Source organism: Mesorhizobium sp. RIZ17, assembly GCF_051127865.1.
Classification (GTDB): domain Bacteria; phylum Pseudomonadota; class Alphaproteobacteria; order Rhizobiales; family Rhizobiaceae; genus Mesorhizobium; species Mesorhizobium humile.
Genome location: NZ_CP147861.1, coordinates 6,359,231 through 6,473,306 on the forward strand (window position 1 = coordinate 6,359,231; position 114,076 = coordinate 6,473,306).

Genomic DNA, 114,076 nt, shown 5'->3' on the forward strand with positions numbered 1-114,076 from the left:
ACCGAGCCGTCAGCCAGGATCATGCGGAACAGCATCAAAAGTTCCGCCGACAGCACCGGGTCGTCCGCCACCTTGCGCACACCCGGGTCACCGTCGAAGATCGAACGTATCTGGTCGAGCAGCGCCATCGCTATCAGCCTCCTCCGCGATTCCATCTGATTGTTAGAGCAATTCCAGGAAAAGTGTGAAGCGGTTTTCCGTCCGGAATTGCGCCAAAGCAAAGAACAGAGCGGTTCGACGTGGAACGGCGAACCGATCTGGCGTGGAATTGGTCTTGCGCAAACTGGTTGAGCGTGATGCAAGCTGCGGCTCTCCTCGCCGCGACTTGCCTGATGATCGACCTTACCCTGCAGACCATCCTCATTTTGATTGCTGCCGCCTTTGCCGCCGGCTTCGTCGACTCGATCGCCGGCGGTGGCGGGCTGATCACGATCCCGGCGCTGCTGCTCGCCGGCTTTTCGCCGGTCGCCGCGCTCGGCACCAACAAACTGCAGGGCATGTTTGGTTCCGGCTCGGCCACCATCCACTATGCCGCCAACGGCCAGGTCGACCTGCGCCGTCAGCTGCCGTCGGCGCTGCTGGCGCTTGTCGGCGGCGCGATCGGTGCATTGCTTGCGACCGTCGTTCCCGGCGATTTCCTGCGCGCCCTGCTGCCGCTGCTTCTGATCGCCATCGCGCTCTATTTCGCGCTGAAGCCGAACATGGACGACGTCGACCGCGCCGAGCGGCTGTCGCCTTTCCTGTTCGGGCTGATCATCCCGCCGCTGGTCGGCTTCTATGACGGCGTCTTCGGCCCCGGCGCCGGCTCCTTCTACATGCTCGCCTTCGTCACCCTTGCCGGCTATGGCGTGCTCAAGGCGACGGCGCATACCAAGCTGCTCAATTTCGCTTCCAACATCGGCGGCTTCATCGTCTTTGCCGCCGTCGGCGTCATCGATTGGAAGATCGGCCTGATGATGGGCGTGGCGCAATTCCTTGGCGCCCGCGTCGGCGCCAGCCTTGCCATCCGGATCGGCGCAAAGCTGATCAAGCCGCTGCTGGTGGTCGTCTGCCTGGCGCTCGCCGCGAAGTTGCTGGCCGACCCGGCCAATCCCCTGCGCCAGCTCATTGGTGTCTGAGGCTCCTGCTGATACTATCGGGGTGTGCGAATCATGTTGGAGGGACGGACATGAATCTCAGTGCACCTACCCAGATCGTGTTCATTATTTCATTGGTCATCGCCATCATCGGCCTTCTCGCCGCTCTTGGCGTTCTTGCATTCATTCCGCTTGCGTCTGTTTGGATCATGCTCATCGCCTATATCGTGCTCGCCGCCGGCTGCCTGATGCGCGGCGCCTAAAGCAATTCCAGGAAAAGTGTGTGCGTTTAGGCTCGGCGACCTCGCCGTAGCCTTCCGTCCGGAAGTGCGTTAACCGCTAACAGCAATCTCTGGCAACTCGGAGCGCCCGGCCCTGCCGGGCGCTTTTGATTTGAGGACGCGGTCTGCTAGGCTTGCGCCAATGTCCGACGAGCCAGCGCGCCATCGACAGGATAATCGCTCTCCCGCCCTCCATTTCGAGATGGTCCGGCGCAAGCCCGCCGCGTCGCTTGCAGGCATCGTCACGGACATCTGCGGCTATCGGGAGACTTGCTCTGGCCATTTCCGCATCGTCGAATACGCCTCGCTGACCGTGCCGCTGGTGATCAGCTTTGCCGAAGCCTTCGCCATCGGACTCGGCCACACACCGGGCGACAACGATCGTTACGCCAGCTTCGCCGCCGGCCTCTATGCCGGTCCAGTCATGATCGAATCCTTCGGCGGCGCCTGCTGCGTCCAGGTCAATTTCACGCCGCTTGGCGCCAGGCAATTCTTCGGCCTGCCGATGAGCGAGTTGCGGGACCGCATGATCGGGTTGGACGACGCGCTGGGTTTTGACGGCGTCGCTCTGCGCGAACAACTCGGCGAGGCGTCGGGTTGGGACGCGCGCTTCGACATTGCCGAGGATTTCATCGCTGGGCGTCTTGCCGAAGCGAATGGGCTTTCGCCCGAAATCGCCTGGGCCTACAGGACGGTCATAGAGTCGGGCGGCCGCACCCGAATTTCGACGCTAGCCGGCGAGGTCGGCTGGAGCCGCAAGCATCTGGCGGCCAAATTCACCGACGCGATCGGCATCGGCCCGAAGACCTTGTCACGCATCGTGCGCTTCAATCGCGCGCTTTCGCTGTCGAAGCAGCAGGACGATGACTGGGCCGGCATCGCCGCCGACTGCGGCTACGCCGATCAGGCGCATCTGGTGCGCGAATTTCGCCAGCTTGCCGGCGAAACGCCGACGGCGCTCGCAGCGTCGATGTAGGCGCCGGCGCGGTAACATTTCTTCAAGACGGGGAAACTGCCTTCGCACAGACTGGCATTTATCAACCGGCACAGGGAGATTGTCATGCCGACAGCAAACGAAGCACCCCGTCTCTATCCGGCCCTGCGTTACAGGAACGCCGCCAAGATGATCGACTGGCTAAGCGAGGCCTTCGGCTTCGAACTGCGCGCCCGCTACGGCGAAGGCGACACAATCCACCACGCCGAGCTGACCTTCGGTTCCTCGATGATCATGTTGGGCAGCGCGCGCGACGACGATTACGGCAAGATGGTCGGTGATCCAGGCGGGGGCGGCGGCAAGTCGATCTACATCGCCGTCGATGACGCCGATGCCGCCTACGCCAAGGCGAAGACGGCCGGTGCCAGGATCATCCAGGAACTGGTCGACCGCGACTATGGCAGCCGCGAGTTCATCTGCCTCGACCCGGAAGGCAATGTCTGGTCCTTCGGCACCTATTGGCCGAAGGCGGGAGAGAAGGCGTAGGACGTCTCGCCGACGTTGGGGATTGGCGACAGCGTCTCAACTTCGTCATCCACGGGCGAAGCAAGGAGCGAAGCGACGCGCGCAGACCCGAGGATCCATGCCGTTACTTTCGCCGAGGGACGCAGCGGAGCAAAATTCTGCACCGTTGCTGCGCCTTAAAGCATGTCTCCCGAAAGTGGGAACCGGTTTCGGGATAAAGACATGCGTAAAATCAAAAACCTAAAGCGCATGGAGCGAATCTGAAAGATCGCGACGCGCTTTAACGTCACGGAATGATTCTATGGTCTGCGCGCGTCGCTTCGCTCCTTGCTTCGCCATAGAATGACGATCCGATGAGCGTTTTCGCCAATCTCAGACGTTGGTGAGAGGCCTATCGCGCCAATCCGAAAATCGCATCGCAGTCGAGATGCTTCTCCAGCTCGGCCGCGACCTCGTCCAGCGCCTTCTCGACGTCCGCACGATAATCGATGCCGCCTCCCCTGACGCCAAGGCTCTCAAGGTAGGCGGCGCGAAAAGCGTCGGCGGCAAACAGCCCGTGCAGATAGGTGCCGATCACCTTGCCGTCGGCGGAAACGGCGCCGTCCTCGACGCCGTTGAGGATCGCCGACGGCCGCGCCGTGTCCGGGCCGGTGGTGCGGCCGAGATGTATCTCGTAGCCCTCGAGCGGCAGGCCGAATTGCAGCGAATGCGCGCTTGAATTGCGCACGGTCTTTTCCGGCTCCATCACCGTTTCGATGTCGAGCAGGCCGAGACCCTCGGCCTCGGTGACGCTGCCTTCGATGCCATCGGGATCGCGCACGATGCGGCCAAGCATCTGGTAGCCGCCGCAGATGCCGACGACATGCCCGCCGCGCTTGCGGTGCGCAAGAAGGTCGCGATCCCAACCGTTCTCGCGGAATTTGATGAGATCGCCGATGGTCGATTTCGAACCGGGGATGACCACCAGCCCGGCATCTTCCGGCAGCTTCTTGCCGGGCGGCACGAACACAACCTCGACCTGCGGCTCTGCCTTGAGCGGATCGAGATCGTCGAAATTGGCAATGCGCGCCAGCATCGGCACCGCCACCTTCAGCGCCCGTTTCCCGCCGGATGCGAGGCGCTCTAGCACGACGGAATCCTCCGAAGGCAGCCGGCCGGCCGCCTTCAGCCACGGCACGACGCCGAAGCAGCGCCAGCCGGTGAATTTTTCGATCGCGCCTATCCCGTCGTCGAACAAGGAGACGTCGCCGCGGAACTTGTTGATGAGATAGCCGGCGATCATGCGCCGGTCTTCCTCCGGCAGGATGAGATGCGTGCCGGCCACGGAAGCGATGACGCCGCCGCGATCGATGTCGCCGACCAGGATCACCGGCACATTGGCGCGCGTCGCAAAACCCATATTGGCGATGTCGCGGCTCCTGAGATTGATCTCGGCCGGCGAGCCGGCGCCCTCGACGATGACGAGGTCGGCGCCCTCGCCGACCTTGTCCCAGGAATCGAGCACCGCGTCCATCAGTCCGGCCTTCATCGCCTGGTAGTCGCGCGCCCGCGCCTCGCCATAGACCTTGCCCTGCACCACCACTTGCGAGCCGATATCGCTCTGCGGCTTGAGCAGCACCGGGTTCATATGGACGGTCGGCCGCACGCCGCAGGCCAGCGCCTGCAGCCATTGCCCGCGGCCGATCTCACCCTCGCCGGCCCTGTTGTCGTCGGGGATGTCGGCGACGGCCGCGTTGTTCGACATGTTCTGCGGCTTGAACGGCCTGACCTTCAGCCCACGATTTCTCGCGGCGCGGCAAAGCCCCGCGACCAGCACCGTCTTGCCGACATCGGAGCCGGTGCCCTGCAGCATGATCGCCTTGGCCATCAGCCCCTGCCCCTCAAGTCGTTCAACGAGCCGATCGTCGATTTCTGCGCCAGTGGCCCGCCGCGCCAGAGATAGAGCGCCATCAGCGGCTCCTTGCCGGTGCGCATGGCGTGGCTGACATTGGAGGCGTGGTGAATGACCTCGCCGGCCTCGCGGACATGGAAATCGCCCTCGCCCATGCGCCATTCCGTGCCGCCGGTCAGTGGGATGTAGATTTCCTCGGCGATGTGGTGATGGTCGGGATAGACGATGTCCGGCCCGAGGACCAGCAATCCGGCGGCGACCGCGTCATTGACGAAATGCCCGCGCGTGCCGAACACTTCCAGCCAACCGTAATTGTCGATGAAGGTTTGCCCGAAATCGGCCGCTGTATAGGTCTGTCCCCAGCGCAACGCGCCCCGATGGTCGGCAACGAAATGCGCCAGCGGCTTGGCGTCGGCCGGTGCAAGCTCGGCGATGCGATCGAGATGGCCAAGGCAGCCAAGCGCGCGCGGTTCGAGCGCACGGACCGGCATGTCCCAGCCGATGCGCGCGATCTCGTCCGCGACCCGGTTGCTGTCGACGCCGGCGAGATAGCCGCGGAATCGATCCAGCAACTCTTCGAAAATTGTCGGCACGCAAGAGCTCCGTTAGTCATTCCGTGCACAGCCGGTTCTCAACGGCCCGGGTTGCGCGGCGGCATCATTGGTCTAGATTGAACGGCGCGCAAAGCCAAAAACGACAGGCCAGAAGGCCTGAAACGACAGGGAGCACGCCATGGACGCGGCAGTCGATGCGGGCACTGGCCAATTCGAACTCAACGAGGAACAGCGCGCCATCCAGGAGATGGCCCAGGCCTTCGCGGCGGACCGCGTCGCGCCCAATGCGCTCGACTGGGACAAGGCAAAGCACTTCCCCGCCGACGTGATCCGCGAGACCGGGCCGCTTGGCCTTGGCGGCATCTATGTGCGCGACGACGTCGGCGGCTCGGCGCTTGGACGGCTCGATGCGGTGCTGATTTTCGAGGCGCTCGCCCACGCCGACCCGGCCTTCTCCTCCTTCATTTCCATCCACAACATGGCGGCCTCGATGATCGACCGCTTCGGCAGCGAAGAGCAGCGCCAGCGCTTCCTGCCGAAACTGACCTCGATGGAATGGCTGGCGAGCTATTGCCTGACCGAGCCTGGCTCGGGCTCGGATGCGGCTGCGCTGAAGACGCGCGCGGTGAAGAGCGGCGGCGACTACGTGCTCAACGGCGCCAAGCAGTTCATCTCCGGAGCCGGCGACAGCGACCTCTATGTCGTGATGGCGCGCACCGGCGGCGACGGCCCGAAAGGCATTTCGACCTTCGTCGTGCCCAAGGATGCACCCGGTCTCTCCTTCGGCGCCAACGAGCACAAGATGGGCTGGCACATGCAGTCGACCCGCCAGGTCATCTTCGAGGATTGCAAGGTGCCGGCCGAGAACCTGCTCGCCACCGAAGGCGCCGGCTTCGGCATCGCCATGGCCGGGCTCGACGGCGGCCGGCTCAACATCGCCGCCTGTTCGCTGGGCGGGGCGCAGTCGGCGCTCGACAAGGCGCTTGCCTATACGGGTGAGCGCAAGGCCTTCGGCTCCAAGATCAACCAGTTCCAGGCGCTGCAGTTCAGGCTGGCCGACATGGAGACGGAACTGCAGGCGGCCCGCATCTTCCTCTACGCAGCCGCTTCCAAGCTCGACCGCAAGGCGCCGGATGCCGGCAAATGGTCTGCGATGGCCAAGCGCTTCGTCACCGATATCGGCTTCGACATCGCCAACCAGGCGCTGCAGCTGCATGGCGGCTACGGCTATCTGCACGATTACGGCATCGAGAAGCTGGTGCGGGATCTCCGCGTCCATCAGATCCTCGAAGGCACCAACGAGATCATGCGCGTCATCATTGCGCGGGCGATGATTGGTAGGCAGTAGGCAGTAGGCAGTAGGCAGTAGGCAGTAGGCAGTAGGGAAAGATGTCCGGCAAGATCAACTCGTACAAGGATTTGATCGTCTGGCAGCAAGCCATGGATTTGGCTGTCGCTACCTACTCATTGACCAAGGCATGGCCAAAAGAAGAATTGTATGGGTTGACCAGCCAAATTCGCCGCTCGGCCACATCTATCCCCGCAAACATTGCGGAGGGTTACGGCCGAGACAACACCGGCTCTTATCAGCAGTTTCTCAGAATAGCACAGGGCTCTCTGAAGGAGGTCGAGACGCACCTCCAGATCGCAGAACGCATCGGCCTGGCCACTCGTGATGAGGTTCATCACATGCTGTCAGCCACAGAAGCCATCGGAAAAATGCTTCGCCAGCTTATTATCAAGCTCGCACCTGAATAAACCCCCTACTGCCTACTGCCTACTGCCTACTGCCTACTGCCTACTGCCTACTGCCTACTGCCTACTGAAATTACGGAGCATCACTATGACAACCATCGCCTTCATCGGCCTCGGCAACATGGGCAATCCAATGGCCGCCAATTTGGTGAAGGCAGGCCATGCTGTGCTGGGCTTCGATCTCGTTCCGGAGAACCTCGCGACCGCCAAGGAGCATGGCATTACCGTCATGGCGAACGCTGTCGCCGCCGTTAAAGACGCCGATGTCGTCATCACCATGCTGCCAGCCGGCAAGCATGTGCTGTCGGTTTACGAGGACATCGCGCCCAAGGCAAAGAAAGGCGCGCTGTTCATTGATTCCTCGACCATCGATGTCGAATCGGCGCGCAAGGCGCATGCGATTGCCGCGAAGCATGGCCTGCCCTCCATCGACGCCCCGGTCTCCGGCGGCACCGGCGGCGCCACGGCCGGCACCCTCACTTTCATGGCCGGCGGCTCCGATGAGGCCTTCGCCGCCGCCGAACCGATCCTGAAGCCGATGGCCGGGCGCGTCGTTCATTGCGGCGGCGACGGTGCGGGCCAGGCAGCCAAGATCTGCAACAACATGATTCTCGGCATCTCGATGATCGGCGTCGCCGAAGCCTTTGTGCTCGCCGAAAAGCTCGGCCTGTCGCATCAGGCGCTGTTCGACGTCGCCTCCACCTCGTCGGGCCAATGCTGGTCGCTGACCACCTATTGCCCGGTGCCCGGCCCGGTGCCGGCCTCGCCGGCCAACCGCGACTACAAGCCGGGCTTTGCCGCCGCGCTGATGCTGAAAGACCTGAAATTGTCGCAGGAAGCAGCACAAAGCGCGGGCGCCGTGACCCCGCTCGGCGCCGAAGCCGCGCAGCTCTATGCCCTGTTCAACGCGCAAGGCCATGCCGGCGCCGATTTTTCCGGCATTATTAATTTCCTGCGTGGAAATTCAGCATAAGCTATTGCTTTTAAATCGTTATTTTCGATATTTTCTGGTCAGAAGCCGGCAAATTTAGATTTGCTTAAGGTCTCGCTAACTCACCGGTAACGATGTGCCTTTAAAACGGATTGCGAGGCGGACATCGCGTCTGCCCGGCGCTCCGGATCAGGTCTCGCGTACCGGAGCCCGTAAGTTTCGCAAGTATTGTCGTCGCGAAACGCCATGCGTATCTGGCAGAGCCGCGTTCCCGTCGGGACGCGGTTTTTGCGTTTTGAGGGCGTCACTAATTTCGTCATTCCAGGGTCTTCGCGACGGAGCTTCGCTCCTGCTGCGCCCTGGAATGACGACCGGTTGCGTTTCGCCTTGTCAGCGCTTCCGCAAATCGGCATCCGCGAGATCGAGCGCCTTGGCGATGCGCTCGCAGGCCATGTCGATCGTGTCGCGCGTCCAGATCAGCGGCGGCGACAGGATCATCGTGTCGCCGGTGGCCCGCAGCATCATGCCGTTCGCGATCGCATGGTCGCGCACCACGACCGCGGCACTTCCCGACGGCAAATAGCGTTCCTTGGTCGCCTTGTCCTTGACGATCTCGATCGCGCCCATCAGGCCGATCGAACGCACTTCGCCGACCAGCCTGTGCCCGGCGATGCGTTCCTGCAGCGCCTGCGCGAAATAGGGGCCGGTGTCGTTCTTGACCCGCTCGACCAGCCCTTCCTTCTCGATGATCTCGAGGTTCTTGAGCGCGACCGCGCAGGCCACAGGATGACCGGAATAGGTATAGCCGTGGTAGAACTCGCCGCCCTTCTCGACCAGCGTGCTCGCGACGCGGTCGCCGACCAGCAGCGCCGACAGCGGCTGGTAGCCCGAGGTCAGGGCTTTGGCGGTGGTGATCGTGTCGGGCTCGATCCCAAAAGTCTGCGCCGCGAACCACTCGCCGGTGCGGCCATAGCCGGTGATGACCTCGTCCAGCATCAACAGCACATCGTATTTGCGGCAGATGCGCTCGACTTCCGGCCAGTAGCTCATCGGGGGGATCTTCACCCCGCCGGCGCCCATCACCGGCTCGCCGATGAAGGCGGCGACCTTGTCGGCGCCGGCTTCGAGGATCGCGTCCTCGACCGCCTTCGCCGCGCGGATGCCGAAATCATGGTCGCTTTCGCCAGGCAGCGCCAGCTCATAGGCGTAGGGCATCATCACATGGACGATGTTGGGCACCGCGCCGCCCAGCTGCTTGTGCATCGGCTCCATGCCGCCGAGCGACGTGCCGGCGATGGTCGAGCCGTGATAGGCCGACTTGCGCGAGATGATGCGGTTCTTCTCGGGCTTGCCTTCGAGCGCCCAATAGTGACGGACAAGCCGCAGTGCCGTGTCGTTGGCTTCCGAGCCTGACGAGCCGTAGAAGACCTGGCTGACATGCTTGGGCGCCAACTCCGCAAGCTTCTTCGACAACAGCACCGGCGTCGGCGTCGAGCATTTGAAGAAGGAGTTATAGTAAGGCAGCTCCTTCATCTGTGTGTAGGCGGCCTCCGCCAGCTCGTCGCGGCCATAGCCGACATTGACGCACCAGAGGCCCGCCATGCCGTCGAGGATTTCGGTGCCATCGGCCTCGTAGATGAACGGCCCTTTGGCGCTTGTGATGATACGGGAACCCGTTTCTCGCAGTTCCTTGTGGTCGGTGAAGGGATGAAGGTGATGCGCAGCGTCGATCTGCTGAAGCTGCTTCAGCGAATAATTCTGATAGGTCATGGATTTGATCTTTCCTCTTGAATCAATCCGGCGGGAGCCGGGGGCGGATTCGTCAGAGGAAACGGGGCGGCGAATAGCCGATGCGGGCGCACAGCCGCAACAGCTCGGCGCGCAGCGTCCGCGGTGACGGCGTCACCGCGACCCCGAAGGCGCCTGATGTGCTGAAGCGTATCATGGCAACAGCTTATGCCGCCTGGGGCCTGGAATTCAAGCCGTTCCGGTTAGCGCCCGCTTGAGGAACATATAGCGCATCGCCGTCTGCGCCGCTTGCGGCCGGCGATCGCCGCGCCCGCCATGGCCGCCTTCGGTCTCCTCGAAGAACAGCGTCCGGCCGTGACCTGCCTCCTGCAGCCGCGCCGCCATCTTGCGGGCATGCCCGGGATGGACGCGGTCGTCGGCGGTCGAGGTCATCAGCAGCACCGGCGGATAGGCGACATCGGCCGCCACATGCTGATAGGGCGAATAGGCACCGAGCCAGGCCGCCTCTTCCGGCTTCGACGGGTCGCCATATTCGGCGATCCACGAGGCGCCGGGCGGCAGTTCGGTGTAGCGCAGCATGTCGAGCAGCGGCACGTCGATGATGACGGCGCCGAACAGTTCCGGCCGCTGCGTCAGCGAGGTGCCGGTGAGCAGGCCGCCATTCGAGCCACCCTGGATGCCGAGCTGCGCCGCCGTGGTGATGCCGCGCCTGACCACATCCTCGGCCACCGCCGCGAAATCGTCGAAGGCGTTCTGGCGCTTGCCCTTGAGCGCCGCCTGGTGCCAGGCCGGACCGAATTCGCCGCCGCCGCGGATATTGGCCTGGACATAGGCGTTGCCCTTGTCCAGCCAGAGCTTGCCGCGAATGCCGGCATAACCGGGCAAGAGCGGCACTTCGAAGCCGCCATAGCCATAGAGCAGCGCCGGCACCGGCCCTTTCTGGTCGCGGCGCCGCACTACGAAATACGGGATCATCGTGCCGTCCTTCGAGCGGGCTTCGAACTGCTCCGAAACATAGGGCGAGGCATCGAAGCGGGCCGGCTGCGACTTCACGGTTTGAAGCGTCTCGCCATCGTCGTCCGACCAGATGATCGAGCTCGGCGTCAGGAAATCGGTGAAAGAGAAGGAGACGCTGGAGCCGAAATGCTCGACATGGCTGATGCCGACATTGCCGTTGTCGGGCAGCGCGACCGGTTTGAGCGACCAGCCATTTGCGGTGCGGTCGCAGGCGATGACCTTGCCGCGCACATTGTCCATCAGATTGATGAACAGCCGATCCTGCGTCCTGGCGAGGCCAGCGATCGAGACACGGTGCGCCGGCTCGAGCACGGTTTCGAACGGCCCGAACGCGCCGCTCTCGATCCAGCGGTCGAAATCGACCGAATAGAGCCCGTCCGGCAAGCAGCGCGTGCCGTCGGGCGCCGTCCACGGGCTGCGCACGCCGAAAATGAGCTGGTCCTTGAAGATCGCCGTGTCGGTAGCATCGTCGGGCAGCGGAATGCGCCGGTTCTCGCCCGAGGCCAGGCGCAGGAAACTGTGCGAGGTGAAGAAATCAAGTGTCTTGCCGAGCAGCACATGCTGCTTGTCGTCGTCATACTCCACGCCGCCGCCGACCGCGAGATGCTGCTTCTCGCCTTCGAAGATCGGCGTGGCGTCCTCGAGCTTCGTGCCGCGCCGCCAGAGTTTTATGACGCGCGGATAGCCGGATTGCGTCTTGTCGCTCTCCTCGAAAGCGGCGGAGACGATGACGGTATCCTTGTCCAGCCAGGAAAAGCCCGACTTGGAGGCGCGCGCGGAAAAACCGCCGTCGACAAAGGATTTCGTCGCGATGTCGAATTCACGCATCTCGTTGGCGTCGCCGCCATCGGGCGACATGTAGAGCAGGCAACGGTCGAAATCGGGATAGAGCCGGCTGGCGCCACCGAACACCCATTTGATGCCTTCCTTCGCCGAAAGCTGATCGAAATCGATGATCGTTTCCCATTCCGGCTTCTCGGTCTTGTAGGAAGCGACGGGCGTGCGCCGCCACAGGCCCAGCGCATTGGTCTTGTCCTGCCAGAAATTATAGACGTAACCGGCAAGTGCGGCCCCGACCGGGATATTGTCCTCGGCCGTCATCAGGTCGAGCGCGGTTTCGAAGGTGGCCTGATAGGAAGGATCGCCCTGCAGTTCGGCGACCGTCAGCGCATTCTGGCGATGAACCCAGTCCAGCGATCGTTCGCCGTCACGGTCTTCCAGCCAAATGAAGGGATCCTCGTCCGCCAATTCGGGCTGGGTTTTGGTCATTGCGCTGGTCATGCGGGTCTCCGGGTGTCATCTCGCGGCCCGCCCTACATCGCCTTCGCCGCACGAACATTCAAGAGCGGCATCGCGCGATGCCGGTTGGCGGATAGGGCCAGTCCGCTCCCGCTCCGTCATGTCGCTTCCCTCGCCCTAGTGGTCGCCGCCTCCTTACCGGCGGCATTGCGGCCAGTTCATTATGCCGCCAATTTCGCATCCTCACGAGGCTTCTCATGACTGCCGCCCTTCATCCCGCCGAGCCGGCACTGGCAACCGATCGCGCCCGCCGTGGCGGCCGCGCGGGAAAACGCGCCGGCGGCTCGGCCGCTTTCGAGCAGCCCGCCTTCCGGCAGTTGAAGAACCCGCTGACGCCAACAAAGCTCGTTTCCGACGACGAGCTGGAATCGATCCACCTGGCCTCGCTGCGCGTGTTGAAGGAGATCGGCGTCGACGTTCTGCATGAGGAAGCCCGCCGCATCATGAAGGCGCATGGCGCGGACGTGCGCGAAGGCTCGGAGCGCGTGCGCTTCGACAGCGACATGATCCTCGAGCTTGTCTCGCACTGCCCGTCGGAATTCACGCTGCACGCCCGCAACCCCGCGCACAATCTGCGTTTCGGCGGCAACAACGTCATCCTGTCGATGATGGCCTCGGCGCCCAACTGCTCCGACCTCGATCGCGGCCGCAGGCCAGGCAACCAGGCGGACTACCGCAATTTCCTGCGCCTGGCGCAGATGCACAACATCCTGCATTGCACCGGCGGTTACCCGGTCGAGCCGATCGACATCCATCCCTCCGTTCGGCATCTCGAGTGCATCCGCGATCTCGCCATGCTGACCGACAAGGTCTTCCACATCTATTCGCTCGGTAAGGAGCGCAACGTCGACGGCATCGAGATCACCCGCATCGCGCGCGGCATCAGCCGCGAGCAGCTGATGCAGGAGCCGTCGGTCTTCACCATCATCAACACCAATTCGCCGCTCAAGCTCGACGTGCCGATGATGGAAGGCATCATCCAGATGGCGAGCATGGGCCAGGTCGTGATCGTCACGCCGTTCACGCTCTCCGGCGCCATGGCGCCCGTCACCGTCGCCGGCGCGCTGGTGCAGCAGAACGCCGAGGCGCTCTCGGGCATCGCCTTCGCGCAGATGGTGAAGAAGGGCGCGCCGGTCGGCTATGGCGGCTTCACCTCCAATGTCGACATGAAATCTGGCGCGCCGGCCTTCGGCACGCCCGAATACATGAAGGCGCAGCTCGTCGGCGGCCAACTTGCCCGCCGCTACAACATCCCCTACCGCACCTCCAACACCTGCGCCGCCAACACGGTCGACGCGCAGGCCGCCTATGAAAGCGTGTTCTCGCTGTGGGGTGCGATCCAGGGCGGCGGCAACCTGATGATGCATGGCGCCGGCTGGCTGGAAGGCGGCCTGCGCTGCTCCTACGAAAAGACCATCCTCGACATCGATCTTTTGCAGATGGTGGCCGAGTTCCTCACCCCGCTCGACCTCTCCGAGAACGCGCTCGGCTTCGACGCTATCCAGTCGGTCGGCCCGGGCGGCCATTTCTTCGGCACCCAGCACACGCAGGAGCGTTACAAGACCGCCTTCTATTCGCCGATCGTGTCCGACTGGCGCAACTTCGAGACCTGGGCCGAGGCTGGCTCGCCAACGGCGCTCGAGCGCACCAACAAGGTGTGGAAAGAGCGCCTTGCCTCCTACGAGGAGCCGTATATGGATCCGGCTATCCGCGAGGAACTCAACGATTTCGTCGAGAAGCGCCGCGCCGAAGGCGGCGCGCCGACGGATTTCTGATCCGCGTTCGGCTGGGCAACTGCCCACCGCTCGTCTTCATTTCTGATTCCACATTGCACAAGACGGACCTATCTGTATGAAATCTCATGTAAAAGCGGTTGTCATCGGCGGCGGCGTCGTCGGCTGTTCGGTGCTCTATCACCTCGCCAAGGCCGGCTGGACCGACATCATGCTGATCGAGCGCTCGGAGCTCACCTCCGGCTCCTCCTGGCATGCGGCGGGCGGCTTCCACACGCTGAACGGCGACCCGAACGTCGCCAAGCTGCAGGCCTATACGGTCCAGCTCTACAAGGAGATCGAGGAGATTTCCGGCCAGTCCTGCTCGCTGCATCTGACCGGCGGCGTCATGATGGCCGACACGCCGGAGCGCATGGACTTCCTGCGGCTGGCGCATGCCAAGGGCCGTTATCTCGGCATGGACACCGAGCTGATCACGCCCTCGGAAGCCAAGGCCATGTTCCCGCTGATGGATGAGAAGAACTTCGTCGGCGCCATGTGGGATCCGGTCGAGGGCCATCTCGATCCGTCCGGCACCACCATCGCCTATTCCAAGGCGGCGAAGAAACTCGGCGCCGAGATCGTGCTGCGCAACCGCGTCGTCGACCTGACCCAGCAGCCGGACGGCACCTGGAACGTCGTCACTGAGCAAGGCACGGTCCATGCCGAGCATGTCGTCAATTGCGGCGGCCTGTGGGCGCGCGAGATCGGCCGCATGGTCGGCGTCGAACTGCCGGTGCTGGCCATGGAGCATATGTACCTGCTCACCGAGCCGATGCCTGAGGTCGAGGAATTCAACAAGTCGACCGGCCGCGAGATGATCGGCGTGCTCGATTTCAAGGGCGAGATCTACACCCGCCAGGAGCGCAACGGCATCCTGCTCGGCACCTATGAGAAGGCCTGCAAGCCGTGGTCGCCGGTCAACACGCCGTGGGATTTCGGCCATGAGCTCTTGCCACCCGACATCGACCGCATCGCGCCGTCGCTGGAAATCGGCTTCAAGCATTTCCCCGGCATCGAGAAGGCCGGCATCAAGCAGATCATCAACGGCCCCTTCACCTTCGCGCTCGACGGCAATCCGCTGGTCGGCCCGGTGCAGGGCCTGACCAATTTCTGGTGCGCCTGCGCCGTCATGGCCGGCTTCAGCCAGGGCGGCGGCGTCGGCCTCGCGCTCTCCAACTGGATGGTGCACGGCGATCCGGGCTTCGACGTCTGGGGCATGGACGTCGCCCGCTTCGGCGAATGGGCGAGCCTTCGCTACACCAACGCCAAGGTGCGCGAGAACTATTCGCGCCGCTTCTCGATCCGCTTCCCGAACGAAGAGCTTCCGGCCGCCCGTCCGGCGCAGACGACACCGCTCTACGACACCATGCTCGCCAACAATGCCGTCATGGGCGATTCATGGGGCCTCGAGACCCCGCTCTGGTTCGCGCCGAAGGGCACGGAGCCCACGGACATCGTCTCCTTCCACCGCTCCAACGACTTCGGCCCGATCGGCGAGGAAGTGCGCGCCACGCGCGACAAGGTCGGCGTCACCGAGATCGCCAACTTCGCCAAATACGAGGTCTCGGGCCCGGGCGCGGAGGATTTCCTCAACCGGCTGATGACCAACCGCATGCCGAAGGTTGGCCGCATCGTGCTGACCCCGATGGTCAACGAGTTCGGCAAGCTGATCGGCGACTTCACCATCGCCAAGGCCGGCCCAAGGAATGGAGAAGACCGCTTCATGATCTGGGGCTCGTCGGCCGCGCAGAAATACCATATGCGCTGGTTCGAGAAGCACCTGCCGAAGGACGGTTCGGTGCGCATCCACCGCTTCGACCAGACGCTGGTCGGTCTTTCCATTGCAGGACCGAAATCGCGCGATCTGTTGCAGAAACTGGTCGATGTCGGCGTCTCGACCAAGGCCTTCCGCTTCATGGATTTCCGCGAGATGGCGGTCGGTGGCGCGCCCTGCATGGTCAACCGTATCACCTATACCGGCGACCTCGGTTACGAGATCTGGATGGCGCCGGCCTATCAGCGCCTGGTCTACAAGGCGATCAAGGATGCCGGGGCGGAATTCGGCCTGGTCGACTTCGGCATGCGCGCGCTGCTGTCGATGCGTCTGGAAAAGAACTTCCCCACCTGGTTCCGCGAACTGCGTCCGATCTACGGACCGTTCGAAGGCTCGATGGACCGCTTCATCAAGCTCGAGAAGAACGACTTCATCGGCCGCGAGGCCTCGGCCAAGGAGCATGCCGAGGGTCCGAAGCTGCGCCGCGTCTCCTTCATTGTCGACGCCATCGATGCCGACGTGATGGGCGACGAGCCGATCTGGGCCAAGGTCGGCAAGGATTACGGCACGGTGGAAAAGCCGCATGGCTACGGCGCGCCGCGCTTCGATGAGACGGGCAAGGAAGTCCGCGGGTCGAAGGCCGCCGAAGGCGCTTCCGCCGTGCGCGGCATCGTCGATGGCGAATGGCGCGTCGTCGGTTGGGTCACGTCGGGCGGCTACGCGCATTATGTCCAGAAGTCGATGGCCCAGGGCTATGTCCCCGCGGCCCTTGCCGAGGACGAAAGCGCCGGCCTGTTCGAGATAGAGATCCTTGGCCATCGCCGCCCGGCCCGCATCAATGTCGAGCCGCCTTTCGACCCGAGCGGCGAGAAAATGCGGACCTGAGGTTTGGCTATGGACAGCGCGGCGGCAAAGGGAGGCTTCGGTCGCCACCGCAAGATCATGCCCTTCGAACCCGGCTCGGTCGAAGCGCTGCGCGAGGCCTCACGCGAGAAGGCGGCCTCGCTCAACCAGCATGTGCTGGGCTATGGCGCGGTGGCCGAGGCCGAATGGGCGGCGGCGGGTATCGCCGCGCCCGACCTGCCCGCCATGCGCAGATACCGGCTGGAGCGCATCCGCGCCGAGCTGAAGCGCCGCGATTATGCCGGCGCCCTGCTCTACGACCCGGTCAACATCCGTTACGCGACCGACTCGACCAACATGCAGCTCTGGGTCGCGCACAACCCCACACGCCATTGTTTCGTCGCTACCGAAGGACCGGTGGTGCTGTTCGACTATTTCTCCTGCGAGCACCTGTCCGACCATTCGGGCGTCGTCGACGAGGTGCGCCCAGCCGTATCGTGGATGTATCTCTACAGCGGAGAACTCACCGAGCAGAAGGTCCGGCGCTGGGGTGCCGGCATCGCCGAACTCGTTGCCGAGCATGGCGGCGGCAACCGCCGCATCGCCGTCGACCACATCAATCCCGAAGGCGTGGAGGAACTCGCCCGCCGCGGCATCGCGATAGGCAACGGCGAGGCGGTGATGGAGAATGCGCGCCTCATCAAATCGCCGGACGAGATCCTCGCCATGCGCCGCGCCATCGTCGCCTGCGAGGCGGCGATGGGCGAGATGGAAGCGGCGCTGAAGCCCGGCATCTCGGAGAACGAATTGTGGGCGGAGCTGCATCGCGGCAACATCGCGCGCGGCGGCGAGTGGATCGAGACGCGCCTTTTGTCCTCCGGACCACGCACCAATCCCTGGTTCCAGGAATGCTCTGCGCGCATCGTCGAGAATGGCGACCTTGTCGCCTTCGACACCGACCTCATCGGTCCTTATGGCTTCTGCGCCGACCTTTCGCGCACATGGCTCTGCGGCGACAGGCAACCGTCGAACGAGCAGCGCGACCTGTTCCGCATCGCCGCCGGCCAGATCGCCCAGAACACGGACCTGATGCGGCCGGGCATTTCCTTTCGCGATCTCATCGAACGTTCGGCGGTGCCGCCGGACGACTGCTATCCGACACGCTACGGCGTGCTTTATCACGGGGTCGGCCTCGCGGACGAATATCCGACGCTGCCGCATGCCGGCGACTGGACCGTCGACACGCCTGACGGCGTGCTCGAACCCGGCATGGTGCTTTGCGTCGAAAGCTATATCGGCAGGCTTGGCGGACGCGAAGGCGTCAAGATCGAGGAGCAGATCCTGATCACCGAGAGCGGCAACGAGAAGCTTTCAGCCTACAAGCTGGACGAGCGGCTGCTCTGATCCGCTTTCGATAGAAGCGACGGCATCGCGCATCGCGGTAATGATCTTTTCCGGCGTCGCTCTGGCGGTGATGTAGGGCAGGCCCTTGCGCCGTGCCGTCCAGCCGACCACCTTCACGCCTTTCGCCGCCGGCTCGAAACGCTGCGCCAGCGCCCAGCTTTCGCAATCGATGGCGGCGATATCGGCCCTGCCTTCCGCGACCGCCACGATCGATGACCGGTGGCCGCCGCTTTCGCTGCGCGAGGCGAAGATGTCCAGGCTCTCGCCCATGGCCTCCAGGTCGCGCGTCAGCCCGATCAGCCCGGACATCGAGTCCGGATTGTTGAAGGTGAAGCGCTTGCCGCGAATGAGATCGAGCGGGATGACAGCCTTGCCATCCCCCGGCGCGACGACTGACGGTCCGCCGTCCGCAGCCATCACCAAGGCGCTGGAATAAAGCTCCCCCTGCCCGCCTTCATAAGCGTCGTAACTTGGCTGAGCGATCACCTGCACATGCTGAGCCAGGCCAAATTCCATCGGCCCCCAGCAGGTTTGTCCGAAGAGCAGCGCCGGGCTCAGCCAGAGTTGGTGAAAATCGAGCTCGTCCGGGGGCAGCGTCGCGGGGTCGGGCGCGATCGGCTTGCCGTCGTCGTCGAGGATCCCGCCTGGCACCGCCGGCAGTTCGCGATTGCTGCGCACAACCGCATCCGGCGCATCGATGCCCCTTTGCCGGAAGGCGTCGCGGAGCCGCGCCCATTGTAAGTCGACTTCGCCACGCATCTCGGGCCAGTCATACATCGGCAGGGCCGCAACAAACTTGCTCATGTCGAATGGCTTTCAAAGACAGGCGATCTTCGGCGCCTGCGTTCCGCCGCGGAAAAAGCGTCGCGGAAAGTCGAGATTACTCTTTCGGCGGCTCCGCCGGAACTGGCGCGGTGCCCAGTCCATTGACGTTGCGTGCCCTGACTCGCGGCTTGAAGGCGCGTCCGGGTTCCGGCGTGCGCCGCAGAACCGGGTGGACGATCGGCTCCTTGGCCTTGAAGGCGTGGGCTTTCATCATCGCGAAATAGTTCGGATAGGCGTAACCGTTGTTCATCCGCAGCCACTCTTCGCGGCGCTCGCGAAACAGCTTCGGCAACCTATACCAGGCAATGGTCGGGCTCTTGTGATGAACGAAATGCAGATTGTTGTTCAGGAACAGGAAGGAAAGCGGCGAACGCTCGACGATCACCGTGCGCCCTTCCGGATGCTCCGACCACTGGTGCTCGGCATAGGTGCGGATCGAGATCAGCGACTGGCCGAGCCACACCGGCACCAGGATGTAGAGCCACAGCGGGATGCCGAAACCAAACGTGACGATCGGCACCACAATGGCGAGACCGATGGCATGCAACAGCCAGGCCTTGCGGATCGCCTTTTCGCCGGCAAGGATCTGCTTGGCATCGTCGATGAAGAAACCGACCGAGGACAACCATGGACCGAGGATGAAGCGGCCGACCATGGTGTTGTTGATCTTGAGCAGAAACTTCATGGTCCGCGGCAGGTCTTCATGCATCCAGAGCGCCTGGTAATAGCTCTCCGGATCGTCGAGCGGATCGGTCAGGCGCTCGTCGGCATGATGGCGAAGGTGGATCGTCTTGAAGCGGCGGAACGGCCAGACCATGCCTATGGGCAGGAAGACGAAGGCTTCATTGAACCTGGCGTTGCGGGTCGGATGACCGTGCAGCACCTCGTGCATGATCGAGGATTGCAGAGCCAGGATAAAGGGCAGGACGGCAAGCGCCAAAAGCGGATGGGATGGCCAGAGCAGGAAGCCGGTCGCGAGCCACGCGCCGTAGCAGAAGAGTGTGAGGATGGCTGTCGGCCATTCGACCGCCGGATTATCGCTTCGTCTCGTGCTGCTACGTCTCTTATTCATGCTCGCCATGCTATCGACCACTGCCCTCCAGTCGCCGGAACCAACTCGATTCCTGACAACATTGTGTCAGGAGCCTGCCGTTACATCAACGCGACAATGCGCACAAACTGTTGCGAATGCGCATTTCTGGCCGCATATGTTATACATTGTAAACAAATGTGGGGATTCATTTCCACCTGAGCCACGTTCAGAACGGCTCTGGCGCAAATTTTTCCTCTCCGAAGCAGGAGCAGCGTGGTGGACAAGCGTGATCTGTCGACGACCTTTCGGGAGCGCCTGAAATTGCTCTTGACACGATCCGACTTGAACCAGTCGGCCTTCGCGACGGCGGTCGGCATCGATCGTTCGGCGCTGTCGCAACTGCTCTCCGGCGCCTCTACCCGCCTGCCCCGCGCCGAGACGCTTCTCAACATCGCCGCCGAGTTCAAGGTGTCGCTCGACTGGCTGCTGGGCCTCTCGCAGGACGAAGGCGTCACCGGCGAAATAAGAGAAAGCCTCGAGATCGAGGAGGCGCCCGATGGTTTCGACCGCACGCTTTTGGCCAAATGGCATGCAGAGGCCGCAGGCACGAAGATCCGCTATGTGCCCGCCGGCATTCCTGACCTTCTGCGCACCGAGGCACTGGTGGAATACGAGGCAGGTATCACCAACAAGAGCCGCGAGGCGCAAGCCGGCGAGACGCAATACCGCATCGACTACACAAGGCGGCCGGAGACCGACATGGAGGTCTGCATGCCGCGCCACACGCTGGAGATCTTCGCGCGTGGCCTCGGCGTCTGGGATCGCTTTCCGGAAGCGGAGCGCCGCAAGCAGTTGCTGCACATGGCGGCGCTGCTCGACGACCTTTACCCGACTTTCCGGCTGTTCCTCTATGACGGCCGCATGCGCTATTCGATCCCCTATACGATCTTCGGCCCCTATCGCGCCGCGATCTATGTCGGCGACATGTACCTGGTGTTGAACGCCACCCAACCGGTCCGCACGCTCACCAGCCATTTCGACAATCTGATCCGCGCCGCCGACATCAACGCGCACGAGGCCGCGAGTTTTGCGCAAAGGCTGGCCGCAATGTCGTTCCCATCAGGCTCTGTCTGATCGCTGGCTTCGATATCATCTTGATGGTCGGCCAACGTCCTGGCCGCCGATCGTCGTTTCAGGGAAACCCATGCAAGAACCGCGTCACCTCGTCGTTCCTCCTCAGTCGGGCCGGTCCGTGCGCGTCAGGCGCGGCGATCTGATCCGCATCGTCGATCCCAAGGGCCAGCAGGTCTCGGACCTCTGGGCCTTCTCGACCGAGGGACGGCTCGACTGGTTGAGCACGTCGCAGACCCGCGACATCACCGAGCGGCTGTTCCCGAAACCCGGCGACCATTTCTACAGCGCCGCCGGCAAGATCATGCTGACGCTGATCGAGGACGCCTCGCCCGGCCCGCACGATATGCTCTACCCGGCCTGCGACAGCGCGCTTTACGAACGCGCCGGCCTGCCCAACCATCCGAACTGCCGCGACAATCTGATGAAGGCGCTCGGCGCGGAAGGCATCGAACTCCCCTTCGCGCCCGACCCGGTCGATCTCTTCCAGAACTCCATGCCGCAGCCCGACGGGACTTTGGTGGTCGAGGCCTCGATCAATCCGCCCGGCGGCTACGTCACGCTGCGCGCCGAACAGGACCTCCTGCTTGTCGTCACCGCCTGCTCGGTCGATCACCACCCGACCAACGGCGATGCCTGCACCGAGATCGAGGTCGAGATCACACCGGCCGCGTAAGGCTTCCTGGCCGCAAACTCGTTGACTGGACATAAAGACTTCTTTATATCGTTATTTGAATTCGAGATACGAAAGCCAAAGTCATGACCGCGACCAACCCGATTGACGCACTGCTTGCTGAAAAGGGCGTGCTCCTGGCCGACGGCGCCACCGGCACCAATCTGTTCGCGATGGGTCTCGAGGCCGGCGAGGCGCCCGAGCTGCTTAATGAGATTTCGCCCGAGACGATCGCCAACCTGCATCAGAACTTCGTCGATGCCGGCGCCGATATCATCCTGACCAATTCTTTCGGCGGCACCCGCCACCGGCTCAAGCTGCATCATGCGCAGGATCGCGTGCACGAGCTGAACAAACGCGCCGCCGAGATTGCCCGCTCCGTTGCCGACAAGGCCAGCCGCAAGGTCGTCGTCGCCGGCTCCGTCGGCCCGACCGGCGAGCTGCTGGTGCCGCTCGGCGCCCTGACTTACGACGATGCCGTAAATGCTTTTGTCGAGCAGATCGAGGGTCTCAAGGCCGGCGGCGCCGAAGTCGCCTGGATCGAGACGATGTCGGCGCCCGACGAGATCCGCGCCGCGGCTGAAGCCGCCATCCGCGTCGGCCTGCCCTATACCTATACCGGTTCCTTCGACACGGCCGGCCGCACCATGATGGGCCTGCTGCCGAAGGATATCCACGCCGTCGCCGACGGCCTCTCGCAGGCCCCGCTCGGTGTCGGCGCCAATTGCGGCGTCGGCGCTTCCGATATCCTCGCTTCGCTGCTCGACATGACCGAGGCGAAGCCGGAGGCGACCGTGATCGTCAAGGGCAATTGCGGCATTCCGGAATTCCGCGGCGCGGAGATCCACTATTCCGGCACGCCGGAGCTGATGTCCGATTATGTGCGGCTGGCGGTCGATGCCGGCGCAAAAATTGTCGGCGGCTGCTGCGGCACCTCGTTCGCCCACCTCGCCGCCATGCGCAAGGCGCTCGACGCGCACACCAAGTCGACGCGCCCGACCGTCGAGACGATCGTCGAGCGCATCGGCCCGATGCGCAACAAGACGGCAAGTGCCGGTGACGCAGGCGAAGGCCGCCGCGAACGCCGGCGCAGCCGCGCCTGACGGGCCCGATTATTTGCTGTTTTCGTCGTAGCGCGACAACGCCGTATTGAAATCGACGACGTTCTCGGCGCCCATCGTCATCAGGACGCCCGATGCACCGGGGTCTGTGATCTGTTCTAGCATCACGCGAAAACGGTCGTTGTTCAGCGCCGAAAGCGCCGTATCGCGGGCCGCATCGACATCGCTCCTGATGCGCGCGGATTCCGCTGAAGGCGCGGATGGTCCCCGCAGCGGCGCATTGGCCGCCGTCGCGTTCGCGTTGCCGATTGTCGTGATATGCACTGCTGATCCCTCAAACCTTATCAGCACGGACTAACAGAAGCCCGTTGCGACGAGGTTCCGGAAAAGCCGCGCAATTTAACGATCGCAAAAAAGGCCGGCGGAGTTTTGTCGCACCGGCCTTCATCATTCGGTCTCTGCCTTTCGGCTCTCTACTTGTTGCCGTCCAACGACGAGGCCAGTCGCACCAGCGACAGGAATTCGGCTCGATAGCCGAACGGATCGGCGCCGCGCGCGGCGTTGGCGATCTCCGCGATCCGGTCATAGCCGAAATTGGCGGTCTGATCCTCGTCGCGCAGCTTCTGCCCGAAGGCGGCGACCGCAACCGAGAAGCGCTGGTCGACGCCGGCCTCGTCGAAGGACTTGACCTCGTTGGCCGCCGTCACCGGCGTGGTGATGAGCTTCGAGACATCCTCGTTCGGCAGCTTGTAGCGGATCTTGACGAAGGCATATTCGTCCGCATTGGCGACGCCACCATTGTCGACCTTGGCCTGGCCGTAGCGCAGCGGATCGACCTGCTCGCCGCCGCTGCCTTTCGGCGTGATCTCATAGACCGCCGTCACCGAATGTCCCGAACCGATATCGCCGGCATCGATGCGGTCATTGTTGAAATCCTCGCGCTTCAAGGCGCGGGTCTCATAGCCGACAAGACGGTATTCCGAGACCTTGGCCGGGTTGAATTCGACCTGGATCTTGACGTCCTTGGCAATGGTGAACAGCGTCGAGGACGCATCGTCGACCAGCACCTTTTGGGCCTCGGCAAGTGTGTCGATGTAAGCCGCCGTGCCGTTGCCATTCTGCGCGATGGTCTGCATCATCTGGTCGTTCAGATTGTCGTGGCCGAAGCCGAACACCGACAGAAAGACGCCGGTCTTGCGCTCCTGCTCGATCAGCCGCTTGAGATCCTCGTCATCGATCTGGCCGACATTGAAGTCGCCGTCGGTGGCCAGCATCACGCGGTTGACGCCGTCCTTGACGAAGGATTGCTGTGCAAGCTTGTAGGCTTCGCGGATGCCTTCCTCGCCGGCCGTCGAGCCGCCGGGTTCCAGATTGTCGATGGCTGCAAGGATCTTCTGCTTTTCCGCCGCCTTCGTCGGCATCAGTACCGTGCCGGCATTGCCCGCATAGGTGACGATCGAGACAGTGTCGTCGGGCTTCAGCTTGCTCACCAGCAAGCGGAAGGCGGATTTGAGCAGGGGCAGCTTGTCCGGCTCGTCCATCGAGCCCGAGACGTCGATCAGGAAGACCAGATTGGCCTTGGGCTGCTCGGCCGGCTTCACGTCGAAACCCTTGATCGCCACATGCATCAGCTTGGTGCGATCGTTCCACGGCGTCGGCATGACGGTGACGGTCGAGTTGAACGGCGTTGAAGCCGATTCCGGACCCTTCCAGTCATAGGGGAAGTAGTTGATCATCTCCTCGACACGGACCGTGCCGGGATCGGGCAGAGTGCCTTCCTTCAGCGAGCGCCGCACGAAGGAATAGGAGGCGGTGTCGACGTCGATCGAAAAGGTCGAGACCGGATCCTGTGCGGTTTCATGCACAGGATTGGTCTTGAAGGTCTCGATGCGGTCGCGATTTTCCTCCTGCGGCTGCATCTGGTCGGCCGGCATGGGCGCGGGCTGCACCATCAGCTTGGAATCGGCGACGGCACCAGCAGGGATCTCGGCAGACTGCATGGCTGTTGCCGGCGCCTGGGCATTCGCGCGCCCGCCTGCGGCCAGTTGATCAACCTCCGCAGGTGCAGGCGGCGGCGCAGGCAATGCCTCGGGAGCCTGCTTGGCATAGTCCTTCAGCGTCCCGTATTGCTGCCTCGTCTGGTCGTCGGATCGACTCAATTCAGTTTTCGGCGGCGACGCCGGCGCGACCTGCGCTTCATCCTCGACGCGCCTTTCATTGTCGGCGTCGGTTTTCTTCTCCTTGGCGGGCGCAGCCGCGAGCGGCTCGTTGATGGCCGGCTGGTTTGGCGCGGACTTCTGCGCCACCGGCTTGTCGGCCAGCGTCTCGGTGATCTTGCCGTTGCCGGTAATGACAGGCGGCTGTTCCTTCAGCATCTCGAAAGCGGCATAGCCGGCGATAGGCAGCGCGACCAGCGCGGTGATGGCCGGCGTGGCAATGAGTTTCCGTTGCATGATGTCTCTCCAGAGCTTTCTTGCTCGCTCCGTGAGACGAAGGCCTGCGGGCATTCCTTGGGGGACCGGCGAAATTTTTTCGTCCATGTCGAAGGCCTGCATCGCGGCGGCCAGCGCGCGCGCCTTCGCCTCGCCGTCAGGCGCCGGTATAGCGATGTCGCGCAGCCTTACGAGTTCGTTGTCGTCGACCATGGTCACACTTCCCCGGCTGAGCGCATCAGCACTTTCAGCCGTTTCTTCGCTTCATGGATGTGCCAGGAAACCGTCGTCTCCGAGATCGCCATCACCTCCGCCGCCGCGGCGTGGTTGAGGCCTTCGCCATAGACAAGCAGCACCGCGTCGCGTTGCTTGTCGGGCAGCATCCGCACCGCCGTCCACAGCGCCTCGGCCGGATCGTCGGCCTGCGCCTGCGCTTCGCCGCCAATCGACGCATAGGCGCCGAAGGCATCGGTCTTGGCAGTGTCGCGGGCACGCTTGCGCATCATGTCGCGCGCCGCGTTCAGCGTCATGGCATAGAGCCATGTCGTGAAGGCGCCGCTGCCCTGATAGTCGCGGATCGCGCGGCCGAGCCGCACGCAGACGTCCTGGGCGATGTCCTCGGCATCGGCTTTCCTGCCGCACCAGCGATAGGCGGCGCGATAGACGAAGCCATAGTGCCTTTCGAGCAGTTTGCCGAAAGCCCCCCTGTCTCCGCCCCTCGCCCGCGCGATCAATTCGGCATCGGAGGCTTCGCTGTCGTCCAGCATCATCGCCATCATTTGTCTGTTGGACGAAGGCTAATGGCCAATCCTTGGGGCGATGAAAAGATTTTTCTGCGGCAGCGCCTTTTCCTTCTCCCCGCTCGCGGGGAGTGAGGAGTGGTCCGCGTAGCGGACGAAAAGCCAATTGCTTGGCTTTTCGAACGACGAACGCCCGAAGGGCGGATGAGGGGCAGCGCGAACGTTCGAAGGCTCGCGCCACACGGTGCTCTCTCCATGATCGGCGGGGAGACGGCTAACCCAATGTTTCTTTGAAGAACGTGGTCAGCCGCTTCCAATGCCGCTCGGCGCCCGTCTCGTCATAAACGCTGTGGTCCTTGACGCACCAGCCATGGCCGACGCCGACATAATTCTCGATGACGTGGTCGACCTCGGCCACCCGCAAGGCCTCCGCCAGCCGCGCCGACTGTTCCGGCGGGAAGCTGCGGTCGACGCCGGCGACCCCGACATAGACGCGCGCCTTGATCGAAGCCGCCTTGCGGTGCGGGCTGTCGGCCGCATCGCTTGCCAGATTGCCGCCGTGGAAGCTCGCCGCGGCGACGATGCGGTCGGGATTGGTCGCCGCCGCGTTCAGCGCCCGCGCTCCGCCCATGCAATAGCCGACGACACCGACCGGTCCCTCAATGCCTTCGGCCGCGAGCGCATCGAGGAAGCCGGCATTGTCGCGGATGGTCATCTCCTGCGTCGTTCCGGTCACCAGCGCCATCAACTTGGTCTTGGTTTCCTCCACCGTGAAGGCGGTCTTGGCGTCGAACGGACCGTAGGGCGCGTTGCGATAGAAGAGGTCGGGCACCAGCACCGCATACCCGTCGCCGGCAAGCCGTTCAGCCATCTCGTCGAGCGCCGGACGCGGCCCGAAGGCGTCCATATAGAGGATGACGCCCGCCCTGGCCTTGCCGGACGATCGAAAAAGTCCCGCCTTTGCCTTGCCGTCCCTGGTCTCGAACTCGATCTGCTTTCCGGTCATGATGCTCTCCGTTGCCTGTCGCGCGTTAGATATCGGCGAGCACCGTCCCGGCAAGCCATTCCCAGACCAGGCTGTTCAAGATTTCGTGCGGCCGCCCGGCCCCTTAGAGCCGCGCGAAAGCCGCCATGTGAAAAGCCTGCACCTCCGGCGGATAGCGATAGTCTGTACCAAAAGGGCAGGCGTTGCGGTCGAGGCAGCCACCGCTTCGGCACGGCTCGCCACGGGGGCCTCGAACATGGCCGAGACAGGCTTCATGGGCAAAGCCCTGCCCGGAATAGGCGTCGACCGGACAGGATTTCAGGCAGGGTTTTTCGACACATATGTCGCAAAGATGAATGGCCACGTGAGCATCGGGTAGCGGAATCTCATCCTCGAACAGCAAGGCGCCGCGATAGGCATGCCAGAGCCCGTATGTGGGATGCATGAGGATGCCGAGCGGTGACGGCTTCAGCCCTTCCGCCCTCATCGCCCATTGCTGGAACGGCAGATAAGGCCGGTCGGAAGGCGATACCGCGCGAGCGCCACGGCCTTGCGCGACCGCGCCGATCACCTCGCGCGACCAGGTGTCGAGCGGATTGGCGATGTCCCTCGCCTGCTGTCCCAGCCAACGCTGAAAATGCGGCCAAGGCGCCGCGCCCGCCTGCCCGACCAGCAGCACCGATTTGGCCGGGGCGCCGGAGGGTCCGGCCGGTGCAACCTGATCGTCGCCAAAGCTGAAACCGCCGCGAAGGATCAGACCGCTGGCCGCGAGCGCGGCCGCAATCTCCTCGACCGCGCCGCGGGAAAAGGTCATCCCTTCCGGTCCGGGTCGGAGAACGCGCTCCGCCAGACTTCCTTGTGAATGATGTTGGCGACTTTAGCCCGGCCTGACTCGGGCTCCTTTCACGTGAAGGCGTCGGCCATCGAGCCCTTCTTCTTGGCGATGAAGTCCTTCAGCGCCTCGTCGATGGCCGGATCGAGATGCGGCGCCTCGTAGCTTTCCAGCCAGCGGCGAGCGAGCTCGTTGGCGCGCTGCGGCGCGGTCTTCTCGCCTTCGGCCAGCCACTGCTCGTAGGAATTGTTGTCGGCGATGTTGGAGCGGTAGAAGGCCGTCTGGAAATTCGCCTGCGTGTGATCGCAGCCGAGATAGTGGCTGCCCGGACCGACCTGGCGGATCGCGTCCATCGCCTGGCCGTTTTCCGACAGGTCGACGCCCTCGGCAAACTTCTGCTGCATGCCGAGCTGGTCGATATCCATCATGAATTTCTCGTAGCAGGAGGCGAGACCGCCCTCGAGCCAGCCGGCCGAATGCAGCACGAAATTGGTGCCGGCAAGGATCGTCGAGTTGAGCGTGTTGGCGCTCTCGTAAGCCGCCTGCGCGTCCGGAACCTTCGAGGCGCAGAGCGAGCCGCCGGTGCGGAACGGCAGGCCGAGCCGGCGCGCGAGCTGCGCGGCGCCGTAGGAGACCAGCGACGGCTCCGGCGTGCCGAAGGTCGGCGCGCCGGACTGCATCGAGATCGACGAGGCGAAGGTGCCGAACAGCACCGGCGCGCCGGGCCTGATCAGCTGCGTGAACGAGGCGCCGGCGAGCACCTCGGCCAGCACCTGCGTCAGCGTGCCGGCGACCGTCACCGGGCTCATCGCGCCGGCCAGGATGAAGGGCGTGACGATGCAGGCCTGGTTGTGGCGCGAATAGACCTTCAGCGCGCCGAGCATGGTCTCGTCGAACACCATCGGCGAGTTGGCGTTGATCAGGCTGGTCAGCACCGTATTGTTCTCGACGAAGTCGTCGCCGAACACGAGCTTGGCCATCGCCACCGTGTCCTCGGCCCGCTCCGGCGCGGTCACCGAGCCCATGAACGGTTTGTCGGAATAACGGATGTGGCTGTAGATCATGTCGAGGTGGCGCTTGTTGACCGGCACGTCGACCGGCTCGCACACCGTGCCGCCCGAATGGTGGATCGACGGCGCCATATAGGCGAGCTTCACGAAATTCTGGAAATCCTCGATCGTCGCGTAGCGGCGGTTGCCGTCGAGGTCACGCACGAAGGGCGGGCCGTAGACCGGTGCGAATACGGTCGCGTTGCCGCCGATCTGAACCGAGCGCTCCGGGTTGCGCGCATGCTGGGTGTAGATCGAGGGCGCGGTCTTCAAGAGCGAGCGGCAGAGGCCCTTGGGGAAGTGCACGCGCTCGCCTTTGACGTCGGCGCCTGCTTCCTTCCACAGCGCCAGCGCCTCGGCGTCGTCGCGGAAGATGATGCCGATTTCTTCAAGCACCGTGTCGGTGTTCTTCTCGATCAGCGCCAGGCCTTCCTCGTTGAGGACCTCATAGACGTTGATCTTGCGCTTGATGTAGGTGAGCTGCGTGCCCGGACCGCCGCCCGAACGGGCCGCCCGGCGCGCCGCAGCGCCGCCGCTGGCGCCGCGTCCGCGCCGTCCGCCCGACGCTTCCTGCTCGACTGCCGCGTTATCGCTCATGATCGTTCTTCCTATAACTGGCCTGAATTGGCTGGAGCGGCCCATCGTCGCCGCTTCTTGCCGGATCGTAGCCATGCACCCTATTGGAAACGGCCAGCCAGCGCCAACGCCTGTCGCAAAATCGACAAGAAAAGCGCCAATTTTTCAGTCGCTTTCCTTTTGCGGGAAGTCGCAAATCAGCTATGGCTAGCTTGCCCTCGCGGGTTAGGTATTGGCGCATCGATTTTTAGGCTGCCGCAGTCATTCCGAGCAGCAAGGAGCCCGAGAAAAATGTCCGACGACGAGATCATCCTTTCCGAGCTTTCCGACGAGGAACTCGTGCAGCAGATGCATGACGACCTCTATGATGGTCTGAAGGAAGAGATCGAGGAAGGTACACGAATCCTGCTCGAGCGCGGCTGGGCGCCTTACAAGGTGCTGACCGAGGCGCTGGTCGAAGGCATGCGCATCGTCGGTGAGGATTTCCGCGACGGCATCCTGTTCGTTCCCGAAGTGCTATTGTCCGCCAACGCGATGAAGGCCGGCATGTTCATACTGCGCCCGCTGCTCGCCGCCACCGGCGCGCCGAAGCAGGGCAAGATGGTGATCGGCACCGTCAAGGGCGACATCCACGACATCGGCAAGAACCTTGTCGGCATGATGATGGAAGGCGCCGGCTTCGACGTCATCGACCTCGGCATCAACAATGCGGTCGAGAAATATCTCGACGCGATCGAGCAGCACCAGCCCGACATCATCGGCATGTCGGCGCTGCTCACCACCACCATGCCTTACATGAAGGTGGTCATCGATACGATGAAGGAAAAGGGCATCCGCGACGATTATGTCGTCCTGGTCGGCGGCGCGCCGCTCAACGAGGAATTCGGCAAGGCCGTCGGCGCCGATGCCTATTGCCGCGACGCGGCGGTGGCCGTCGAGACCGCCAAGGACTACATGAAGCGCAAACACAACGTTCGCGCTTCCGCCTGACCCAAGGCATTAGGATGGATCGACAAGAAAAGCCGCGCCTTGCAGCGCGGCTTTTTTGTTCCCAGATGATGGATGAGGCTGCTGATCAGTTGACCGTGTCTTTGACCGCCCTAGCCGTCGATTTGACGTCCTTGCCGACGCCCCGGATGGTGTTGGCGCAGGCGGTGAGTGCAAGCGCGCAGGCCAGGATGGCGATCGGCGCGATGCGTAGCAGTTTCATGGACGGTGTCTCCCTCGACAGATATTAAGCCCCGCAGCGAAAGCCGGCCCGACTTGGTCAAGACGCAAAAAACGGAACCGAATCAAACAGACAGGCTGCTCGTCATCGCCTGCGGGATGATTGCGCGCGAAGTTTTGGCCGTCAAGCAACAGCTAAAGCTCGACCATCTCGAGCTGACCTGCCTGCCGGCCGAGTTCCACTTCTATCCGGACCGCATCGCGCCGGCGATGGACAAGGCGATCGAAAAGGCCAAGACCGAAGGCTACCGGCACATCTTCGTCGGCTATGCCGATTGCGGCACGGGCGGCCTGCTCGACCGCGTCATCGAGAAGCACGGCGTCGAGCGCATGGCCGGGCCGCATTGCTTTGCCTTCTACCAGGGCATGGACGCCTACGCGAACGTCGCCGACGGCGACATGATGTCGTTCTACATGACCGACTTCCTCTGCCGCCAGTTCGAGGCCTTCTTCATCAAGCCGCTCGGCCTCGACAGGCATCCCGAGCTGATCAAGGACTATTTCGGCAACTACGAGAAGCTGATCTACCTCGCCCAGACCGACGATCCGGAGCTCGACAAGGTCGCCGAGAAGGCAGCGGCCATGCTCGGCCTCGCCTATGAGCGCCGCTCGACCGGCTATGGCGACCTGACCGTGGAACTGGCGCGGGCGGCACAGGGCGCTGCCTGAGAAGATCGGTTTTCACGCCTCGTCCAGCGCGGCAAGCACATCGGCAAAACTCGTCCTGAAAACGAAGCCCAGCTTCTCCCTCGCCCGCGTCGGATCGTAGACGCGGTCGATCGAGGAGAACATCGTCCAGCCCTTCCTCGCATAGAGCCGGGGATAATCCGGGAAATAGCGCGCGACGATCGCCGGCGCGTCGGTGATCAGCTCGGCGCAATCCTCCGGTTTGAACGGCGTCGGCGCCGAGACGATGAAGACGTCGAAACCCAGGCTCGGAGCCTTCTCCAACGCCGCCACATGGGCTTCCGCCGCGTCCTCCACCGTCAGCCGCCGGAACAGCAATTCGTTGGCCTTGGTGTTGGCGTCCGATTGCTCGATCGCGTGCGCCATGTCGTCCGCCTCGGGAAAGAAGCGTGCCGTGCGCAGCACCACCACCGGCAGTCCGTGCTCGATATGGTAGAGGCGGCAGAGATGCTCGGCTGAAAGCTTGGTTACGCCATAGATGTTGCGCGGCTCCGGCGACATCTCCTCCGTCAGCCAGGCCGCCTTGCGCGCACCACCCTGAAAACCGGCGCGGATCGCCTGCGAGATCATGAGCGACGTCGTCGAGGTGAAGACGAAGCGCTGGACGCCATATTCGATGGCCGCATCGAGCAGATTGAGCGTGCCTTGCACCTTCGTCGCCACGAAGGCTGTATTCTCATGATGCTCGATATTCGGCTTATGCAGCGCGCCGCTGTGAATGATGGCCTCGATGCTGTGCTCGCGGACAGTCTTCAGGACAAGATCGCGATCCGCGATCGAGCCGACGACCTGCGTGCGCGCCGAGGCAACCGGATCAAGGCCGATGATTTCATGGCCGAGCGCTTCGAGCCTTGGCCCGAGCGCGTTTCCCAACCAGCCGGACGATCCCGTGAGCAAGATCCGCATCGATCGAACCACCATTTTTCCAAGCTGCTGTTGTTAAGCATGGATGACAGACGATCGCGAACCGGTAAGTTGTGCGCCAGTGATAGAAAGAAGTTTGTTCCCGCCATTGATTGAGGAAACAAGATTTCATGACCTCTCGCCTGCTTCTTGCCGCCCTCGGCCTCATCGCCCTCACCTTGCCCGCCCATGCCGACGGCGAAGTGCAGAAGCTGATCACCGCTGCCGACAAGGCGCGGCTGGATAAGTATGGCGAAACGCGCAAGGCGGCCCTCGATGAGGCAAAGGCCGGCAATCCGTCGGAGGTCAAGCAACTGGATGAACTGCTCGCCAAACCGCTCGTCGCCTTCTCCGACAAGGACCTCACCGGCAGCTGGAAGTGCCGCACCATCAAGGCGGGCGGCATCAGCCCGCTCGTCATCTATGGCTGGTTCAAATGCAAGGTGACCGACGACGGCTCCGGCTGGCGGCTTGCCAAGATCAGCGGCTCGCAACGCACCGCCGGCCGCTTCTTCGACGACGGCGACAAGCGCGCCATCTATCTCGGCTCGTTCTCGGTCAATGACGACAAGGCCAAGTCCTATGGCAGCGGCCCCGAAAGCGACCAGGTCGGCTACGCCTTCCGCAACAGCGCCACCGAATGGCGCATCGAATTCCCCGCGCCCTATTACGAATCGAAGCTCGACATCATGGAATTCAAGCGCTGAACCGGACCTTCGACGCCGGCTGAAACGCCTTCGGCACACCAAGGATTAACCCGCCCCGCATAGCATGCGCCCGTTTTGGAGCGGGTGCTGGCCATGGCGGCGTCGGAATCGAATACGCGACCGGTCGTGGTCGTCACCGAAGGTGGCCCGCATATCTGGGCCATCGTCAACGCGCTTGCCGATCGCGTCGGCCCTGTCAGCGTCATTCTGGAATCCCCTGAATCCAAAAAACGTTTGCTGCGCGGCCGCGCGCGGCGCCAGGGCTGGGTCTCGGCGATCGGCCAGCTCGGCACCATGGTGCTGACGAGGCTCGGTAAGCGCTTCCTGGCCGGCCATGCCGAGCGACTGATCGCCGAGGAGAAGCTCGATACCGAGCCGCGGCAAGGCCAGACGATCATCCATGTGCCTTCAGCCAACGGGCCGCAATGTCTCGACGCGGTCGCCAGGATCAACCCTGGCGTGGTGCTGCTTGCCGGCTGCAGGCTGCTGTCGAAGGATACGCTGGCAAGAATGCCTTGCCCGGTCCTCAACTACCATGCCGGCATCGCGCCGAAATATCGCGGCATGAATGGCGGCTACTGGGCGCTGGCCTCCGGCGATCAGGGGAATTTCGGCACCACCGTGCATCTCGTCGATGCCGGCGTCGACACCGGCGGCGTGCTCAAGCAGGCGCGCGGCAAGCCCAAGACGGGCGACACCATCGCCAGCTACGCGCTGCGGCAGGCCGCGTTTTCGCGCGATATCTGCGTCGAGGCGGTCGGCAATGCACTGGCCGGCAGGCTGGAAACAATCGATCCCGGCCTGCCGTCGAAGCAGTGGTATCACCCGACGATCTGGTTCTATCTCTGGACGGGCCTGACCAAGCGCGTCTGGTAGTCAGCCGGCCACAGATTTCAGCATTCGCTTTGCGTCATCGGCAGCGTCGCTTTTGAAGGCGCGCGCGTCGTCCCATAACAAGCGGCCTCATGGCGCTTGCGGCAATGCTCGCATCATCAAGGAGCAAGAGTTTCATGGCCGATCTGATCGTCGTCTATTGGCGCGACATCCCCGCCCAGGTCATCGTCAAGAAAGGCCGGCAGAACGCCAAGCGCGAGCTGCCGCTGCGCTTCACCGAGGCGATCGACATGTGCGCCATGCGCACCGGCGCCGGCGGCACCGACGACTATCTGGCCGAATGGCGCAAGGCCGAGCCGGTCCCGGTCGGCGACGACATCGAGGCCGAGGTCGAAAAGGCTTTCCAGGAACTCGACGCGAAATATGACCGCGAGCGGCTGGTCGCTCTGGTCAAGGCTGGCGGGAAAGAAAATGTCTGAGAAGCAGCCGACGGTCACTCAGGCCACTCTGGTCAAGAAGGCGGCGCCGAAATCCGACTACAAGCCTGCCGACGTGTCTCCGCAGCGGCGCGTCCAGCGCACGTTTGCCGTAAGACTGTGGTCCATCCGCCATTCGCGACTGCTGGAATGGTTCTACAGCAGGTTCGCCGACGTCTTCCTGCTTCTGCATCCGCTGTGGAAAGGCATCGGCTACGGCCGCGTCGAAGCCCCGGTGAAGTTTGTCGAGAAGCGCGTCAAGGGCTTCATGTTCGACTGCCGCATGTGCGGCCAGTGCGTGCTTTCCTCCACCGGCATGTCATGCCCGATGAACTGCCCCAAGCAGTTGCGCAACGGCCCGTGCGGCGGCGTGCGCGCCAACGGCAATTGCGAGGTCGAGCCGGACATGCCTTGCGTCTGGGTCAAGGCCTGGGAAGGTTCGCGCAACATGGTGCATGGCGACAAGATCCTGACCGTGCAGAAGCCGGTCGACCAGTCGCTGCGCGAAACCTCGGCGTGGCTGCGGGTGACCGCGCAGTCCGCCGCCGCGCGTGAAACGGCCCAGAACCCCGGAGCTTCGGCATGAACGCCCGCCAGCTCGACGAGAATCCGGCCGGCATCCATTTGCCGCTCGATCCCCTCCCCGGCCACACGTCGCGTGGCCGGCTGGAGCGCGTGCTGCGCCGCGGCGAATTCGCGGTGACGACCGAGCTCAACCCGCCCGACAGCGCCGATCCCGAAGACGTCTACAACCGGGCCAAGATCTTCGACGGCTGGGTCGACGCCATCAACGCGGTCGACGCCTCGGGCGCCAACTGCCACATGTCCTCGGTCGGCATCTGCGCGCTGCTCACCCGCATGGGCTACGCGCCGATCATGCAGATCGCCTGCCGCGACAAGAACCGCATCGCCATCCAGGGCGACGTGCTGGGCGGCGCCGCGATGGGCGTCGCCAACATGCTGTGCCTCACCGGCGACGGCGTCCAGGCCGGCGACCAGCCGGGTGCCAAGCCAGTCTTCGACCTCGATTCCATGTCGCTGCTCGAAACCATCCGCATCATGCGCGACAACGGCAAGTTCCTGTCCGGCCGCAAGCTGACGACGCCGCCTCAGGTCTTCCTCGGCTGCGCGGTCAATCCTTTCGCGCCGCCTTACGACTTCCGCCCGATCCATCTCGGCAAAAAGATCGCTGCCGGCGCCCAGTTCGCGCAGACGCAGTACTGTTTCGATGTGCCGATGTTCAAAACCTTCATGCAGAAGGCCCGCGACCTCGGCCATACCGAAAAGCTCTTCCTGCTCTGCGGTGTCGGTCCGCTCGCCTCCGCCAAGACGGCGAAATGGATCCGCTCCAACGTGCCCGGCATCCACATCCCCGATGCGGTGATCAAGCGGCTGGAAGGCGCGCAGGACCAGAAGAAGGAAGGCAAGCAGCTCTGCATCGACATCATCAACGAGGTGAAGGAAATTCCGGGCGTCGCCGGCATCCACGTGATGGCCTACCGCCAGGAGGAGTATGTCGCCGAGATCGTCGATGAATCCGGCGTGCTGAAAGGCCGCCAGCCCTGGCAACGGGAGATCCGCCGCGACGACCAGATCGTTGCCGAGCGGCTCGACCACATACTGCACGACGAGATTACCGAAACCCAGGTGGACATGGTGAAGACCGCGCATTGATGTATGTCGCCCAGAAGTGGGAACCGGTTTTGGGACAACGTCATACATTTACTTAGAGTCTAAGGCGCTGCCTGCACCCATCCGCTTGAACCAAATCAGATAACGATATAAAGAACTCTTTATATCCCGACGGAGAGATCGCATGACCCGCACCATCGTCGCCTCGGCGACCCGAGAAATCGTCATCGGCTTCGATCAGCCCTTCTGCGTGATCGGCGAACGCATCAACCCGACCGGCCGCAAGAAGCTCGCCGCCGAAATGGTGGCCGGCAACTTCGAGACCGTCATCAAGGACGCGCTGGAACAGGCCGCCTGCGGCGCCACCATGCTCGACGTCAATGCCGGCGTCACCTCGGTCAACCCGAATGAGACGGAGCCGGGCCTGCTGGTTCAGACGCTGGAGATCGTGCAGGGACTGGTCGATCTGCCGCTGTCGATCGACTCTTCCGTCAGCGCCGCGATCGAGGCTGGACTGAGGGTCGCCAAGGGCCGCCCGCTGGTCAACTCCGTCACCGGCGAAGAAGAGAAGCTCGAGGCCATCCTGCCGCTCGTCAAGAAGTACAATGTCCCGGTCGTCGCCATCTCCAACGACGAGACCGGCATTTCGATGGATCCGGACGTCCGTTTCGCCGTCGCCAAGAAGATCGTCCAGCGCTGCGCCGATTTCGGCATTCCCGCGCATGACGTCGTCGTCGACCCGCTGGTGATGCCGATCGGCGCGCTGGGCGATGCCGGACGCCAGGTGTTCGCGCTGCTGCGCCGGCTGCGCGAGGAGCTCAAGGTCAACACCACTTGCGGCCTCTCCAACATCTCCTTCGGCCTGCCGCACCGCCACGGCATCAACGCCGCCTTCATCCCGATGGTGATCGGCGCCGGCATGACCTCGGCAATCATGAACCCGGTCCGTCCGCAGGAAATGGAAGCCGTGCGCGGCGCCAATGTGCTGAACGGCACCGACGAGAACTGCACCAACTGGATCCGCACCTACAAGGACTACAAACCGGCCGAAGGCGGCCAGGCCGTCGCGGCTCCGACCGCGGTCAACGCGCCGGGCGAAGGCGGGGCCAATGGCGGACGCCGCCGCGGCGGCCGTGAAGCCCGCATGGCCAGGGGATAAGCGCGCAATCGTGAGCCGCACCGCAAACAAGGCTGATCCGATCGCATCGTGGATGCGGTCGGACAGCTCTGCTTTGCGTTCAGGCCATGCCCAATATGGCGTCGAACAGCGCCATTCCCGCCCAGGATCCAAAAATGCCCGTCACGCCGCCGACGATGAAATCATCGTCATAGGCGGGCCAGTATGCGTGCAGCACCAGAGCTCCGACGATCGCGCCGAGAATCCCGGTGGCAAGGTATTGCGGATTGCGCAGCCACGAGCCCTTGATCACGCGCACCATGGTGAACGCGGTGAAGACGGCGGAGAGATCCGACATGGTTGGCCCCTGGACCAGCAGACTCTCCACCCAACAGTAAAACGATCCGTTAAACGGCATTTGCAATTGCCATCGAGACACGTGCCAGCATGAATCCTCCCCCCAACATCACCGATCCGCTTGTGCTGTTCATGCCGTCGGGCAAGCGCGGCCGGTTTCCCGTTGGAACGCCGGTGCTCGATGCCGCGCGCCAGCTCGGCGTCTATGTCGAAAGCGTGTGCGGCGGCCGCGCCACTTGCGGGCGCTGCCAGATCGAAGTGCAGGAAGGCAATTTCGCCAAGCACAAGATCGTCTCGTCCAACGACCACATCTCGCCCAAGGGCGCCAAGGAAGAGCGTTACGAGCGCGTGCGCGGCCTGCCTGAGCGGCGTCGCCTCTCCTGCTCTGCGCAGATCCTCGGCGACCTCGTCATCGACGTGCCGCAGGACACGGTCATCAACGCCCAGACCATCCGCAAGGACGCCGACACCAGGGTGATCGCCCGCGATACGGCGATCCGCATGTGCTATGTCGAGATCGAAGAGCCCGACATGCACAAGCCGCTCGGCGACCTCGACCGGCTCAAGATCGCCCTGATGAAGGATTGGGGCCTCAAGAACCTCGAATTCGACTTCTATCTCATGCCGCAGGTGCAGGGCATCCTGCGCAAGGGCAACTGGGCCGCGACCGCCGCCATCCACAAGGATGCCGACAGCGACATCGCGCGCGTCATCGCGCTGTGGCCCGGCCTTAAGAACGAGGCATACGGCCTCGCCTGCGACATCGGTTCGACCACCATTGCCATGCATTTGGTGTCGCTGCTGTCGGGCCGCGTCGCCGCGTCCTCCGGCACCTCCAATCCGCAGATCCGCTTCGGCGAGGATCTGATGAGCCGCGTCTCCTATGTGATGATGAATCCGGACGGCCGCGAGGGCATGACGGTTGCCGTGCGCGAGGCGGTTTCCGGCCTCGTCGACAAGGTCTGCGCCGAAGGCAATGTCCAGCGCGCCGACATTTTGGATTCCGTCTTCGTCGGTAATCCGATCATGCACCATTTGTTCCTCGGCATCGATCCGACCGAGCTCGGCGGCGCGCCCTTCGCGCTGGCCGTCTCCGGCGCGGTGCGCATCAAGGCCTCCGATATCGGCTTGAAGCTGAACCAGGGTGCGCGTCTTTACATGCTGCCCTGCATTGCCGGCCATGTCGGCGCCGACGCGGCCGCCGTCACCTTGTCGGAAGGCCCGCATCGCCAGGACGAGATGATGCTGATCGTCGACGTCGGCACCAATGCTGAAATCGTGCTCGGCAACTCGACGCGCGTCGTCGCCGCCTCCTCGCCCACCGGCCCGGCCTTCGAAGGCGCGGAAATCTCCGGCGGTCAGCGCGCCGCGCCCGGCGCCATCGAGCGCGTGCGCATCGATCCGGACACGCTGGAACCGAAATACCGCGTCATCGGCTCGGAACTGTGGTCCGACGAACCGGGCTTCATCGACAGCGTGCAGGCGACTGGCGTCACCGGCATCTGCGGCTCCGGCATCATCGAGGTGGTGGCCGAGATGTATCTCGCCGGTATCATTTCCGAAGACGGCGTCGTCGACGGCTCGCTCGGCATGCGCTCGCCGCGCATCGTGGCGAACGGCCGCACCTTCTCCTATGTGCTGAAGGAGGGCGAGCCGAAGATCACGATCACCCAAAACGACGTGCGCGCCATCCAGCTTGCCAAGGCGGCGCTTTATGCCGGCACCAAGCTGCTGATGGAAAAGCAGCACACCGACCATGTCGACCGTATCCATTTCGCCGGCGCCTTCGGCTCCTTCATCGATCCGAAATACGCCATGGTGCTCGGCCTGATCCCGGATTGCGACTTGGACAAGGTCTCGGCGGTCGGCAACGCCGCCGGCGCCGGCGCGCGCATGGCGCTGCTCAATCGTGGTTATCGGCGCGAGATCGAGGAGACGGTGAGCCGAATCGAGAAGATCGAGACGGCGCTGGAACCGAAATTCCAGGAGCACTTCGTCTACGCCATGGCGTTGCCGAACAAGGTCGATCCGTTCCCGAAGCTGGCGGCGGCGGTGAAGCTGCCGCCGCGCAAGGCGATGAGCGAGGACGGCACCGCCGGCGACGCCACGCCGCGCCGGCGCTCGCGCGAGGAGCGCGCGGCACGGCGCGGCCGCGACTAATTTTGCGACATCATTCCGCGGCCCCTGCGGCCGCGACCTTGCTTGCCTTGACGGCGCCCTTGGCACGTTGCGGGTGCAGCCGCCCGTTCAACGGCTTTTCGACCACCAGATAGAGCGCCGCCGAGAACGCGAGCGTGACGACCAGGATCGTTGCTGGCTGCAAGACCGCCGGGAGGCCGGCCCTCAGGACGACACCCGTCGCCAGGACACCGACCACGACATGCCATAGGTAGATCGAATAGGACGCATCGCCGAGAAAGCTGGGCAAGGAAGCGGGCTTGAACGGTCGCGCCCGCTCGGCAAAAACCGCGCCCGCCACGATGAGCGTGGCCGGAAGCCCCCAGTACAACGCGCGAGCCATGCCCGCGTCGAACAGCGGACTGGCCGCAAGAAGCAGAAATCCCACGCCAACCATCGCCAGCGTCACCCCGAGCGGGAGCCTGGCGCCCTGGAGCCACAAGTGCCCCACGACGACGCCGGCCGCGAACTCGAGCACGACCGGATCGGTGAAGGCGCGTGCGTATCCCGCGGGCAGGACGAAATGCAGCGCGACGACGGCAACAAGGGCGCCCACGAGAACGCCGAACCGCCAGCGCTCCCCTAGGAACAGGGCCAGGGTGAAGACGACATAGAACATCATCTCATAGCAAAGCGTCCAACCCTGTATGACGATGGGATGCGGCGCCCCCTCCTGCAGGACCGGCAGGAAGAACAGCGAGCCGACGAAATTCGCCACGCTGAAGAAATGGCCATAGAAGAACTGCGGCTTGATCAGGATGCCAGCCGCGGTCAGCAGCGTGACGATCCAGTAGAGCGGCACGATGCGGGTGATCCGGCGCCTCATGAAACGCCAGGGGTCCGCCGGCTTGCCGGCCGTCGTCACCCACATGATGAAGCCGCTGATGACGAAGAAGACGTCGACGCCGGCTGCTCCGACGTTGAACGGGCCGCCGAACTGTTCGCTGACATGGAAGCACACCACCGCGCATGCGGCGAGGCCCCGCAGATATTGAATACTGTGGATGCTGGTCACGATGCTCGGGTCCCAATCGAGCTACGCTGCAGTGCATGCAGTCGATATCGCATTGCACAATAACAATGCAGCAGTCCGTTGCTGTCAACCCGCGGATAGCCTCTATCGGGATGGAAGCCGGAATGCCCGCCGGCTCAATTCATTTGTATGCAAATGTTTCCGGATTCGCGCGATCCTGAAACCGAAACGCGGTTTTCGCGAAATCGATCCGATACATGTGTAAGCGATTTAACCGGCATCGAACGGCGGCTACGGATAACCCTCGGCCGCCGCTGCTCTTCAAGGGAGATGAAAATGTCGATGTACGATAACCTCAGCCGCTTCGGCGTGACCATCAGGCAGGCTCATGCCAGGAACAAGGCGATCCGCGCGCTGAACAGCCTGCCGGCGCATGTCCAGAAGGATATCGGCTGGCCGGCTTCGCCGCCGAGCGATCCGCAGGCAGCCCTTCATGCGCTGCTTCTGGGCACGCCGCGCTGATGACCTTCGCCGACAAATGCAAACTGCTCGGCAAGCGCCGGGGCCGCGACGCGGCCTTGGCGACCGGCGACAACAAATTGCGCGCGGCGCTGCTACTGAAGCGGCGCTAGAGCAATTCCAGGAAAAGTGTGACGCGGTTTTCCGTCCGGAATTGCTCAAACAAGAAACTGGCACCATCGGATCACGCCAATGTGCCAGCGGCGAAACCTTGAAATTTTTAACTGACATACAATGTTCGGATAACGGGGGAATTCTCTTAGTCGGCTCCGCCTAGATCCGTGTATCCGTATGCCCAGTTTGAAAAGCCATCTCGTTTCATTCGTTCTGCGGCACAGCCGCAAGAAGGCGTTTTCCAGTCCCGAGAACCTGCAGCGCTGGATCGCCTACGCCCGCAAGACCGAGGACTATCATCCGCCTGCCTTGCTTAAGGGGCGGCTGGACATCACCGAGACCGACGTGGACGGCTTTCCCGTCTACGAGATCGCCCCGAGAACGGGCGAAAGCCGGCGCATCCTTTACATGCATGGCGGCGCCTATGTTTTTCAGATCACGTCCTACCACTGGGGGCTGATCGGCGAGATGGCCGAGCGTCTCGGTTTCGGCATCACCGTGCCGATCTATCCCATCGCGCCCGAGCATGATTTCCATGACATGTTCGGCATGGTCGGCGACGTCTACCGGCGCATGCTCGAAGACACCGACGCCGAGGACATCGTCTTCATGGGCGATTCCGCCGGCGGCAACATGGCCGTCGTGCTGACCATGATGGCGGCCGAGGAAGGCCTGCCTTCGCCATCGCGTCACGTGCTGATCTCGCCCGGCCTCGACATGTCGCTGTCCAATCCGGAAGTGTTCGAGGCCGAGCGCAACGATCCCTGGCTGGGCATCCCCGGCGGACTGGAAGCGATCCGCCTCTACAGCGCCGGCATCGACCGTTCCGACTGGCGCATCAGCCCACTTTACGGCGATCTCTCGGTGCTGCCGAAGACGCTGCTGCTCACCGGCTCGCGCGATCTGCTCAGCCCTGACAACCTGATCTTCGCCGAACGCGCGCGCGCCGCCGGCGTCGAGGTCGACGTCGTCTATGAGGAGGGCATGTTCCACGTCTGGCCGCTGATCGAGATGCCGGAGGCGCGCCGCGCGCGCGACAGCATCGTCAACTTTCTTGCAAGCCCGGCACCGCGCAGGGTTCGGGCGCGACGCAGGACTAAGGCGGCTTTCGCGGGCCGCCCGGCACCCGCCGCTGAATAACTCAAAACTTGCCGGTTTCGCGGAACAGCTCGAACGTCGCGCGGATATGGTCGGCGACGGCCTTCACCGGCGCGCTGGCGTCCGGCGCCACCACCATGGCGAGATTGTAGGTGCCGATCTCCGGCATGCCGTCCTTGGCGCCCAGCGAGACCATCTCGTCGCCGAGGAACGACTTCGGCAGCGGCGCCACCGCAAGATCCGCCATGATGGCGGCGCGCTGGCCGGCCGTGTGGGCGCTCATATAGGCGATGCGGTAGTTGCGGCCCTCGCGGCCAAGCGCTTCCAGGGCCCCTGCCCGCCATGCGCAACCTTCTTCCCACAGCGACACCGGCAGCGGCTCGCGCAGATGCGCGCAGCCGCCCTTGGCGCCCGCCCACACGATCGGCTCGGTCAAGAGCACCTCGGCGCCGATCGCGCTGGTCTTGTAGGAATTGGTGAGCAGCGTGATGTCGAGCGCACGGTCGTCCATGCGGCGGCGCAGATTGATGCTCTGGTCGATCGTGACGTCGACGGCGATCGACGGGTGCGACTGAGCAAAACGCTTCAGCACGTGCGGCAGCACGCGCTCGCCATAATCATCCGGGGAGCCGAGCCGCACCACGCCGACAATGTCGGGGATGATGAACTTCGACACCACTTCGCGGTTGATCGACAACAGCCGGCGCGCATAGCCGAGCAGCATTTCGCCATCCGTGGTCAGCGTTACCGAGCGCGCGTCGCGCGCGAAGACGGAACGGCCGAGGATGTCCTCCAGCTTCTTGATCTGCATGGAGACGGCCGACGGCGTGCGGAACACAGCGTTGGCGGCGGTGGTGAAGCTGCCCGTCTCGGCAATCGCCACGAAAGTGCGCAGCACGTCGAGATCAAGCAACGGCAAAGGATGATTGAGCGGGGCGTTCATGGCATCTTGCCTTCAATTTTTCTGATGCAATCCATCATTCCATTTCGTTTGATTGAACATCACTCCAGGCGCATAGTCAACTCGATCGATGCAGGATGCTGCCAAAAGCAGCCATGAAACGACCCTGACGCAGTCCTGCAATCGACATGAAATGAAGCTGAAACAGACCTGACTTAACGCAAATGACGGGCGCCTCCCTGCCCGCATCGAGGAGAAAGAAATGTCTATCCTGTCGTCCATCGGTCGGCTTGCGACCGAATTCAGCGCGGCCCGCGCCCGCTACCAGACCGAACGCGCCATCCATGCGCTGCCGTTCGAACTGCAGAAGGATATCGGCTGGCCGGAAGCCGCCGATGCCAAGACCGGCTTGCGCTTCGGTGTCGGAAGCTGGGCCGGAGCGAAGTAATCACGTGTGTATGGAGTTCTGAAGGCCTGCCGCCTCAGTTCGGCAGGCCTTTTTGTTTGTCTCGGGTCTTTTTTATTTGCATTCAAACGACTTTTGCAGCCATGCGGCAGCTGCATGACGCATATGAACCACCCGCATAGCGGGTTAACAAGCCGATTAAAGCCCTGTAAATAATGGGAAATCTTGGGCAAGCTGCCCAAAAATGTCGCAAACCATGTCGCTTTTCATATCAAGCGCTTCGTATTTGCGATTTAGTTTTTGCTGAAGCGAGCCTATATGAGCGTCAGCAAACGAGCTGCCCCACTCCTTAAGCGAAGGCGACCCGTCTGAGCAACCAAATGGAGATGATGATGAAGCTCTTTGCCCGCCTGTTCGCCCGCCGCGAAATGAACCTGACGACCGCTTTGGAGCGTCAGCGCCTCGCCAAGACCATGCCTGGCCAGACCGGCGCCGTGGCCGCTGCCCGTCTCGGCTTCATTGCCTGAGACGATCCGACATGCTGAATTCGACGCCGCCCGGCTCCGCCGAGGCGGCGTTTTCATTGAGAGCAACCGTCGCGAAACGACAAAACGCCTGATGCGCCGGCTCTCGTCGCCCATGCAGCGACGTGCTGTGGTTGCACGAATTGCCCATTTGCGACCCGTGTCGCAAATTTAATCTTCACTTAGCCGTCTACCCGATTGACAGGAATGGTTTTTCCTGTTGTCGCTATGCTGTTCGCGACATCCTGTTCGCGTCATGGCTGCGTGAGGTTTCCCCGTGAATGCCGTAAAGCATGCGATCAAGAGATCGTTTGTATTCTTCCTCATTCCCGATTTCACCATGATCGCCTTCGCGACGGCGCTCGATCCGCTGCGCTCGGCCAACCGGATGCTCGGCTATGAAGCCTATCGTTGGCGGCTGGCCAGCATAGACGGCAAGCCGGTGCGCGCTTCGAACGGCGTCGAATGCGCCGTCAACACCTCGCTCGAGGAAGAGCGCAAGAAGATGGCCGGGCCGGATCGGCCGAACATGGCGATCGTTTGCAGCGGCATTAATGTCGAGCGCTACCACAACAAGTCGGCCTTCGCCTGGCTGCGCGAGGAGTATAATCGCGGCGTCGCCGTCGGCGGCCTGTGCACCGGCGCGCATATCCTGGCCGCAGCCGGCCTCTTGTCCAACAAGCGCTGCGCCATCCATTGGGAGAACCTGCCGGGCTTCTCCGAGGCATTCCCGAAGGCCAATGTCTTTGCCGACCTCTTCGAGGTCGATCAGAACGTCTACACCTGTGCCGGCGGCACCGCCGCGCTCGACATGATGCTGAAGCTGATCGGCGACGATTTTGACGAGAGCCTCGTCAACCGCGTCTGCGAGCAGGTACTGACCGACCGCGTGCGCAGCCCGACCGACCGCCAGCGCCTGCCGCTGCGCGCCCGCCTCGGCGTGCAGAATTCCAAGGTGCTGACCATCATCGAGTTGATGGAGGCCAACCTTGCCGAGCCGCTGTCGCTGATCGAGATCGCCGACCATGTCGATCTGTCGCGCCGGCAAATCGAACGCCTGTTCCGCACCGAGATGGGCCGCTCGCCCGCCCGTTACTATTTGGAGATCCGGCTCGACCGCGCCAGGCACCTGCTCATCCAGTCGTCGCTGCCGGTGGTCGAAGTGGCGGTCGCCTGCGGTTTCGTCTCCGCCTCGCATTTCTCCAAATGCTACCGCGAGCTCTATGCCCGTTCGCCGCAGCAGGAGCGCGTCGACCGCAAGCAGCTCTTGGCTGCCTGACCAATTTCGGAAATGTCATGACATTGTCTGGCGAGCATGATACCTCTATAGGAGGAGGTGGCCATGACAACCAGAACAAATCGATCTGAAAAGCTGGATCTACGCCTTACTGCGGAGGCGAAGCGCATTCTTGCTACCGCGGCCGCGGCCGAACGCCGCTCGCTCAGTGACTTCGTCCTTGAAAGTGCGCTGGGGCGGGCCGAAGAAACATTGGCGGACCGGCGTACTTTCCACCTTGATGCAGAAAAATGGGCTGCCTTCATCTCTGCCCTTGACGCTCCGACGCGAGACCTTCCGCGCCTCAAGCGCCTACTGAGCGAACCGAGCATCTTTTCCAGCCGTAGTCCGGCGTGAGCCAGTTCCGTATCGAGAAGCTGGCCCGCAGCCACGCGGTTGAGAAGTTCGATTGCGGCGAACAACCACTAAACCGCTTTCTCACCCGGTATGCATTTCAGAACCAGCAAGCCAACGCGTCGCAGACCTATATTGGCCTCTCCAGTGAGGACGTAATCGGCTTTTATACGCTGGTCGTCGGCGAAGTCGCCTATGACGATGCACCCGAGCGTTTGAAAAAGGGCCTCGCCCGTTATCCAGTGCCGATAATGTTGCTGGCGCGACTCGCCGTCAGCCTGGACTGGCAGGGCAGAGGTGTCGGTGCAGGGCTGTTGCGCGATGCGATTCTGCGCAGCTTGCAGGCAGCTGACATAGCGGGCATCCGGGCCATGACAGTGCATGCCAAGGACGACAGCGCTCGGGCCTTCTACGAACGCTACGGATTCATCCAGTCGCCGACAGATCCCCTGCACCTCTACGTGCTTATTAAGGACCTGAGGAGTCTTTAAGACTATCCCGCAGACTGCGTCTGCGCCGTCCGCATCGCCTCGATGCGGATGTCTTCGGTGAGTTGTGCCTTAAGTAACGAGAATTCCGGGCTGGTCTTCAGCGTGTAGTGGCGCGGATGCGGCAGGTCGACCGCCACGTCCGACTTGATGCGGCCGGGCCGGGCGCTCATCACGATCACCCGCGACGCCATGAAGATCGCCTCCTCGATGTCGTGGGTGACGAACAGCACCGTCTTCTTGCGCCGCTCCCAGATGCCGAGCAGCAATTCCTGCATCAGCCCGCGCGTCTGGTTGTCCAGCGCGCCGAAAGGCTCGTCGAGCAGCAGGATCGCCGGGTCGTTGGCGAGAGCGCGCGCGATTGCCGTGCGCTGCTGCATGCCGCCCGAGAGCTGCTTCGGCCAATGGTTCTCAAACCCCTTCAGCCCGACGAGATCGACATAGGAAGCGACGATCTCGTTGCGCTCGCGCTCGGGCCGGCCTTGCTCGCGCAACCCGAAGCCGATGTTTTCGGCGACCGTCAGCCAGGGAAACAGCGTATAGGACTGGAACACCATGCCGCGGTCCGGTCCCGGCCTTGTGACCGCCTTGCCGTCGAGCAGCACGCGGCCGGTGCTCGGCGCCTCCAGTCCCGCGACGATCCTGAGCAGGGTAGACTTCCCGCAGCCGGAGGGCCCTAGGATGGTGATGAAATCATTGGCCGCGACCGCGAGATCGACCGGCTGCAGCGCCCGCACCGGCTCCCCGCCCCTGACCCCGGCAAAGGTCCGCGACACGCCCTCGATCAGAAGCTTGCTCACGCCAGGCTCCATGGATAGAGCCAGCGGTTGAGCGCCTTGAAGGCGAAATCGGACAGAAGCCCGATCAGCCCGATGACGATGATGCCGAAGATGATCTGCCCCGTCGCCAGCCGCGACTGGCTGTTGATGATCATGTAGCCGATGCCCGACGAGGAGCCGATCAGCTCGGCGACGATCACATAGGTCCAAGCCCAGCCGAGCACCAGCCGCAGCGTCTCGGCAATCTCCGGCGCGTTGGCGGGCACGACGACGCGCTTGACGATGCCGTTGTCGTTCGCCCCCAGCGTATAGGCGGCCTCGACCAGGTCGCGGCGCGTGGCGCCGACCTTGACCGCGATGATCAAAATGATCTGGAACACCGAGCCGACGAAGATCACCAGGAGCTTCTCCAGCTCGCCGATGCCGGCCCACAGGATGAGCAGCGGGATGAAGGCGGATGCCGGCAGGTAGCGCGCGAACGACACGAACGGCTCGAGGAAGGCTTCGACCGGCTTCCAGGCGCCCATGGCGATGCCGATCGGCACCGCGACGACCGAAGCCAGCACGAAACCGCCGAAGACACGCCAGATGGTGATCAGGATATCCAGCCAGAAGCCATCCTCGGTGAGCAGCCGCCAGCCATCCTTCAGCATCGACAGCGGATCGGCGAGGAAGATCCGGTTCACATGGCCGCCGAGCGTGATCCACGCCCAGAAGGCCACGAACAGCACGAAGAAGGCGATGCCGAGCACGGTTCGCGTGCCCGGCTGAACGGGGTGCAAGGGACGCAACATCAGGCCCTGTCCTTGAGGAGAAAAACCGATGGCGGCCTGGCGCCGCCACCGATTGGAGGACGCGCAATCAGTTGGCGACCGCGCTGGTGTCGGCAAGCGTCGTCACATCAGGCACTTCCTTGATCAACCCCATCTGCAGCAGGAGTTCGGCCGCGGTCTTGGAAAAGTCCTGGAAATCCTTGGTGAAGAACTGCTTGTTCTCCGCCTTGTCGGCCCATTTCAGGTATTTGGCCGAATCCTCGAACTCCTTGGCGGACTGCTTCACGTCGGCGCCCATGATCTCGTAGGATTTCTGCGGGTCCTTCTTGATCAGGTCGAGCGCGTCGAAATAGCTGTCGGCGAGCGCCTTGGCGGCATCGGGATTGGCCTTGAGGAAATCCGGCGTGCAGCCGACCGTATCCAGCACCATCGGATAGTCGAGCGTGGTGGCCAGGATGTGGCCCTGGTCGGTCTTGTCGCGGACCGCCGAAATGAACGGCTCGTAAGTGACGGCGGCATCGTTCTGGCCGGCGAGGAAGGCTTGCGCCGCCGCGTCCGGCTCCAGGTTCACGACCGTGACGTCCTTGGTCGACATGCCGTTCTTGTTCAGCACCCAGGCGAGCAGGAAATAGGGCGAGGTTCCAGGCGCGGACGAGGCGACATTCTTACCCTTCAGGTCGGCGACGGTCTTGATGTCGTTGCGCACGACGATGCCGTCGGCGCCGTAGGATTTGTCGAGCTGGAAGATCTGCTTGGTGGTGACGCCGCTGGCGTTCCACACCATCCAGGTCTCGACCGTGGTCGCCGCGCATTGCAAATCACCGCTGGCGATCGCCAGCGGGCGGCTCGCCTGCGGCACTTTCTTGAGCGTGACGTCCAGCCCGTGCTTTTCGAAAAGCCCGGCCTGCTTGGCCAAAGTCAACGGCGCGAAGCCTGTCCAGCCGCTGATGCCGATGGTGAGCGACGTGGCGGCCATCGCCGGCACGCTGAGCACGGCGGCCGCCGTCAGCGCCGCCGCGAAAATGGTGGTCCTGTTCATTGTGGTTCCCCTTTTTTGTGGTGAGCGCAAATTGTCTCACAGACGCCAAAAGGCTTGTCAATGAAGCAGACGCCGCACTCGACGATGGTCCAATCCGACGCTTCCCGATCCGTCAGGGCATGCCCCAGCCGCGGTTGCGCCACATCTTCTCGCCAGCCAGGCAGTCGGCGGCAGGTTTGTCGTCGGCGAGCACGACCGGCGGATGCGCGGCCTCTTCCGCCGCCCATTGCGGCGAAGCGGGGCCGGCAAGCTCGAGCACCAGCTTGCGGCGGATCGCTTCGGGAAACTGCGTCCAGTCGTTGACCGGGATCATGAAGGCGCCCGGTCCGCCAATGACGCAGTCGCTGTAATAACGATCGAGATTTTCCACATCGAAGGCGTCGCTGAAACCACCGCGCGTCATCAGCGGCAGGCCGTTGATGGTGATGCCTTGCCTGACCACCTCGTCGCGCGTGAGGTCGACCGGCGCCCCCTGGTTGTTGGGTCCGTCGCCCGAAACGTCGATGACGCGCTTCGTGCCTTGAAAGCCGCTCTCGGCGAACAGGTCGCTGCCGAAGCTCAGCGCGCCGGAGATCGAGGTGCGCCGGGCGCTGTCCGGCGGCCGTGCATTGAGTTGCGCCACCACCCTCTCGGCGTCGGCGCGATTGGCGATCACCGTCCACGGCACGATGACGCGCTGCCAGGTCGTGCCCGCCCATTCGACATAGGTGACGGCGATCTTGCCATAGGCGCCGTCGGCGATGGCCTTCAGCACATTGTCATTCGTCAGCGCCGCCGCATAACCCTGGCGCTGGATCTCCAGCTCGGCCGGCGACATGGAAAGCGAAACGTCGACCGCCAGCACCAGTTCGACATCGACCGGCTCGGCGGGAGAAGCTGGCGGCGCCAGCCAAAGCGCCAGCGCCAGCGCGGCACTGCCCGAAAGGATATGCCTTGCACGGGCATAAGCAGACATGGAGGAAGGTTAGGCGAAAATCGCCGCGCGCAAAAGCCGGGAATTCCGGGGCGCCGGGTTCCGACCGCGCGGGGCCTTCCTAAAAATACCGCGCCAGATTCGAACGGATGCGTTCCAGCACGGTATCGCCGGAAAGGTCGGGCACGAATTTCACGCCGGTGATCGCCTCATAGGCCTGGATATAGACCGCCGAGGCCTGGTTGACGATTTCGTCCGGAATTTTGGGAATCGGGTCCTTGTAGGGATCGCAGCGCGCCGACACCCACGAGCGGACAAAATCCTTGTCGAAGCTCTGCGGCCGCCCGCCGCTTTCGACCGCCTCGTCGTAGCTCGCCGCGATCCAGTAGCGGCTGCTGTCGGGTGTGTGGATTTCGTCCGCAAGCACGATGGTGCCGTCCGGCGCTGTGCCGAATTCATATTTGGTGTCGGCCAGGATCAGGCCGCGTTCGGCGGCGCGCTGCTGGCCGCGCGCGAACAACTGCAGCGCATAGCGCGATACGGTGTCCCACTGCGCCTGCGTGAGCAGCCGCTCTGCGATGATCTCGGCTTCCGACAGCGGCTCGTCATGGCCGCCATGGGCAGCCTTGCTGGTCGGCGTGATGATCGCTTGCGGCAGCTTTTCGTTGTCGCGCAGCCCATCCGGAAAACTGTGGCCGTAGAAGCTCCGCTCGCCCTTCCTGTACTTGGTCAGGATCGAGGTGCTGGTGGTTCCCGCGAGATAGCCGCGCACCACGATCTCGACCGGCAGCATGTCGAGCCGCGTGCCGACGACGACATTGGGGTCGGGATATTCCAGCACATGGTTGGGACAGATGTCGGCGGTTTCCTCGAACCAGTAGCGCGCCGTCTGGGTCAGCACCTCTCCCTTGAACGGGATCGAGGCCAGGATCGTGTCGAACGCGCTCAGACGATCGGTGGCGATGATGATGCGGCGCCCGTCCGGCAGATCGTAATTTTCGCGCACCTTGCCATTGTAGCGGTTGGGCAGTTCGGGAATGAAGGCGTCGGACAGGATGCGCATGGGCGTGTTGCTTTCACGGGCTTCTGATCGGGCCACATAAGCCGCTGGCCCCCTGTACATCAAGCCGGATGCTGCGGAACGGGCTTCTTGTTGCCGGCAGCGCGAAACGCCCGCCAGTTCGGCCCGAAGGACGGCGGAATCCACACCAGGATACCGGCTGTGGCCGCAGGCACAATGACCGCGAAACGCAGTATGGAAAGCACGACACCGCAGAAGCCGACGATCCGCGTGGCGGTATCAGTGCCGAAGCGCGGCACAAGCAGATGCCTGGCGATCGCTCCGCCATCGAGTGGATAGGCCGGAAGAAGGTTGAGAATGGCCAAAACCGCATTCACCAGGGCGCCAAGCCAAAGCGTCCACTCAAGAAGCGTGCCCGGTCTCGGCAGCGGCGAACTGAAAAGACCGTCCGGATCGACCGGCAACAAGGGCCGGGCAAAAAGGTAATAGGCAGTTGCGAAACCCGCCGCCAGGACGATGTTCACCAGCGGCCCGGCGAAGGAGATCCACGCCCAGCCATAATGCGAAGCCACGCCGGGCTTGAACCAGGCAATTCCGCCGAAGAGGTAGAGGTCTATCCGTTGGGTGCCGATGCCTTGTCGCCGCGCTGCCCAGACATGGGCAAGCTCATGCAGAAACACCGACAGGAACAAAAGCGCGGCAAAGACGAGGGTATGGGTTAGAGCGGCCTGTGGACGCCTCGACCACTCATGCAGGAACGGCAAGGCGGCGGGAATGGCAAAGGTCCAGCTGACGCGAACGGGAATGTTCCCCTTCATCGTGAAGACGAATGCGTCGTTCTTCCTGTCCCAGCCGAACCACTGCAAGCTGACCACTCCACCCAGCGCAACGCTATGCGAGAATCCTGCCGCGCAAAAGCAAAAAGCCCGACCGAGGTCGGGCTTTGCGTTCATCGCCTAGCTCTCAGCTTCTCGGCTTGAGGTTCTCCGGGTCATAGAGCGGCTTGTAGCCGACGCCGGCCACCTCGACCGGATAGGTTTCGCCAAAATACTCGACCTGCAGCTTGCGGCCTTCCTGGGCGAAGGCCCAGGGCAGATAGGCGAGCGCGATGTTCTTGCCGATCGTCGGACCATAGGCGACGGAGGTGGTGAAGGAGCGGCGGCCAAGCGCGTCGACCAGCGTCTCGCCGGTCGCGGGGTCCTGCACCGGCATGGTGCCGACCGGATAGCGCGCGACGCCCTTGGAATCGGTGTTCTCGGTCATCACCAGCGTGCACAGCATCGCCGGCTGGTGCTCGCGGGCGCGATATTCCAGATGCTTGGCCTTGCCGCAGAAGTCGTTCTCCTTGACCTTCGGGCGGGCAAGGTCGGCCTCGAGCAGATTGTACTCGGTGAGCAGGTCGGCGTTCTGCAGCCGCAGGCTCTTTTCCATGCGGCGCGTGTTGGCGTAGGTCTCGACGCCGAAAGGCATGACGCCGGTCGAGCGCAGCGCATCCCAGACGGCCAGCCCGTCCTCGTAACGCATATGCAGTTCCCAGCCCTGCTCGCCGACATAGGAGATGCGGAAGGCGGTGACGTCCTTGCCGCCGATGCGGATCGGCTTGATCGCCGCGAACGCGAAATTCTCCGGGGTCAGGCCGTTCGGGTCCTCGACCACCTTCTGCAAGGTCGTGCGGGCGTTCGGCCCCCAGATGCCGATGGTGACGTATTTCTCGGTCACGTCGGTGACGGTGGCATCGAACCCTTTGTCCTGCGCGGTGCGCTGCATGTAGCGGAAGTCGCGCGGGCCGGCGTCGGCGCCGTCGATCACGCGGCAGCGGTCGGCCATGCGGATGACGGTGAAGTCGGCGCGCACCATGCCTTCCTCGTCGAGGAAGTGGGTGTAGATGCCCTTGCCGATATTGTTGTCGCCGCCGATCTTGGCCGCGCACAGCCATTCGAGCAGCGCGACATGGTCGGGGCCTTCGACGTCATACATCGAGAAGTGCGAGAGGTTGACGATGCCGCAATCCTCGCTCATCGCCAGATGCTCGGCATTGGAGACGCGCCAGAAATGGCGGTTGTCCCATTCGTTCTCGCGCACCGGCACGCGGTTGCCGTACTTCTCCAGCAGGTGCTCATTGGCGGCGTAGCCGTGCGCGCGCTCCCAGCCGCCCAGCTCCATGAAATAGCCGCCGAGCTCCTTCTCGCGCTCCCAGAACGGCGAGCGGCGGATGTTGCGGCCCTTGGAGAAGGGCTCGCGCGGATGCACCGCCGGATTGTAGACCTTCATCGCCGTCTCGGTGCAGCGATCCCAGATGAACTGTTCCTGCGTCTGATGCGGGTAGAAGCGCGAATAGTCGATCGCATGATGGTCGACCTCAGTCCTGCCATCGGTCATCCAGTCGGCGATCAGCTTGCCCATGCCCGGGCCGTCCTTGACCCAGATGGCGACAGCGTACCACAGCCCCCTCACCTTCTGGCTTTCGCCCATGGACGGGCCGCCATCGGTGGTCACCTGTAAGAGGCCGTTAAAAGAGTGGCCTTCATTGTAGCCGAGCTCGCCGAGGATCGGCGTCAGCTCCATGGCGCGCTCCAGCGGCGCCATGATCTGCTCCATGTCGAGGTCGCGCTGCGACGGCGAAAGCCGCGCCTGGTCTTTTTCGAGCAGGTCGCGCGGGTGGCACAGACGCGGATTGGTCTCCTCGTAATAGCCCCATTCGATCTGCCCGCCCTCGGCGGTCTTGGGATCGCCGGTGTCGCGCATATAGGCCGAGTTGCCCTGGTCGCGCAGCAGCGGCCAGCCGATCTCCTTGCCGGTGCCGGCGAACTCGTTGTAGGGGCCGAAGAAGGTGAGCGGATGGTCGATCGGCATGACCGGCAAATCCTCGCCGACCAGAGCCGCGGTCAGACGGCCCCAGATGCCGGTGCAGACCACGACATAATCGGCCTCGATCGTGCCGCGCTCGGTCACCACGCCCTTGATACGGCCGTTCTCGACGATCAACTCCTTGGCCGAAGTGTTGGCGAAAGCCTGAAGCTTGCCGGAAGCCACCCCTTGGTCGACCAGCTTGCCGGCCACCGTCTGCGAGCGCGGGATGACGAGACCGGCATCCGGATCCCACAGGCCGCCTTGCACCAGATGCTCTTCGATCAGCGGAAACTTTTCCTTGATCTCCGCCGGCTCGATCAGCCGCGCGCGGGTGCCGAAGGATTTGGCCGAGGCGATCTTGCGCTTGATCTCGTCCATGCGGGCGTCGTCGCCGACGCGCGCCACTTCGAGACCGCCGACGCGCGCGTAATGACCCATCTTCTCGTAGAAATCGATCGAGTAGAGCGTCGTCCAGCACGACAGGAAATCGTGGCTGGTCGTGTAGCAGAAATCCGAGGCATGCGCGGTCGAGCCGATATCGGTCGGGATGCCCGACTTGTCGATGCCGACGATGTCGTCCCAGCCGCGCTCGATCAGGTGATGCGCGACCGACGCGCCGACGATGCCGCCCAGGCCGACGATGACGACCTTCGCCTTTTTCGGAAATTCTGCCATTGCCCGCGACTCCAAGGGGATAGACGGGCGCGTTTGCGCGCCCTTCGAATGGCGCACAATATGCAGAGGACGCGGATTGAGCTACCGCCTGTTTGCGACACGCCGCAAGTGCGGCGCGACGGCTCGTGCAGGGGTGTTTCTTTTCAGGCGAAGGCCCAGATGTCCTCGGCCTGGAAGCCGACCTGGTAGCCGGCGGTCTTCAGCTTGACCACGACCTGGCCGATCTCGGCGGCCGGCAGCGCGCCGACCTCGATCTTGATCATGCCGGGGCGGTAGCGCTCGAGGTCGAACTGGTCGAACACCATCCAGTCGGCACCCTCGCAGTCGACCAGGAAAGCGTCGATATGGCGGATGCCGTTGCGGTCGAGCAGCGTCTGCAAGGTCTCCGACGGCACCTCGATGTCCTTCAGATGCGGCGCGAACTTGTTGAAGTTGGCGTCGGCCTCGCCCCAGGCGTTCTTGCCCGACATCAGGTTGGTGTCGGTGACCGACGAGCAGCCGATGAACTCGATCGGCAGCGTGCCGGCTTCGAGCGCCGCGGCATCGAAGGTGTGGACCGTGATCGTGCCCTTGGTCCTGGTCACCGCCACCGGCTCGATGATGAAGCGGCCGGTATCCGGGTAATTGGCGCGAAGCCGCTCCTGATTGTAGGGGATCGGTTCGACCAGCATGGCGCGCGCCCCGGGAATCCGGTGCAGCCAGGGTGTCACGTCGTCGAACAGCGCGCCGTCGCAGGCCCCGACATTGACCATCTGGAACGGTTGGCCACTGCCGCCGAAACGTGCCTTGAGCGCCGCCTTGGCCAGGAACTTCGTACCGCGCAAGGAGGGGCCGCGATCGAGCAGGCCGGCCGGAAGACCGAGCGACAGAAGAACACGCGCGAGGCTGGACAGCGAGCTCATGACTTGTCTCCGGAAATGACCTGCGGCGCAGCGCGCCGGCCGCCCTGGCTTGCCGATGCCCACAGCGCCATCAGCGGCGCGGTAAGCAGCAGGAAGGGCGGCAAAAGGTTGGGGAAATAGATGCGGGTGTCGTGGATGGGGAAAACGGTGAACTTCGCCAGCACGCCGAGTACCAGCGCCGCCAGCAGGACACCGGCGCGGCGGTCGAGCCGGAAGCCGGCGCGGTTCAAGCCGAACCAGCCGGCCAACGCCAGGACCGAGACGCCGACCCAGCTGTTGGTGCTGATGGCGCGCACCACCGACGCGGCGAAAGCCTTGAGATAGGCGGTCACCGAAAATGGCGGCTCGAACCCGTCCATATTGTAATGCTGCTCGATGCTGGAGAACCAAAGATGTGGCCACCAGCCGGGATGCTGGGCCCAGTGCGATATGGCGAAATAGGCGATGAAGGACGCCGCGAAACCAGCCAGCGCCCCCCATGCCCGCTCGCGGAAAGCGATGAGCAGCACCGCGAAAATGGCGAGGAAGACGATGTTGTCCGGCCGCGCCATGAAGGCCAGGAACAGCAGGATCGCCGTCGCCGCCTCGCGCTTGCGCATATAGGCAAAGGCCCCGCCGAGGAACAGCGCCGAGCATAACAGGTCCGGCGTCGAGGCGCGCGCCGCGTCGCCGAAATCGGCCATGATCAGGATCGCGCCGACGACCGGCGCCAGCGCCAGCGCGCCTTGTGCGCGCAGCCAGGCGAGCGTGATGGCGCCGAACAGAAGCACCGAGAACACCTGCACCAGCCGCATCGCCTCGACCGGCGAGACGGCATGGCTGAGGCTGGACAGGATCTCGGCGTAGAGGAACTTGATCCGGTACATGCCGAGCAGCGAGTGGAAGTCGGCGGCGTTGTCGCTCATGTGGCTGCGGAAGCCGCCGCCATCGTCGGTCAATGTCTTGTAGTCGCCGGCCGACACGCCGGCCTTGACTGTGCTGTAGGCATAGTCATGCAGCGCCTGCGGATCGGGATAGGCGCCCTCCTCGGCGATCGCCAGATAGGGCAGCATGTCCCAGTTGGCGTCGGGCATGAACCAGGCGGTCGCGGCGGTCAGCAGGATATAGAGCGAAAAAGTGATCGCCCCGATCGACGCGGCCCATTTCGCGTAAGCCCCCTCGCCCCACGCCAGGCCGGCGCCGGTCAGCCGTTCCAGCGGATTGGTCGGAGCGGACGGCCTGGTCAGCATGCTCGGCGGCCTCTACTTGCCGACCTGGCTTTTCACGAAATCCTTCACGATTCCCACGATGCCGCGCGACAACAGGCTGTCGAAGGCATCGACGAAGCGGTCGACATGCTCGGGCTGGCACATCAGCGGCGGCTCGAGCCGGATGACGTTGCGGTTGTACTCGGTGAAGGCGACGAGCACGTCGTAGTCGCGCAACAAGAGCGAGCCGACGAAGCCCGACAGCGAGCCCTTCAGCTTGTCGTCGAGCACGCTCACCACCGGGCGCAGCACCATGGGCAGGGTCTGCGAGAAATCGTGGAACTCGAGCCCGATCATAAAACCCTTGCCGCGCACGTCCTTGATGATCTTCGGATATTTTTCCTTGAGCGCCCGCAGCCGCTGCAAAAGGTACTCGCCGGTCGAGGCGGCGTTGTCGATCAGCCCCTCGTCATAAAGCACGTTGATGCCCTCGATCGCGGTGACGCAGGCCTCGCCCATGCCGCCGAACGTCGCCATGGCGTGAATCATCGCCGTCTTCGGCGTGCCATAGGCCTTCATGTAGACCTCGCGCCTGGCGATCATGGCGCCGACGGCCGCCTTGCCGGCGCCGAGCGACTTGGCCAGCGCCGTCACGTCCGGCACCACGCCATAATGCTCGAAGGCGTAGAAGCGGCCGGAGCGGCCATAGCCGCACTGCACCTCGTCGGCGACCCACAGCACGCTATGCCGGTCGCACAGCGCGCGCAACTTCTGCCAGTACTCGGCCGGCGCCTGGATGATGCCGCCCCCGCCCTGGATGGTTTCGAGCACGATGACGCCGATCTCGGGATCGCTCTTGAACAGCCGCTCGACGGCGTCGATGTCGGCGAAGGGAACGCGCACGACATTGTCGGCCACCTTGAAGTCGGCGCGGTAGAGCTGGCCGTCGGTGATCGCCAGCACGCCCTTGGTCTTGCCGTGGAAGGAATTCTCGGCATAGACGATTTTCGACCGCTTCGGGCCTGCAGCGCGCTCGGCGAGCTTCACCGCCGCTTCCATGGCCTCCGAGCCGGACGAGCCGAGGAACACCATGTCGAGGTCGCCGGGCGAGCATTTGGCGATGTTGTGCGCAAGCGCTGCCGCATATTGCGACATGAAGGCAATCGCGATCTCCTGGCGCTTCTCCTCCTGGAATTTCCTGCGGGCTTCCAGGATGCGCGGATGGTTGTGGCCGAAGGCCAGCGAACCGAAGCCGCCGAAGAAGTCGAGGATCTTGCGGCCGTTCTGGTCGATGTAGAACATGCCCTCGGCGCGCTCGATCTTCACCTTGTGGAAGCCGAGCAGCTTCATGAAATGCAGCTGTCCGGGGTTGAGATGCGCCTTGAACAGGTCGGTGATGCGAGCGACGTCCATCGCCTTGGCCTGCTCGACGCTGATCAAATCGGGCTTGGCGATGGAGGTTGGCGAAAGCGCCGGCGCGTCGACCAGCGTGCGCGTGCCCGTGTGTTCCGGCTTGGCCATGACGGTCATCTGAAAAATCTCCCCTTCGCGCTCTATTCGGCAGGCACGTGTCTGGTGGCGACGGCGTGGCCGTCCTTCTTGGCGCGGTATTCGCTGTAGGCCGCGATCAGCATGTCCTCGTCGCGATATTGCGGCACCCAGCCAAGCTGGCGCTCGGCCTTGGAGACGTCGAGCACGCATTCCTCGTCGGCGATCAGATACTGTTCCGGATCCATGATCGGCATGTTGAGCAAATCGAGCAGGTCGAGCGTGCGCTTGACCGCCCAGCCCGGCGTCGGCAGCAGGATCGACCTCGAGCCGGCATGGCGGATCAGGTCGCCGAGCAGTTTCTTCACCGGCGGCGGGTTGAGGGAGCCGAGATTATAGGCTTCGTTTGGCACGCCGGCCTTCCAGGCCGCGCGGGCGGCCTCCGCACAGTCGAACACCGAGATGAACTGATAAGGGTTCCTGCCCGAGCCGATCATCGGCACCGGAAGGTTCCAGTCGACAAGCTTGAACAGCTTTTCCAGGATGCCGAGGCGTCCGGGGCCGATGATCAGGCGCGGCCTGAACAGCGAGATCGACATGCCGCGCTTGCGCCATTCGGCGGCGAGCTCCTCGGTCTTCAGCTTCGACAGCCCGTACTCGCCGAGCGGCGAGACCGGATGATCCTCGGTCATCGGCAGCACCATCGTGTGGCCGTAGATCATGTCGGTCGTATAGTGGACCAGTTTCGCGGCGCCGGCCCTGTCCATCGCCTGCATGATGTTCTCGGTGCCGTGGAAATTCACCGGGAAGAAGAAATCATGCCGCTTGGCGCGCACCTGGATCGGCGACAGCATCTTGGCCGACAAATTGTAGACCATGTCGTCGGCCTTGAGCCCGACCGCCGCGACCGAGCCCGGATCGGTGACGTCGCAAGTGACGAAGCGCATGGAGCGGTAATGCGGCAGGTCGCTCTTGACGATGTCGGCGACGACGACGGTCTCGCCGTCCGCGACAAGCTTGGGGGCAAGGTGACGGCCGACGAAGCCGTCGCCGCCGAAAATCACATGTCTCATCGAACGATCTCGCTTGTGCCGATCTTGTCGGGGGTGATGGATGCGGTCTGGTCCTCATGCCCGCGGCCGCCCATCTCCCGGCCACTCTGCGCGATCAGGATCGTGCCGACGCAGATGCAGGCGATGCCGGCGATGCGCCAACCATTCAGGTCCTCGCGGAAGACGAAATAGGCAAAGATCGCCACGGCGACATAGGCGAGGCTGAGGAACGGATATGCGAAGCTGAGCTCGACCTTGGACAGCACATAAAGATGCGACGCCATCGAGATGACGAAGGTGCACAAGCCCAGGAACACCCACGGGCTGAACACGATCTGCAAGAGCTTGACGAGCGGATTGACGCCTTCGAAGGAGATCGGCCCCATAGACATCATGCCCTGCTTCAGCATCAGCTGCGCCGCGGCATTGGTCATGACCGTGAAGAGAATGAAGATTATGTATTTCATTGTTGCCACCCGCCCCTTGGCGGTCCTATTACAAACCTGAAAATATTTCGTGAAGCCCGACCGGTGTTTTGAGTAAACCATGGCGTAATGTTTTATTTACCATGATTTATTCGATTTTTATCTATTCCGCGGCTTCCGAGACTCCACTCCTTACATCCAGTTTTTTCGCCGTCCGCGCCCAGAAGCTCGACAGGAACGCCGGGTCGCGAAGCGCCTCCAACCGCTGCCATTGCGGGAACGACGCGGCAAAGATTTCAGGCCCCATCCGGGCGTCCTTGTAGGGGTTCACCGCCCCGCCCGCCTCGACGGCGACGCGATCGAGTTCGGCGAGCAGCCGCAACGTCCGTTTGCCCCGGTTGGGGAAATCGAGCGTCAGCGTGTAGCCGGGCCGCGGGAACGACAGCAGCGCCGGCGAGCGGACATCGCCGAAGCGCTTGAGCACGGTGAGGAACGACCCCTCGCCCGCCCGCCGTGCTGCCTCGAGCAGCGCCGGCACGATGCGACGCGCATTGGCCTCCGGCACCACGCTTTGGTGCTGGAAAAGCCCGCGCGGCCCGTAGAGCCGGTTCCAGTCGCGGATGCCGTCGAGCGGAAAGAAGAAACCCTGATAGCCCGCCTGGCGCGGAGTCGCGGACTTGCCCTTTTTCCAGCGATAGGCCGCATTGAAGGCGGTGAGGAAAGGCCGATTGAGGACATTGAAGGGTGGCTGCACCGGCACGGAAAGCCGGCTGCCGGCACCCGCCGCGGCGTGCGAGCCGTGCTCGGCATGGTTGCCGGTGAACAAAAGCCCACGCCCGCGGCCGTGGCCGCCGGCAAGCTGATCGATCCAGGCGACCGCATATTCGTTGGTCTGGTCGGCGGCCTCGGCAAGATCGAAGAACTCGCCGAGATCGCGAAACCGCGTCGCCTTTTCCGTTATGTCGAGCGAGGGCGACCGCATCAGCTTGATCGATGCCGACAGTATCAGTCCGGTCAGCCCCATGCCGCCGATCGTTGCCGCGAACAGGCGGACATTGTCGGTCTGCGAGCAGCGATAGGTTCGGCCGTCGGACCGAAGCAGCGTCAAGGCTTCGACATGGCAGCCGAAGGTGCCGCGCCGATGGTGGTTCTTGCCGTGCACGTCGTTGGCGATCGCGCCGCCCAGCGTCACGAACTGCGTGCCTGGAACCACGGCCGGAAAGAAGCCGTGGGGTGCGGCGTGGGCGATGATGTCGCAAAGCAGCGTACCGGCATCCGCGTCGAGCACGCCGGTCTCGGCGTTGAAGGAACGGACACGGTTGAGCGGCCGCATGTCGACAACCATGCCGGCATCGTTCTGGCAACTGTCGCCATAGGAGCGGCCATTGCCGTAACCGAGCAGCGATCCGGCTTTCGCCTCGCCGCGCTTCAGCAAGGCGATCGCCTCGTCCGCCGGGATCGCCTTGCGCGCCGGCGGAGTCGCCAGCCCGAAGCTGCCGAAGCGCTGGTGGCCCATCACCAGCCTCCGGCGACGAGGAAGACCGCGCCGATGGCGACGACGATCTGGCTGCGCCAGTCGCGGATGATGAAGACGACCGGATCGTCATGCATCTCGTCGCGACGGGCGAGGATCCAGACGCGCATCGTGAGGTAGAGCACGATCGGCGCCAGCGGCCATATCAGCCAGGGATGCGGATAGAGTTCGCGCACCGCCGGGCTGTCCATATAGAGCGCCAGGACCAGCGCCGAGGAGAAGGCGGAGGCCATGCCGGCCTGGGCGACGATTTCCTGGTCCTCGGTGCGATAGCCGCGGCCGGCGATGCGCTCACCCGGAGGAATGGCCGTGGTGCGCAGTTCGACGAAGCGCTTCACCAGCGCCAGCGACAGGAAAAAGAAGATCGAGAAGGCGAGCAGCCAGAAGGAGACGTCGACGCCGGTGGCCGCCGCACCCGCAAGCACGCGGATCGTGTAGAGGCCGGCAAGCGTCAGCACATCGACCAGAAGCATGCGCTTGAACGAAAGCGAATAGGCGGTGGTGACGGCCATATAGCCCAAAAGCACGCCAAGGAATTCGATCGGCAGGAACAGGCTGGCGGCGATGCCCATCGCGAGCAGCGCGACGATCGCGCCGAGGCCGAACGGAATGGACAACGCACCGCTGGCGAACGGCCGGTTGCGCTTTGTCGGATGCTTGCGGTCGAGCGCGAGGTCGAAGAAGTCGTTGAGGATATAGATGGCGGACGCCACGGCGCTGAAGGAGACGAACGCCAACAGGCACTGCCAGATCATGTTCGGGTTGAAATATTCGTGCGACAGCACCATCGGCACGGCGATCAGCACGTTCTTCAGCCACTGATGCATGCGCAGCATCTTGACGTAGGTCCTCAGCGTCGGCTTCGGCGCGGACATGGCCTCGGCTTGATGCGCCGCCTGCCAGCGCCGGGCGCTGCGGTCAGGCGCCACCACGAGCGCGTTGCGCGCGGCGTCGAACACTTCGAGATCGTGCCGGCTGTTCCCGGCGTAGTCGAAGCCCGCATCGCCATAGGCAGCGACAAGTGCCGCGCATTTCTTGGCCGAGGTCATGTTGTGCGGGCCGTCGGTCGCCAGCACGCGATCGAAGATGCCGAGATGCGCCGCGATCGCCTCCGCGAACTTGCGCGGCGTTCCTGTCGCCAGCACGATCTTGCGACCCTCCCGGTGCTCGGCGCGCAACCGGTCGACAAGGTCCTGGCGGTAAGGCAGCGAGGCCGGGTCCATGTCGACGCGGCTGGCGATTTCCTGCTTCAGCCGAGCCGGCCCACCGGTCAGCCAGAGAGGCAGGAGAAAGAGATAGAGCGGGTTTTTCTTGAGCAGGATGAACAGGCCTTCCCACAGAAGGTCCGTTGCAATCAGCGTGCCGTCGAGATCGACCGCAAGCGGAATTGCGTTCCTGTCCGACCTCGCGTCCATTGTCCTGCCCCGATCGAGCGCAGGATCCCGAAATTCCGATCACGGAAAGATCACGCGCCAACTCAACCCACGCCGATGCCGGCGTCCTCGGGTCGGATATAGCGGGTCATGACGCAGCGAACGTTAAAACGCTCGGTTGCAGGGCGTGGTCTTACCGGTTTTTCGGCGTCATCGTTAAGCGTCGGCTACCGGAAACGATAAAAGGCCGGACATCGGTCCGGCCTTTGCCAATCTTGCGGTGAAGTTTACTTGATGCGGGCCGCGCCGCCCGAAATTTCGACCGTTTCGGAGCCGGTCAGGGCTTCGAGGTCACCATTGGGCAGGGTGACGAAGCAGCCGTTCGAGCAGAACTCCACCGTCTCGCCGGCGGCCAGCGTCAGCTCGCTCTTGGCGCCGCCTTCGGTCACGACCAGGGTCCGCGTCTGAGCGTCCCTGTTGATCGCGCTGGCGGCGAAAGCCGAACCGCCCAGGGCCAGCAAAGCGATGGCGGCAACGACAGACTTCCACATTGCAATTCCGGTGTTTCACACACCGCCTCTGTTCAAATTTGCGAGGCATTCTCGCCCTTTGCATCGAAGCTTATATGAGATGTTACCTGAACCGCAACTGAATGCCGCATTCATGCCACAATCGGTTTCGGCGTCGGATGAGCCACCTAAGGTGTATCGAGATTCAGGTCAGGCCGAGTCGAAAATGGCGGGTTCCGAGAACCGGCCTACGCCGGCCGTAGCCTTTATAGAGCGGGGGCACTTATGTGGGCTTCGGCCGGCAAAGGCCGGAGCGGAGCGTACTAAAAGTACGTGAGCACCGGCCTACGCCGGCCGTAGCCTTAATTTGAGCGCTGCGCCACTCATGAGTGCTTCGGCCGGCGAAGGCCGGAAGCGCAGGAAGCCGCCATTTGCAGGCCGGCCTCACCTGAATATCGATCGCACCTTAGCCCGGGTCGGGCTTGCGGCCCTTGCGCTTCATCTTGGCCAGCCGCTCCCGTTCGGCCGCGGTTTCCGCTTCCAGCCTCTGGCGCTCTGCGAATTCGGCCTCGATCTTGTCGTCGTCGATCGGCCAGGCTTCGTGCTTCTTGCTCTCGACCACGGCGCGCGGCGTCGAGGGAATCTCGACCTGCTCCTCCTCGAAGACATCGAAGATGGCGAAGCGGATGTCGTTCTGCACGACGCTGCCGTTCATGATGTCGGCGACGAAGACGCGTATCTCGAATTCGAGCGCGGCCGCCCCGAAATTGGCGAAGAGAACGAATGGCTCGGGGTTTTTCAGCACCATCGGATGGGCGCGCGCAACGTCCATCAGGATGGCATGGACCCGCTTGACGTCGCTGCCATAGGCGACGCCGACCTTGATGTCGATGCGCCCGAGCTTGTTGCGATGCGTCCAGTTGCCGACCGCATTGTTGATGAGGTTCGAGTTGGGCAGGATCACCGCCTGGCGCTGGAAGGTCTCTATCTCCGTGGCGCGCACGCTGATCTTCCTCACCGTGCCGCTGACGTCGCCCGCGACGATCCAGTCGCCGACCTTGAACGGCCGCTCGGCCAGCAGGATGAGGCCCGAAACGAAATTCGACACGACATTCTGCAGGCCGAAGCCGATACCCAGCGAAAGGGCGCCGGCGACGAGCGCGAGGTTTGAAAGGTCGATACCCGCGGCCGAGATGCCGACCAGGCCGGCAAGCGCGACGCCCGCGTAGCCGACGCCGAGGCGAATGGAGTTGCGTACTCCGGTATCGACCTTGCCGCGCGCCATCACCGAGCCGTCGAGCCAGCCCTGGAACCAGCGGGTCAGGAAATAGCCGATGACGAAGACGACGATGCCGGTGAGGATGCCGAGGAAGGAGATCGTCACCGAGCCGATCTGGACACCGGTGGCGAGCTTATAGGCCCAAGCCTGGATGTCCCCCGGCTGGAAGCCCCACATCAAAAGGATCAGCGGCAGGAAGATCAGCACGATCATGAGGTTGATGGCGATGCTGACCACCAGGCCGAGCTGGTCGAGGGCGGTGTCCTCGTAGCTGGAGTTTTCCGAGAGCCAGCGCCCGACCGAAGTGTCGGCGAAGCCGCCCTCCTCCCCGATCGCACGCGCCGACAGGAAGCCGATATAGGCCGTCACCAGCACGGTGCCGGTCACCACGACCTGGAACGAGACGAAAAGCGCCAGGCCGATATAGCCGAGCAGCGCCGCCGCGATGGTGAACAGGCCAAGCCCGATGGCAAGGAAACGAAGCCATGCCGGCCAGGGGCGCCATGAGCCGTCAGCGGCCCTGAACGGCCGCAGCAGCCCCATCAGGATCAGGATGATGCCGACGATGATGGTGGCGACAAAACCCCTGGCGATCGTCAGCGACAGCGGCGAACCCATCTTCTCGTTGACGACCGCGAGGAAGTAGTTGAGGCCGAGCACGATCGCCATGGCGGTCGTCAGCCCGACGAGCCAGCGCGCGGGACCGGTCGCGACCGGGATCAGGCGCCAGTTGGGCAGTCGCGGTTCGAGCGCCGCATTGGTCAGCCGGTTGACACAGAACACCATGCCGATCACCGTCAGCAAGGCATTGAGGAACGTGCCGATATCGCCGCGCAGCACATTGTAATAATTGAAGAAGAACACAGCCGAGGCGAAGAAGACGCCAAGCGCCAGCGTCGGCAGCAGCGTCGACCAGAAAGCGACCGACAGGCGGCTGAGATAGGACGGCTCCTCGACGGTCGGGTCGGCCTCGAATATGCGGCCGAACAGGCGCCTGCCGCCGATCAACAGCACTGCCGCCAGCGCCAGCGCCATCAGCGTCGCCGCAAGGATTGCCTGGAACTTGAACCTGACGGCGAAGCTCAACCAGGACGATACCGACTTGTAGAGGCCCGAGAACTGGTCATGCGCGTCGGAAAAGGCCTGCGGGCTCAGCGCTTCGGTGAGGTCATAATGCTTGGTGATGACGCTGCGGAAAAGCTCGCTGCGCATGACGGCGATCTTGTCGACCAGCCCGTTGACGCGAATTGACAGGTTCTGCGCGCTGGCGACGACCGCGTTGATCTGAGCTTTTTCCGACGCGAGCGCGCTGCGCTCGTTGCTGACGATCGCCGGCTCGGGAGGCTGCCCCTGCGCCGGTGGCGCGCCGAGCACCTCGACGCGGTTGTTGATGTCGGTGAGGCGCTGCCGGAATGACAGCGCGCTGTTCAGCGCCGCCCGCGAGATGTCCTCGAGCTGCAACCGGATGTCGACCAGCCCCGCATCGTCCTGGTCGGGGTCGCTCAGTTTCTTTTCCAGGCCGTCGGTCTTGCCCGTCAGGTCCTGGATGACCTTGGTCTGGTCGGCGATGAGCTGCGACGAACCATGGCCGATCGCCTGCGCCGACGCCTCCAGCGCCGGCTGCCCGAAGACAGCGACGACGACGACCAGTATCAGGCGCAGCAGGCGGAAAAACATGACTGTGTTGGCGACTCGCGGCCGAAAAATCCTCGAAATTTCCGCCCTTGATAAAGACCGGCCTATCGGGCGGCAAGCCGTCCCGATCGCATCGGCGAGAGTCGGCCTGTCGAAAAGCGATGGCGCAATCTTGGCTTTGCGCTTCCCGCCTGCTCTATAGTCTGCCGCTCGCATCATAAGGACGATAAGAAGAATGGCGGAATACTCAGCCTTCTCGCTGCTCAAGAACGCGCTGACCGGCAACAAGGATTGGAAGCCCGCCTGGCGCAAGCCGGACCCCAAGGCTTCCTATGACGTGATTGTCATCGGCGGCGGCGGCCATGGCCTTTCGACCGCCTATTATCTCGCCAAGGAACACGGCATCACCAATGTCGCGGTGCTGGAAAAGGGCTGGCTCGGCTCCGGCAATGTCGGCCGCAACACCACGGCGGTGCGCTCCAACTATCTCTTGCCGCAGAACACCCGCTTCTACGAGCATTCGATGAAGCTGTGGGAGAACCTCTCCCACGACCTCAACTACAACGTCATGTTCTCGCAGCGCGGCTGCCTGAACCTCGCGCACACGCCCGCCCAGCTCGACGATTATGCCCGGCGCGGCAACGCCATGCGCCATCTCGGCGTCGACGCCGAACTGATGAGCGTCGACCAGATCAAGCGGCTCGTGCCAGCGCTGGACGTCTCGGGTTCGGCCCGTTTTCCCGTCCTTGGCGGGCTGATGCAGCCGCGCGCCGGCACCGCCCGGCACGACGCGGTCGCCTGGGGTTATGCGCGCGGCGCCGACCGGCGCGGCGTCGACATCATCGAGAATTGCGAGGTCACCGGCTTCCTGCGCGACGGTGGCCGCATCACCGGCGTTTCGACGACGCGCGGCGAAATCCGAGCCAAGAAGGTCGCGCTTGCGGTTGCCGGCAGCACCGGCCAGGTCATGCAGCTCGCCGGCATTTCGCACATGCCGATCGAAAGCCATGTGCTGCAGGCTTTCGTCTCGGAATCGCTGAAGCCCGTCGTCGATACCGTTCTCACCTTCGGCATGGGCCATTTCTACATTTCGCAATCCGACAAGGGCGGCCTCGTCTATGGCGGCGACCTCGACGGCTACAACAGCTACGCCCAGCGCGGCAGCTTGCCGATCGTCGACGAGGTGATGAGCGAGATGCTGGCGCTGTTCCCCGGCCTGGCCCGGGTGCGCATGCTGCGCTCCTGGGGCGGGCTGTGCGACATGACGATGGACGGCTCGCCGATCATCGCCGCCGGTCCGCTGCCGGGCATGTATCTCAATTGCGGCTGGTGCTACGGCGGCTTCAAGGCGACGCCCGCATCGGGCTGGTGCTTTGCCTACACCATAGCCAAGGACGAGCCGCACGAGTTCAACGCGCCTTTCACGCTCGACCGCTTCTATCGTGGCTTGATCATCGACGACAAAGGCCAGGGCGCGAACCCGCGGCTGCACTAGGGTTTGGAATAAAGATGCTGATCACCTGTCCTTATTGCGGCCCGCGCGACGTCATCGAATTCACCTACCAGGGCGACGGCAACCGCGAGCGGCCGCAGCCCGCCTCACAGGACCTCGACGCCTGGAACGCCTATGTCTACGACCGGCTGAACCCGGCCGGCGACCACAACGAGATCTGGCAGCATTCCGGCGGTTGCCGCGCACATCTGAGGGTCGTGCGCAACACGCTCACGCATGAGATCCTGAGCACCGCCTTCGCTCGCGGCGGCCACAAGGCGGAGGGCCGCTCGTGAGCCCTCGCCGCACAGAGACAGGCGGTCGGATCGACCGGCTGCGCACCATCCGCTTCACCTTCGACGGCGCGCCCTATACCGGCCATGCCGGCGACACGCTGGCCTCGGCGCTGCTTGCCAACGGCGTGACGCTGTTCGGCCGCTCCTTCAAATATCACCGCCCGCGCGGCCTGCTCGCCGCCGGGGTCGAGGAGCCGAACGCGCTGGTGACGGTGCTGCGCGGCGAAGTGCGCGAGCCGAACATCCCGGCCACCATGGTCGAAATCTATGACGGGCTCGTCGCCGTCAGCCAGAACCGCACGCCCTCGCTTGCCTGGGACATCAGCGCCGTCAATCAGCTCGGCGGCAAGATCCTGTCGGCCGGCTTCTACTACAAGACCTTCATGGGTCCGGTGATCGGCCCGCTGAAGGGCACGCGCTTCTGGATGTTCTGCGAGCATTTCATCCGTCGTGCCGCTGGCCTCGGCAAGGCAGGCACGGCTCCCGACCCGGCGCGCTACGAGCGCATGAACGCTTTCTGCGACGTGTTGGTCGTCGGCTCTGGTCCGTCCGGCCTGATGGCGGCAAAGGCCGCCGCCGACCAGGGCGCCCGCGTCATCCTCGCAGACCTCGAAGCCCACTTTGGCGGCTCCGCCAACTGGTCCGGCGAAACCATCGACGGCATGCCCGCCGCCGACTGGGCCCAGCGCACCGTTGGGCAGCTCGAAGGCAACGACAATGTCCGCCTTTTGCCGCGCACCACGGTGTGGGGCTATTACGATGGCAACACGCTGGCCGCCCTGGAACGGGTGACCGACCATAAGGAAGTGGCCGCCAAGGGCGAGCCGCGCCAGCGCTACTGGGCGATCCGCGCGGGCACTGTGGTTCTCGCCACCGGCTCCTTCGAGCGGCCGCTGGTGTTCCCGGGCAACGACCGGCCCGGCGTCATGCTGGCGCATGCGGCGGAACGCTACGCAGTTGAATATGGCGTGCTGCCCGGACAGCGCATCGCCCTCTTCACCAACAACGACAGCGCCTACCACTCGGCCGTTGCCTTGAAGAAGGCCGGCGCCGCCATCGTTGCCATCGTCGATGTCCGCGGTGAAGTCTCGAACGAGATGCGCCGGCTGGCGAGTGATGCGGAGGCCGAGCTGCTTGCCGGCCATGCCGTGGTTGCGACCGAGGGCGGCAAGGCCCTCACCGGCCTCAAGGTGCAGCGCTTCGACGCCATGAGCGGCGCGCTGAGCGGCGACGAACGCAGCATCCATGCCGACAGCCTTCTGATGTCGGGCGGCTGGTCGCCGACCATCCATCTCGCCAGCCAGGCCGGGGCGAAGGCCGAGTGGAATCCGGCGAGACAAGCCTTCCTGCCGCCCAAGCCGAGGCAGCGTTGGCCAAATCAGCAATGGATTGGCGCCGGCGCCTTCACCGGCAGTTTCTCCACCGCCGAAGCCATTGCCGAAGGCCGCGCGGCAGGCCTTCGGGCGGCTGGCGGCGCGACTTCATCCGCTCCCCTGCCCGTCGTCGAGGCGGCCCCCGGCGATCCCGATCCGGCGCCGGTCTTCGAGATCAAGGCCAAAGGCAAGAGTTTCGTCGACTTCCAGCACGACGTGACCGCCGAGGACGTGCGGCTGGCGCATCGCGAGGGCTTCGTCTCGGTCGAGCATCTGAAGCGTTACACCACGCTCGGCATGGCGACCGACCAAGGCAAGAACTCCAACGTTCCCGGTCTGGCCATCATGGCCGAGGCGCTCGGCAAGCCGATCCCCGAAGTCGGCACGACGCGCTTCCGTCCGCCTTACACGGCGGTGTCGATCGGCTCGTTGGCCGCCGAGCGCTTCGGCGACCTCAAGCCCGAGCGGCTGACGCCGATGCATGACTGGCACCTCGCCAATGGCGCGCGGATGTATTCGGCCGGCCTCTGGTACCGCCCGATGATCTACGGCCTCGCCGGCGAGACGGTCGAGCAAGCCTATGTCCGCGAAGCCAGGGCCACGCGCGAAAGCGCTGGCATCGTCGATGTCTCGACGCTGGGCAAGATCGCCGTGCAAGGGCCCGACGCGGCCGAGCTCCTCGACCGCGTCTACACCAACATGTTTTCCACGCTCGCGGTCGGCAAGGCCCGCTACGGCCTGATGCTGCGCGAGGACGGGCTTGCCTTCGACGACGGCACTACGTGGCGACTCGGCGAACAGGAATTCCTGATGACCACCACCACCGCCAATGCCGGCAAGGTGATGCAGCATCTGGAATATTTCCTCGACGTCATCTGGCCGGAGCTGAAGGTCACCGTCACCTCCGTCACCGACGAATGGGCGGGTGCGGCGATCGGGGGACCGAACGCGCGAGGCATCCTTGCTTCTTGCGTCACCGGCACCGCCGTCGACAACGCCGCGCTGCCCTTCATGGGCATCGTCCATGGCTGGATCGCCGGCGTTCCGGTGATGATCTGCCGGCTGTCCTTCTCCGGTGAAATGGCGTTCGAAGTCTATTCCGGCTCCGGCTACGGCACCCGCGTCTGGGAAGCCTTGATCGAGGCCGGCAAGCCTTTCGGCCTGGTCACTTACGGACTCGAGGCGCTGGGCACGATGCGCATCGAGAAGGGCCATGTCACCGGCGCCGAGATCGATGGCCGCACCACGGCGCGCGACCTCCATCTCGACTGGATGCTTTCGAAGAAGAAGCCCTTCATCGGTTCGGCCATGATGGACCGGGAAGGCCTGATCGGCTCCGACCGGCTCGAGCTGGTCGGGGTAATTGCGCTCGACAACCGAGCGCTCAACGGCGGCGGGCATATCGTCGAGGAACTGGACGAAGCCAATCCGCACGACTCACTCGGCCATATCACCGCCTGCTGTTATTCGCCCGCGCTGGGCAAATATATCGCGCTGGCCCTGGTCAGGGGCGGCAAGGCACGTCACGGGACCCGCGCATTCGTCTCCGACCCGCTGCGCAACCGGTTCGGGCCGGTCGAGATCGTTTCCAACCATTTCTACGATCCTGACGGGAGCCGCATGCATGGCTGAGCAGCATTTGCCCGAACGCCAATCGCCGCTCGAGCCGGAGTATCATCCGGGCTCGCATGGCAATTTCGAACATGGCGTCGACGTCATCCTGTCCGAGACGCGGCCAGGCTCGATCCTGCAGCTCGCCGCCTGGCCGGGCGAAGAGAAGCGGCTGATCGAGATTATCGGCAAGGTCACCGGGCTCGCTCTGCCGGACGGCGCCGGCGGCGGTGTAAGCAGCGGTGTCCGCGCCGTGTTCGGTTTCGCGCCGGGGAAATTCACCGTGGCGGACGAGGCCGAAGGTCTGGCCGCTTCCTTTGCCGGCGTCATCACGCCGGCCATCGGCACGCTGACGGACCTTTCGCATGGCCGCACCGCGATCCGCATCGCCGGCCCGAAGGCGGAATGGGTGATGGCGAAATTCTTCGCCATCGACTTCGCCTTGCCGGCCTTCCCGCTCGGCGCTGGACGTTCGACCAACCATCACGACGTCTTCGCGCAGATCCAGCGCACCGGCCCCGACCAGTTCGACATCTACGTCTTCCGCTCCTTCGCGCGCTCGTTCTGGAAGGCGTTGTGCCACGCCTCGGAGGAAGTCGGCTACGAGGTGCAGTAGAGCGTTGAAGGTGTGTTGAGATTCAGGTCAGGCAGAGCCGAAAATGGTGGCATCCGAGAACCGGAGCGGAGCGTACTTTTCGTACGTGAGCACCGGAAGCGCAGGAAGCCGCCATTTGCAGGCCGGCCTCACCTGAATATCAACGCACCTTGGTCCAGCCGCTATCTGGCACTATGGACCGCTACAACTGCTGCTTGAGTGCTGGGCCAGCAGGGACGATAGATAAGGAATCATCGGCGTTTGCCAGGGCAAACGTTCGCTCAGGCAACCAGTTCGACCATACCCTTCCATGACTGTTGAGACTTCGGCGACGGCCACGACCCGCTTTGCTTCGGCGGGCGGTCCGTCGATGCTGTTGCCGGCGACCGTCGCCTGCGGCGTGTTCATGACCAGCCTTGATCAGAATGTCGTGGTCACCGCGCTGCCCGGCATCGGCGAGAGCCTCGATCGCCCGCCAAGCCAGCTTGGCCTGCTGATCACGGTCTATGTCGCGAGCCTCATCGTCACCATGCCGCTCGGCGGCTGGCTGGCCGACCGCTTCGGCCTGCGCAATGTCTATTGCTTCGCGCTGCTCGTCTTCGCCGGCGCTTCGGCATTGTGCGGCCTTTCGGAAAACATCTGGATGCTGGTCGGCTCGCGCGCCCTGCAGGGCTGCGGCGGCGCGCTGATGGGCACGCTCGGCCAGGTGGTGATCCTGTCCAGCTTCCCGCGCGATCGCACGCTCAAGATCAACATGTATATCTCACTCGCCGGCCAGTCCGGGCCGCTGGTCGGACCGCTCGTCGGCGGCGCGCTCACCACCTATGTCTCCTGGCGCTGGATCTTCTACATCAACATCCCGATCGCGCTGACCGCCGCGATGCTGGCCGCCTCGATGTTTCCCACGACGACCAAGCCGGTTCGCACGCCCTTCGATTTTCCGGGTTTCCTGCTCGTCGGCATCGGCATGGCGCTGCTCGTCTTTGGCATGGATTCGGTCGCCGCCAAGGATGCGGCGAGCAGTCTTATCGGCATCGAGCTTGGCCTGGCGGTCGTCATCCTGACGATTGCCGCCTTCTATTGCCTGCGCGCGCGCAACCCCTTGCTCGACCTCAATCTGCTGCGCATCCGCACCTTCCGCATTGCCTTCCTCACCGGCGGCAGCCTCGACACGATCGGCCTGAGCTCGGTGGTCTTCCTCTTGCCGCTGATGTTCCAGCTCGGCTTCGACATGAGCGCGGTGCAGGCCGGATCGCTGACCTTCGTCGCCGCGATCGGGTCGTTGATGATGCGCTTCTTCATGCCGCGCCTGTTGAACCGCTTCGGCTTCAGGCGCGTGCTGGTCACCAACACGCCGATCGTCGCCCTCCTGGTCGCGGGCTTTGCGTTGATGCAGGAGAGCATGCCGGCCTGGATCGTGCTGGCCTACATCTTCGCCTTCGGCGTCTTCCGCTCGGTGCAATGGGCCTCGACCGGCAATCTATCCTATTCGGACATCGCGCCGGAGCAGCTCGCGCGCTTCAGTGCGCTCTATTACATTTTATGGCAGCTCGCGGTGGCGATCAGCGTCGGTTTCGCGGCGGCGCTGCTGTCGCTGCTTGCCGGCGGCGGCAAGGCCAGCGTCGACGACTATCGCATTCTGTTCGTCATAGAAGGGCTGATCACGCTTTGCGCGCTGTCGGCGTATCTGAGGCTGACGCCGCAGGACGGCGCCCATGTCAGCGGGCACGGCGCACATATGAGCACCGATTAGCCGGCCGAGAAATTCGGCGTCATTATTCCGCGAAGCTTACCCAGTCCTCGAGCGGCGCGCGGTCGGTGCGGAAATCATTCTCCGGCTTCGACGTGTCCTCATAGCCGAGCGCCATGCCGCAGACGACGATCTCCTCGTCGGGAATACCGAGCACCGGCCTGATCTGGCGGTGATAGGGCGCGAAGGCCGCCTGCGGACAGGTATGCAGCCCCCGGCCCCGCGCCGCGACCATGATGTTCTGCAGGAACATGCCGTAGTCGATCCACGACCCCTGATTCAGCCTCCGGTCGATCGTGAAGATCATGCCGACCGGCGCGTCGAAGAAGATGAAGTTGCGGTCGTGCTGCGCCCGCATCTTGTCGACCTCGCGCCGGCCGATGCCGAGCGCGCCGTAAAGCCCGAAGCCGTTGGCGCGGCGGCGCGTGAGGTAAGGTTCGAAGAACTGGTCGGGATAGTAGCGATATTCGTCCCACTCGACCTTTTCGGCGCGGATACCTGAGTTGAGGATGGCATCGCTGATGCGCTGCTTGACCTCGCCCTTGGTCACATAGACGCGCCACGGCTGCATGTTGGTGCCGGACGGCGCGCGCGCGGCGACTGCCAGGATCGCGCGGATTGTGTCGTCATCGACCATATCGGGCAGGAACGCGCGCACCGACCGGCGCGATAGGATCGCCTCGTCGACGATCTCCGCATCCGACGCGATCCGGATGTTCTTCTCAAGCATGGGTCGTCCCTTTCGGCATGGCCAGAAACCCGCAACCCGGTTTCCTTAACGACCATCCGCAGACTATAAGCTAAAACTGGTCCCGACCGGACGCCCCACTCGCCGCTCGTGCGCGAGCCTTTGCATCAACCGCCGAAAACGCGCAAGCAAATCTTGTGGCCTATGAAAATCTCCTTGATTTTTTCATGATTTTATCCTCTCATGAAATTTATCCAGATTTTTTCACGAGCAACCTTTGACCCCAACCGCGACCAAATCGGAGCAGGACAATGGCGACCGGCTGCTGGCCGGCGACATCCGTGCGCTCCGCAAGGCGCGCGGTCTCACGCTCGCCGAAATTGCGCTCAAGTTAAGCCGTTCGGTCGGTTGGGTCAGCCAGGTCGAGCGCGGCCTCTCGGTTCCTTCGCTCGGTGACTTGAGGGCATTCGCCAGCCTCTTCGACGTTCCGATCAGCCTGTTCTTCAGTCATGATGTGCCTGTCGAAGAGGAACGCGGCGTGGTCGTGCGCGCGGGCAGCCGCCGCTCGCTTGGCACAAGTGAATCCGGCCTGGTGGAGGAGCTTCTATCGCCCGACCTCGGCGGTAGCTTCGAGATGCTGCGCTCGGTCTTCGCGCCGGGTGCGGAGCTGAAGACCGAAACGCGCCGTCCCACGGAAGAAGCGGGCTATGTCGCGTCGGGCACGTTCGAGATCGAGATCGACGGCGTCTGGCATCGTCTCGGCGAAGGCGATTCGTTCCGCTTCGAGGGCAAGCCGTTCCGCTGGCGCAATCCAGGCGCCGAGCCGGCGGTCGTCATCTGGGTGGTTTCACCGCCGGTATATTGAGTAACTTTGGAGGAAGACATGGCGGGTTTGCCGACCACGGCACGCGTGGTGATCATCGGGGGCGGTGTCGTCGGCTGCTCATCGCTCTATCATCTCTGCAAGGCGGGTTGGACCGACTGCGTGCTTTTGGAAAAGAACGAGCTGACCTCCGGCTCGACCTGGCATGCCGCCGGCAACGTGCCGACCTTCTCCTCGTCCTGGTCGCTGATGAACATGCAGCGCTACTCGACCGAGCTCTACCGGGGGCTCGCCGAAGCGGTCGACTATCCGATGAACTACCATGTCACCGGCTCGCTCCGGCTTGCCCATAGCAAGGAGCGCATGCAGGAATTCCAGCGCGCCAAGGGCATGGGCCGTTATCAGGGCATGGACATCGACGTCGTCGGCCTCGACGAGATCAAGCGCCGCTATCCCTTCATCGAGACGCATGAGCTGAAGGGCGCGCTCTATGATCCGAGCGACGGCGACATCGACCCGGCGCAGCTGACACAGGCTTTAGCCAAGGGCGCGCGCGACATGGGCGCCAAGATCATCCGCTTCTGCCCGGTCACCGGCGTGCGCCGCGAAAACGGCGAATGGGTGGTCGCCACGCCGCAGGGCGAAATCCGCTGCGAGATCGTCATCAACGCCGCCGGCTACCGCGCCGCCGAAGTCGGAAAAATGTTCGGCCGCGAAGTGCCGATGATGGTGATGAGCCATCAGTACATATTGTTCGAGGAAATCCCCGAGCTAGCCGCCTGGACGAAGGAACAAGGCCACAAATTGCCCCTGCTGCGCGACGTCGACACGTCCTACTACCTGCGCCAGGAAAAGAGCGGCATGAATCTCGGCCCTTATGAGCGCAATTGCCGCGCGCATTGGGCGACGCACAACGACCCGATGCCGGAGGATTTTTCCTTCCAGCTTTTCCCCGACGATCTCGACCGCCTCGAGCATTACCTGGCCGACGCCGTCGCCCGCGTGCCGATCCTCGGCACCGCCGGCCTCTCCAAGGTGATCAACGGACCGATCCCCTATGCGCCGGACGGCAACCCGCTGATCGGGCCGATGCCCGGCGTGCCGAACGCCTTCGAGGCCTGCGTCTTCACCTTCGGCATCGCGCAAGGCGGCGGCGCCGGCAAGGTGCTGGCCGAATGGGTGACCGAAGGCCAGACCGAATGGGACATGTGGTCCTGCGATCCGCGCCGCTTCACCAGCTTTGCGTCGGCGCCCGACTACTGCGTCGCCAAGGGCATGGAAATCTACGGCAACGAATACGCCATCCAGTTCCCGCGCCATGCCTGGCCGGCCGGGCGCGACCGAAAGCTTTCGCCGCTGCATGATCGCATCAAGGCGCTGGGCGGCCAGTTCGACGCCTATAATGGCTGGGAGCGCGCCACCTGGTATGCCGGGCCGGGCGACGACACGTCCGAGGAAGCGACGCTGACCTTCCGCCGCGACGGGCCCTGGCAGCAACGTGTGCGCGAGGAGTGCCTGGCGGTGCGCGACGCCGCCGGCATCCTCGACCTGCCCGGCTTCTCGCGCTTCAACCTCGAAGGTCCGGGCGCGGCCGACTGGCTGGCAACGCAGGTGACCGGTCTTGTGCCGAGGCCCGGCCGCATCGGCCTCGTCTATTTCGCCGACGACAAGGGCCGCATCGTCACCGAAATGTCGGTGGTGCGCCATGGCGAGGACCAGATGACGCTGATCACGGCGGCGGTGGCGCAGTGGCACGATTTCGAATGGCTGAAGTCGCGCATGCCCGCCGACGCGGCCTTCACGCTGACCGACCGGACGGAGGAATATTCCACGCAAATCCTCGCCGGCCCGAACTCGCGCAAGATCCTGGCCGAAGTCAGCGACGCCGATCTCTCGCTGCCCTGGCTGACGCATCAGGAAACGACCATCGCCGGCCGCTGGGCGAAATTGGTGCGCGTCTCCTTCGCCGGCGAGCTCGGCTGGGAGATCCACACCAAGGTCGCGGACACGGCGACCGTCTTCGACGCCGTCTGGGCCGCCGGCCAGAAGCACGGGCTGAAGCCGTTCGGTATGTATGCGCTGGATTCGCTGCGGCTGGAGAAAGGCTACCGCGCCTGGAAGGGCGATCTCTCGACCGACTATTCGATCCTGCAGGGCGGCCTGGAGCGCTTCGTCAAATGGGACAAGCCCGACTTCCGCGGCAAGACGGCCTTGCTCAATGAAAAGCAGCAGGGCGTGAAGAAGCGCTTCGTCACGCTGGTGGTCGAAAATCCCGGCGACTGCGACGCGCCCTATATGTCGACGCTCTGGCACGGCGGCAGCATCGTCGGCGAGACGACGTCGGGCGGCTGGGGCCACCGCGTCGGCAAGTCGATTGCGCTTGGCATGCTGCGCGCCGATCTCACGCAGCCGGGTACGGCCATCGAAGTCGAGATTTTCGGCGATCGCTTCAAGGCCATCGTCCAGAACGACGAGCCGCTGTGGGATCCGAAGAATGAGAGGTTGCGGGCATGACCTCCGTCATCCTCACTGACGGCGGCATGGGCCAAGAACTGGTCCGGCGCAGCAGGTCCGAGCCGACGCCGTTGTGGTCGGCCAGGGTCCTGATCGACGAGCCGGACCTGGTGCGCGACCTGCATGCGGAATTCATCCGTGCCGGTGCGCGTGTCATCACCATCAACACTTATTCGGCAACGCCGGAACGCCTGGCGCGCGAGGGCGCCGAAGATCTGTTCAAGCCTTTGCAGAAGCGCGGCATCGAACTGGCCCACCAGGCTCGTGACGAGGCCGGCGACACTGCGATTGCCGGTTGCCTGTCGCCTCTGTTCGGCAGCTACGCGCCGGCGCTGACCATATCATTCGAGGACACGCTCGACATCTATCGCCGCATTGTTGCCGAGCAGGCGGACGGCGTCGATCTGTTCCTGTGCGAGACGATGGCTTCCGCCGAGGAGGCCCGCGCGGCCGTCACTGCGGCGTCGGAGAGCGGCAAGCCGGTATGGGTGTCCTGGACGCTCGCCGATCATGGCACGCCACGCCTGCGCAGCGGCGAAACCATTGCCGCCGCGGCGGACGCCCTCGGCGACCTGCCGGTCGCCGCTAGGCTGCTCAACTGCTGCCGGCCCGAGGCCATCGCCGCCGCCTTGCCCGAACTCGTCGCGCTGGGTGGACCGGTGGGCGCCTATGCCAACGGTTTCACCTCGGTCGAGGCGCTGAAGCATGGCGGCACCGTCGAGGTGCTGCATGCCCGCCATGATCTCGATCCGCAAGCCTATGCCGACCAGGCCATCAGCTGGGTCGATGCCGGCGCCGGAATTGTCGGCGGCTGCTGCGAGGTTGGCCCCGCCCACATTGCCGCCCTGCGCGACAAGCTCACACAGGCCGGCCACCAGATTTCGGGAGTGTCCTGATGCCAAAACCGTCAAAGCGCATTACCGGCATCGTGCCTTCGGGCAAGGATGGCTGGGAAGTCCATTTCGCCGCCTGGACCCGCAAGCAGGCCGGCGAAGACATCATCGTCCTTTCCGTCGGCGACCATGACTTCGACACGCCGTCGGAAACGATCGAGGCCTGTGTGACTGCCGTGCGCGGCAGCAACCATCACTACACGCCGCTCCCCGGCCTGCCGCGCCTGCGCAAGGCGATGGCGGCGGCATCCACCGCCTGCAGCGGCATTCTGACCGAACCCGACGAGGTCATCGCCACGGCCGGTGGCCAGGGGGCGCTCTATGCCGCCGTGCAGGGCGTGCTCGATCCGGGCGATCACGCCATCGTCGTCGCGCCCTATTACGCCACCTACCCCAATACCTTCAGCGCCGCCGGCGCCAGCTTCACCGTGGTCGAGACGCCGGCCGAAGACGGGTTTCAACCCCGCGCGGACATGATCCGCGCCGCGCTCAAGCCCAATACCCGCGCCATCCTGATCAACACGCCGAACAACCCGACGGGTGCTGTCTATTCGCGCGAACGGCTCGAGCAACTGGCCGAAATCTGCAAGGAGCATGACCTCTGGCTGCTGTCGGACGAGGTCTACTGGACGCTTGGCGGCGGCGAGCACATCTCGCCGCGTTCGCTTCCCGGCATGGCCGAGCGCACGCTGGTCATCAACTCCATGTCGAAAAGCCACGGCATGACCGGCTGGCGCATGGGCTGGCTGACCGGGCCGAAGGCGATGATCGCGCTGATGATCGACCTCAATCTGGTCACGACCTACGGCCTGCCGGCCTTCATCTCGATCGCCTGCGCCGAGGCGCTGGAGAACCACTATGGCGTGAAGGACATCGCCGAGCGCTATGCCGCGCGGCGCACCGTCTTCCTCGACGCCCTGCGGGGCGCCAATGAGGTCACCGTGCGCGGCTCCGAAGGCGGCATGTACATCATGCTCGATGTCTCCGCCGTCGAGCCGGACGACGAGAAATTCGCCTGGGCGCTGCTCGACAAGGAAAAGGTCGGTGTTATGCCCGGATCGAGCTTCGGCGACGCCGCCGCCGGGCACATCCGCATCAGCCTCTGCCAGTCCGAAGCCATCCTCAAGGAAGCAGCGCTTCGTGTTCGCCGCTTCGCTTCCAACTATCGCCGCGAGGCCGCATGACCAAGACCATTCCGACCAAGGCCCGCGCGGTGATCATCGGCGGCGGCGTCTCCGGCTGCTCGGTCGCCTATCACCTGGCCAAGCTCGGCTGGACCGACATCGTGCTGCTCGAACGCAAGCAGCTCACCTCAGGCACGACCTGGCATGCGGCCGGGCTGATCGGCCAGTTGCGCGGCTCGCAGAACATGACCCGGCTGGCGAAATATTCGGCCGACCTCTACGTCAAGCTTGAGGCCGAGACCGATGTCGGCACCGGCATGCGCCAGGTCGGGTCGATCACCGTGGCGCTGACCGAAGAGCGCAAGCACGAGATTTACCGGCAGGCCTCTTTAGCCCGCGCCTTCGATGTCGACGTGCGCGAGATTTCGCCGCGCGAAGTCAAACAGATGTACCCGCATCTCAACGTGTCCGACGTGGTCGGCGCCGTGCATCTGCCGCTCGACGGCCAGTGCGATCCGGCCAACATCGCCATGGCGCTGGCCAAGGGCGCGCGCCAGCGCGGTGCGACGATCATCGAGAACGTCAAGGTCACCAAGGTCCACACCAGGAACGGCCGCGTCTCGGGCGTCTCCTGGGCGCAGGGCGAGGAGCAAGGCACGATCGAGACCGACATCGTGGTCAACTGCGCCGGCATGTGGGCGCGCGAGCTTGGGCGGCAGAACGGCGTCACCATTCCGCTGCACGCCTGCGAGCATTTCTATCTCGTCACCGAGCCGATCCCGGGCCTGTCGCGCTTGCCGGTGCTGCGCGTGCCGGACGAGTGCGCCTACTACAAGGAAGACGCCGGCAAGATGATGCTCGGTGCTTTCGAGCCGGTGGCAAAACCCTGGGGCATGGACGGCATCCGCGAGGATTTCTGCTTCGACCAATTGCCCGAGGACATGGACCATTTCGAGCCGATCCTCGAAATGGGCGTCAACCGCATGCCGATGCTGGGCACCGCCGGCATCCATACCTTCTTCAACGGCCCCGAAAGTTTCACGCCCGACGACCGCTACTATCTCGGCGAGGCGCCGGAACTCGCCGGCTACTGGATGGCGACCGGCTACAATTCGATCGGTATCGTCTCTTCCGGCGGCGCCGGCATGGCGCTGGCGCAATGGATCAATGACGGCGAAGCGCCCTTCGACCTCTGGGAGGTCGACATCCGCCGCGCGCAACCTTTCCAGAAGAACCGCCGCTATCTCAAGGAGCGCGTGTCGGAAACGCTCGGCCTGCTCTATGCCGACCATTTCCCCTACCGCCAGATGGCGACCTCGCGCGGCGTGCGCCGCTCGCCTTTGCATGAACATCTCAAGGCGCGCGGCGCCGTCTTCGGCGAAGTGGCGGGCTGGGAGCGCGCCAACTGGTTTGCGCGTGACGGCCAGGAGCGCGAGTACCGCTATTCCTGGAAGCGGCAGAACTGGTTCGACAACCAGCGCGAAGAACATCTTGCCGTGCGCAACGGCGTCGGCCTGTTCGACATGACCTCCTTCGGCAAGATCCGCGTCGAGGGCCACGACGCCTGTGCCTTCCTGCAGCGGCTCTGTGCCAACGACATGGACGTCGCGCCGGGCAAGATCGTCTACACGCAGATGCTCAACCAGCGCGGCGGCATCGAGAGCGACCTCACCGTGACCCGGCTTTCCGAAACGGCCTATTTGCTCGTCGTGCCGGGCGCCACGCTGCAGCGCGACCTCGCCTGGCTGCGCAGGCACGTCGCCGACGCGTTCGTCGTTATCAGCGACGTGACCGCCGCCGAAGCCGTCATCTGCGTCATGGGGCCTGACTCGCGAAAATTGATCCAGAAGGTCAGCCCGAACGATTTTTCCAACGAAGCCAATCCGTTCGGCACGTTTCAGGAGATCGAGATCGGCATGGGCCTCGCCCGGGCGCACCGCGTCACCTATGTCGGCGAGCTCGGCTGGGAGCTCTATGTCTCGACCGAGCAGGCCGCCCATGTTTTCGAGGCACTCACTGAGGCCGGCGCCGAGGTCGGCCTGAAGCTTTGCGGCCTGCATACGCTCGATTCCTGCCGTATCGAAAAGGCCTTCCGCCATTTCGGCCACGACATCACCGACGAGGACAATGTCCTGGAGGCGGGCCTGGGCTTTGCCGTCAAGACGAGCAAAGCCGGCTTCATCGGCCGCGACGCCGTGCTCAGGAAAAAGGAAGCCGGCCTGTCACGCCGGCTGGTGCAGTTCCGCCTGAAAGACCCGCAGCCTCTGCTCTTCCACAACGAGGCGATCCTGCGCGACGGCAAGATCGTCGGCCCGATCACATCAGGCAATTACGGCCACCATCTCGGCGGCGCGATCGGCCTCGGCTACGTGCCGTGCCAGGGCGAAAGCGAGGCGGACGTGCTGGGCTCGTCCTATGAGGTGGAAATCGCCGGCGAGCGCTTCGCGGCCGAGGCATCGCTGAAGCCGATGTATGACCCGAAAGCGGAACGGACGAGGATGTAGCCTTTTTTCTGTCCGCGTCGGGCAGGATTGCCCGCAGGCGTGACCATGGGACCGTTGTTACTTGTCCGGCATGGTTGAGGGATCGCGAGCACCATGACGAATACCGACAATCACGATTTCGTCGGCGGAAGGCTCGTAGTAGATCAGGTACGGATAAGGCCTCACGACGATCCGGCGCATCGGCCTTTCGTCTGTAGCGACGCCGCTTAGGGGATGTTCAAGCAATAAATTGATGACCGCATGGAGTCTGGCTTGGATCCGCCTCGCTCCTTTGGGTGACTGCAATGCTATATTGCCGAGAACCTCATCCAACTCGGCCAACGCCGCCAGTGTATAACGAAGCTTCAAAGGCCGTGCTTCGCCCAAACAGCACGAACTTCCTCGTCGGTTGCAAATTCACCGCGTGCAGCCTGCGCCCGGGACATCGCGAGCGAGGCTTTTTCCTCTCGGCTCAGTTGATGAACAGGTTCGTCTCCGTCGTCACCCGCGAGGCGCAAGAGGACACGCGCATACTCGTCTTGCAATTCAGGAGGCAAGGTGCGGACGCGTTCGACAGCATGTTCGAAAAGCTTGGTCATGCCATTAATATGCACTTCATTTCCGCATAAAAAAAGGCAAACCCGTTCGGCGCTATCCCGCAGGATCGCTGACGTCCCCTAAAACCGCTCCAGCGTTCTGCGAACTTTGACCAAAAACGCCGCCCTTGTCTTCGGCGTCGAGGCATCCATCAAATAGTGTGCCAGGAAAAACGTCTTGCAGCGCGTGGCGCACAGCGCCCGCATGCCGCGCAGGATGGTCTTGCGGCCGGGCTGGCCGACGACGACGCTCCACCAGGTCGGCGCGCCGCAGGTGGTGATGACGCCGACCTTGGTCACATGCCGCATCAGCGACGTGATCCGCCCCCTGCCGCCTGGCAGTTTGAAGGCGATGTCCGTGGCCCACACGCGGTCGAACCATCCCTTCAGCATCGCCGGCAGGCCGTACCACCAGGTCGGATAGATGAAGAGGATCGCCTGCGCCCATTGCAGATGCTCGAAATGCGGTGCCAATGCCGGGTCTTTCGGCGCCCGGTCGTTGTAGAAGCGCCGCTCCTCGCAGTTCATCACCGGATCGAAATTCTCGGCATAAAGGTCGAGCAGCCGCACATCCCAACCCCGCCCCTTCAGCACCTCGACGGCAGTATCGCGGATCGCCGCGCAATAACTCTCCGGCACTGGATGGCAATAGACCACCAGCACGCGCATCAGAAAGCGTCCATCGTGGCCGCGACCTTCGCCATGAAGACGTTGCGCGTCTCGTCGGTCGACAGATTCATCGAATAATGCGCGAGATAGGAGACGGGAGCGCCGGGCTTGATCGTGGCCCGCAGCATGCGCTTGACGATCTTGCGCGGCGGGTCGCCCATCAGCATGGCGCGAAAACGGCTGCCGCCATAGGTGGTGATGGCCGCCATTTTACGGATGTTGTGCAGCGTCGGCCGCACCTTGCCGTCGACCAGCTTGAACGACACGCCGGGCAGGAAGACGCGGTCGAAGAAACCTTTCAGGATCGCCGGATAGCCGTAATTCCAGACCGGAAACGACAGCACCAAGGCCTCGGCGTTCTGCAGCCTTTCGACATAGCCGGCGACCGCGTCGTCCGGCCCGCGCGGGTCGTGGTAGCCGAGCCGCTCGACGCGTGTCAGCCTGGGATCGAAGTCCTCGGCATAGAGGTCGCAGTCGTCGATCGCATGCCCCGCCGCGGCGAGCCGCTCGACGATCGTCCTGTGCAGGCCGGCGTTGAAGCTGGTCTCCACCGGATGAGCGTAGAGGACGAGGATTTTCACGGAAGAGCATCCCGCGGGTCAGCGCGCCGCACGTTCGCCATCGGCTCAACTCGCCTTTTGCAGCCCTTGGAACAGGAAGGGCTTACCCGAGCGATAGTCATAGGCAGGGTTCTCCCAGGCGATCATCTTGCCTGGGTTGAGCAGCCCTTGCGGATCGGTCGCGCGCTTGAAGGCAAGCTGCGCTTCGTCCGTTCGCTTCATGCCTCCCTCCTCCAGTGTGTAGCGGTGGGGGTTGAAGATCCAGCAGCCATTGTCCTCGTGGATGCGGATGATCTCGTCGAGCCGCTCTTCCGTGGTGAAGCGCACCAGCGGCAGGCCTGCCGCGCCGATCGCCCCGTCGAAGCGGATGAATTCGAGATGCGCCGGCACCTCGTCGCCGAAGCGCTCGACCATCGCCTTGACGTGGGCCAGATGATCCGGCGACGGATAGCGAGCCTGGAGATAGGTGATGGTCGGATCGACCCGGATCGCCCGCAGCGTCGTGTGGTTCCAGGTCAGTTCGTAGGCCGGCGGCAGTCCCTTGAGGTCTGCCTCCCGGTCGGCCCGGAAAACGATCTCGCCTTTGGTGCTGCGCACGAAGGCGACGAAAGCGTCCATCGCGTGTGGCGCGATCATGCAGACCACGATGCTCTGCTCGCGCCGGAAGAATTTCTGGTGCCGCTTGAAATAGTCGTAAGGGATGGGCGCCGCGATCGGCGTGATCAGCTTCGCCAATATGCCGTCCTGGATGGCAAGGTCGTTGCCGAAGCCGGCCGCGTCCATGAAATCGTCGAAGCCGACGATGGCGTCGATCCAGTCGTAAGAAGCGGTCAGCGGCATCTCGACCTCGGTGATGATGCCGTTGGTGCCGTAGGCGTGCATGACCTTGAGCACGTCCTCACCGGTGAGATCCATGACACGCGGCTCGGCTTCCATGGTCACGGTCCTCAGCCGGATGACATTGCCGAGGTCGCGCAAGCCACCCCAGCGGATCGAGCCGACGCCGCCCGAACCGCCGGCGACGAAGCCGCCGATCGAGGCCGTGTTGTAAGTGGACGGCGACATCCTGAGTTCCTGAACGGAATGCGCCCGCGTCGCCTTGTCGATGTCGGCCAGAACCGCGCCCGGCCCGGTCACCGCGCGCCCGGGCGCGATCGTCTTTATCTCTTTCATCTCGGCGAGGTTGAGCACCACGCCGCCCGACAGCGGCATCGCCTGCCCGTAATTGCCTGTGCCGCTGCCGCGCGGCGTCACCGGAACGCCGTGCTTGTGGCAGGCGGCGAGAACGCGGATGACCTCATCCTCGTTCTTCGGCGTGACGATCAGGTCGCCCTTGACGTTGTCGAGCTGCGCTTTCAGCACCGGACTGTACCAGTAGAAGTCGCGGCTCTTCTGCTGGACGATGGCCGGATGGTCGTCGACCTTGATCCCGTCGAGGTCGCGCTTCAGCGCTGCGATATCCATCATCCCACCATCAGTTCGTCGAGTTCGGCATAGTCGGGCAGTTGGCGTTCGATCGCCCTGCCCTGGCGCACCACGATGCGATCCGATTCAGGCCGCGACAGCAATTCGGTCCAGCTCCGCCCCTTGAAGACGATGAAGTCCGCGCTGCCGCCGGCGGCAAGCGTCCCGGCGCCGTCGAGCCGCATCACCTCGGCCGGCGTCGCCGCCACCGCCTTCGGCCAGTCGCCGACCGGATGATCGAAATGCAGGATGCGCGTCGCCATGCGGTAGACCTCCAGCATGTCGAGATCGCCATAGGCGTAGAACGGATCGCGCGTGTTGTCGGAGGCGACCGCCACCTTGATGCCGCGCGCCCTCATCTCGTGCAGCAGCGTCACGCCGCGCCAGCGCGGCGTCGTCTCGTTGTTGCGGCGGTCCTGCAGATAGAGGTTGCACATTGGCAGCGACACCACGGCGAGCCGCGCCTTCGCCACCTTGTCCAGCGTGTCGAGCACCTCGAGGTCGGGCTGGCGCGCCAGCGAGCAGCAATGGCCGACCAGGATGTTGCCCTCAAAACCGTTCCACAGCGAAGCCTCTGCGATCTTCTTCAACGAGATGGCCGCGACATCGTCGGTCTCGTCGGCATGGAAATCGAGATCGAGCCCATGCTTGATCGCCTGCGCGAAAACCTGGTCAAGCAGTTCCTCGAGGTCGGGCACCATGTAGGTCACGACGCCGAGCACGCCCTTGGCCGCGGCGACGCGCTTCGCCAATTTCTCGAACCATTTCTTGTCGCGCACGGCTTCGATGCCGAGCAGGCACGCGGCCTGCAGGTCGATCCGCCCGCGCCATTTTTCCCGCATCATCTCGAACACCGGCCAGGAGATTTCTTCCTGCGGCGCGACACTGTCGAGATGCGTGCGCAAGGCCTTGGTTCCATGCGCATAGGCTGAGCGCAGCGAGAAATCCATGCGGCGCGCCACATCCTCGGCGCTCCAGCGCGCGGTGCGGTCGGCGCCGGTGGCGTTGAGCGCGCCCATGAAGGTGCCGTCGGGATTGGGTTTTCGCGGCCAGATATGGCCCTTGTCGATATGGGTGTGGCAGTCGACGAAGCACGGCAGCACGATCCGGCCGGCAAGGTCGATCGCGTCGGCCTGCGCCTTCGACCTGGCATGGGCGACAATGCCCGCGATCTTGCCGTCGGCGACGGCCAGCTCAGCCAGCGCGAAACCATCCGCGTCGAAGGGCACCGCAAGGCCGGGCGTCAGCGACCGATGAACACGGGCATTGGTGAGCCGGTAGGAACCAGAGGCAGGTATCAAGATCTGGTCCTCGCGATTTCCACTGCTGCTTCAACCACTCTAGCGCTCCTGCTTCAGAGCGCTCTCGTGCCAGCGGCGCAGGATGAGGTGCGACACCAGCGACAGCACCAGGAAGATCAGTATCCCGGTGAGCGAGATCAGGATCAGCGCCGCGAACAACCTGGGAGCGTTGAGCCGGTAGCCTGCCTCGATGATGCGCGAGGCGAGGCCCGACGACTGCCCCTGCGCGCCAGCGACGAATTCGGCGACCACCGCACCGATCAGCGACAGGCCGCCGGCGATCTTCAACCCGCCGAGGAAATAGGGCATCGCCGCCGGCAGCCGCAGATAGCGCAATTGCTGCCAGCGTGTCGCGCCGTTGAGCTTGAACAAGTCGCGCAGGTTTCTGTCGACCGAGTTCAGGCCGAGGGTCGTGTTGGAGAGGATCGGGAAGAAGGCGACGATCCACGCGCAGAGCAGCAGTTTGACGGTCTGGTTGTTCACATAGATGTTGATCAACGGAAAGATTGCGACGATAGGCGTCACCTGCAGCACGATGGCGAAGGGGAAGAACGACATCTCCACCCATTTCGACTGCGCGAACAGAACCGCCAGCCCGACGCCGCCGATTACGGCGAGAAGCAGGCTTAGGAAGGTGATCCTGAGCGTCACCAGCAGCGAGGAGAACAGCAGCCCCGCATCATTGTGCAGCGTCTGCAGCACCACGCCCGGCCGCGGCAGGATGTATTGCGGGATCTCGTTCCAGACGCAGATGCGATCCCAAAGCCAGATCGCCAGCACCATGATCGCCAGCGGCAGCACCCATTTGCCGACCCGTTCCAGCCGCTCCTGGCGCGCGCGGCGCGCCTCCTCGGGATCGAGCTTCAATGCAGTGTCGTCAATGGCCGTCATGATGAGGTCCGGCGGTTGAGTTGATGGCGTCGACCAGCACGTCCGAGGCCTGCCGGCAAAGCGCGGCGTAGTCGGGTGAAGTCCGGAACACCTCGTCGCGCGGATAGGGCGCGCTGATGGGGAGCTCGCCGAAAACGCGGCCCGGCCGCGCGGCCATGACAACGACGCGGCTGGACAGGAACACGCTTTCGAAGACGCTGTGGGTGACGAAGACCACGGTGAAACGCTCGTCCTGCCACAGTTCCAGAAGGTCGTTGTTGAGCTTGAAGCGAGTGATCTCGTCGAGTGCGGCGAAGGGTTCGTCCATCAGAAGGATGCGCGGCTTGGTCACCATTGCCCGGGCGATCGAGACGCGCATCTTCATGCCGCCGGAGAGCTCGCGCGGCACGGCGTTCTCGAAGCCGGTGAGATGGACGCGCGCCAGCATCTCCATCACCGCCGGTTCGGCCTTGGCACGCGACACGCCTTTCAGCCTGAGCGGCAGCCAGACATTGTCGAAGACGCTCGCCCAAGGCAGCAGCGTCGGCTCCTGGAAGACGAAGCCGATGTTCGAGCGGTCGATCGAGCCTCGCCAATCGAGCTGCCCGGAGGTCGGCGTCGACAGGCCGGCGATCAGCCTGAGCGCGGTCGACTTGCCGCAGCCGGACGGGCCGAGCAGGCTGACGAAATCGCCCTCGCGAATCGCAAGATCGACCTTGCTCAGCGCCGTCACGCCGTTGGAAAAGATCTTGCCGACATTGCGCAACGCCAGCAGCATCGGGGCCTCGCCCGATGCCGCCGGCGTCTCAGCCACTTTCTCCTGGATCATCTCAGGCAGGCCGCCTTACTTCTTCAGCTCCAGCCCAACGCCCTTGTTGATGAAAGCCAGCGTGTAGGCCTTCTTGATGTCGATGCCCGGCTGCGCGACCTTGGCCTTGACCATCTTGTCGTAAAAACTCTGGATGCGCGCGTCGGTCATGGCACCGATGCCGAGCTTTTCCGAATCGCCGGAATCGACGACGCCGAACTTCTTCAGCTGCTCGATCGAGAAGGCGATCTGCTCATCCGTCATGTCCGGATTGTCCTTCTTGATCATCTCGTTGGCGGCTTTGTTGTCGCCGTAGAGGTAATTGTACCAGCCCTTGGCCGAACCATCGACGAAGCACTGCACCACCTCCGGCCGCTTGTCGATCGTGTCCTGCATCACCTCGATGGTCGTCGCATAAGTATCCCAGCCATAATCGGCGAGCAGAAACTGGTTCGGCACGAAGCCGCCTTGCTTCTGCACGGCGAACGGCTCGGACGTCACGTAGCCCTGCTGGATCGACTTCTTGTTGGCGATGAAGGGCGCCGGATTGAACGTATAGGGCACGCGCTTGGCGGCATCGTAGCCGAGATCTGTGACCATCCACTGGAAGAAGGTCTGCGCGCCTTCGTCACCCATGATGTACTGGTCGGCGTTCTTGAGGTCTTCCCACTTGTCCAGCCCCTCTCCCGGATGGGACATGATGACCTGCGGGTCCTTCTGGAAGTCGGACGCGACGACACGCATCGGAATGCCCTGCTGCACGGCGTCGAAGGCCGAAAGCAGATTGCCGCCCATATAGAAATCGATCTTGCCGGCCAGTAGCATCGGCCGGCCGCTGACCTGCGGGCCGCCCTGCATGATGGTGACATCGAGGCCGCAGGCGGCGTAGGTGCCGTCGGCAACGGCCTGATAGTAGCCGCCATGCTCCGGCTCGGCCAGCCAGTTGGTGCCGAACGTCACCTTCTCGTTCGCGGCAGCAGCCAGCGTGCCCGCCACCAGCAAGGCGATCGACCCCGCCAGGATCTTTCTATTTCCGATCATAAACTCACCCTCTCTTGGCTCCGGCGCGCGACGCGCTGGGCTCGACACCATTGGTTCAAGAAGCAAGACACATGCCACCGCCCGGGCCGCCCGCTTGCGCGGCAGTCATTGCCGAGACCGGAAGGGTCATGCTGTACGAAAGGCATCGTGCCTATTTTTTGAACGCCTGTCCATAATCGCCCTGGCGGCATGCACCGCATCTTGAAGCTTTCATGAATCGAGCCTTAGTCTTAAGGCGCACAGGAGAATGCCATGCTGAAATACCTTGCCCCCAAGACCATCAAGCCGCCCTTCGCTCGTTACAGCCACGGCGTTGAAATACCCGCCGGAAAACGGCTGGTGCTGTGCTCCGGTCAGCTGGGCATCGGGGCTGACGACCATGTTCCCGAGGACGCCGGAGCGCAGGCCGAGCTCTGCTTCAAGAACATCGCCGCGATTCTGAGCGAAGCCGGGATGACCTTGAACGACACCGTGCGCATCAACGCCTTCGTCACCGGCCGCGAACACCTGCAGGCCTATATGGACGTCCGCAATCGGCTCTTTTCGGACCCGGCGCCTGCCTCCACGCTGATGATCGTTTCCGGCTTCGCCCGTCCGGAATTCAAGGTCGAGGTGGAAGTGTTGGCAGCAGGCTAGCTGTTGCCGGGGATAGCCTTTAGACCTCAGGCCGGACGCAGAACAATCGGGAGATGAAACGTGACGACAAGACGAGTGTGGTGGGGCGACTACCGGACGACCGAATATGCCTCGATCGACGCCGAAGCGACCATCGCCGTGCTGCCGGTGGCGGCGATCGAGCAGCATGGCCCGCATCTGCCGGTCTCGACCGACACCTCGATCATGGTCGGTATGCTGGAGACGGTGATTGCGCGGCTGCCCGACGATCTCGACATCCGCATCCTGCCGGTGCAGGCGGTCGGCAAGTCGAACGAGCACCTGCATGCGCCGGGAACGCTCACCTTGCCCGCCACCACTTTGGTCGATGCCTGGACCGAGCTTGGCCTCTCGGTCGCCCGCGCCGGGGTGAGGAAACTGATCATCGTCAATTCGCATGGCGGCAACGAAGAGATCATGGGCATCATCTCGCGCGAATTGCGCGTGCGCGCCAAGATGCTGTCGGTGAAGACGAGTTGGCAGCGTTTCGGCCGTCCGACAGGCATGTACACCGAGCTCGAGGATCGTCACGGTATCCACGGCGGCGATGTCGAGACCTCGCTGATGCTGCACTTCCGTCCTGATCTCGTCGACATGACCAAGGCGGATAACTTCGTCTCCAATGTCGCCCGCGCCGAAAAGGAATTTGCCCTGCTGCGCCACACCGGAACGCACGCCTTCGCCTGGATCGCCAGCGACCTCAATCCAAACGGCGTGGTCGGCGACGCCTCGATCGCCACGGCCGAGAAGGGCCGCCTGACGGCGGAAATGCAGGCCGACGGTTTTATCAAGCTGGTCAGGGATGTTCGTAAGGCGAAGCTTGCGGACTGGCTGTCGTAGCTAAAACGCCGGCTCAACTTTCAATAGTTAGTTCGAAGGGTACCCCCTCGAACGCGTCGGCACCGCGCCCGATCGCATCGATCGCCGCGATCATGCGGCCGTCGCGCTGAAGCAGCATGTCGGCGACTGAAATCAGCCGTGGATTGGGCGTTGCCGTCGGCGAGAGGAAACGCAGCGTCTTGGCGAGCTCCATTTCGTCGCGCTTGGGCGAAAGCGCCGCCGCGATGATGTAGGCCGAGGCGGTCGAGCGGCTGACGCCGGCATAGCAATGCACAACCAACGGCTTTGCCCGGTCCCAGCGATAGGCGAAGTCGAGCAGGGCGCGGACATGCTCCTCGCCGGGCATGGTCATGCCTTCCTGCGCGACGGCGATGTCGTGCATGACCAGATGCAGGTGGTTTTCCGCCAGGATCGAGGCCGGACGGACCACTTCGGTGCCTGCGGCAAGCAGCGAAAGCAGCCGCTGCGCACCGGTCCTTGCCACGGTTTCGTCGACCTTCGACAGTGAACAGACGTGGATCATCTTTCGATCTCCTTCGGCGCATCCTCGCGCCTAGAGCATGATGCCGAAAAGTGTGAAGCGGTTTTCGGACGACATCATGCTCTTTCTCTTTAATTTAGAGCCGGATTCAGATTTCAGGTCGTTTCGACCTGAAATCATCCGGCTCTATGGCCCAGGCGGCAAGCGCGCTTTCAAGGCGCTGCCACTCCGCCTCGTTGCCCGGCAGACCGAAGCGCAAGACCTGCGGCCGCTCGGCAAAGTGACGGACCAGCACGCCGCTCGAGCCAAGTGCCGAAAACAGGCCCGACGCCCCGGGAAACGACAGATAGCGGAACAGGCCGGTGCCGCCGGCGACCGGAACATCGAATCGGCCAAGCAGCGCGTCGAGCCGCCCGGCATCCTGTGCCAGGCGTTGCCGCATCTCGGCCTGCCACTTTGCATCCGACAGCGCGCGGATGCCATATTCGAGCGCCGGACCAGCCACCGCCCAGGGCCCTAGCTGCGCATCCAGCCGCTCGGCCGTCAGTTGATCCGCCAGCGCGAAGCCGAGCCTTACGCCGGCGAGGCCGAAGAACTTGCCGAACGAGCGCAGCACGACGATGCCGCCCTCTCCGACATCGCCGGCCAGGCTTTGCTCGATCGGGCCGACATCCATGAAAGCCTCGTCGACGACCAGCAGCCCGCCCTTGGCGCGAAGCCGCGCGGCAAGGTCGAGCAGGCGGGCCTTTTCGATCACCCGCCCGTCCGGATTGTTGGGATTGACCACCACCGCAAGATCCGCTTCGGCCAGCGCCTCGAAATCGCCGACTTCCGCGACCGCATGGCCTGCGATGGCCGCGGCCCGGGCGTGTTCGGCATAGGTCGGGCCGAGCACCAGCGCCTTGCCGGGGCGCAGCAGCGAGGCCACGCGCGGCAGCAGAATCTGCGTGCCGGGCGCCGCCGCCACGTGTGCCGCTGACGGCGCGCCATAGGCCGAAGCCGCAATTTCGGCCAATTCGCGCAGTTGTGCTGCCTCCGGCAATCGTGACAGGGCGATGGCGGGCAATTCGAAAAGCGGATAGGAGTGCGGATTGATACCTGTCGAAAGATCCACGAAAGGTTGTGGCGCATGAGGAAAAAGCGCGCTTGCGCGGCCAAGGCTGCCGCCATGATCAACCGCTGCAATCGCTCCGCTTAGAAGCTTCATGTCGATCCTGATCGCTTTCCTGTCACTCGCTGTCGAACGTGCCCTCGGCTATCCGGACTGGCTGTTCAACGCCATCGGCCATCCGGTAACCTGGATCGGCAGGCTGATATCCTTTCTCGATCGCCGGCTCAACCGCGCGACGGATTCCGACGAATTGCGTCGCCGCCGCGGCGTCCAGGCCTTGCTCGTCATTCTGCTGGTGCCCGGCCTGATCGGCTTGGCGCTGCATGTGCTGTTGTGGATGATGTTCCCCACGGGCCTCGTCATCGCCGCGATCCTCGGCTCCTCGCTGCTGTCGCAGAAAAGCCTTGCCGAGCATGTCGAGGAGGTCGCCGACGCGCTGGAGACTGGCGGCCTGACGCTTGGCCGCATCGCCGTCTCGCGCATCGTCGGCCGCGATCCCGAAAAGCTCGACAAGGCGGGCGTCGCGCGCGCCGCGATCGAAAGCCTGGCCGAGAATTTCTCCGACGGCATCGTCGCGCCCGCCTTCTGGACCGGCATCGGCGGGCTGGGCGGCGGCGCGGCCTACAAGGCCGCCAACACCGCCGATTCGATGATCGGCCATAAGACGCCGCAATATGAGGCCTTCGGCCGGGCGGCCGCCCGCTTCGACGACCTGATCAACCTGCCGGCGTCGCGGCTGACCGGCCTGCTCATCGTGCTGGCGGCCTTTCTTGTACCCGGCGCCAGTCCGCGCAAAGCCTGGCTGGTCATGCGGCGCGACGCCAGGAAACACCGTTCGCCCAATGCCGGCTGGCCGGAGGCCGCGATGGCCGGCGCGCTGGGGCTTTCGCTCGCCGGACCGCGCAGCTATGGCGGCGAGGTCGTCGAGGACGCTTTCATGGGCGAGGGCGGCCGCCGCGAGGCCGAAAGCACCGACATCCGCCAGGCGCTGAAGCTCTACCGCGTGGCCGATTGGCTGCTGCTCGGCCTGTTCGCGATCCTCTCGGCGATCGTGATCTACCTGACCATTTTGATCAGCGGCCACGGCGCCAGCGCACTTTAGAACTCGATTCCCTGCTGCGCCTTCACGCCCGCCGAGAAATGGTGCTTGGTCAGCCCCATTTCGGTGACCAGATCGGCCGCCTCGACAAGCAGCGGCTTGGCATTGCGGCCGGTGACGATGACGTGCAGATCGTCGCGGCGCGCCTTCAGTGCGGCGACCACCTCTTCCAGGTCGAGATAATCGTAGCGAAGCGCGATGTTGAGCTCGTCGAGCACGACAAGGCTGATCGATGGATCGGCCATCAGCTCAAGCGCCTTGGCCCAGGCGGCTTCGGCGGCGGCGATGTCGCGCTTGAGATCCTGGGTCTCCCAGGTGAAGCCCTCGCCCATCGCGTGCCAGACGACGCGGTCGCCGAAGGCGGCAAAGGCGTCTTTCTCGCCGGTATGCCATTTGCCCTTGATGAACTGGACGACGCCGACGCGCTTGCCATAGCCCAACATCCTGAGCGCCAGGCCGAAGGCCGCAGTGGTCTTGCCCTTGCCCGGGCCGGTGTTGACGATCAGCAGGCCCTTCTCGATCGTCTTGCCGGCCACCTCGGCATCCTGCACCGCCTTGCGCTTGGCCATCTTGGCGCGATGGCGTTCGGCTTCTTTGTCTTCTGTCTCGACCATGTCATTTCACCTTGAGCGGCAGCCCCGCCACCATCAACAGCACACTGTCGGCTATCGCCGCGACCTGCTGGTTGAGCCGGCCGGCGGCGTCACGAAACCGGCGCGCCAGCGCGTTGTCGGGCACGATGCCGAGCCCGACTTCATTGGACACCACGAACCACGGCCCGCGCGGCCGCGACAGCACATCCGCCAGCCGCCGGCATTCGGCCTCGACATCATGTTCGGCCAGCATGTGATTGGTGAGCCACAATGTCAGGCAATCGATCAGCACAGCCTGGTGATCCGGCAAGGCTTCGATCGCGCCGGCAAGGTCGAGCGGCGCATCGACGGTGACCCAGCCTTCGCCACGCCGCGACTGGTGCAGCGCAATGCGCTCGCGCATCTCGTCGTCATAGGCCTGTGCGGTAGCGATGTACGTCCAGGGCAATGGGTTAGCAGTCGTCAGCTTCTCGGCATAAGAGCTTTTTCCCGAGCGCGCGCCGCCCAGGACGAAGGTCAGTTTGCGATCGGAAGATGTGTTGCCGCTCGCGGCTGTCGCGCCGGTCATTCCCTGCCTTTGCCTTTGGATGGACATTGTCGTGGCCTTCAGGCCGACGGCGCGACTTTAGGCAGAAGCTCTCCGGCCGGCAAACCAAATTCCGCCACCGCACGGCGCGATTGCGGCACAGGTCACGGGTGCTACGAAGCGGCAATCCGCGCCGCGACGAGCTGCTGCAATCGCCACAGATGCGCATCGTGGATGCCACGTTGCTCCAGGTTCTTCACCGTGTTGTAGAGATAATCGGCGCCCGAACCCCAATGGCCGCAGGAGGTCGCCAGCCTTTCGACAACCGCTTCCTCGCTTAATGCACCGGCATAGGTGGTGCCCTGCCGGTTGATGACGAAGGCCAGCGCCCGCAACGGGCCGCCGCCGCTTGTCATGTTGAGCAGGCGCGGATGGTAGCTGGTCGGCTTCAGCGTCACCTCGCGCCGCAGGATCTTGTCGAGTTGCTCGCGCCTGTCGCCTTCGCCGAGCCGAAAGGCGACGCCCTTGCATTGGCCACCACGATCCAGCGCCATCATCAGGCCCGGACTGTCCTTGGTCCCCCGCCAGCGCGTCATGTTCATGCAGAAGGATCTGTGCCAGCCGCGCAGCAGGGCCACCCGCTCCTCGACATGCTCGATCTCGGGCTTCCAGATCAGGGAACCGTAGCCAAACAGCCAGAGCGGCTCGTTGGCTGGAAGCTGAGCCTCCAGCATGCGCACCATTGCGTCATAGTCGGCGTCATCCAGATGCGCGGCATCGGGATCCGGCCCCGCATCCTCGACCGCGCGAAAGCAACGGGCGACCAGTTCCTCTGTAAGCGACATTGTTCTTGGCAGCATGCGCGCGACCTTAAGGTTCACGCGCGGGCGCTACAACCCGGAGGGCCGCCGATTGACAACAGCCTTTCCCGGGTGTCGGCTGTCGGCAGAGCAAGCATGATCCCGAAAAGTGGATGCCGGTTTTCGGAAAAGATCATGCTCGCTTTTACCGTTAAAACGCCTTCGGCAGGTAGCGCCAGGTGACGAAGCCGCAGAAGGCGGCCAGGATGCCGAGCGTGACGAACACCGAGCCGAGGCCGAAGAAGGTGAGCACCACCGAATAGACGAGCGGCGGCGTCAGCTCTGAGAAATCGAGATAGGTGCGGTAGACCGCAGCCATCTGCGCCTTCTCGTACGAGCGCACCGAGCGCATGAACGCGGTCGAGCCTAGCGCGTCGAGCGCGATGGTGAAGAGTGCGCCGCAGAGCAGCAACGCGGCCGTGAGCAGTGGCGCAGCCTCGCCGATGCCGCCTGCGGCAAACAGCATCGCGGCCATGGCGAAATAGGCGAAGGTCATGACGCGCCGTCCGCCGAAACGCCCGGCCGCCCTGCCCCAGAAAATCGCCATGAACAAAAGCGCATTGCCGGCCGAAACCAGCAAGCCGCCGGCGAGTTTGCCCTGGCCGGTGATCACCATGAACAGCGGGCCGTAGACGAAGAACGTCGTCCAGAAGCAGGAGCGGCCGAACGCGATCAGCCAGGCAAGCCTGAGCCTTGGCTGCTTGACGAAGCGGCCGATATTGGCAAGCGGATTGGCCGGGCGCGACTTGCCGGGCCGGATCGACTGGTTGTCGGTCAACCGGTAGAACCAGAACAGGCAAAGCAGCGCGAACGCAAAAACCACGACCGCGCCATGCGCGGCATAGATGCCGAAATGGGTGTAGAGGAAGATGCCCAGCGTCGGCCCGCCGGTCCAGGCAAACATCGACCAGGCCATGCGCAGCGATTCCGCCTGCATGAAGTCGGTCTTGCGGATGTGATCCATGATGTAGAGGTTGAGCGTGATCGACAGCGCGCTCGCCCCCATGACGCGGCAGAGCATGCCGGCAATCTGTCCGGGCAGCGTGTGGGTGACGAAGAAGGCGGAGCCGATCGCCAGCAGCACGCAGCCGGCCGTGTAGACCCAGCGCCGCGCGAAGCGGCGGATGAGAATCGGCATGAACAGCGTGACCGAAAGACCCATCAGCGACACGATGGTGTAGAGGATCGAGACGATCCGCTCGTTGTGCAGGATCTCGTAGGCCTGGATCGGGATGACGCTGGAGATCGTGGCGCGGGCGAAGGATTCCACCGCATAGAGCGAAGCGAAGGTGCGCGCATCCGCCGGCCGCAGGGCCGGAAGCAAGATCGGATGGCGCACATGGGTGGACATCGGCCCTCCGAAACGTGAATCACCCCTCAAATCTGGCCGGACCAGCTGCCGGCCAGTAGCAGGAAACCGACCCCCAGAGGCCGAAAAGCGAAGCCTGCCAAAGGCTTTCCGTCACTGGCCTAAAGCGGAATTTCATGGCTGCCATGAAACGCGTTGATGGCTGACTGCTTCTGTCGTCCACTTGAACCGTGATAGTCATTCGGCTCGACTGAATCGGATTGCGTGACGATGAGCCTTCAAACGATGAGCGACCCTGTTCAGGACGCACCGAAGCCCAGCCGCATCGTCGCCTTTGATGTCCTGCGCGGCGTCGCGCTGCTTGCGATGGCGAGCTATCATTTCACCTGGGATCTCGAAAACTTCGGCTACACCACGCCAGCCCTCACCGCGTTCGGCTGGTGGAAATTCTACGCTCGCTGCATTGCCTCGACCTTCCTGTTCTTGGTCGGCGTCAGCCTTTTCCTCGCCCATGGCCGTCACATCCGCTGGCCTGGCTTCTGGAAGCGTTTTGCCATGGTCGCCGTGGCGGCGATCGCCATTTCCGCCGTCACATATTTCGTCACCCCCGACGGCTTCATCTTCTTCGGCATCCTGCACGAGATCGCGCTGGCCAGCCTGCTCGGCCTCGCCTTTCTGAGGCTGCCCTGGCTGCTGACGGCAATCATTGCCGCGGTCGTCATTGCTGCTCCCTACTATCTGCGCTCGGAGTTCTTCGACCATCCGGCGCTGTGGTGGGTCGGCCTTTCCGCCACCAACCCGCGTTCCAACGACTATGTGCCGCTTTTCCCGTGGTTTGGCGCGGTGCTTGCGGGCATCGCAGCGGTCAAGCTTGCTTCCGCATCGGGCTTGCTCGCCCGTCTGGGAACATGGGCGCCCGGCCGCTGGTCGAACCCGCTGACCTTCATCGGCCGTCACAGCCTCGCCTTCTACCTCATCCACCAGCCGCTTCTGTTCGGTTCTGTATGGCTTTTCTCGCAGGTCATGCCCGCCGCCCCTCAGGACAAGGAAGCCGGCTTCCTGCCGGCTTGCCAGGCGCAGTGCGAACAGCAGCGGGACAGCAAGTTCTGTACGAGCTATTGTGGCTGCATGCTGGACACGCTGAAGGGCGAAGGGTCTCTCGATAAGCTCTACGCCAACGACCAGTCCAGTGTCTGGAAATCGCATCTGGCCGATCTGGCGGAAACCTGCACCGCCGCGACGGAGGACCAGATGGAGGGAGGGCAGCAATGACGGGTATCGTGAAGCCCAGACACGGGATCATTCCCTGGCCACCGGTGATCTATGTCGTGGCGATTGCGGCGAGCGTCGTCCTCGGCATGCTCTACCCGCTGCCCTGGATCGGCGACATCTTCGGCGATCTCCTGTTCGGCGTCGGCTGGGTGGCGCTGTTCGGTGTCGCCATGCTGTGGATCACGGCCATCCGCGCCATGTTCAAGGCCAGGACGACGCTCGATCCCAATGCCGAGCCAGACCACCTGGTGACGTCCGGTCCCTTCGGCATCACCCGCAACCCGATGTATCTCGCCAACACGCTGCTCTTGATCGGCGTCGCCTTCATCACCGGCATCGCCTGGTTCCTGATCTTTGCCTTCCTCGCCGCCTTCGCGACGCAGAAGCTGGCGATCGAGAAGGAAGAAAAGATCCTGGCGGCGAAGTTCGGCAAGAAATACCGGGACTACGCAAAGCGGGTGCGGCGCTGGATTTGAGGCTGCCTCGCTTGGATCGGTCGCGGGGTCAGGTTCTGGGCAGGTAAGGTTGCGTGTTTCTCATTGGCCGCAACGCCTGATCCATCGGGCGGAGCAAGGAGCGAAGCGACGCGCGCAGACCCTAGAATCCATTCCGTGACGTTGAGGCGTCGCCGCGGTGCAGAATTCTGCTTCGCTGCATCCCACGGCTAAAATCACGGAATGGATCCTCGGGTCTCCGCGTCCGCTTCGCTCCCGCTCCGCCCGTGGATGACGAAGCTGAGAGACTCCGGCCAATCTCGAACGTTTGCGACAGTTAGCATTCGGCTATCAGCGGGCTACGTATTCACGCCGAGCTCAGCCAGTCGCTCCACGCAGGACTCTTCGGCCTGGTCGAGCTCGGCCAGCGTCTCCTCCAGGTCGCGGCGCTTCTGGCGCAAGTCCTCGCGCTTCTCCTCGATGCGCTTGATCATCAGCTTGAGCTGGCCGACCTCGCCGGGCGGCTCCTTGTACATCTGGATGATCTCGCGGATCTCGTTGATCGAGAAGCCGAGCCTTTTTCCCCGCATGATCTGGCGGATCAGATGCCGGTCGGACGGCCGGAACAGCCGCGTGCGGCCGCGCCTCACAGGCTGCACCAGCCCTTCGTCCTCGTAAAAACGCAAAGTCCGCGTCGACACGTCGAACTCGCGTGTCAGCTCGGTGATCGTATAATATTCCCGCATTCCCACTCCCAAGCCCGGGCATCGCCGCTTGGAGCGTCGCCCTTCCCTCCGATCAGAACCCATCTCGCGCCGGAATCGGCCCGTGACCCCGCGGCAACCTCGCACGGCATTTACGTAAAAGTCAATTAACGCCGGCTTGTTGATTTAGGGAACTCTAAACCACCATGTCGCCAGCCCGAGGAACGCGAAAAACCCGACACAGTCGGTGACGGTGGTGACGAAGACCGCCGAGGCCACCGCCGGATCGATCTTGAGGCGGTCGAGCACCAGCGGGATGAGTATCCCGGCAAGTGCTGCGGCAAACATGTTGATGATCATCGCCGCTGCGATGATGCCGCCCAGATTGGCGTCGCGGAACCAGAAGCCGGCGACCATGCCGATGAGCACCGCAAACACCACGCCGTTGATGAAGCCGACACCGAGCTCGCGACGGATGATGCGGGCGGCGTTGTAGATATCGAGGTCCTTGGTCGCCAGCGCGCGCACGGTCACCGTCATGGTCTGCGAGCCGGCATTGCCGCCCATGCCGGCGACGATCGGCATCAGCACCGCCAGCGCCACGATATGCTCGATCGTGTGGTCGAACAGGCCGATGACCGAAGCGGCAAGGAAGGCGGTCACAAGGTTGACCAGCAGCCAGGGCACGCGCGAGCGCGAGGTGGCGAGCACCGTGTCGGACAGTTCTTCGTCGCCGACGCCGCCCATGCGCAACAGGTCCTCTTCCGCCTCCTCCTGGATAACGTCGACCACATCATCGATGGTCAGCACGCCGACCAGCCGCCCGTTCTCGTCGACCACGGCGGCGGAGAGCAGGTTGTATTGCTCGAACTCCCGCGCCGCCTCTTCCTGGTCCATCGTGGCCGGGATCGCATGCAGGGTCTCATGCATGACCTCCTCGACCTTGACCGCGCGCTTGGTGCGCAGGATCTGGTCAAGATCGATGGCGCCGAGCAGCTTGAAGCTCGGGTCGATGACGAAGATCTGGCTGAAGCGGTCGGGCAGGTTCTTGTCCTCGCGCATGTAGTCGATGGTCTGGCCGATCGTCCAGAACGGCGGCACGGCGACGAACTCGGTCTGCATGCGCCGACCGGCGGTCTCTTCCGGATAGTCCAGTGCCCGCCGCAGCCTGATGCGCTCGGTAAAAGGCAGTTGCGACAGGATCTCATCCTGGTCTTCCTTCTCGAGGTCTTCCAGGATGTAGACGGCGTCGTCGGAATCGAGCTCCTGCACCGCCTGCGCGATCTGCTCGTTGGGCAGATTGTCGACGATGTCCATGCGGATCGCCTCGTCGACCTCGGTCAGCGCCGAGAAGTCGAAATCGGTGCCGAGCAATTCGACCAGCGCGCGGCGCTGTTCGGGGTGAAGCGCCTCCAGCACGTCGCCCAGTTCCGACTGGTGCAGGTCGCCGACTTCACGTTTTAGGGTGATCGTGTCGCGGTCGGCGATCGCCGCGCCGATCTGGGCAAGGAAGGAGGCGCGGACAGCGCCGTCCTCGCCATAGATGTCGGCGTGATGCTCCTCGGCGGACGCGGCGCCCCTCATCTGTCTGTCCTGGCCTTCCACCAGCGCCTCCCGCAACGAGGAATCCCCAAACGAGGTCTAGTGCATGATCCCGAAAAGTGGAAACCGCTTTTCGGGAAATCCAAACCCTGTGCGGCAGATAGCGCGGCGACAGGATTCGTCTTCGAAGGAAGTCGCTCTAGCGCTCGGAATAGCCAAGGAAATGTGGCGGTTGTCTTCGCCTCGCAACCGCTCGATAACAGCGTGGGGCGCCCGCGTCGCGGACGTGACAATCGCTTCAGCCGACGCGACAGCGCATGTCGCTGGGGAAAGAGCACCCCTTCCCCATTGAGGCAGAATTGTCATGATGGATGATCCCCCAGGATCAGCGCATCGCTAAACGGTCCGAGGACAAACGCTGCCCTTGAACATCAAGTCCGCAAAGACGAACCAGGCAAATGCCGAGCAGCGCGTTCGCGTGGTCGTTGCCGAGCGCAATCCATTCGTCGTTTCGGCCCTGCGCGAAATGCTCGAATGCGACGGCCGCTTCGATTTGCTCGGTGCCGTGCACAGCGGCGCACAATTCCTGGAACTGGCCGCCGCCACGCAATTCGATGTCGCCGTCGTCGGCTGGAAGCTAGCCGACATGGACGGCGCCGACGTCCTCACGGAAGTTCAGAACCGCAAGCTCGGCGTGCGCATCACGATCTTTTCCAACGACCACGACATCGGCATCCTGAAGCAATGCGTGCGCCTCGGCGCGCAGGGCTATTGCTTCCAGTTCGACGATCCGCCGGTGATCTTCGAGACGATCCTGGCGGTGGCGCATGGCCGCATCTGCATTCCCTATATCGACATCAACAAGGTCAACGACACGCCGCTGTCCAGGCTCACCGTGCGCGAGCGGGAATTGCTGGCGGTGCTTTCCGACGGCTGGACCAACCTGCAGATCGCGACGCGGACCGGGATTTCCGAGAATACGGTGAAGTACCACCTGAAGAATCTCTACGACAAGCTGGACGTGCGCAACCGCGCCATGGCCGTGGCGCTCTATTCCAGCGAGAAACAACGCACGCCCAAATCGCCTATCGGGTAGGCCAACCGGGTAGGACAGTCCCACCCGCAAGGGCCAACAACTTACCCGGCAAGGTGTTGTTGGCGAGCCTCTTCAAGACGAAACTTCCTCCACAATCACAAACGATCGGAGGAGTTTCGCGCATGGCTGGGTTCACGCATCTTTTCATCCCGGGGCCCACCAACATTCCCGAGCAAGTCCGGCAGGCCATGAACCTGCCGATGGAGGATATGCGCGCTTCCTCTTTCCCCAACCTGACGCTGCCGCTCTTCGAAGACATCAAAAAGGTCTTCAAGAACGAGACCGGCCGCGTCTTCATCTACCCCTCCTCCGGCACCGGCGCCTGGGAAGCGGCGATGACCAATGTGCTCAGCCCCGGCGACAAGGTTCTGATGTCGCGCTTCGGCCAGTTCTCGCATCTGTGGGTCGACATGGCCGAACGCCTCGGCTTCGAGGTCGACGTCATCGACTGCGAATGGGGCACCGGCGTCCCGCTCGAAATCTATGCGGAGCGGCTTAAGGCGGACAAGGCGCACCTCATAAAGGCGGTCTTCTGCACGCAGAACGAGACCGCGACCGGCGTCACCAGCGACGTCGCCGGCTGCCGCGACGCGCTCGATGCCGCGAACCACCCGGCGCTTCTCTTCGTCGATGGTGTCTCCTCGATCGGCTCGATCGACTTCCGGCAGGAGGAATGGGGCGTCGACTGCGCTGTCAGCGGTTCGCAGAAAGGCTTCATGCTGCCGGCCGGCCTCGGCTTCCTGTCGGTCAGCAAGAAGGCGCTGGCCGCGTCGCGGGTCGCGACCCACCGGCATTGTTACTTTTCCTTCGAAGACATGATCCGCACCAACGACGGCGGCTATTTCCCCTATACGCCGGCCACCCAGTTGCTGCGCGGCCTGCGCGCTTCGCTCGATCTCATCGCCGAGGAAGGGCTAGAGAACATCTTCGCCCGCCATCATCGGCTGGCCGAAGGCGTGCGCAAGGCCGTCGACGCCTGGGGCCTGAAGCTCTGCGCCAAGGCGCCGAAATGGCATTCCGACACCGTCAGTGCCATTGTGGTGCCGGAAGGCATCGACAGCGCCAATGTCGTCAAGCGCGCCTACCAGAAATACAACACCTCTCTCGGCGGCGGCCTCAACAAGGTGGCCGGCAAGGTCTTCCGCATCGGCCATCTCGGCTGGTTGAACGAGGTGATGGTGCTTGCGTCGGTCTCCGCCGCCGAGCTGACGCTGCTCGATTGCGGCGTCGACCTTGCGCCGGGCTCCGGCGTCGGCGCGGCCATCGAGCACTTCCGCCGCACGGCCGACATGCCTGTCGCCAAGGCGGCGTGAGGAGCGCACCATGAGCCACACCATCAACCACCTGAAGAAACTGAGGCTGCAGCGCAGCGAACTGGCTGTACCCGGTTCGAGCCCCGAGATGATCGACAAGGCGGCGAACAGCGCCGCCGACTTCATCTTCCTCGACATCGAGGACGCGGTGGCGCCGCCGGACAAGGAGCGTGCCCGCAAGAACATCATCCAGGCGCTGAACGACATCGACTGGCGCGCCAAGGGCAAGACCGTGTCGGTGCGCATCAACGGCCTCGACACCCATTACATGTACCGCGACGTCGTCGACGTCATGGAACAGGCCGGCGACCGGCTGGACACCATCCTGGTGCCGAAGGTCGGCGTGCCGGCCGACCTCTATATGGTCGAGGCCATGGTCAACCAGATCGAGATGGCCAAGGGCTTCAAGACCCGCGTCGGCCTCGAAGCGCTGATCGAGACGGCGCTCGGCATGGCCAATGTCGAGGCGATCGCCGCCACGCCCGGCCGGCTGGAAGCGATGCATTTCGGCGTCGCCGACTATGCCGCTTCAAACAAGGCGCGCACCGTCAACATCGGCGGGCTCAATCCGGACTATCCCGGTGACCAATGGCATTTTGCGCTGTCGCGCATGACTGTCGCCTGCCGCGCCTACGGCCTGCGCGCCATCGACGGACCGTTCGGCGATTTCTCCGACCCGGAAGGCTACAAGGCGGCCGCCCGACGCGCCGCCGCACTCGGCATCGAAGGCAAATGGGCGATCCACCCTTCGCAGATCGCCCTGGCCAACGACGTGTTCTCGCCGCCGGAGAAGGAAGTCACGCGCGCCCGCCGCATCCTCGAAGTGCTGAAGGAGGCGGAAGCGCTCGGCAAGGGTGCCGCTGCGCTCGACGGCAAGATGATCGACGCCGCGTCGGAGCGCATGGCGCGCAACGTGCTGGTGGTGAACGAGGCGATCGAGCGCGCCAGCCAAACTTTGTTGGCTAATGGGCCGCATGCCGCCGCCGCGCAGTAGAAAAATACCGGGAGGACAAGATGGACATCCACGAATACCAGGCCAAGGAACTGCTTGCCCGCCACGGCGTGCATGTACCGCGCGGCGGCCTCGCTTACAGCCCCGAACAGGCGACCTACCGTGCCAGGGAGATCGGCGGGGCCAAATGGGTGCTGAAGGCGCAGGTTCATTCCGGCGCGCGCGGTAAGGCGGGCGGCATCAAACTCTGCTCGAACGACGAGGAGATCTCCAACGCTGCCGAAGCCATGCTCGGGCGCAAGCTTGTGACCCAGCAGACCGGCCCGCGCGGCAAGCTGATCTCTCGCCTCTATCTTGAGGAGGCCGTCGACATCGCTCAGGAGCTCTATCTCGGCTTCGTGCTCGACCGCAAGGAAGAGCGCGTCATGATCGTGGCGTCGGCCGCCGGCGGCATGGAGATCGAGGATATCTCTGAAAAGAAGCCTGATTCGATCATCCGCGCCACCGTCGACCCCGGCGTCGGCATGCAGGGTTTTCAGGCGCGCGAGATCGCCTTTGGCCTCGGCCTTGAAAGCAACCTGATCGGCAAGGCCACCGAAACCATCCTGGGCTGCTACCAGGTGTTCCGCGACTACGACGCCTCGATGCTGGAGATCAATCCGCTGGTGGTGACGCGCGACGGCAGCCTCGTCGCACTCGATGCAAAAATGTCGTTCGACGAGAACGCGCTGTTCCGCCGTCCCGAGATTTCCGAGCTGCGCGACAAGAGCCAGGAAGACCCGCGCGAGACCTTCGCCAGCGACCGCGGCCTCTCCTATGTCGGGCTCGAGGGCAATATCGGCTGCATCATCAACGGCGCCGGGCTGGCCATGGCGACGATGGACATGATCAAGATCGCCGGCGGCGAGCCAGCCAACTTCCTCGACATCGGCGGCGGCGCCTCACCGGAGCGGGTGGCGAAATCCTTCCGCGCCGTGCTCGGCGACAAGAATGTCGAGACCATCCTGGTCAACATCTTCGCCGGCATCAACCGCTGCGACTGGGTCGCCGAAGGCGTCATCAAGGCGATCCGCGAGGTCGGCGTCGACGTGCCGCTGGTGGTGCGCCTTTCCGGCACCAAGGTCGAGGAAGGGCGCAAGATCCTCGCCGATTCCGGCGAGGCGGTGATCGTCGCCGACACGCTGGCCGAAGCCGCCGAAAAAGCCGTCGCCGCCTGGCGCGAAGCCACCAAGAACAAAAAAGCAGCCTGAGGGAGGTCGAGAAAATGGCAATCCTGCTCAACCGCAGCACGCGCGTGATCGTGCAAGGCTTCACCGGCAAGATCGGCAGCTTCCACGCCGAGGACATGAAGCGCTACGGCACCAAGCTGGTCGGCGGCGTCACCCCCGGCAAGGGCGGCCAGACGCATCTCGGCCTGCCCGTCTTCAACACGGTCAAGGGCGCGGTGCGCGAGACCCGCGCCGAGGCCAGCATCGTCTTCGTGCCGCCGCCCTTCGCCGCCGATTCGATCATGGAAGCGGCGGATGCCGGCATCAAGCTCTGCGTCTGCATCACCGACGGCATCCCCTCGCAGGACATGATGCAGGTCAAGCGCTACATGCGCCGCTACCGCTTCGAGGACCGCATGCGGCTGGTTGGCCCGAACTGCGCCGGCGTCATCACGCCTGGACAGGCGCTGATGGGCATCATGCCTGGCAACATCTACCTGCCAGGGCGCGTCGGCATCGTCGGCCGTTCCGGCACGCTGGGCTATGAGGCCGCTTCGCAGATGAAGGCGCTGGGCATCGGCGTTTCGACCAGCGTCGGCATCGGCGGCGACCCGATCAACGGCTCGTCCTTCAAGGACATCCTGCAGCTTTTCGAGCGCGACGAGGATACCGACGCCGTGGTGATGATCGGCGAGATCGGCGGCCCGCAGGAAGCCGAAGCCGCGATCTGGGCGCGCGACAACATGCGCAAACCGCTGATCGCCTACATCGCCGGCCTGTCCGCCCCGAAGGGCAGGCGCATGGGCCATGCCGGCGCCATCATCTCCGCTTTCGGCGAATCGGCGCAGGAAAAGGTCGAGATCCTCAAGGAAGCCGGCGTCGTCATCGTGCCGACCCCTGCTTCTTTCGGCGAGGTCGTGGCCGACACGCTGGCGCGGACGAAGAAGGCTGCTTGACAGCTGGCCAGGCGAAAGTCGCGGAAAGCAGAACGTTAAGCCAGTCTCGGGCCGGCGATCTTCGCGGTCGCCGGCCCGGATCGGCTCGCCTTACGGTCGACGCGACCTTGGTCAGAGCAATTCGAGAAACTGTGCGCAGCGATTTTCTATCTGGAATTGCGTGAAAACAAACGCTTAGCGCAGCTCAGCGGCAATGGGCGGGACAGCGGCTTTGGAACAGAGCAAACGCATCAAGTTTCGTGAGGACGAGCGCAGCTTGCTGCTGCGTCTGCTGCTTCAGGTCGCAAGCGCACGCGAGCCCGAGATCGCGGCGGTCCTGAGCGGACGCAGGTCGCTTGTCTCCCTCGCCCCGGAACAGCGCATCCCGGCGCTTCAGGCGAGCGGCGTGTGGTTCCAGTTGCTGACGATTGCCGACGAATTGCTTGCCATGCGGGCGCGGCGCGAACTCGAACAGGGCGCGGGTGTCGACGACGTGCCCGGTTCGTTCGCCAGCGTGATTGCCGGGATGGCGGCGAACGGCCACTCGGCGACGGAAGCGCAGGCGGCGCTCGACGAGCTTTGCGTCGGCCCGACCATGACAGCGCATCCCACAGAGGCCAAGCGCGTCACCGTGCTGGAGATCCACCGCCGCATCTATCGCAAGCTGACCGAGCTCGACCAGCCGCGCTGGGCGCCGCGCGAACGCGATCTCTTGGTCGCCGATCTCGAAAGCGAGATCGAGCTTCTGTGGATGACGGGCGAGCTGCGGCTGGAGCGCCCGACGGTCGAGCGCGAGATCGCCTGGGGCCTGCATTTCTTCCGCGAAGTCATCTTCGAGGCGACGCCGCAGCTCTATGGCAAGCTTCAGGACGCCTTCAAGCGTCACTATCCGGGCGAGCTGATCCGGATTCCCTCCTTCATGCGCTATGGCTCGTGGATCGGCGGCGACCGTGACGGCAATCCGAATGTGACGGCCGAAGTCACCGCCCACGCCATGGCCGAATACCGCGACACAGCCATAGGCTGGTATCTGACGCAGGTGCAGCGGCTGGTGTCGGTGCTCAGCGCCAGCTCGAACGTCATCGAGCTGCCGGCGGCCTTCAGGCAGGTGCTGCAATCAGCGCTTGATAAGAGCGGAGAGGCGCAAGAGATCGCCACCCGCAACCCCGACGAACCGCTCCGCCAGTTCGCTTCGGCCCTGCTTGCCCGGCTGGTCGCCACGCGCGACGGCGGTACGGCGGCCTACTCTTCCGCGGAGGCGTTTCGCGCCGATCTGAGCGCGCTGTCTTCGGTTCTGGAGGCGATCGGAGGGCGCGCGGTGGCCAGGCGTTTCGTCCAGCCGCTGATTTGGCAGGTCGGAAGCTTCGGCTTCCGCACCGTCTCGCTCGACATCCGGCAGAATTCCACCGTCGTCAACCGGGTGCTGGCCGAGCTGTTCGCGCTGACGGATCCTGCCGATCCGGTCGTCCCAGGCACACCGGGTTGGTCGGCGCGCATTCGCGCAGCCCTCAGCCAGGGCGAGCGGCTGGAGATCGACGAAGGGCGGCTCTCGCCGGAAGCGAGCGAACTGCTTTCGACATTCTCGGTTATCGCCAGGCAAGTCTCGGGCTCCGATGCCGACGCGGTCGGCTCCTTCGTGCTCAGCATGACCCGCTCGGCCGACGATCTGCTCGCCGTCTATCTGCTGGCGCAATATTGCGGACTATCGACCGCGCCCGGTGGCGGCGGCACGATCAGGCTCCGGATCGTGCCGTTGTTCGAGACCATCGCCGATCTGCAGGCCGCCCCTGCCATACTCAACGGACTGCTCGGCGTTTCGCTGGTGCGGCGGACGGTGCGCGATTTCGGCGCACGCCAGGAAATCATGCTCGGCTATTCGGATTCCAACAAGGACGGCGGATTCCTGGCGTCCAATTGGGAACTGGCAAAAGCGCAAAAGCGCCTCGCCGCCATCGGCCGCAAGCACAACACCAGGATCAGTTTCTTTCACGGCCGCGGCGGCTCCGTCAGCCGTGGCGGCGCGCCGACCGGCCGCGCGATCGCGGCACAGCCGCAAGGCACTGTGGCCGGAGCCATGCGGGTGACCGAGCAAGGCGAGGTCGTATCGTCGAAATTCGCCAATCGCGGCACCGGCCTCAACCAGCTCGAGGTCCTCGCCGCCGCCGTGCTGGCGCACGGTATCCGATCAACCGGCGATGCCGGTGCGAAGGAATCGCCGGAGTTCGACGAAGCGCTGGAAGCGCTCGCGGGCATGTCGCAGGCATCCTATGCCGGGTTGATGGCCGAGCCGGGCTTCCTCGACTATTTCAACCAGGCGAGCCCGGTCGCGGAACTGGCGCTCTTGAAAATGGGCTCACGCCCGGATCGCCGTTTCGGTGCCAGCGGCATTGCCGACCTGCGCGCCATTCCATGGGTGTTCGCCTGGAGCCAGAACCGTCACCTGCTGACCGGCTGGTATGGCATCGGCAGCGCCCTGAGCGCCTTCGTCACGGTGCGTGGCGATGCCGGGCGCGAGCTTCTGGCCCGCATGTTCGAGCACTCGCGCTTCTTCCGCCTGATCGTCGACGAGGCCGAAAAGACGCTCTACCAGTCCGACATGGAGATTGCGCGGCTCTATGCCGGCCTGGTGTCCGACGGCGATGCTGCCGGACGGATCTATGCGCGCATCGCCGCCGAATACGAATTGACGCGACGCCTGATCGGCGACCTCACGGGAGGCGATCTTTCCGCGCGCTTCCCGATGTTCAAGCGGCGCTTCGACAACCTGCGCCGGCAGATGGACGACATTCACCGGCTGCAGGTCGACCTGCTGCGTGAGGTTCGGACAAGCGCAGCCACGGCGGATCAGAAGCGGGCGACCGACGCCCTGCTTGTGTCGATCAACTGCATCTCGGCAGGTCTGGGCTGGACGGGGTAGGCCGTTTGGCCAAACTGCGGAAAAACGTCCTCGCGTCAAACTCTGGCGGCGGTGTGGTCTTCATGCCCGCCGCCGCTTTCATCTTGATCCGAGGGAGCCGCAGGCAGCGACGAGAACAGTCGCTTGCCGGTGCCGAATTCAGCTGGCTTTAGGAAGAATGGTGCGGTCGAGAAGACTCGAACTTCCACGGGTTGCCCCACAGCGACCTCAACGCTGCGCGTCTACCAATTCCGCCACGACCGCACGTGGTAGGAGCCGGAACCGTCCGGCCCGGGGCCTGTAGCAAATCGTTTCCGGCGAAACAAGTGCGCCGTGCGGAATAATCGCGAATGCATGCCGCCCAAAAGTGCGGAGCGGTTTTGGGAGACCGACATGCATCGGACAAAGCGGCTTGCACACCCCTTCCAGGCCCGGCTTCTCGCCGGCGGAACTGGACGTTTTGGCCGATTGCCGCCATATGAATGGAACATCGAGAAAGTTCCATGACAGAACGCAGCCAGATCGCCACGTCGTTCCTGCCGCTCCCCGGTTCGGCGCCGGTGGAATGGATGATCGAGCCCGGGCTCACCGCCTATCCGGACGCGCTGGCCTTCATGGAGGCGCGCGCCGAAGCGATCCGCAGCGGAACGGCAGGCGAGATGGTCTGGCTGGTCGAGCATCCGCCGCTCTACACCGCCGGCACCAGCGCCCGCAGCGAGGACCTGATCGACCCCGACCGCTTCCCAGTCTTTGCCGCCGGCCGCGGCGGCGAATACACCTATCACGGCCCTGGACAGCGCGTGGCCTATGTGATGCTCGACCTGAAGCGGCGGCGCGAGGATGTGCGCGCCTTCGTCGCGGCGCTCGAGCAATGGATCATCTCCACGCTTGCCGTCTTCAATGTGCGCGGCGAGCGGCGCGAGGACCGCGTCGGTGTCTGGGTGGTGCGGCCGGATCGCCCTGCCCTGCCGGACGGCACGCCGGCCGAGGACAAGATCGCGGCGATCGGCATCCGGCTGCGGCGCTGGGTGAGCTTCCATGGCATCGCTATCAACGTCGAGCCGGACCTCGGCCATTTCGGCGGCATCGTGCCCTGCGGCGTCTCGGATCATGGCGTGACCAGCCTTGTCGATCTTGGACTGCCGGTCACCATGGCCGACCTTGACCTCGCGCTGAAATCGGCGTTCGAGGACGTGTTTGGGCCTGCAGCCGTTCCGGTTGCCGAGCCTGCCCGCAAGGCCGGCTGAGAGTCGCTCCGCCGGGAGTGTGTTGAGATTCGGGTCAGGTCGAGACGAAGTCGAAGACGGGCGCGAAGCGACCGAACAAGGTGGATTCCGAGAACCGGCCTACGCCGGCCGTAGCCTTCATGGAGCGAAGACCCCTATGAGGGCTTCGGCCGGCGAAAGCCGGAGCGGAGCGTACTTGAAGTACGTGAGCACCGGAAGCGCAGGAAGCCGCCGTTTGCAGGCCGACCTCATCTGAAACTCAGCACACTCTACATCAGTTGTGCCGAGGCCCACAGCATGCCGTAGCCATGGATGGCGAAGACGGCGAGCAGCGCGCCGGCAATGGCCAGCCGGTCGAAGGGCCGGATCGGCTTCAGCTCGTGTCGCGGCTTTACGCCGCTGCCCATGGTGATCAGGCTGAGGATCGCGAACACCGCGCCGGCGATCAGCAGGAAGTTCGGTGAGAAACCGGCCTGCCAGCCGAGCGCCAGGAGCGCCGACAAAAGCAGGAAGGACGCCAGCGCGAGTGCCGCCGGACCCGGGCAGATCTGGCGCAACACCTGGCCGCCATCGAATTTCCACACCGGCACCAGATTGGCGATGTTGAACAGCGAGGCGCAGCCGGCAAGCGTGGCCAGGAGCATGGCGGCGAGTCGATGTCCTTCGCCGTTGGCGAAGCCGCTGGCGGCGATCAGCACCGGCACCAGGAAAGCGGAAAAGCCGGCGCCCATAAGCGCCACGAAGGCGACCTCGAAGCGGCTGTCATAGGGCCTGCCGCCGATGGCGATGCCGCCAAGCAGCGGTATGAAGATCATCCGCGCCCGGCGATGCCCGGTCAGCCGGAAGGCGGCCATATGGCCGAGCTCGTGCAGGGCGACTACCGAGGTCAGGATCGCGGCCAGGGTCAGGCCGCCGATATTGAGGCCGAAGAACGGCCACAGGATCAAGGCCGAAAGCACAGCAAAGCCGACCTGGCTCAGCGGATGCTCGAACCAGCCGCCCTTGCGATACGTGCCGGTAGCCGCCCAGACGTCCAGCTTGCGAAGCTCGCGGCGCATGGCGAAGAAACGGAAGATAAGGAACGCAACGCCGCGATAGCGATCGGTCTGGGTAAGCCTGACACGCGTGGCATCGCCCTCGGGCACGAGTTCGGCCGTCTCGCGATAATTCGCCCAGAACGATGGATCGAGCGCCGTGTCGTCGACGACGATCATCGAGAAGTAGCTTCCTTCCTTCACATCCTCGAACCGCGCCTTGCGGTCGATCGGCCGGCCGTCCCGTCCTTCCCAGGAGAGCCGGATCAGCGCCGTCCCCTCGCTGTCCAGGGGCTCGGCGGAAAGGATTTCGCCCGACCACCCGGCATCGCCGCCGAACGGCCACAGCGCCTGCCAGAGGCGATCACGGTCGGCCTTGATTACGCGGCGCGCCGTCACCGTGCGCAGTCCGAGCGGCACGGTCATCAAAAGAAAGATCAGTCCGAGATTGCCGGCCACGAGGGTGACCGTGACGATGACCGACACTTGCCTTCGCTCCCTGTCTTGAAGGAGCAGCCTAACGGCGGCGCGGCCAAGAAAGACTTAACAAACATGGGCGGGCTCTTGCCCGTCCCTGGCGGGCTCTTGCCCGTCCCCGGCGGGCTCTTGCCCGTCCCTGGCGGGCTCTTGCCCGTCCCTGGGCAGGTTCTCGCCCGCCCGAACAAACGGGCGGGCATTTGCCCGTCCCGTATGGCGGCAAGGCCGCCTGATCACATAGCGCCGATCCAGATCGCCATCGAAACGAGAAAGGTGCTCATGCAAACCAGCGAGACGACATCCTGAACCAGATCAGACATAACTCTCTCCGTTGTTGGTATGTTCGTAATTTGTTCTAATTTTGTTCGAATGTCAACGACCATCCTGGCACGACGACAGGCAGAGAATTTTGCACGGTAAATGAAAGGTTAATCGCTCGCTGCGAGGAAGGCGCTGTGCTGCGAGCGCCCCTTAAGGGCCACGAGATCAAACGCTATCGGTTGCCAACCGTCGCGCGCAACGTGCTGATGGATGCCTGTTGTCTTGGCGGCAGGAGCGCTCGAAACCTACGACTGCGGGCAGCCGCAGGTTTCCCGATTGAAGCCCTGGACGCACCGGTATGAGCCGCCATGCGGACATCCGAAAAGCAGGGAGTAAGCGGTCGACAAAGCGACCGCCAGGAACAACAGCACGACAATCCCGAGAATGACCTTTTTCACGGCGGCCTCCGACCGGCGAGAGGCCGCATTCTATCACGTTCGTGACAGAGGCCTCGCGCTGACAAGCGTTGCCGTCGAAACGCCGGCTCCAGGCCCGCGCTGGGTCGACCCGGCCTTAGAGAGGCACCACCTTGCCCTCGGCCAGCGTCACGCGCCGGTCCATGCGCGAGGCGAGCTCATGGTTGTGGGTGGCGATCAGCGCGGCAAGGCCCGACTGCCTGACCAGTGCCTCGAGCGCGTCGAATACATAGGAAGCGGTGACCGGGTCGAGATTGCCGGTCGGCTCGTCGGCCAGGAGCACCAGCGGCGCGTTGGCGACCGCGCGGGCAATGGCGACGCGTTGCTGTTCGCCGCCGGAAAGCTCGGCCGGCCGGTGCTGCGCGCGCTTGCCGATCTGCATGTAGTCGAGAAGCTGGGCTGCCCGTTCCGAGGCGTCCTTGGCGGGAAGCCCCTTGATCAGCTGCGGCATCATGATGTTCTCGAGCGCCGAGAACTCCGGCAGCAAATGATGGAACTGGTAGACGAAGCCGACATCGTTGCGGCGGATCGCGGTGCGCTCGTCGTCCGACAGCCGGCCGCAGGCACGGCCGGCGAGGATCACGTCGCCCGCGTCGGGCCGCTCCAGCAGCCCCGCCGTGTGCAAAAGGGTGGACTTGCCGGTGCCCGACGGCGCCACCAGCGCCACCATCTCGCCGCGCCGGAGCGAAAAGTCGGCGCCGTTCAAAATGGTGAGCTTGCGCGGCCCCTGGACGTAGTGCCGTTCGACGCCCTTCAACTCGATAATGGCCTCGGCCATCATTCGTACCTCAGAGCTTCGACGGGATCGAGCCGGGCGGCCCGCCAGGCCGGGAACACTGTCGCCAGGAACGACAGGGCAAGCGCCATGATCACGACATAGGTCGTCTCGCGCGGATCCATCTTCGCCGGCAGCTGGCTGAGGAAATAGAGCTCGGGATTGAACAGGATCCTGCCGGTCATCCAGGAGAAGAACTGGCGGATCGATTCGATGTTGATGCAGATGACGACGCCGAGCAGCACGCCGGCGATCGTCCCGGTGACGCCGATCGCCGCCCCTGTCATCAGGAAGATGCGCAGGATTGCGCCGCGCGAGGCGCCCATCGTGCGCAGGATGGCGATGTCGTGGCCCTTGTCCTTCACCAGCATGATGAGGCCCGAAATGATGTTGAGCGCCGCCACCAGCACGATCAGCGTGAGAATCATGAACATGACGTTGCGCTCGACCTGCAGCGCCGAGAAGAAGGTCTCGTTGCGCTGGCGCCAGTCGACGAGATCGACCGGCCGCTGCGCCGCCTGCTCGACCAGCGGCTTCAGCGCGTCGACATTGTCGGGATTGTCGACATAGATCTCGATGGTCTGCGCGCGCCCGTCCATGTTGAAATAGAGCTGCGCCTCCGAGAACGGCATGTACACGATCGAACTGTCATATTCCGACATGCCGACCTCGAAGATCGCCACGACCTTGTAGCCCTTCATGCGCGGCGTGGTGCCGAGCGGCGTCACGTCGCCGTCGGGAGAGATCAGCGTGATCGTGTCGCCGAGCACCAGCCCGAGGCTCTCCGCCATCCGCTTGCCGATCGCCACGCCCTCGCCGGTGTCGAAACCGTCGAGCGTGCCCTGCTTGATGTTGCTGGAGACGATCGAAATCTTGCCGAGGTCCTCGCCGCGGATACCGCGCACCAGGGCGCCCGTGCCGCCGCCGACATTGCCTTGCGCCAGCACCTGGCCGTCGATCAGCGGAATGGCGTATTTGACGCCAGCGACGCCGTTGATGCGGCTCGCCACCTGGGCGTAATCCTCCAGCGGCGAATCGAGCGGCTGCACGATGAGATGGCCGTTGACGCCGAGGATGCGGGTGAGCAGTTCTGCGCGAAAACCGTTCATCACGGCCATGACGACGATCAGCGTCGCGACGCCGAGCATAATGCCGAGAAAGGAGATCGAGGCGATGACCGAGATCACCGTTTCCTTGCGCCGCGAGCGCAGGTAGCGCCACGCCACCATGCGCTCGAATCCGGAAAAGGCGCCCGCCCCTGATCTGGCCGCTGTCGCCGCCTCGCTCATGCGGCGATACCCAGGCGCTTCTTGGCCTCGGCGATCGGCAGCGTCTCGCGCTCGCCCGACTTGCGGTTCTTGATCTCGACCTCGCCGGCGGCCACGCCGCGCGGGCCGACGATCACCTGCCACGGCAGGCCGATCAGGTCGGCGGTGGCGAACTTGCCGCCCGGCCGCTGGTCGGTGTCGTCATAGAGCACGTCCTTGCCGGCCGAAGTAAGCGCTGCGTAGAGCTCGTCGCAGACGCGGTCGCATTCGCCGTCGCCGACCTTCATGTTGATCAGGCCAATATCGAAGGGTGCCACCGCCTCCGGCCAGATGATGCCGTTCTCGTCATGGCTCGCCTCGATGATCGCCGCGACCAGCCGCGACGGGCCGATGCCGTAGGAGCCGCCGGAAGCGTAGTGATCCTTGCCGTCGG

General features: G+C 63.9%; 108 protein-coding genes and 1 tRNA gene (2 of these 109 cut by a window edge). 51 read left to right on the top strand and 58 right to left on the bottom strand.

Translation table 11 applies throughout. From position 1 onward, the window contains the following. Positions 1–134, bottom strand: the beginning of a protein-coding gene (locus WDX12_RS31040) for a TerB family tellurite resistance protein (protein WP_320295560.1). Its footprint begins 298 nt before the window's first position; 134 of the gene's 432 nt are visible here — the first part of the coding sequence; its start codon is at positions 132–134; the stop codon falls past the left edge of the window. Positions 135–332: 198 nt separating this feature from the next. Here WDX12_RS31040 and WDX12_RS31045 point away from each other — a divergent pair, with 198 nt between their 5' ends. From WDX12_RS31045 to WDX12_RS31060, 4 genes are all read left to right on the top strand, one after another. Continuing rightward, a complete protein-coding gene (locus tag WDX12_RS31045; RefSeq protein WP_434723185.1) occupies positions 333–1,118 on the top strand; it encodes a TSUP family transporter in 786 nt (261 codons plus the stop codon). Positions 1,119–1,168: 50 nt separating this feature from the next. Beyond that, entirely contained in the window at positions 1,169–1,339 is a 171-nt protein-coding gene (locus WDX12_RS31050) for a hypothetical protein (protein ID WP_112127440.1), read from the top strand. A 160-nt stretch (positions 1,340–1,499) separates the two neighbouring features. After that, positions 1,500–2,333 carry a helix-turn-helix domain-containing protein gene (locus WDX12_RS31055; RefSeq protein ID WP_434723186.1) on the top strand — a complete coding sequence of 278 codons (834 nt, stop codon included), beginning with the start codon at positions 1,500–1,502 and terminating at the stop codon, positions 2,331–2,333. A gap of 84 nt (positions 2,334–2,417) precedes the next feature. Then, positions 2,418–2,837, top strand: coding sequence for a VOC family protein (locus WDX12_RS31060; RefSeq protein WP_434723187.1), 420 nt, complete (start codon positions 2,418–2,420; stop codon positions 2,835–2,837). Between the two features lie 370 nt (positions 2,838–3,207). Here the strand turns inward: WDX12_RS31060 and WDX12_RS31065 are convergent, their stop codons facing one another. Together WDX12_RS31065 and WDX12_RS31070 are read right to left on the bottom strand one after the other, a co-directional pair. Continuing rightward, positions 3,208–4,683, bottom strand: coding sequence for a cobyric acid synthase (locus WDX12_RS31065; RefSeq protein WP_434723188.1), 1,476 nt, complete (start codon positions 4,681–4,683; stop codon positions 3,208–3,210). Then, complete coding sequence (locus WDX12_RS31070) at positions 4,683–5,300, bottom strand: dimethylsulfonioproprionate lyase family protein (protein ID WP_434723189.1); 618 nt, start codon at positions 5,298–5,300, stop codon at positions 4,683–4,685. The genes WDX12_RS31065 and WDX12_RS31070 overlap by 1 nt, the downstream gene beginning before the upstream one ends. Before the next feature lie 139 nt (positions 5,301–5,439). On the opposite strand from WDX12_RS31070, the gene WDX12_RS31075 reads away from it, so the two are divergent. From WDX12_RS31075 to mmsB, 3 genes are all read left to right on the top strand, one after another. Continuing rightward, positions 5,440–6,609 (top strand): isobutyryl-CoA dehydrogenase, encoded by a 1,170-nt coding sequence (locus WDX12_RS31075; RefSeq protein ID WP_320295340.1) that lies wholly within the window; start codon positions 5,440–5,442, stop codon positions 6,607–6,609. Positions 6,610–6,650: 41 nt separating this feature from the next. Continuing rightward, entirely contained in the window at positions 6,651–7,019 is a 369-nt protein-coding gene (locus tag WDX12_RS31080) for a four helix bundle protein (RefSeq protein WP_320295339.1), read from the top strand. A gap of 85 nt (positions 7,020–7,104) precedes the next feature. Beyond that, on the top strand, positions 7,105–7,989 hold the full coding sequence (gene mmsB / locus WDX12_RS31085; protein WP_434723190.1) for a 3-hydroxyisobutyrate dehydrogenase: 885 nt from the start codon (positions 7,105–7,107) through the stop codon (positions 7,987–7,989). 348 nt (positions 7,990–8,337) lie between these two features. Here the strand turns inward: mmsB and WDX12_RS31090 are convergent, their stop codons facing one another. Genes WDX12_RS31090 through WDX12_RS31100 form a run of 3 tightly spaced genes read right to left on the bottom strand, consistent with a single transcriptional unit; the run spans position 8,338 to position 11,994 of the window. Beyond that, on the bottom strand, positions 8,338–9,717 hold the full coding sequence (locus WDX12_RS31090; RefSeq protein ID WP_434723191.1) for an aspartate aminotransferase family protein: 1,380 nt from the start codon (positions 9,715–9,717) through the stop codon (positions 8,338–8,340). A gap of 52 nt (positions 9,718–9,769) precedes the next feature. Further along, positions 9,770–9,892, bottom strand: coding sequence for a hypothetical protein (locus WDX12_RS31095; RefSeq protein WP_040969798.1), 123 nt, complete (start codon positions 9,890–9,892; stop codon positions 9,770–9,772). A gap of 32 nt (positions 9,893–9,924) precedes the next feature. Further along, complete coding sequence (locus WDX12_RS31100; RefSeq protein ID WP_434723192.1) at positions 9,925–11,994, bottom strand: prolyl oligopeptidase family serine peptidase; 2,070 nt, start codon at positions 11,992–11,994, stop codon at positions 9,925–9,927. Between the two features lie 215 nt (positions 11,995–12,209). On the opposite strand from WDX12_RS31100, the gene WDX12_RS31105 reads away from it, so the two are divergent. The 3 genes from WDX12_RS31105 (at position 12,210) to WDX12_RS31115 (ending at position 17,808) form a co-directional block, all read left to right on the top strand. Continuing rightward, positions 12,210–13,787, top strand: a complete 1,578-nt coding sequence (locus WDX12_RS31105) for a trimethylamine methyltransferase family protein (protein WP_434723193.1) — start codon at positions 12,210–12,212, stop codon at positions 13,785–13,787. A 76-nt stretch (positions 13,788–13,863) separates the two neighbouring features. Next, entirely contained in the window at positions 13,864–16,446 is a 2,583-nt protein-coding gene (locus WDX12_RS31110; RefSeq protein ID WP_434723194.1) for a GcvT family protein, read from the top strand. A gap of 9 nt (positions 16,447–16,455) precedes the next feature. Continuing rightward, positions 16,456–17,808 (top strand): M24 family metallopeptidase, encoded by a 1,353-nt coding sequence (locus WDX12_RS31115; RefSeq protein WP_434725735.1) that lies wholly within the window; start codon positions 16,456–16,458, stop codon positions 17,806–17,808. Here the strand turns inward: WDX12_RS31115 and WDX12_RS31120 are convergent. Both WDX12_RS31120 and WDX12_RS31125 read right to left on the bottom strand, forming a co-directional pair. Next, positions 17,776–18,612, bottom strand: a complete 837-nt coding sequence (locus WDX12_RS31120; RefSeq protein ID WP_434723195.1) for a phosphate/phosphite/phosphonate ABC transporter substrate-binding protein — start codon at positions 18,610–18,612, stop codon at positions 17,776–17,778. The genes WDX12_RS31115 and WDX12_RS31120 overlap by 33 nt on opposite strands. A 76-nt stretch (positions 18,613–18,688) precedes the next feature. Continuing rightward, on the bottom strand, positions 18,689–19,714 hold the full coding sequence (locus WDX12_RS31125; RefSeq protein WP_434723196.1) for a fatty acid desaturase: 1,026 nt from the start codon (positions 19,712–19,714) through the stop codon (positions 18,689–18,691). A 228-nt stretch (positions 19,715–19,942) separates the two neighbouring features. On the opposite strand from WDX12_RS31125, the gene WDX12_RS31130 reads away from it, so the two are divergent. The 3 genes from WDX12_RS31130 to bmt all read left to right on the top strand — a co-directional run bounded on the left by WDX12_RS31130 (position 19,943) and on the right by bmt (position 22,573). Then, complete coding sequence (locus WDX12_RS31130; protein ID WP_320295328.1) at positions 19,943–20,800, top strand: helix-turn-helix domain-containing protein; 858 nt, start codon at positions 19,943–19,945, stop codon at positions 20,798–20,800. Positions 20,801–20,870: 70 nt separating this feature from the next. After that, positions 20,871–21,473: a DUF1989 domain-containing protein gene (locus WDX12_RS31135; protein WP_434723197.1), complete on the top strand. Its 603-nt coding sequence runs from the start codon at positions 20,871–20,873 to the stop codon at positions 21,471–21,473. An 83-nt stretch (positions 21,474–21,556) separates the two neighbouring features. Continuing rightward, positions 21,557–22,573 (top strand): betaine--homocysteine S-methyltransferase, encoded by a 1,017-nt coding sequence (bmt, locus tag WDX12_RS31140; protein ID WP_434723198.1) that lies wholly within the window; start codon positions 21,557–21,559, stop codon positions 22,571–22,573. A gap of 9 nt (positions 22,574–22,582) precedes the next feature. Here bmt and WDX12_RS31145 read toward each other — a convergent pair whose 3' ends face one another. The 6 genes from WDX12_RS31145 to WDX12_RS31170 form a co-directional block, all read right to left on the bottom strand. Further along, the gene (locus WDX12_RS31145; RefSeq protein ID WP_434723199.1) at positions 22,583–22,855 is read right to left on the bottom strand and encodes a hypothetical protein; all 273 of its coding nucleotides are present in this window, start codon (positions 22,853–22,855) and stop codon (positions 22,583–22,585) included. Positions 22,856–23,004: 149 nt separating this feature from the next. After that, complete coding sequence (locus tag WDX12_RS31150; protein WP_434723200.1) at positions 23,005–25,176, bottom strand: vWA domain-containing protein; 2,172 nt, start codon at positions 25,174–25,176, stop codon at positions 23,005–23,007. A gap of 2 nt (positions 25,177–25,178) precedes the next feature. After that, entirely contained in the window at positions 25,179–25,739 is a 561-nt protein-coding gene (locus WDX12_RS31155; RefSeq protein ID WP_434723201.1) for an RNA polymerase sigma factor, read from the bottom strand. Between the two features lie 238 nt (positions 25,740–25,977). Next, positions 25,978–26,709, bottom strand: coding sequence for a dienelactone hydrolase family protein (locus tag WDX12_RS31160; RefSeq protein WP_320295323.1), 732 nt, complete (start codon positions 26,707–26,709; stop codon positions 25,978–25,980). A gap of 103 nt (positions 26,710–26,812) precedes the next feature. Then, positions 26,813–27,502, bottom strand: coding sequence for a 4Fe-4S dicluster domain-containing protein (locus WDX12_RS31165; RefSeq protein WP_320295322.1), 690 nt, complete (start codon positions 27,500–27,502; stop codon positions 26,813–26,815). Between the two features lie 89 nt (positions 27,503–27,591). Then, positions 27,592–29,166, bottom strand: coding sequence for a trimethylamine methyltransferase family protein (locus tag WDX12_RS31170; RefSeq protein WP_320295321.1), 1,575 nt, complete (start codon positions 29,164–29,166; stop codon positions 27,592–27,594). A 270-nt stretch (positions 29,167–29,436) separates the two neighbouring features. Between WDX12_RS31170 and WDX12_RS31175 the strand changes: the two genes are divergently transcribed. Further along, on the top strand, positions 29,437–30,135 hold the full coding sequence (locus WDX12_RS31175) for a corrinoid protein (RefSeq protein WP_320295320.1): 699 nt from the start codon (positions 29,437–29,439) through the stop codon (positions 30,133–30,135). Between the two features lie 85 nt (positions 30,136–30,220). Here the strand turns inward: WDX12_RS31175 and WDX12_RS31180 are convergent, their stop codons facing one another. Next, positions 30,221–30,355: an entericidin A/B family lipoprotein gene (locus WDX12_RS31180; RefSeq protein WP_041003961.1), complete on the bottom strand. Its 135-nt coding sequence runs from the start codon at positions 30,353–30,355 to the stop codon at positions 30,221–30,223. 53 nt (positions 30,356–30,408) lie between these two features. Between WDX12_RS31180 and WDX12_RS31185 the strand changes: the two genes are divergently transcribed. Next, positions 30,409–31,041 (top strand): DUF1638 domain-containing protein, encoded by a 633-nt coding sequence (locus WDX12_RS31185; protein WP_434723202.1) that lies wholly within the window; start codon positions 30,409–30,411, stop codon positions 31,039–31,041. Between the two features lie 12 nt (positions 31,042–31,053). Here WDX12_RS31185 and WDX12_RS31190 read toward each other — a convergent pair whose 3' ends face one another. Continuing rightward, on the bottom strand, positions 31,054–31,965 hold the full coding sequence (locus WDX12_RS31190) for an NAD-dependent epimerase/dehydratase family protein (protein ID WP_434723203.1): 912 nt from the start codon (positions 31,963–31,965) through the stop codon (positions 31,054–31,056). 128 nt (positions 31,966–32,093) lie between these two features. On the opposite strand from WDX12_RS31190, the gene WDX12_RS31195 reads away from it, so the two are divergent. The 6 genes from WDX12_RS31195 (at position 32,094) to WDX12_RS31220 (ending at position 36,770) form a co-directional block, all read left to right on the top strand. Further along, positions 32,094–32,669, top strand: coding sequence for a DUF4893 domain-containing protein (locus WDX12_RS31195; RefSeq protein WP_434723204.1), 576 nt, complete (start codon positions 32,094–32,096; stop codon positions 32,667–32,669). A 93-nt stretch (positions 32,670–32,762) separates the two neighbouring features. Further along, positions 32,763–33,545, top strand: coding sequence for a formyl transferase (locus WDX12_RS31200; RefSeq protein WP_434723205.1), 783 nt, complete (start codon positions 32,763–32,765; stop codon positions 33,543–33,545). A 134-nt stretch (positions 33,546–33,679) separates the two neighbouring features. Continuing rightward, positions 33,680–33,982, top strand: coding sequence for a virulence factor (locus WDX12_RS31205; RefSeq protein WP_320295315.1), 303 nt, complete (start codon positions 33,680–33,682; stop codon positions 33,980–33,982). Further along, entirely contained in the window at positions 33,975–34,565 is a 591-nt protein-coding gene (locus tag WDX12_RS31210; protein WP_320295314.1) for a methylenetetrahydrofolate reductase C-terminal domain-containing protein, read from the top strand. The genes WDX12_RS31205 and WDX12_RS31210 overlap by 8 nt, the downstream gene beginning before the upstream one ends. Continuing rightward, positions 34,562–35,653, top strand: a complete 1,092-nt coding sequence (locus WDX12_RS31215) for a methylenetetrahydrofolate reductase (protein WP_320295313.1) — start codon at positions 34,562–34,564, stop codon at positions 35,651–35,653. Before WDX12_RS31210 ends, WDX12_RS31215 begins: the two co-directional genes overlap by 4 nt. Before the next feature lie 142 nt (positions 35,654–35,795). Next, positions 35,796–36,770 (top strand): methyltetrahydrofolate cobalamin methyltransferase, encoded by a 975-nt coding sequence (locus WDX12_RS31220; RefSeq protein WP_320295312.1) that lies wholly within the window; start codon positions 35,796–35,798, stop codon positions 36,768–36,770. A gap of 79 nt (positions 36,771–36,849) precedes the next feature. Here the strand turns inward: WDX12_RS31220 and WDX12_RS31225 are convergent, their stop codons facing one another. After that, the gene (locus WDX12_RS31225) at positions 36,850–37,086 is read right to left on the bottom strand and encodes a hypothetical protein (RefSeq protein WP_434723206.1); all 237 of its coding nucleotides are present in this window, start codon (positions 37,084–37,086) and stop codon (positions 36,850–36,852) included. Between the two features lie 89 nt (positions 37,087–37,175). On the opposite strand from WDX12_RS31225, the gene WDX12_RS31230 reads away from it, so the two are divergent. Next, positions 37,176–39,245 (top strand): ASKHA domain-containing protein, encoded by a 2,070-nt coding sequence (locus WDX12_RS31230; protein WP_320295310.1) that lies wholly within the window; start codon positions 37,176–37,178, stop codon positions 39,243–39,245. A gap of 10 nt (positions 39,246–39,255) precedes the next feature. Here WDX12_RS31230 and WDX12_RS31235 read toward each other — a convergent pair whose 3' ends face one another. Then, the gene (locus tag WDX12_RS31235; protein ID WP_434723207.1) at positions 39,256–40,278 is read right to left on the bottom strand and encodes an acyltransferase family protein; all 1,023 of its coding nucleotides are present in this window, start codon (positions 40,276–40,278) and stop codon (positions 39,256–39,258) included. Positions 40,279–40,572: 294 nt separating this feature from the next. Between WDX12_RS31235 and WDX12_RS31240 the strand changes: the two genes are divergently transcribed. Continuing rightward, positions 40,573–40,758, top strand: a complete 186-nt coding sequence (locus WDX12_RS31240; RefSeq protein ID WP_095765549.1) for a hypothetical protein — start codon at positions 40,573–40,575, stop codon at positions 40,756–40,758. Between the two features lie 288 nt (positions 40,759–41,046). Next, positions 41,047–42,009: an alpha/beta hydrolase gene (locus WDX12_RS31245; protein WP_434723208.1), complete on the top strand. Its 963-nt coding sequence runs from the start codon at positions 41,047–41,049 to the stop codon at positions 42,007–42,009. A gap of 1 nt (position 42,010) precedes the next feature. On the opposite strand, the gene WDX12_RS31250 is transcribed toward WDX12_RS31245, so the two are convergent. Next, on the bottom strand, positions 42,011–42,910 hold the full coding sequence (locus WDX12_RS31250) for a LysR substrate-binding domain-containing protein (RefSeq protein ID WP_040981895.1): 900 nt from the start codon (positions 42,908–42,910) through the stop codon (positions 42,011–42,013). A gap of 220 nt (positions 42,911–43,130) precedes the next feature. On the opposite strand from WDX12_RS31250, the gene WDX12_RS31255 reads away from it, so the two are divergent. From WDX12_RS31255 to WDX12_RS31275, 5 genes are all read left to right on the top strand, one after another. Beyond that, a complete protein-coding gene (locus WDX12_RS31255) occupies positions 43,131–43,316 on the top strand; it encodes a hypothetical protein (RefSeq protein WP_320295307.1) in 186 nt (61 codons plus the stop codon). Positions 43,317–43,666: 350 nt separating this feature from the next. Beyond that, positions 43,667–43,801: a hypothetical protein gene (locus WDX12_RS31260; RefSeq protein WP_112099240.1), complete on the top strand. Its 135-nt coding sequence runs from the start codon at positions 43,667–43,669 to the stop codon at positions 43,799–43,801. A gap of 337 nt (positions 43,802–44,138) precedes the next feature. Further along, positions 44,139–45,077: a GlxA family transcriptional regulator gene (locus WDX12_RS31265; protein WP_263482302.1), complete on the top strand. Its 939-nt coding sequence runs from the start codon at positions 44,139–44,141 to the stop codon at positions 45,075–45,077. Positions 45,078–45,140: 63 nt separating this feature from the next. Continuing rightward, a complete protein-coding gene (locus WDX12_RS31270) occupies positions 45,141–45,431 on the top strand; it encodes a DUF1778 domain-containing protein (RefSeq protein ID WP_434723209.1) in 291 nt (96 codons plus the stop codon). Next, positions 45,428–45,919 carry a GNAT family N-acetyltransferase gene (locus WDX12_RS31275; RefSeq protein WP_434723210.1) on the top strand — a complete coding sequence of 164 codons (492 nt, stop codon included), beginning with the start codon at positions 45,428–45,430 and terminating at the stop codon, positions 45,917–45,919. The genes WDX12_RS31270 and WDX12_RS31275 overlap by 4 nt, the downstream gene beginning before the upstream one ends. Before the next feature lie 2 nt (positions 45,920–45,921). Here the strand turns inward: WDX12_RS31275 and WDX12_RS31280 are convergent, their stop codons facing one another. The 16 genes from WDX12_RS31280 to WDX12_RS31355 form a co-directional block, all read right to left on the bottom strand. Further along, the gene (locus WDX12_RS31280; RefSeq protein ID WP_434723211.1) at positions 45,922–46,716 is read right to left on the bottom strand and encodes an ABC transporter ATP-binding protein; all 795 of its coding nucleotides are present in this window, start codon (positions 46,714–46,716) and stop codon (positions 45,922–45,924) included. Beyond that, entirely contained in the window at positions 46,713–47,489 is a 777-nt protein-coding gene (locus WDX12_RS31285) for an ABC transporter permease (RefSeq protein WP_434723212.1), read from the bottom strand. Before WDX12_RS31285 ends, WDX12_RS31280 begins: the two co-directional genes overlap by 4 nt. Positions 47,490–47,556: 67 nt before the next feature. Beyond that, positions 47,557–48,507, bottom strand: a complete 951-nt coding sequence (locus WDX12_RS31290; protein ID WP_320295302.1) for an ABC transporter substrate-binding protein — start codon at positions 48,505–48,507, stop codon at positions 47,557–47,559. 112 nt (positions 48,508–48,619) lie between these two features. After that, positions 48,620–49,462 carry a DUF1194 domain-containing protein gene (locus WDX12_RS31295; RefSeq protein WP_434723213.1) on the bottom strand — a complete coding sequence of 281 codons (843 nt, stop codon included), beginning with the start codon at positions 49,460–49,462 and terminating at the stop codon, positions 48,620–48,622. Positions 49,463–49,541: 79 nt separating this feature from the next. Beyond that, positions 49,542–50,483: a phosphoribosylaminoimidazolesuccinocarboxamide synthase gene (locus WDX12_RS31300; protein ID WP_320295300.1), complete on the bottom strand. Its 942-nt coding sequence runs from the start codon at positions 50,481–50,483 to the stop codon at positions 49,542–49,544. A 59-nt stretch (positions 50,484–50,542) separates the two neighbouring features. Continuing rightward, positions 50,543–51,307 (bottom strand): site-2 protease family protein, encoded by a 765-nt coding sequence (locus tag WDX12_RS31305; RefSeq protein ID WP_434723214.1) that lies wholly within the window; start codon positions 51,305–51,307, stop codon positions 50,543–50,545. Positions 51,308–51,404: 97 nt separating this feature from the next. Beyond that, entirely contained in the window at positions 51,405–53,966 is a 2,562-nt protein-coding gene (locus WDX12_RS31310; RefSeq protein ID WP_434723215.1) for a GcvT family protein, read from the bottom strand. Positions 53,967–54,109: 143 nt separating this feature from the next. Continuing rightward, positions 54,110–54,868: an FkbM family methyltransferase gene (locus tag WDX12_RS31315; protein WP_434723216.1), complete on the bottom strand. Its 759-nt coding sequence runs from the start codon at positions 54,866–54,868 to the stop codon at positions 54,110–54,112. Further along, a complete protein-coding gene (locus tag WDX12_RS31320) occupies positions 54,865–56,097 on the bottom strand; it encodes a hypothetical protein (protein ID WP_434723217.1) in 1,233 nt (410 codons plus the stop codon). The genes WDX12_RS31315 and WDX12_RS31320 overlap by 4 nt, the downstream gene beginning before the upstream one ends. Positions 56,098–56,109: 12 nt before the next feature. Continuing rightward, a complete protein-coding gene (locus WDX12_RS31325; protein ID WP_434723218.1) occupies positions 56,110–57,585 on the bottom strand; it encodes an aspartate aminotransferase family protein in 1,476 nt (491 codons plus the stop codon). A 23-nt stretch (positions 57,586–57,608) separates the two neighbouring features. Next, positions 57,609–58,616 carry an NAD-dependent epimerase/dehydratase family protein gene (locus tag WDX12_RS31330; RefSeq protein WP_434723219.1) on the bottom strand — a complete coding sequence of 336 codons (1,008 nt, stop codon included), beginning with the start codon at positions 58,614–58,616 and terminating at the stop codon, positions 57,609–57,611. Then, positions 58,613–59,062, bottom strand: a complete 450-nt coding sequence (locus WDX12_RS31335; RefSeq protein ID WP_434723220.1) for an EamA family transporter — start codon at positions 59,060–59,062, stop codon at positions 58,613–58,615. The genes WDX12_RS31330 and WDX12_RS31335 overlap by 4 nt, the downstream gene beginning before the upstream one ends. A gap of 121 nt (positions 59,063–59,183) precedes the next feature. Next, a complete protein-coding gene (locus WDX12_RS31340) occupies positions 59,184–60,536 on the bottom strand; it encodes an FAD-binding oxidoreductase (protein ID WP_434723221.1) in 1,353 nt (450 codons plus the stop codon). Then, positions 60,536–61,969 carry a UbiA family prenyltransferase gene (locus tag WDX12_RS31345; protein ID WP_434723222.1) on the bottom strand — a complete coding sequence of 478 codons (1,434 nt, stop codon included), beginning with the start codon at positions 61,967–61,969 and terminating at the stop codon, positions 60,536–60,538. The genes WDX12_RS31340 and WDX12_RS31345 overlap by 1 nt, the downstream gene beginning before the upstream one ends. Before the next feature lie 245 nt (positions 61,970–62,214). Then, a complete protein-coding gene (locus tag WDX12_RS31350) occupies positions 62,215–62,478 on the bottom strand; it encodes a hypothetical protein (RefSeq protein WP_027167119.1) in 264 nt (87 codons plus the stop codon). 424 nt (positions 62,479–62,902) lie between these two features. Continuing rightward, positions 62,903–65,392, bottom strand: coding sequence for a mechanosensitive ion channel family protein (locus WDX12_RS31355; RefSeq protein WP_434723223.1), 2,490 nt, complete (start codon positions 65,390–65,392; stop codon positions 62,903–62,905). 193 nt (positions 65,393–65,585) lie between these two features. Here WDX12_RS31355 and WDX12_RS31360 point away from each other — a divergent pair, with 193 nt between their 5' ends. From WDX12_RS31360 to WDX12_RS31380, 5 genes are all read left to right on the top strand, one after another. Then, positions 65,586–66,845, top strand: a complete 1,260-nt coding sequence (locus WDX12_RS31360; RefSeq protein ID WP_434723224.1) for a sarcosine oxidase subunit beta — start codon at positions 65,586–65,588, stop codon at positions 66,843–66,845. Positions 66,846–66,859: 14 nt separating this feature from the next. Further along, positions 66,860–67,138, top strand: coding sequence for a sarcosine oxidase subunit delta (locus WDX12_RS31365; RefSeq protein ID WP_140541971.1), 279 nt, complete (start codon positions 66,860–66,862; stop codon positions 67,136–67,138). Then, positions 67,135–70,143, top strand: a complete 3,009-nt coding sequence (locus tag WDX12_RS31370) for a sarcosine oxidase subunit alpha (protein WP_434723225.1) — start codon at positions 67,135–67,137, stop codon at positions 70,141–70,143. The genes WDX12_RS31365 and WDX12_RS31370 overlap by 4 nt, the downstream gene beginning before the upstream one ends. Before the next feature lie 7 nt (positions 70,144–70,150). Then, the gene (gene soxG / locus WDX12_RS31375; protein WP_434725736.1) at positions 70,151–70,738 is read left to right on the top strand and encodes a sarcosine oxidase subunit gamma family protein; all 588 of its coding nucleotides are present in this window, start codon (positions 70,151–70,153) and stop codon (positions 70,736–70,738) included. A gap of 289 nt (positions 70,739–71,027) precedes the next feature. Continuing rightward, positions 71,028–72,470, top strand: coding sequence for an MFS transporter (locus WDX12_RS31380; RefSeq protein WP_434723226.1), 1,443 nt, complete (start codon positions 71,028–71,030; stop codon positions 72,468–72,470). Positions 72,471–72,492: 22 nt separating this feature from the next. Here WDX12_RS31380 and WDX12_RS31385 read toward each other — a convergent pair whose 3' ends face one another. Further along, positions 72,493–73,197, bottom strand: coding sequence for a nitroreductase (locus WDX12_RS31385; protein WP_320295284.1), 705 nt, complete (start codon positions 73,195–73,197; stop codon positions 72,493–72,495). 280 nt (positions 73,198–73,477) lie between these two features. Here WDX12_RS31385 and WDX12_RS31390 point away from each other — a divergent pair, with 280 nt between their 5' ends. Genes WDX12_RS31390 through WDX12_RS31410 form a run of 5 tightly spaced genes read left to right on the top strand, consistent with a single transcriptional unit; the run spans position 73,478 to position 81,013 of the window. Continuing rightward, positions 73,478–74,020: a helix-turn-helix domain-containing protein gene (locus tag WDX12_RS31390; RefSeq protein WP_430699246.1), complete on the top strand. Its 543-nt coding sequence runs from the start codon at positions 73,478–73,480 to the stop codon at positions 74,018–74,020. A gap of 18 nt (positions 74,021–74,038) precedes the next feature. After that, complete coding sequence (locus tag WDX12_RS31395; RefSeq protein ID WP_434723227.1) at positions 74,039–76,492, top strand: GcvT family protein; 2,454 nt, start codon at positions 74,039–74,041, stop codon at positions 76,490–76,492. Beyond that, positions 76,489–77,388, top strand: coding sequence for a homocysteine S-methyltransferase family protein (locus WDX12_RS31400; RefSeq protein WP_320295281.1), 900 nt, complete (start codon positions 76,489–76,491; stop codon positions 77,386–77,388). Before WDX12_RS31395 ends, WDX12_RS31400 begins: the two co-directional genes overlap by 4 nt. Further along, complete coding sequence (locus tag WDX12_RS31405; RefSeq protein ID WP_434723228.1) at positions 77,388–78,569, top strand: pyridoxal phosphate-dependent aminotransferase; 1,182 nt, start codon at positions 77,388–77,390, stop codon at positions 78,567–78,569. Before WDX12_RS31400 ends, WDX12_RS31405 begins: the two co-directional genes overlap by 1 nt. Then, positions 78,566–81,013 carry a GcvT family protein gene (locus tag WDX12_RS31410; RefSeq protein WP_434723229.1) on the top strand — a complete coding sequence of 816 codons (2,448 nt, stop codon included), beginning with the start codon at positions 78,566–78,568 and terminating at the stop codon, positions 81,011–81,013. The genes WDX12_RS31405 and WDX12_RS31410 overlap by 4 nt, the downstream gene beginning before the upstream one ends. Positions 81,014–81,070: 57 nt before the next feature. On the opposite strand, the gene WDX12_RS31415 is transcribed toward WDX12_RS31410, so the two are convergent. From WDX12_RS31415 to WDX12_RS31455, 9 genes are all read right to left on the bottom strand, one after another. Continuing rightward, positions 81,071–81,361: a type II toxin-antitoxin system RelE/ParE family toxin gene (locus WDX12_RS31415; RefSeq protein WP_320295278.1), complete on the bottom strand. Its 291-nt coding sequence runs from the start codon at positions 81,359–81,361 to the stop codon at positions 81,071–81,073. Continuing rightward, on the bottom strand, positions 81,358–81,591 hold the full coding sequence (locus WDX12_RS31420; RefSeq protein WP_320295277.1) for a hypothetical protein: 234 nt from the start codon (positions 81,589–81,591) through the stop codon (positions 81,358–81,360). Before WDX12_RS31420 ends, WDX12_RS31415 begins: the two co-directional genes overlap by 4 nt. Positions 81,592–81,669: 78 nt before the next feature. Continuing rightward, positions 81,670–82,257 carry an NAD(P)H-dependent oxidoreductase gene (locus WDX12_RS31425; RefSeq protein ID WP_434723230.1) on the bottom strand — a complete coding sequence of 196 codons (588 nt, stop codon included), beginning with the start codon at positions 82,255–82,257 and terminating at the stop codon, positions 81,670–81,672. After that, positions 82,257–82,838, bottom strand: coding sequence for an NAD(P)H-dependent oxidoreductase (locus tag WDX12_RS31430; protein ID WP_434723231.1), 582 nt, complete (start codon positions 82,836–82,838; stop codon positions 82,257–82,259). The genes WDX12_RS31425 and WDX12_RS31430 overlap by 1 nt, the downstream gene beginning before the upstream one ends. A gap of 45 nt (positions 82,839–82,883) precedes the next feature. Further along, positions 82,884–84,281 carry an FAD-binding oxidoreductase gene (locus WDX12_RS31435; protein ID WP_434725737.1) on the bottom strand — a complete coding sequence of 466 codons (1,398 nt, stop codon included), beginning with the start codon at positions 84,279–84,281 and terminating at the stop codon, positions 82,884–82,886. Continuing rightward, positions 84,281–85,582: a cytosine deaminase gene (locus WDX12_RS31440; RefSeq protein WP_434723232.1), complete on the bottom strand. Its 1,302-nt coding sequence runs from the start codon at positions 85,580–85,582 to the stop codon at positions 84,281–84,283. Before WDX12_RS31440 ends, WDX12_RS31435 begins: the two co-directional genes overlap by 1 nt. 39 nt (positions 85,583–85,621) lie before the next feature. Continuing rightward, positions 85,622–86,473 carry an ABC transporter permease gene (locus tag WDX12_RS31445; protein ID WP_434723233.1) on the bottom strand — a complete coding sequence of 284 codons (852 nt, stop codon included), beginning with the start codon at positions 86,471–86,473 and terminating at the stop codon, positions 85,622–85,624. Further along, positions 86,460–87,281, bottom strand: a complete 822-nt coding sequence (locus WDX12_RS31450; RefSeq protein WP_320295272.1) for an ABC transporter ATP-binding protein — start codon at positions 87,279–87,281, stop codon at positions 86,460–86,462. The genes WDX12_RS31445 and WDX12_RS31450 overlap by 14 nt, the downstream gene beginning before the upstream one ends. Before the next feature lie 15 nt (positions 87,282–87,296). Then, complete coding sequence (locus WDX12_RS31455; protein ID WP_320295271.1) at positions 87,297–88,301, bottom strand: ABC transporter substrate-binding protein; 1,005 nt, start codon at positions 88,299–88,301, stop codon at positions 87,297–87,299. Positions 88,302–88,553: 252 nt separating this feature from the next. Between WDX12_RS31455 and WDX12_RS31460 the strand changes: the two genes are divergently transcribed. Beyond that, complete coding sequence (locus tag WDX12_RS31460) at positions 88,554–88,937, top strand: RidA family protein (protein ID WP_434723234.1); 384 nt, start codon at positions 88,554–88,556, stop codon at positions 88,935–88,937. 60 nt (positions 88,938–88,997) lie between these two features. After that, positions 88,998–89,795, top strand: a complete 798-nt coding sequence (locus WDX12_RS31465) for a creatininase family protein (protein WP_434723235.1) — start codon at positions 88,998–89,000, stop codon at positions 89,793–89,795. Positions 89,796–89,808: 13 nt separating this feature from the next. Here WDX12_RS31465 and WDX12_RS31470 read toward each other — a convergent pair whose 3' ends face one another. Both WDX12_RS31470 and cobD read right to left on the bottom strand, forming a co-directional pair. Continuing rightward, positions 89,809–90,318 (bottom strand): tyrosine phosphatase family protein, encoded by a 510-nt coding sequence (locus WDX12_RS31470; protein ID WP_434723236.1) that lies wholly within the window; start codon positions 90,316–90,318, stop codon positions 89,809–89,811. Positions 90,319–90,424: 106 nt separating this feature from the next. Next, positions 90,425–91,483 carry a threonine-phosphate decarboxylase CobD gene (cobD, locus tag WDX12_RS31475; protein ID WP_434723237.1) on the bottom strand — a complete coding sequence of 353 codons (1,059 nt, stop codon included), beginning with the start codon at positions 91,481–91,483 and terminating at the stop codon, positions 90,425–90,427. On the opposite strand from cobD, the gene cbiB reads away from it, so the two are divergent. Continuing rightward, entirely contained in the window at positions 91,482–92,489 is a 1,008-nt protein-coding gene (cbiB, locus tag WDX12_RS31480) for an adenosylcobinamide-phosphate synthase CbiB (protein ID WP_434723238.1), read from the top strand. The two genes, cobD and cbiB, sit on opposite strands and share 2 nt — an antisense overlap. Here the strand turns inward: cbiB and cobO are convergent. From cobO to WDX12_RS31500, 4 genes are all read right to left on the bottom strand, one after another. Beyond that, positions 92,486–93,100, bottom strand: coding sequence for a cob(I)yrinic acid a,c-diamide adenosyltransferase (gene cobO, locus WDX12_RS31485; RefSeq protein ID WP_434723239.1), 615 nt, complete (start codon positions 93,098–93,100; stop codon positions 92,486–92,488). The two genes, cbiB and cobO, sit on opposite strands and share 4 nt — an antisense overlap. A 1-nt stretch (position 93,101) precedes the next feature. Beyond that, positions 93,102–93,647 carry a bifunctional adenosylcobinamide kinase/adenosylcobinamide-phosphate guanylyltransferase gene (cobU, locus tag WDX12_RS31490; RefSeq protein WP_434723240.1) on the bottom strand — a complete coding sequence of 182 codons (546 nt, stop codon included), beginning with the start codon at positions 93,645–93,647 and terminating at the stop codon, positions 93,102–93,104. 131 nt (positions 93,648–93,778) lie between these two features. Then, the gene (locus tag WDX12_RS31495) at positions 93,779–94,465 is read right to left on the bottom strand and encodes a gamma-glutamylcyclotransferase (RefSeq protein WP_434723241.1); all 687 of its coding nucleotides are present in this window, start codon (positions 94,463–94,465) and stop codon (positions 93,779–93,781) included. Positions 94,466–94,616: 151 nt separating this feature from the next. After that, a complete protein-coding gene (locus WDX12_RS31500; protein WP_434723242.1) occupies positions 94,617–95,816 on the bottom strand; it encodes an MFS transporter in 1,200 nt (399 codons plus the stop codon). Positions 95,817–96,044: 228 nt separating this feature from the next. Between WDX12_RS31500 and WDX12_RS31505 the strand changes: the two genes are divergently transcribed. Together WDX12_RS31505 and WDX12_RS31510 are read left to right on the top strand one after the other, a co-directional pair. Beyond that, on the top strand, positions 96,045–97,046 hold the full coding sequence (locus WDX12_RS31505; protein ID WP_434723243.1) for a heparan-alpha-glucosaminide N-acetyltransferase: 1,002 nt from the start codon (positions 96,045–96,047) through the stop codon (positions 97,044–97,046). Next, positions 97,043–97,522: a methyltransferase family protein gene (locus WDX12_RS31510; protein WP_320295260.1), complete on the top strand. Its 480-nt coding sequence runs from the start codon at positions 97,043–97,045 to the stop codon at positions 97,520–97,522. The genes WDX12_RS31505 and WDX12_RS31510 overlap by 4 nt, the downstream gene beginning before the upstream one ends. A 317-nt stretch (positions 97,523–97,839) precedes the next feature. On the opposite strand, the gene WDX12_RS31515 is transcribed toward WDX12_RS31510, so the two are convergent. Next, positions 97,840–98,226: a MerR family transcriptional regulator gene (locus WDX12_RS31515; protein WP_027168973.1), complete on the bottom strand. Its 387-nt coding sequence runs from the start codon at positions 98,224–98,226 to the stop codon at positions 97,840–97,842. A 144-nt stretch (positions 98,227–98,370) separates the two neighbouring features. Beyond that, positions 98,371–99,768: a magnesium transporter gene (mgtE, locus tag WDX12_RS31520; RefSeq protein WP_434723244.1), complete on the bottom strand. Its 1,398-nt coding sequence runs from the start codon at positions 99,766–99,768 to the stop codon at positions 98,371–98,373. A gap of 382 nt (positions 99,769–100,150) precedes the next feature. On the opposite strand from mgtE, the gene WDX12_RS31525 reads away from it, so the two are divergent. From WDX12_RS31525 to WDX12_RS31550, 6 genes are all read left to right on the top strand, one after another. After that, positions 100,151–100,822 (top strand): response regulator transcription factor, encoded by a 672-nt coding sequence (locus WDX12_RS31525; protein ID WP_434723245.1) that lies wholly within the window; start codon positions 100,151–100,153, stop codon positions 100,820–100,822. 122 nt (positions 100,823–100,944) lie between these two features. Next, complete coding sequence (locus WDX12_RS31530; protein WP_434723246.1) at positions 100,945–102,135, top strand: aminotransferase class V-fold PLP-dependent enzyme; 1,191 nt, start codon at positions 100,945–100,947, stop codon at positions 102,133–102,135. Positions 102,136–102,145: 10 nt separating this feature from the next. Next, positions 102,146–103,129: an HpcH/HpaI aldolase/citrate lyase family protein gene (locus WDX12_RS31535; protein ID WP_320295256.1), complete on the top strand. Its 984-nt coding sequence runs from the start codon at positions 102,146–102,148 to the stop codon at positions 103,127–103,129. Between the two features lie 20 nt (positions 103,130–103,149). Continuing rightward, positions 103,150–104,337 (top strand): malate--CoA ligase subunit beta, encoded by a 1,188-nt coding sequence (locus WDX12_RS31540; RefSeq protein WP_434723247.1) that lies wholly within the window; start codon positions 103,150–103,152, stop codon positions 104,335–104,337. A 14-nt stretch (positions 104,338–104,351) separates the two neighbouring features. Further along, positions 104,352–105,251 (top strand): succinate--CoA ligase subunit alpha, encoded by a 900-nt coding sequence (gene sucD / locus WDX12_RS31545; protein WP_320295254.1) that lies wholly within the window; start codon positions 104,352–104,354, stop codon positions 105,249–105,251. 211 nt (positions 105,252–105,462) lie between these two features. Further along, positions 105,463–108,147, top strand: coding sequence for a phosphoenolpyruvate carboxylase (locus WDX12_RS31550; RefSeq protein ID WP_434723248.1), 2,685 nt, complete (start codon positions 105,463–105,465; stop codon positions 108,145–108,147). Between the two features lie 158 nt (positions 108,148–108,305). On the opposite strand, the gene WDX12_RS31555 is transcribed toward WDX12_RS31550, so the two are convergent. Further along, positions 108,306–108,390: transfer RNA gene (locus WDX12_RS31555), tRNA-Leu, on the bottom strand. A 239-nt stretch (positions 108,391–108,629) separates the two neighbouring features. Between WDX12_RS31555 and lipB the strand changes: the two genes are divergently transcribed. Then, positions 108,630–109,373, top strand: a complete 744-nt coding sequence (lipB, locus tag WDX12_RS31560; protein WP_434723249.1) for a lipoyl(octanoyl) transferase LipB — start codon at positions 108,630–108,632, stop codon at positions 109,371–109,373. 248 nt (positions 109,374–109,621) lie between these two features. Here the strand turns inward: lipB and WDX12_RS31565 are convergent, their stop codons facing one another. From WDX12_RS31565 to proS, 4 genes are all read right to left on the bottom strand, one after another. Then, a complete protein-coding gene (locus WDX12_RS31565) occupies positions 109,622–110,872 on the bottom strand; it encodes a site-2 protease family protein (RefSeq protein ID WP_434723250.1) in 1,251 nt (416 codons plus the stop codon). Between the two features lie 825 nt (positions 110,873–111,697). Next, complete coding sequence (locus WDX12_RS31570; protein WP_320295556.1) at positions 111,698–112,378, bottom strand: ABC transporter ATP-binding protein; 681 nt, start codon at positions 112,376–112,378, stop codon at positions 111,698–111,700. Then, complete coding sequence (locus tag WDX12_RS31575; RefSeq protein WP_434723251.1) at positions 112,378–113,664, bottom strand: lipoprotein-releasing ABC transporter permease subunit; 1,287 nt, start codon at positions 113,662–113,664, stop codon at positions 112,378–112,380. The genes WDX12_RS31570 and WDX12_RS31575 overlap by 1 nt, the downstream gene beginning before the upstream one ends. Continuing rightward, positions 113,661–114,076: the end of a proline--tRNA ligase gene (proS, locus tag WDX12_RS31580; RefSeq protein WP_434723252.1), read on the bottom strand. 913 nt of this gene lie beyond the right edge of the window; 416 of the gene's 1,329 nt are visible here — the last part of the coding sequence; its start codon lies off the right edge, out of view — the gene reads right to left on this strand; the stop codon is at positions 113,661–113,663. The genes WDX12_RS31575 and proS overlap by 4 nt, the downstream gene beginning before the upstream one ends.

Coding starts and splice junctions, on each gene's coding strand:
- WDX12_RS31045 (WP_434723185.1), top strand. CDS start 333: ATGATCGACCTTACCCTGCAGACCATCCTCATTTTGATTGCTGCCGCC.
- WDX12_RS31050 (WP_112127440.1), top strand. CDS start 1,169: ATGAATCTCAGTGCACCTACCCAGATCGTGTTCATTATTTCATTGGTC.
- WDX12_RS31055 (WP_434723186.1), top strand. CDS start 1,500: ATGTCCGACGAGCCAGCGCGCCATCGACAGGATAATCGCTCTCCCGCC.
- WDX12_RS31060 (WP_434723187.1), top strand. CDS start 2,418: ATGCCGACAGCAAACGAAGCACCCCGTCTCTATCCGGCCCTGCGTTAC.
- WDX12_RS31065 (WP_434723188.1), bottom strand. CDS start 4,683: ATGGCCAAGGCGATCATGCTGCAGGGCACCGGCTCCGATGTCGGCAAG.
- WDX12_RS31075 (WP_320295340.1), top strand. CDS start 5,440: ATGGACGCGGCAGTCGATGCGGGCACTGGCCAATTCGAACTCAACGAG.
- WDX12_RS31080 (WP_320295339.1), top strand. CDS start 6,651: ATGTCCGGCAAGATCAACTCGTACAAGGATTTGATCGTCTGGCAGCAA.
- mmsB (WP_434723190.1), top strand. CDS start 7,105: ATGACAACCATCGCCTTCATCGGCCTCGGCAACATGGGCAATCCAATG.
- WDX12_RS31090 (WP_434723191.1), bottom strand. CDS start 9,717: ATGACCTATCAGAATTATTCGCTGAAGCAGCTTCAGCAGATCGACGCT.
- WDX12_RS31095 (WP_040969798.1), bottom strand. CDS start 9,892: ATGATACGCTTCAGCACATCAGGCGCCTTCGGGGTCGCGGTGACGCCG.
- WDX12_RS31100 (WP_434723192.1), bottom strand. CDS start 11,994: ATGACCAGCGCAATGACCAAAACCCAGCCCGAATTGGCGGACGAGGAT.
- WDX12_RS31105 (WP_434723193.1), top strand. CDS start 12,210: ATGACTGCCGCCCTTCATCCCGCCGAGCCGGCACTGGCAACCGATCGC.
- WDX12_RS31110 (WP_434723194.1), top strand. CDS start 13,864: ATGAAATCTCATGTAAAAGCGGTTGTCATCGGCGGCGGCGTCGTCGGC.
- WDX12_RS31115 (WP_434725735.1), top strand. CDS start 16,456: ATGGACAGCGCGGCGGCAAAGGGAGGCTTCGGTCGCCACCGCAAGATC.
- WDX12_RS31120 (WP_434723195.1), bottom strand. CDS start 18,612: ATGAGCAAGTTTGTTGCGGCCCTGCCGATGTATGACTGGCCCGAGATG.
- WDX12_RS31125 (WP_434723196.1), bottom strand. CDS start 19,714: ATGGCGAGCATGAATAAGAGACGTAGCAGCACGAGACGAAGCGATAAT.
- WDX12_RS31135 (WP_434723197.1), top strand. CDS start 20,871: ATGCAAGAACCGCGTCACCTCGTCGTTCCTCCTCAGTCGGGCCGGTCC.
- bmt (WP_434723198.1), top strand. CDS start 21,557: ATGACCGCGACCAACCCGATTGACGCACTGCTTGCTGAAAAGGGCGTG.
- WDX12_RS31150 (WP_434723200.1), bottom strand. CDS start 25,176: ATGGTCGACGACAACGAACTCGTAAGGCTGCGCGACATCGCTATACCG.
- WDX12_RS31155 (WP_434723201.1), bottom strand. CDS start 25,739: ATGGCGATGATGCTGGACGACAGCGAAGCCTCCGATGCCGAATTGATC.
- WDX12_RS31160 (WP_320295323.1), bottom strand. CDS start 26,709: ATGACCGGAAAGCAGATCGAGTTCGAGACCAGGGACGGCAAGGCAAAG.
- WDX12_RS31165 (WP_320295322.1), bottom strand. CDS start 27,502: ATGACCTTTTCCCGCGGCGCGGTCGAGGAGATTGCGGCCGCGCTCGCG.
- WDX12_RS31170 (WP_320295321.1), bottom strand. CDS start 29,166: ATGAGCGATAACGCGGCAGTCGAGCAGGAAGCGTCGGGCGGACGGCGC.
- WDX12_RS31175 (WP_320295320.1), top strand. CDS start 29,437: ATGTCCGACGACGAGATCATCCTTTCCGAGCTTTCCGACGAGGAACTC.
- WDX12_RS31180 (WP_041003961.1), bottom strand. CDS start 30,355: ATGAAACTGCTACGCATCGCGCCGATCGCCATCCTGGCCTGCGCGCTT.
- WDX12_RS31190 (WP_434723203.1), bottom strand. CDS start 31,965: ATGCGGATCTTGCTCACGGGATCGTCCGGCTGGTTGGGAAACGCGCTC.
- WDX12_RS31195 (WP_434723204.1), top strand. CDS start 32,094: ATGACCTCTCGCCTGCTTCTTGCCGCCCTCGGCCTCATCGCCCTCACC.
- WDX12_RS31200 (WP_434723205.1), top strand. CDS start 32,763: ATGGCGGCGTCGGAATCGAATACGCGACCGGTCGTGGTCGTCACCGAA.
- WDX12_RS31205 (WP_320295315.1), top strand. CDS start 33,680: ATGGCCGATCTGATCGTCGTCTATTGGCGCGACATCCCCGCCCAGGTC.
- WDX12_RS31210 (WP_320295314.1), top strand. CDS start 33,975: ATGTCTGAGAAGCAGCCGACGGTCACTCAGGCCACTCTGGTCAAGAAG.
- WDX12_RS31215 (WP_320295313.1), top strand. CDS start 34,562: ATGAACGCCCGCCAGCTCGACGAGAATCCGGCCGGCATCCATTTGCCG.
- WDX12_RS31220 (WP_320295312.1), top strand. CDS start 35,796: ATGACCCGCACCATCGTCGCCTCGGCGACCCGAGAAATCGTCATCGGC.
- WDX12_RS31225 (WP_434723206.1), bottom strand. CDS start 37,086: ATGTCGGATCTCTCCGCCGTCTTCACCGCGTTCACCATGGTGCGCGTG.
- WDX12_RS31230 (WP_320295310.1), top strand. CDS start 37,176: ATGAATCCTCCCCCCAACATCACCGATCCGCTTGTGCTGTTCATGCCG.
- WDX12_RS31240 (WP_095765549.1), top strand. CDS start 40,573: ATGTCGATGTACGATAACCTCAGCCGCTTCGGCGTGACCATCAGGCAG.
- WDX12_RS31245 (WP_434723208.1), top strand. CDS start 41,047: ATGCCCAGTTTGAAAAGCCATCTCGTTTCATTCGTTCTGCGGCACAGC.
- WDX12_RS31250 (WP_040981895.1), bottom strand. CDS start 42,910: ATGAACGCCCCGCTCAATCATCCTTTGCCGTTGCTTGATCTCGACGTG.
- WDX12_RS31255 (WP_320295307.1), top strand. CDS start 43,131: ATGTCTATCCTGTCGTCCATCGGTCGGCTTGCGACCGAATTCAGCGCG.
- WDX12_RS31260 (WP_112099240.1), top strand. CDS start 43,667: ATGAAGCTCTTTGCCCGCCTGTTCGCCCGCCGCGAAATGAACCTGACG.
- WDX12_RS31265 (WP_263482302.1), top strand. CDS start 44,139: ATGATCGCCTTCGCGACGGCGCTCGATCCGCTGCGCTCGGCCAACCGG.
- WDX12_RS31270 (WP_434723209.1), top strand. CDS start 45,141: ATGACAACCAGAACAAATCGATCTGAAAAGCTGGATCTACGCCTTACT.
- WDX12_RS31285 (WP_434723212.1), bottom strand. CDS start 47,489: ATGTTGCGTCCCTTGCACCCCGTTCAGCCGGGCACGCGAACCGTGCTC.
- WDX12_RS31290 (WP_320295302.1), bottom strand. CDS start 48,507: ATGAACAGGACCACCATTTTCGCGGCGGCGCTGACGGCGGCCGCCGTG.
- WDX12_RS31295 (WP_434723213.1), bottom strand. CDS start 49,462: ATGTCTGCTTATGCCCGTGCAAGGCATATCCTTTCGGGCAGTGCCGCG.
- WDX12_RS31300 (WP_320295300.1), bottom strand. CDS start 50,483: ATGCGCATCCTGTCCGACGCCTTCATTCCCGAACTGCCCAACCGCTAC.
- WDX12_RS31310 (WP_434723215.1), bottom strand. CDS start 53,966: ATGGCAGAATTTCCGAAAAAGGCGAAGGTCGTCATCGTCGGCCTGGGC.
- WDX12_RS31315 (WP_434723216.1), bottom strand. CDS start 54,868: ATGAGCTCGCTGTCCAGCCTCGCGCGTGTTCTTCTGTCGCTCGGTCTT.
- WDX12_RS31320 (WP_434723217.1), bottom strand. CDS start 56,097: ATGCTGACCAGGCCGTCCGCTCCGACCAATCCGCTGGAACGGCTGACC.
- WDX12_RS31325 (WP_434723218.1), bottom strand. CDS start 57,585: ATGACCGTCATGGCCAAGCCGGAACACACGGGCACGCGCACGCTGGTC.
- WDX12_RS31330 (WP_434723219.1), bottom strand. CDS start 58,616: ATGAGACATGTGATTTTCGGCGGCGACGGCTTCGTCGGCCGTCACCTT.
- WDX12_RS31335 (WP_434723220.1), bottom strand. CDS start 59,062: ATGAAATACATAATCTTCATTCTCTTCACGGTCATGACCAATGCCGCG.
- WDX12_RS31340 (WP_434723221.1), bottom strand. CDS start 60,536: ATGGGCCACCAGCGCTTCGGCAGCTTCGGGCTGGCGACTCCGCCGGCG.
- WDX12_RS31345 (WP_434723222.1), bottom strand. CDS start 61,969: ATGGACGCGAGGTCGGACAGGAACGCAATTCCGCTTGCGGTCGATCTC.
- WDX12_RS31350 (WP_027167119.1), bottom strand. CDS start 62,478: ATGTGGAAGTCTGTCGTTGCCGCCATCGCTTTGCTGGCCCTGGGCGGT.
- WDX12_RS31355 (WP_434723223.1), bottom strand. CDS start 65,392: ATGTTTTTCCGCCTGCTGCGCCTGATACTGGTCGTCGTCGTCGCTGTC.
- WDX12_RS31360 (WP_434723224.1), top strand. CDS start 65,586: ATGGCGGAATACTCAGCCTTCTCGCTGCTCAAGAACGCGCTGACCGGC.
- WDX12_RS31365 (WP_140541971.1), top strand. CDS start 66,860: ATGCTGATCACCTGTCCTTATTGCGGCCCGCGCGACGTCATCGAATTC.
- WDX12_RS31380 (WP_434723226.1), top strand. CDS start 71,028: ATGACTGTTGAGACTTCGGCGACGGCCACGACCCGCTTTGCTTCGGCG.
- WDX12_RS31385 (WP_320295284.1), bottom strand. CDS start 73,197: ATGCTTGAGAAGAACATCCGGATCGCGTCGGATGCGGAGATCGTCGAC.
- WDX12_RS31395 (WP_434723227.1), top strand. CDS start 74,039: ATGGCGGGTTTGCCGACCACGGCACGCGTGGTGATCATCGGGGGCGGT.
- WDX12_RS31400 (WP_320295281.1), top strand. CDS start 76,489: ATGACCTCCGTCATCCTCACTGACGGCGGCATGGGCCAAGAACTGGTC.
- WDX12_RS31405 (WP_434723228.1), top strand. CDS start 77,388: ATGCCAAAACCGTCAAAGCGCATTACCGGCATCGTGCCTTCGGGCAAG.
- WDX12_RS31410 (WP_434723229.1), top strand. CDS start 78,566: ATGACCAAGACCATTCCGACCAAGGCCCGCGCGGTGATCATCGGCGGC.
- WDX12_RS31420 (WP_320295277.1), bottom strand. CDS start 81,591: ATGACCAAGCTTTTCGAACATGCTGTCGAACGCGTCCGCACCTTGCCT.
- WDX12_RS31425 (WP_434723230.1), bottom strand. CDS start 82,257: ATGCGCGTGCTGGTGGTCTATTGCCATCCAGTGCCGGAGAGTTATTGC.
- WDX12_RS31435 (WP_434725737.1), bottom strand. CDS start 84,281: ATGGATATCGCAGCGCTGAAGCGCGACCTCGACGGGATCAAGGTCGAC.
- WDX12_RS31445 (WP_434723233.1), bottom strand. CDS start 86,473: ATGACGGCCATTGACGACACTGCATTGAAGCTCGATCCCGAGGAGGCG.
- WDX12_RS31450 (WP_320295272.1), bottom strand. CDS start 87,281: ATGATCCAGGAGAAAGTGGCTGAGACGCCGGCGGCATCGGGCGAGGCC.
- WDX12_RS31455 (WP_320295271.1), bottom strand. CDS start 88,301: ATGATCGGAAATAGAAAGATCCTGGCGGGGTCGATCGCCTTGCTGGTG.
- WDX12_RS31460 (WP_434723234.1), top strand. CDS start 88,554: ATGCTGAAATACCTTGCCCCCAAGACCATCAAGCCGCCCTTCGCTCGT.
- WDX12_RS31470 (WP_434723236.1), bottom strand. CDS start 90,318: ATGATCCACGTCTGTTCACTGTCGAAGGTCGACGAAACCGTGGCAAGG.
- cbiB (WP_434723238.1), top strand. CDS start 91,482: ATGTCGATCCTGATCGCTTTCCTGTCACTCGCTGTCGAACGTGCCCTC.
- cobD (WP_434723237.1), bottom strand. CDS start 91,483: ATGAAGCTTCTAAGCGGAGCGATTGCAGCGGTTGATCATGGCGGCAGC.
- cobO (WP_434723239.1), bottom strand. CDS start 93,100: ATGGTCGAGACAGAAGACAAAGAAGCCGAACGCCATCGCGCCAAGATG.
- cobU (WP_434723240.1), bottom strand. CDS start 93,647: ATGACCGGCGCGACAGCCGCGAGCGGCAACACATCTTCCGATCGCAAA.
- WDX12_RS31495 (WP_434723241.1), bottom strand. CDS start 94,465: ATGCTGCCAAGAACAATGTCGCTTACAGAGGAACTGGTCGCCCGTTGC.
- WDX12_RS31500 (WP_434723242.1), bottom strand. CDS start 95,816: ATGTCCACCCATGTGCGCCATCCGATCTTGCTTCCGGCCCTGCGGCCG.
- WDX12_RS31505 (WP_434723243.1), top strand. CDS start 96,045: ATGAGCCTTCAAACGATGAGCGACCCTGTTCAGGACGCACCGAAGCCC.
- WDX12_RS31510 (WP_320295260.1), top strand. CDS start 97,043: ATGACGGGTATCGTGAAGCCCAGACACGGGATCATTCCCTGGCCACCG.
- WDX12_RS31515 (WP_027168973.1), bottom strand. CDS start 98,226: ATGCGGGAATATTATACGATCACCGAGCTGACACGCGAGTTCGACGTG.
- mgtE (WP_434723244.1), bottom strand. CDS start 99,768: ATGAGGGGCGCCGCGTCCGCCGAGGAGCATCACGCCGACATCTATGGC.
- WDX12_RS31530 (WP_434723246.1), top strand. CDS start 100,945: ATGGCTGGGTTCACGCATCTTTTCATCCCGGGGCCCACCAACATTCCC.
- WDX12_RS31535 (WP_320295256.1), top strand. CDS start 102,146: ATGAGCCACACCATCAACCACCTGAAGAAACTGAGGCTGCAGCGCAGC.
- WDX12_RS31540 (WP_434723247.1), top strand. CDS start 103,150: ATGGACATCCACGAATACCAGGCCAAGGAACTGCTTGCCCGCCACGGC.
- sucD (WP_320295254.1), top strand. CDS start 104,352: ATGGCAATCCTGCTCAACCGCAGCACGCGCGTGATCGTGCAAGGCTTC.
- lipB (WP_434723249.1), top strand. CDS start 108,630: ATGACAGAACGCAGCCAGATCGCCACGTCGTTCCTGCCGCTCCCCGGT.
- WDX12_RS31570 (WP_320295556.1), bottom strand. CDS start 112,378: ATGGCCGAGGCCATTATCGAGTTGAAGGGCGTCGAACGGCACTACGTC.
- WDX12_RS31575 (WP_434723251.1), bottom strand. CDS start 113,664: ATGAGCGAGGCGGCGACAGCGGCCAGATCAGGGGCGGGCGCCTTTTCC.